This window comes from Micromonospora sp. WMMA1976 (genome assembly GCF_027497335.1).
Taxonomy (GTDB): Bacteria; Actinomycetota; Actinomycetes; order Mycobacteriales; family Micromonosporaceae; genus Micromonospora; species Micromonospora aurantiaca.
Genome location: NZ_CP114912.1, coordinates 393,024 through 507,236 on the forward strand (window position 1 = coordinate 393,024; position 114,213 = coordinate 507,236).

General features: G+C 72.6%; 108 protein-coding genes, 1 tRNA gene and 1 pseudogene (2 of these 110 running past the window's edge). 60 read left to right on the top strand and 50 right to left on the bottom strand.

Translation table 11 applies throughout. From position 1 onward, the window contains the following. The 5 genes from O7546_RS01975 to O7546_RS01995 form a co-directional block, all read right to left on the bottom strand. Window positions 1-48: the start of a hypothetical protein gene (locus O7546_RS01975; protein ID WP_194798978.1), read on the bottom strand. 189 nt of this gene lie to the left of the window's left edge; only the first 48 of its 237 coding nucleotides appear in the window; the start codon lies at window positions 46-48; the stop codon falls past the left edge of the window. A gap of 26 nt (window positions 49-74) precedes the next feature. Then, window positions 75-857, bottom strand: a complete 783-nt coding sequence (locus O7546_RS01980) for a methyltransferase domain-containing protein (RefSeq protein WP_194798696.1) — start codon at window positions 855-857, stop codon at window positions 75-77. A gap of 108 nt (window positions 858-965) precedes the next feature. Continuing rightward, window positions 966-1,445, bottom strand: a complete 480-nt coding sequence (locus O7546_RS01985; RefSeq protein ID WP_194798695.1) for an SRPBCC family protein — start codon at window positions 1,443-1,445, stop codon at window positions 966-968. Then, window positions 1,442-1,789: a metalloregulator ArsR/SmtB family transcription factor gene (locus tag O7546_RS01990; protein ID WP_013473924.1), complete on the bottom strand. Its 348-nt coding sequence runs from the start codon at window positions 1,787-1,789 to the stop codon at window positions 1,442-1,444. Before O7546_RS01990 ends, O7546_RS01985 begins: the two co-directional genes overlap by 4 nt. Window positions 1,790-1,816: 27 nt before the next feature. Continuing rightward, complete coding sequence (locus O7546_RS01995; RefSeq protein WP_269696088.1) at window positions 1,817-2,443, bottom strand: DUF1963 domain-containing protein; 627 nt, start codon at window positions 2,441-2,443, stop codon at window positions 1,817-1,819. A 137-nt stretch (window positions 2,444-2,580) separates the two neighbouring features. On the opposite strand from O7546_RS01995, the gene O7546_RS02000 reads away from it, so the two are divergent. Next, the gene (locus O7546_RS02000) at window positions 2,581-3,330 is read left to right on the top strand and encodes a hypothetical protein (protein ID WP_269696089.1); all 750 of its coding nucleotides are present in this window, start codon (window positions 2,581-2,583) and stop codon (window positions 3,328-3,330) included. Window positions 3,331-3,355: 25 nt separating this feature from the next. On the opposite strand, the gene rox is transcribed toward O7546_RS02000, so the two are convergent. From rox to O7546_RS02015, 3 genes are all read right to left on the bottom strand, one after another. Beyond that, window positions 3,356-4,783, bottom strand: coding sequence for a rifampin monooxygenase (gene rox, locus O7546_RS02005; protein ID WP_194798692.1), 1,428 nt, complete (start codon window positions 4,781-4,783; stop codon window positions 3,356-3,358). A gap of 113 nt (window positions 4,784-4,896) precedes the next feature. Further along, a complete protein-coding gene (locus O7546_RS02010) occupies window positions 4,897-5,163 on the bottom strand; it encodes a hypothetical protein (RefSeq protein WP_269696090.1) in 267 nt (88 codons plus the stop codon). 39 nt (window positions 5,164-5,202) lie between these two features. Further along, window positions 5,203-6,141, bottom strand: coding sequence for a helix-turn-helix domain-containing protein (locus O7546_RS02015; protein WP_281600399.1), 939 nt, complete (start codon window positions 6,139-6,141; stop codon window positions 5,203-5,205). A 95-nt stretch (window positions 6,142-6,236) separates the two neighbouring features. Between O7546_RS02015 and O7546_RS02020 the strand changes: the two genes are divergently transcribed. From O7546_RS02020 to O7546_RS02030, 3 genes are all read left to right on the top strand, one after another. Next, window positions 6,237-7,247: a saccharopine dehydrogenase NADP-binding domain-containing protein gene (locus O7546_RS02020; RefSeq protein ID WP_281600400.1), complete on the top strand. Its 1,011-nt coding sequence runs from the start codon at window positions 6,237-6,239 to the stop codon at window positions 7,245-7,247. Window positions 7,248-7,369: 122 nt separating this feature from the next. Next, window positions 7,370-9,472 (top strand): cellulase family glycosylhydrolase, encoded by a 2,103-nt coding sequence (locus O7546_RS02025; protein WP_281600401.1) that lies wholly within the window; start codon window positions 7,370-7,372, stop codon window positions 9,470-9,472. Window positions 9,473-9,582: 110 nt separating this feature from the next. Continuing rightward, window positions 9,583-10,446: an alpha/beta hydrolase gene (locus O7546_RS02030; RefSeq protein WP_281600402.1), complete on the top strand. Its 864-nt coding sequence runs from the start codon at window positions 9,583-9,585 to the stop codon at window positions 10,444-10,446. Window positions 10,447-10,452: 6 nt separating this feature from the next. On the opposite strand, the gene O7546_RS02035 is transcribed toward O7546_RS02030, so the two are convergent. The 5 genes from O7546_RS02035 to O7546_RS02055 all read right to left on the bottom strand — a co-directional run bounded on the left by O7546_RS02035 (window position 10,453) and on the right by O7546_RS02055 (window position 13,897). After that, on the bottom strand, window positions 10,453-10,917 hold the full coding sequence (locus O7546_RS02035; RefSeq protein WP_269696092.1) for a hypothetical protein: 465 nt from the start codon (window positions 10,915-10,917) through the stop codon (window positions 10,453-10,455). Window positions 10,918-10,980: 63 nt separating this feature from the next. Continuing rightward, on the bottom strand, window positions 10,981-11,172 hold the full coding sequence (locus O7546_RS02040; protein WP_194798685.1) for a general stress protein CsbD: 192 nt from the start codon (window positions 11,170-11,172) through the stop codon (window positions 10,981-10,983). Window positions 11,173-11,271: 99 nt separating this feature from the next. Further along, a complete protein-coding gene (locus tag O7546_RS02045; protein ID WP_281600403.1) occupies window positions 11,272-11,988 on the bottom strand; it encodes a VOC family protein in 717 nt (238 codons plus the stop codon). A 126-nt stretch (window positions 11,989-12,114) separates the two neighbouring features. Continuing rightward, entirely contained in the window at window positions 12,115-13,164 is a 1,050-nt protein-coding gene (locus O7546_RS02050; protein ID WP_281600404.1) for a hypothetical protein, read from the bottom strand. 79 nt (window positions 13,165-13,243) lie between these two features. After that, window positions 13,244-13,897, bottom strand: a complete 654-nt coding sequence (locus O7546_RS02055; RefSeq protein ID WP_281600405.1) for a 4'-phosphopantetheinyl transferase superfamily protein — start codon at window positions 13,895-13,897, stop codon at window positions 13,244-13,246. A gap of 127 nt (window positions 13,898-14,024) precedes the next feature. Between O7546_RS02055 and O7546_RS02060 the strand changes: the two genes are divergently transcribed. Next, window positions 14,025-14,300, top strand: coding sequence for a hypothetical protein (locus O7546_RS02060; protein ID WP_194798681.1), 276 nt, complete (start codon window positions 14,025-14,027; stop codon window positions 14,298-14,300). A 67-nt stretch (window positions 14,301-14,367) separates the two neighbouring features. Here the strand turns inward: O7546_RS02060 and O7546_RS02065 are convergent, their stop codons facing one another. From O7546_RS02065 to O7546_RS02075, 3 genes are all read right to left on the bottom strand, one after another. Next, window positions 14,368-15,141, bottom strand: a complete 774-nt coding sequence (locus O7546_RS02065; protein ID WP_194798960.1) for a peptidase — start codon at window positions 15,139-15,141, stop codon at window positions 14,368-14,370. A gap of 2 nt (window positions 15,142-15,143) precedes the next feature. After that, window positions 15,144-16,436 carry a VWA domain-containing protein gene (locus O7546_RS02070; protein ID WP_194798680.1) on the bottom strand — a complete coding sequence of 431 codons (1,293 nt, stop codon included), beginning with the start codon at window positions 16,434-16,436 and terminating at the stop codon, window positions 15,144-15,146. Window positions 16,437-16,771: 335 nt separating this feature from the next. Further along, entirely contained in the window at window positions 16,772-18,442 is a 1,671-nt protein-coding gene (locus O7546_RS02075) for a phospholipid carrier-dependent glycosyltransferase (RefSeq protein WP_194798679.1), read from the bottom strand. An 83-nt stretch (window positions 18,443-18,525) separates the two neighbouring features. Between O7546_RS02075 and rsmI the strand changes: the two genes are divergently transcribed. Then, the gene (gene rsmI, locus O7546_RS02080; RefSeq protein ID WP_194798678.1) at window positions 18,526-19,374 is read left to right on the top strand and encodes a 16S rRNA (cytidine(1402)-2'-O)-methyltransferase; all 849 of its coding nucleotides are present in this window, start codon (window positions 18,526-18,528) and stop codon (window positions 19,372-19,374) included. Between the two features lie 13 nt (window positions 19,375-19,387). Here rsmI and O7546_RS02085 read toward each other — a convergent pair whose 3' ends face one another. Beyond that, a complete protein-coding gene (locus O7546_RS02085; protein ID WP_228531245.1) occupies window positions 19,388-20,218 on the bottom strand; it encodes a hypothetical protein in 831 nt (276 codons plus the stop codon). Window positions 20,219-20,345: 127 nt separating this feature from the next. On the opposite strand from O7546_RS02085, the gene metG reads away from it, so the two are divergent. Beyond that, a complete protein-coding gene (gene metG, locus O7546_RS02090) occupies window positions 20,346-22,148 on the top strand; it encodes a methionine--tRNA ligase (RefSeq protein WP_262012623.1) in 1,803 nt (600 codons plus the stop codon). A 58-nt stretch (window positions 22,149-22,206) separates the two neighbouring features. Here the strand turns inward: metG and O7546_RS02095 are convergent, their stop codons facing one another. Continuing rightward, on the bottom strand, window positions 22,207-23,058 hold the full coding sequence (locus tag O7546_RS02095) for an alpha/beta hydrolase (protein WP_281600406.1): 852 nt from the start codon (window positions 23,056-23,058) through the stop codon (window positions 22,207-22,209). 60 nt (window positions 23,059-23,118) lie between these two features. Next, on the bottom strand, window positions 23,119-24,363 hold the full coding sequence (locus tag O7546_RS02100; RefSeq protein ID WP_281600407.1) for a hypothetical protein: 1,245 nt from the start codon (window positions 24,361-24,363) through the stop codon (window positions 23,119-23,121). An 81-nt stretch (window positions 24,364-24,444) separates the two neighbouring features. On the opposite strand from O7546_RS02100, the gene O7546_RS02105 reads away from it, so the two are divergent. The 6 genes from O7546_RS02105 (at window position 24,445) to O7546_RS02130 (ending at window position 30,275) form a co-directional block, all read left to right on the top strand. After that, a complete protein-coding gene (locus O7546_RS02105; RefSeq protein ID WP_269696097.1) occupies window positions 24,445-25,344 on the top strand; it encodes a TatD family hydrolase in 900 nt (299 codons plus the stop codon). 13 nt (window positions 25,345-25,357) lie between these two features. Continuing rightward, window positions 25,358-26,227, top strand: coding sequence for a 16S rRNA (adenine(1518)-N(6)/adenine(1519)-N(6))-dimethyltransferase RsmA (gene rsmA, locus O7546_RS02110; protein ID WP_269696098.1), 870 nt, complete (start codon window positions 25,358-25,360; stop codon window positions 26,225-26,227). A gap of 86 nt (window positions 26,228-26,313) precedes the next feature. Continuing rightward, complete coding sequence (locus O7546_RS02115; RefSeq protein ID WP_281600408.1) at window positions 26,314-27,267, top strand: 4-(cytidine 5'-diphospho)-2-C-methyl-D-erythritol kinase; 954 nt, start codon at window positions 26,314-26,316, stop codon at window positions 27,265-27,267. A 65-nt stretch (window positions 27,268-27,332) separates the two neighbouring features. Further along, window positions 27,333-29,132 carry an ABC-F family ATP-binding cassette domain-containing protein gene (locus O7546_RS02120; protein WP_194798672.1) on the top strand — a complete coding sequence of 600 codons (1,800 nt, stop codon included), beginning with the start codon at window positions 27,333-27,335 and terminating at the stop codon, window positions 29,130-29,132. A 97-nt stretch (window positions 29,133-29,229) separates the two neighbouring features. Next, window positions 29,230-29,685 (top strand): DUF4383 domain-containing protein, encoded by a 456-nt coding sequence (locus tag O7546_RS02125; RefSeq protein ID WP_194798671.1) that lies wholly within the window; start codon window positions 29,230-29,232, stop codon window positions 29,683-29,685. A gap of 116 nt (window positions 29,686-29,801) precedes the next feature. Beyond that, window positions 29,802-30,275 (top strand): DUF4383 domain-containing protein, encoded by a 474-nt coding sequence (locus tag O7546_RS02130; RefSeq protein ID WP_194798670.1) that lies wholly within the window; start codon window positions 29,802-29,804, stop codon window positions 30,273-30,275. 34 nt (window positions 30,276-30,309) lie between these two features. Here O7546_RS02130 and O7546_RS02135 read toward each other — a convergent pair whose 3' ends face one another. Beyond that, entirely contained in the window at window positions 30,310-30,936 is a 627-nt protein-coding gene (locus O7546_RS02135; RefSeq protein ID WP_194798669.1) for a TetR/AcrR family transcriptional regulator, read from the bottom strand. 107 nt (window positions 30,937-31,043) lie between these two features. On the opposite strand from O7546_RS02135, the gene O7546_RS02140 reads away from it, so the two are divergent. Continuing rightward, window positions 31,044-31,502, top strand: coding sequence for a nuclear transport factor 2 family protein (locus O7546_RS02140; RefSeq protein ID WP_121686223.1), 459 nt, complete (start codon window positions 31,044-31,046; stop codon window positions 31,500-31,502). Window positions 31,503-31,536: 34 nt separating this feature from the next. Here O7546_RS02140 and O7546_RS02145 read toward each other — a convergent pair whose 3' ends face one another. Further along, entirely contained in the window at window positions 31,537-32,202 is a 666-nt protein-coding gene (locus O7546_RS02145) for a TetR/AcrR family transcriptional regulator (RefSeq protein WP_194798668.1), read from the bottom strand. Window positions 32,203-32,274: 72 nt separating this feature from the next. On the opposite strand from O7546_RS02145, the gene O7546_RS02150 reads away from it, so the two are divergent. From O7546_RS02150 to O7546_RS02190, 9 genes are all read left to right on the top strand, one after another. Further along, window positions 32,275-33,141 (top strand): helix-turn-helix domain-containing protein, encoded by an 867-nt coding sequence (locus O7546_RS02150; RefSeq protein ID WP_269696101.1) that lies wholly within the window; start codon window positions 32,275-32,277, stop codon window positions 33,139-33,141. 8 nt (window positions 33,142-33,149) lie between these two features. Further along, window positions 33,150-33,221: transfer RNA gene (locus O7546_RS02155), tRNA-Gln, on the top strand. Between the two features lie 173 nt (window positions 33,222-33,394). After that, window positions 33,395-34,801: a bifunctional UDP-N-acetylglucosamine diphosphorylase/glucosamine-1-phosphate N-acetyltransferase GlmU gene (gene glmU / locus O7546_RS02160; protein WP_228531343.1), complete on the top strand. Its 1,407-nt coding sequence runs from the start codon at window positions 33,395-33,397 to the stop codon at window positions 34,799-34,801. A gap of 116 nt (window positions 34,802-34,917) precedes the next feature. Next, entirely contained in the window at window positions 34,918-35,898 is a 981-nt protein-coding gene (locus tag O7546_RS02165; protein ID WP_013283956.1) for a ribose-phosphate diphosphokinase, read from the top strand. 284 nt (window positions 35,899-36,182) lie between these two features. Then, a complete protein-coding gene (locus tag O7546_RS02170; protein WP_194798666.1) occupies window positions 36,183-36,878 on the top strand; it encodes a 50S ribosomal protein L25/general stress protein Ctc in 696 nt (231 codons plus the stop codon). 100 nt (window positions 36,879-36,978) lie between these two features. Beyond that, window positions 36,979-37,569, top strand: coding sequence for an aminoacyl-tRNA hydrolase (gene pth, locus O7546_RS02175; RefSeq protein ID WP_281600409.1), 591 nt, complete (start codon window positions 36,979-36,981; stop codon window positions 37,567-37,569). Window positions 37,570-37,634: 65 nt separating this feature from the next. Next, window positions 37,635-38,468 (top strand): inositol monophosphatase family protein, encoded by an 834-nt coding sequence (locus O7546_RS02180; RefSeq protein ID WP_194798665.1) that lies wholly within the window; start codon window positions 37,635-37,637, stop codon window positions 38,466-38,468. A 79-nt stretch (window positions 38,469-38,547) separates the two neighbouring features. Further along, entirely contained in the window at window positions 38,548-39,459 is a 912-nt protein-coding gene (gene cysD, locus O7546_RS02185; RefSeq protein ID WP_013283960.1) for a sulfate adenylyltransferase subunit CysD, read from the top strand. Next, window positions 39,459-40,760, top strand: a complete 1,302-nt coding sequence (locus tag O7546_RS02190; protein WP_194798664.1) for a GTP-binding protein — start codon at window positions 39,459-39,461, stop codon at window positions 40,758-40,760. Before cysD ends, O7546_RS02190 begins: the two co-directional genes overlap by 1 nt. A gap of 48 nt (window positions 40,761-40,808) precedes the next feature. Here the strand turns inward: O7546_RS02190 and galK are convergent, their stop codons facing one another. Together galK and galE are read right to left on the bottom strand one after the other, a co-directional pair. Continuing rightward, on the bottom strand, window positions 40,809-41,963 hold the full coding sequence (gene galK, locus O7546_RS02195) for a galactokinase (RefSeq protein WP_194798663.1): 1,155 nt from the start codon (window positions 41,961-41,963) through the stop codon (window positions 40,809-40,811). After that, window positions 41,960-42,946, bottom strand: a complete 987-nt coding sequence (gene galE, locus O7546_RS02200) for a UDP-glucose 4-epimerase GalE (RefSeq protein WP_281600410.1) — start codon at window positions 42,944-42,946, stop codon at window positions 41,960-41,962. Before galE ends, galK begins: the two co-directional genes overlap by 4 nt. 177 nt (window positions 42,947-43,123) lie before the next feature. Here galE and O7546_RS02205 point away from each other — a divergent pair, with 177 nt between their 5' ends. The 6 genes from O7546_RS02205 to O7546_RS02230 all read left to right on the top strand — a co-directional run bounded on the left by O7546_RS02205 (window position 43,124) and on the right by O7546_RS02230 (window position 47,695). After that, window positions 43,124-44,140: a hemolysin family protein gene (locus O7546_RS02205; protein WP_194798661.1), complete on the top strand. Its 1,017-nt coding sequence runs from the start codon at window positions 43,124-43,126 to the stop codon at window positions 44,138-44,140. Window positions 44,141-44,173: 33 nt separating this feature from the next. Beyond that, window positions 44,174-45,199 carry a tryptophan--tRNA ligase gene (trpS, locus tag O7546_RS02210; protein WP_194798660.1) on the top strand — a complete coding sequence of 342 codons (1,026 nt, stop codon included), beginning with the start codon at window positions 44,174-44,176 and terminating at the stop codon, window positions 45,197-45,199. A gap of 34 nt (window positions 45,200-45,233) precedes the next feature. Beyond that, window positions 45,234-45,809, top strand: coding sequence for a 2'-5' RNA ligase family protein (locus tag O7546_RS02215; protein ID WP_233585657.1), 576 nt, complete (start codon window positions 45,234-45,236; stop codon window positions 45,807-45,809). 56 nt (window positions 45,810-45,865) lie between these two features. Then, a complete protein-coding gene (locus tag O7546_RS02220) occupies window positions 45,866-46,807 on the top strand; it encodes a YhjD/YihY/BrkB family envelope integrity protein (protein ID WP_194798659.1) in 942 nt (313 codons plus the stop codon). After that, window positions 46,804-47,178, top strand: coding sequence for a GntR family transcriptional regulator (locus tag O7546_RS02225; RefSeq protein ID WP_194798658.1), 375 nt, complete (start codon window positions 46,804-46,806; stop codon window positions 47,176-47,178). Before O7546_RS02220 ends, O7546_RS02225 begins: the two co-directional genes overlap by 4 nt. 73 nt (window positions 47,179-47,251) lie before the next feature. Continuing rightward, window positions 47,252-47,695 (top strand): hypothetical protein, encoded by a 444-nt coding sequence (locus O7546_RS02230; protein WP_194798657.1) that lies wholly within the window; start codon window positions 47,252-47,254, stop codon window positions 47,693-47,695. Between the two features lie 153 nt (window positions 47,696-47,848). Here O7546_RS02230 and O7546_RS02235 read toward each other — a convergent pair whose 3' ends face one another. After that, complete coding sequence (locus tag O7546_RS02235) at window positions 47,849-49,483, bottom strand: glycoside hydrolase family 13 protein (RefSeq protein ID WP_194798656.1); 1,635 nt, start codon at window positions 49,481-49,483, stop codon at window positions 47,849-47,851. Window positions 49,484-49,895: 412 nt separating this feature from the next. Then, window positions 49,896-50,978, bottom strand: a complete 1,083-nt coding sequence (locus tag O7546_RS02240) for a LacI family DNA-binding transcriptional regulator (protein ID WP_194798655.1) — start codon at window positions 50,976-50,978, stop codon at window positions 49,896-49,898. A gap of 199 nt (window positions 50,979-51,177) precedes the next feature. Between O7546_RS02240 and O7546_RS02245 the strand changes: the two genes are divergently transcribed. The 12 genes from O7546_RS02245 to O7546_RS02300 all read left to right on the top strand — a co-directional run bounded on the left by O7546_RS02245 (window position 51,178) and on the right by O7546_RS02300 (window position 66,241). Next, entirely contained in the window at window positions 51,178-52,428 is a 1,251-nt protein-coding gene (locus tag O7546_RS02245) for a maltose ABC transporter substrate-binding protein (protein ID WP_262012603.1), read from the top strand. Next, window positions 52,428-54,071 (top strand): ABC transporter permease subunit, encoded by a 1,644-nt coding sequence (locus O7546_RS02250; RefSeq protein ID WP_194798653.1) that lies wholly within the window; start codon window positions 52,428-52,430, stop codon window positions 54,069-54,071. Before O7546_RS02245 ends, O7546_RS02250 begins: the two co-directional genes overlap by 1 nt. Continuing rightward, window positions 54,068-54,973, top strand: a complete 906-nt coding sequence (locus O7546_RS02255; RefSeq protein ID WP_194798652.1) for a sugar ABC transporter permease — start codon at window positions 54,068-54,070, stop codon at window positions 54,971-54,973. Before O7546_RS02250 ends, O7546_RS02255 begins: the two co-directional genes overlap by 4 nt. Window positions 54,974-55,115: 142 nt before the next feature. Continuing rightward, the gene (locus tag O7546_RS02260) at window positions 55,116-56,927 is read left to right on the top strand and encodes a glycoside hydrolase family 13 protein (RefSeq protein ID WP_194798651.1); all 1,812 of its coding nucleotides are present in this window, start codon (window positions 55,116-55,118) and stop codon (window positions 56,925-56,927) included. Between the two features lie 167 nt (window positions 56,928-57,094). Next, a complete protein-coding gene (locus O7546_RS02265; protein WP_128136717.1) occupies window positions 57,095-57,436 on the top strand; it encodes a hypothetical protein in 342 nt (113 codons plus the stop codon). 276 nt (window positions 57,437-57,712) lie between these two features. Then, complete coding sequence (locus tag O7546_RS02270; RefSeq protein WP_194798958.1) at window positions 57,713-58,783, top strand: BMP family ABC transporter substrate-binding protein; 1,071 nt, start codon at window positions 57,713-57,715, stop codon at window positions 58,781-58,783. A 122-nt stretch (window positions 58,784-58,905) separates the two neighbouring features. Continuing rightward, window positions 58,906-60,561 (top strand): ABC transporter ATP-binding protein, encoded by a 1,656-nt coding sequence (locus O7546_RS02275; RefSeq protein WP_305070316.1) that lies wholly within the window; start codon window positions 58,906-58,908, stop codon window positions 60,559-60,561. Further along, window positions 60,558-61,922, top strand: coding sequence for an ABC transporter permease (locus tag O7546_RS02280; RefSeq protein WP_194798650.1), 1,365 nt, complete (start codon window positions 60,558-60,560; stop codon window positions 61,920-61,922). Before O7546_RS02275 ends, O7546_RS02280 begins: the two co-directional genes overlap by 4 nt. A 2-nt stretch (window positions 61,923-61,924) precedes the next feature. Next, window positions 61,925-63,205, top strand: a complete 1,281-nt coding sequence (locus O7546_RS02285) for an ABC transporter permease (protein ID WP_013283980.1) — start codon at window positions 61,925-61,927, stop codon at window positions 63,203-63,205. A 104-nt stretch (window positions 63,206-63,309) separates the two neighbouring features. Then, window positions 63,310-64,011, top strand: a complete 702-nt coding sequence (locus O7546_RS02290) for a cytidine deaminase (RefSeq protein WP_194798649.1) — start codon at window positions 63,310-63,312, stop codon at window positions 64,009-64,011. Between the two features lie 167 nt (window positions 64,012-64,178). After that, on the top strand, window positions 64,179-65,459 hold the full coding sequence (locus tag O7546_RS02295; protein ID WP_194798648.1) for a thymidine phosphorylase: 1,281 nt from the start codon (window positions 64,179-64,181) through the stop codon (window positions 65,457-65,459). Between the two features lie 101 nt (window positions 65,460-65,560). Then, complete coding sequence (locus O7546_RS02300) at window positions 65,561-66,241, top strand: DUF4272 domain-containing protein (RefSeq protein ID WP_194798647.1); 681 nt, start codon at window positions 65,561-65,563, stop codon at window positions 66,239-66,241. Between the two features lie 6 nt (window positions 66,242-66,247). Here the strand turns inward: O7546_RS02300 and O7546_RS02305 are convergent, their stop codons facing one another. Both O7546_RS02305 and O7546_RS02310 read right to left on the bottom strand, forming a co-directional pair. Next, window positions 66,248-67,099, bottom strand: coding sequence for a putative RNA methyltransferase (locus tag O7546_RS02305; protein ID WP_194798646.1), 852 nt, complete (start codon window positions 67,097-67,099; stop codon window positions 66,248-66,250). A gap of 3 nt (window positions 67,100-67,102) precedes the next feature. Then, window positions 67,103-67,576, bottom strand: a complete 474-nt coding sequence (locus tag O7546_RS02310) for a MarR family transcriptional regulator (protein ID WP_194798645.1) — start codon at window positions 67,574-67,576, stop codon at window positions 67,103-67,105. A 57-nt stretch (window positions 67,577-67,633) separates the two neighbouring features. On the opposite strand from O7546_RS02310, the gene O7546_RS02315 reads away from it, so the two are divergent. Genes O7546_RS02315 through O7546_RS02330 form a run of 4 tightly spaced genes read left to right on the top strand, consistent with a single transcriptional unit; the run spans window position 67,634 to window position 70,432 of the window. Next, the gene (locus O7546_RS02315; protein WP_194798644.1) at window positions 67,634-68,260 is read left to right on the top strand and encodes a hypothetical protein; all 627 of its coding nucleotides are present in this window, start codon (window positions 67,634-67,636) and stop codon (window positions 68,258-68,260) included. Then, the gene (locus O7546_RS02320; protein WP_194798643.1) at window positions 68,248-68,817 is read left to right on the top strand and encodes an NAD(P)H-dependent oxidoreductase; all 570 of its coding nucleotides are present in this window, start codon (window positions 68,248-68,250) and stop codon (window positions 68,815-68,817) included. The genes O7546_RS02315 and O7546_RS02320 overlap by 13 nt, the downstream gene beginning before the upstream one ends. A 56-nt stretch (window positions 68,818-68,873) precedes the next feature. Beyond that, window positions 68,874-69,305, top strand: coding sequence for a PPOX class F420-dependent oxidoreductase (locus O7546_RS02325; protein WP_194798642.1), 432 nt, complete (start codon window positions 68,874-68,876; stop codon window positions 69,303-69,305). Between the two features lie 50 nt (window positions 69,306-69,355). Next, on the top strand, window positions 69,356-70,432 hold the full coding sequence (locus O7546_RS02330) for an adenosine deaminase (protein WP_013473969.1): 1,077 nt from the start codon (window positions 69,356-69,358) through the stop codon (window positions 70,430-70,432). Here O7546_RS02330 and O7546_RS02335 read toward each other — a convergent pair whose 3' ends face one another. Continuing rightward, the gene (locus tag O7546_RS02335) at window positions 70,433-70,699 is read right to left on the bottom strand and encodes a hypothetical protein (protein ID WP_228531240.1); all 267 of its coding nucleotides are present in this window, start codon (window positions 70,697-70,699) and stop codon (window positions 70,433-70,435) included. Between the two features lie 532 nt (window positions 70,700-71,231). Here O7546_RS02335 and O7546_RS02340 point away from each other — a divergent pair. The 4 genes from O7546_RS02340 (at window position 71,232) to O7546_RS02355 (ending at window position 76,350) form a co-directional block, all read left to right on the top strand. After that, entirely contained in the window at window positions 71,232-74,876 is a 3,645-nt protein-coding gene (locus tag O7546_RS02340) for a nitrate- and nitrite sensing domain-containing protein (RefSeq protein ID WP_269696108.1), read from the top strand. Beyond that, window positions 74,873-75,277 (top strand): roadblock/LC7 domain-containing protein, encoded by a 405-nt coding sequence (locus tag O7546_RS02345; RefSeq protein WP_013283992.1) that lies wholly within the window; start codon window positions 74,873-74,875, stop codon window positions 75,275-75,277. The genes O7546_RS02340 and O7546_RS02345 overlap by 4 nt, the downstream gene beginning before the upstream one ends. Window positions 75,278-75,377: 100 nt before the next feature. Continuing rightward, window positions 75,378-75,755 (top strand): DUF742 domain-containing protein, encoded by a 378-nt coding sequence (locus O7546_RS02350; RefSeq protein WP_030501200.1) that lies wholly within the window; start codon window positions 75,378-75,380, stop codon window positions 75,753-75,755. A 1-nt stretch (window position 75,756) separates the two neighbouring features. Next, complete coding sequence (locus tag O7546_RS02355; RefSeq protein WP_030501201.1) at window positions 75,757-76,350, top strand: ATP/GTP-binding protein; 594 nt, start codon at window positions 75,757-75,759, stop codon at window positions 76,348-76,350. Between the two features lie 122 nt (window positions 76,351-76,472). Here O7546_RS02355 and O7546_RS02360 read toward each other — a convergent pair whose 3' ends face one another. The 3 genes from O7546_RS02360 to O7546_RS02370 all read right to left on the bottom strand — a co-directional run bounded on the left by O7546_RS02360 (window position 76,473) and on the right by O7546_RS02370 (window position 81,203). Then, window positions 76,473-77,693, bottom strand: coding sequence for an ABC transporter substrate-binding protein (locus O7546_RS02360; RefSeq protein WP_194798640.1), 1,221 nt, complete (start codon window positions 77,691-77,693; stop codon window positions 76,473-76,475). Window positions 77,694-77,815: 122 nt separating this feature from the next. Next, a complete protein-coding gene (locus O7546_RS02365; protein ID WP_194798639.1) occupies window positions 77,816-80,212 on the bottom strand; it encodes a transposase in 2,397 nt (798 codons plus the stop codon). A gap of 40 nt (window positions 80,213-80,252) precedes the next feature. Further along, on the bottom strand, window positions 80,253-81,203 hold the full coding sequence (locus O7546_RS02370) for a DNA primase (protein WP_194798638.1): 951 nt from the start codon (window positions 81,201-81,203) through the stop codon (window positions 80,253-80,255). 145 nt (window positions 81,204-81,348) lie between these two features. Here O7546_RS02370 and O7546_RS02375 point away from each other — a divergent pair, with 145 nt between their 5' ends. Next, a complete protein-coding gene (locus O7546_RS02375) occupies window positions 81,349-81,690 on the top strand; it encodes a helix-turn-helix transcriptional regulator (protein ID WP_194798637.1) in 342 nt (113 codons plus the stop codon). 21 nt (window positions 81,691-81,711) lie between these two features. Here O7546_RS02375 and O7546_RS02380 read toward each other — a convergent pair whose 3' ends face one another. The 10 genes and pseudogenes from O7546_RS02380 to deoC form a co-directional block, all read right to left on the bottom strand. After that, on the bottom strand, window positions 81,712-82,395 hold the full coding sequence (locus O7546_RS02380; protein WP_194798636.1) for a permease prefix domain 1-containing protein: 684 nt from the start codon (window positions 82,393-82,395) through the stop codon (window positions 81,712-81,714). A gap of 62 nt (window positions 82,396-82,457) precedes the next feature. Next, window positions 82,458-84,173 (bottom strand): annotated as a pseudogene (gene cydC / locus O7546_RS02385) (thiol reductant ABC exporter subunit CydC); the annotation flags it as partial. 20 nt (window positions 84,174-84,193) lie between these two features. Then, window positions 84,194-85,873 (bottom strand): thiol reductant ABC exporter subunit CydD, encoded by a 1,680-nt coding sequence (cydD, locus tag O7546_RS02390; protein ID WP_281600411.1) that lies wholly within the window; start codon window positions 85,871-85,873, stop codon window positions 84,194-84,196. Further along, window positions 85,870-86,877 (bottom strand): cytochrome d ubiquinol oxidase subunit II, encoded by a 1,008-nt coding sequence (locus O7546_RS02395; protein ID WP_269696110.1) that lies wholly within the window; start codon window positions 86,875-86,877, stop codon window positions 85,870-85,872. The genes cydD and O7546_RS02395 overlap by 4 nt, the downstream gene beginning before the upstream one ends. An 11-nt stretch (window positions 86,878-86,888) precedes the next feature. Beyond that, on the bottom strand, window positions 86,889-88,136 hold the full coding sequence (locus O7546_RS02400) for a cytochrome ubiquinol oxidase subunit I (protein WP_194798633.1): 1,248 nt from the start codon (window positions 88,134-88,136) through the stop codon (window positions 86,889-86,891). Between the two features lie 107 nt (window positions 88,137-88,243). Next, a complete protein-coding gene (locus tag O7546_RS02405; RefSeq protein ID WP_281600412.1) occupies window positions 88,244-89,149 on the bottom strand; it encodes a M56 family metallopeptidase in 906 nt (301 codons plus the stop codon). A 10-nt stretch (window positions 89,150-89,159) separates the two neighbouring features. Beyond that, window positions 89,160-89,606: a BlaI/MecI/CopY family transcriptional regulator gene (locus O7546_RS02410; RefSeq protein ID WP_194798631.1), complete on the bottom strand. Its 447-nt coding sequence runs from the start codon at window positions 89,604-89,606 to the stop codon at window positions 89,160-89,162. A 568-nt stretch (window positions 89,607-90,174) separates the two neighbouring features. After that, window positions 90,175-90,999, bottom strand: coding sequence for an aldehyde dehydrogenase family protein (locus tag O7546_RS02415; protein WP_194798630.1), 825 nt, complete (start codon window positions 90,997-90,999; stop codon window positions 90,175-90,177). Then, entirely contained in the window at window positions 90,992-92,422 is a 1,431-nt protein-coding gene (locus O7546_RS02420) for an aldehyde dehydrogenase family protein (RefSeq protein ID WP_194798629.1), read from the bottom strand. Before O7546_RS02420 ends, O7546_RS02415 begins: the two co-directional genes overlap by 8 nt. 5 nt (window positions 92,423-92,427) lie before the next feature. Beyond that, entirely contained in the window at window positions 92,428-93,387 is a 960-nt protein-coding gene (gene deoC / locus O7546_RS02425; RefSeq protein ID WP_194798628.1) for a deoxyribose-phosphate aldolase, read from the bottom strand. A 136-nt stretch (window positions 93,388-93,523) separates the two neighbouring features. Between deoC and upp the strand changes: the two genes are divergently transcribed. Together upp and O7546_RS02435 are read left to right on the top strand one after the other, a co-directional pair. Continuing rightward, entirely contained in the window at window positions 93,524-94,156 is a 633-nt protein-coding gene (gene upp, locus O7546_RS02430; protein ID WP_120571672.1) for a uracil phosphoribosyltransferase, read from the top strand. Between the two features lie 97 nt (window positions 94,157-94,253). After that, window positions 94,254-94,928, top strand: a complete 675-nt coding sequence (locus tag O7546_RS02435; RefSeq protein WP_194798627.1) for a GPP34 family phosphoprotein — start codon at window positions 94,254-94,256, stop codon at window positions 94,926-94,928. An 87-nt stretch (window positions 94,929-95,015) separates the two neighbouring features. Here the strand turns inward: O7546_RS02435 and O7546_RS02440 are convergent, their stop codons facing one another. Then, window positions 95,016-96,680: a phospho-sugar mutase gene (locus O7546_RS02440; protein WP_281600413.1), complete on the bottom strand. Its 1,665-nt coding sequence runs from the start codon at window positions 96,678-96,680 to the stop codon at window positions 95,016-95,018. A gap of 49 nt (window positions 96,681-96,729) precedes the next feature. After that, window positions 96,730-98,739: a serine/threonine-protein kinase gene (locus O7546_RS02445; RefSeq protein ID WP_194798625.1), complete on the bottom strand. Its 2,010-nt coding sequence runs from the start codon at window positions 98,737-98,739 to the stop codon at window positions 96,730-96,732. Window positions 98,740-98,942: 203 nt separating this feature from the next. On the opposite strand from O7546_RS02445, the gene O7546_RS02450 reads away from it, so the two are divergent. Both O7546_RS02450 and O7546_RS02455 read left to right on the top strand, forming a co-directional pair. Then, entirely contained in the window at window positions 98,943-100,526 is a 1,584-nt protein-coding gene (locus O7546_RS02450) for a methylmalonyl-CoA mutase family protein (RefSeq protein ID WP_135243294.1), read from the top strand. A 472-nt stretch (window positions 100,527-100,998) separates the two neighbouring features. Beyond that, on the top strand, window positions 100,999-102,258 hold the full coding sequence (locus O7546_RS02455; protein WP_194798624.1) for an amidohydrolase: 1,260 nt from the start codon (window positions 100,999-101,001) through the stop codon (window positions 102,256-102,258). Here O7546_RS02455 and O7546_RS02460 read toward each other — a convergent pair. Continuing rightward, window positions 102,215-103,219, bottom strand: a complete 1,005-nt coding sequence (locus O7546_RS02460; RefSeq protein ID WP_194798623.1) for a DUF4349 domain-containing protein — start codon at window positions 103,217-103,219, stop codon at window positions 102,215-102,217. The two genes, O7546_RS02455 and O7546_RS02460, sit on opposite strands and share 44 nt — an antisense overlap. 124 nt (window positions 103,220-103,343) lie before the next feature. Here O7546_RS02460 and O7546_RS02465 point away from each other — a divergent pair, with 124 nt between their 5' ends. From O7546_RS02465 to O7546_RS02480, 4 genes are read left to right on the top strand one after another with little or no spacing between them, the layout of a single operon-like run. After that, entirely contained in the window at window positions 103,344-103,973 is a 630-nt protein-coding gene (locus O7546_RS02465) for an MBL fold metallo-hydrolase (RefSeq protein ID WP_194798622.1), read from the top strand. Between the two features lie 2 nt (window positions 103,974-103,975). Next, a complete protein-coding gene (locus tag O7546_RS02470; protein ID WP_194798621.1) occupies window positions 103,976-104,902 on the top strand; it encodes a hypothetical protein in 927 nt (308 codons plus the stop codon). Between the two features lie 37 nt (window positions 104,903-104,939). Next, on the top strand, window positions 104,940-105,680 hold the full coding sequence (locus O7546_RS02475) for a hypothetical protein (protein ID WP_194798620.1): 741 nt from the start codon (window positions 104,940-104,942) through the stop codon (window positions 105,678-105,680). Window positions 105,681-105,722: 42 nt separating this feature from the next. After that, window positions 105,723-106,685, top strand: coding sequence for a GNAT family N-acetyltransferase (locus O7546_RS02480; protein ID WP_194798619.1), 963 nt, complete (start codon window positions 105,723-105,725; stop codon window positions 106,683-106,685). A 75-nt stretch (window positions 106,686-106,760) separates the two neighbouring features. Here O7546_RS02480 and O7546_RS02485 read toward each other — a convergent pair whose 3' ends face one another. Continuing rightward, entirely contained in the window at window positions 106,761-107,216 is a 456-nt protein-coding gene (locus O7546_RS02485) for a gamma-glutamylcyclotransferase (protein ID WP_194798618.1), read from the bottom strand. A 165-nt stretch (window positions 107,217-107,381) separates the two neighbouring features. Here O7546_RS02485 and O7546_RS02490 point away from each other — a divergent pair, with 165 nt between their 5' ends. Next, the gene (locus O7546_RS02490) at window positions 107,382-108,785 is read left to right on the top strand and encodes an NAD(P)H-quinone dehydrogenase (RefSeq protein WP_194798617.1); all 1,404 of its coding nucleotides are present in this window, start codon (window positions 107,382-107,384) and stop codon (window positions 108,783-108,785) included. A 19-nt stretch (window positions 108,786-108,804) separates the two neighbouring features. On the opposite strand, the gene O7546_RS02495 is transcribed toward O7546_RS02490, so the two are convergent. The 4 genes from O7546_RS02495 to O7546_RS02510 all read right to left on the bottom strand — a co-directional run bounded on the left by O7546_RS02495 (window position 108,805) and on the right by O7546_RS02510 (window position 110,693). Next, a complete protein-coding gene (locus O7546_RS02495) occupies window positions 108,805-109,458 on the bottom strand; it encodes a DUF998 domain-containing protein (RefSeq protein WP_269696114.1) in 654 nt (217 codons plus the stop codon). Window positions 109,459-109,553: 95 nt separating this feature from the next. Then, entirely contained in the window at window positions 109,554-109,886 is a 333-nt protein-coding gene (locus O7546_RS02500) for a helix-turn-helix transcriptional regulator (RefSeq protein ID WP_121684334.1), read from the bottom strand. After that, complete coding sequence (locus O7546_RS02505) at window positions 109,883-110,035, bottom strand: type II toxin-antitoxin system RelE/ParE family toxin (RefSeq protein WP_281600414.1); 153 nt, start codon at window positions 110,033-110,035, stop codon at window positions 109,883-109,885. Before O7546_RS02505 ends, O7546_RS02500 begins: the two co-directional genes overlap by 4 nt. A gap of 34 nt (window positions 110,036-110,069) precedes the next feature. Next, window positions 110,070-110,693: a DedA family protein gene (locus O7546_RS02510; protein WP_269696115.1), complete on the bottom strand. Its 624-nt coding sequence runs from the start codon at window positions 110,691-110,693 to the stop codon at window positions 110,070-110,072. 502 nt (window positions 110,694-111,195) lie between these two features. On the opposite strand from O7546_RS02510, the gene thrS reads away from it, so the two are divergent. After that, window positions 111,196-112,410: a threonine--tRNA ligase gene (thrS, locus tag O7546_RS02515; RefSeq protein WP_269696116.1), complete on the top strand. Its 1,215-nt coding sequence runs from the start codon at window positions 111,196-111,198 to the stop codon at window positions 112,408-112,410. 70 nt (window positions 112,411-112,480) lie between these two features. Here the strand turns inward: thrS and O7546_RS02520 are convergent, their stop codons facing one another. Next, window positions 112,481-114,213, bottom strand: the 3' portion of a protein-coding gene (locus O7546_RS02520; RefSeq protein ID WP_228531325.1) for an ABC transporter ATP-binding protein. It continues 235 nt past the right edge of the window; the window shows 1,733 of its 1,968 coding nt (coding positions 236-1,968); the start codon falls outside the window, past its right edge — the gene reads right to left on this strand; it ends in the stop codon at window positions 112,481-112,483.

Below are 114,213 nucleotides of genomic sequence, written 5' to 3' on the forward strand. Positions count from 1 at the left end.
GGCCTGCGAGAAGTGCTTGATGGTCCACGACCGCAGTTCGGACGGCATGGCGGCAGTCTGCCAGTGCTTCCGTCTCAGGTGACGGTGGCCGCGGTGAGGAAGAACGTGACCGCGTACGTGAACCGGCCTGCCTCGACGGCCTCGTCGAACCCGTCTTCGAACGCGCGAGCTTCGGCGGGTTCGAGTACGCCGCGCTGAGCCGCTGTGGCAGCCCAGCTGCGCAGGCCCAGAACGTTGTCGGCGGCGGCCGGGTCGCGAACCAGCAGTGTGCGGGGCTCGACGGTGATGTCGGCCAGACCGAGCGTGGCGAGAATGCCGGCGTGCTGGTGGGCCAGGGTGCCGTTGCGGAGGAGGACGTCGGCCCGGAACCGCAGCACACGTCGCGCCAGATCCTGGTCGGTGATGTCGAGCACCTGCGTGTCGTAGTCGGGGTCCGCGAGGACGATGCGGCCACCCGGCCGGACGACCCTGACGAGTTCCCCGATCGCGGCGTGGGGATCGGCGAGGTGTTGCACCGTGCGGTCGGACCAGGCGCCGTCGAAGGAGTCGTCGAGAAACGGCAGCCGGTGGGCGTCGGCGACGGCGCATTGCGTCAAGCCGCGCGCCTGCATGGCGGCAGTCATGGTCACGGCGCGGTCCACCGTCACCACGCCGGCGTCGTGTTCGTCTCGGAGGCGGACCGCACTCGCCCCGGTGCCCGCACCGACCTCGACGTAGCGCCGGGTGGGCGCCGGATGGAGCAGCTCGCGGACCCGATGCTGATACGCCTGGTAGAAGGGCTCGTCGGCGAGGCGGTCGAGCACGCCGACCCACGAGTCCGGGTCTGACTGCCGGTCGACGTCGGTGAATCCGTGCACGATCCGGAGCCTATTGCGCCGCCGTCGGCTGTCGCGGCAACGGCGTGGGGTGCATCGTGAGGTGGATCAGCCCGTGCTCCTGGTGCACCGTGCCGCCCGGGCTCGGCGCTATCCGGCCTCGGTGAACAGGTCGGCGTAGCGGTTCAGGTACAGCGGCCAGCCCTCGTCGTGGCCGACGCCGTCACGAACCGACTCCCAGCCCGGACCGTGCCGGTCCAGGTTGCGGTGCTCCAACTCGACCCGGGTGCGCTGCGGTGTCTCGGCGACGAACCGGACCTCGACCTCGCTGGCATTCTCCAGATCCTGTTCGAGCTGCCATGCCGGGCTGATGTCCCAGCTGAAGACGAGCCGGTCCGGCGGTTCGAAGACGAGGATCCGCGCCCAGGCGCACTCACTGCCGTCCTCGGCGCGGTCGTAGATGTGTCCACCGACCTTCGCCTCGAAGACCGTCTCCGCGATCGGCGACGACAGCAGGTTGTGCTCCTTCGGCTTGAAGTCGCCGAACCGCTCCGTGAACACCGCGAAGGCGCGCTCCACCGGCGCGTCGACCACGATCTGCCGCCGCACCACCGCATCCGTTCCACTCATGATTCCTCCTCGTCAGGGCGCTCGGCGACGTCCTTGAAGCCGTCCAACGCGCGGCTCCAGTAGGTGTCGAGCTGATCTCGTAGGGCGGCCACGCCGGCGGGATTGAGCCGGTAGACACGCTTCGTGCCCGCCGTGCGGTCCGTCACGAGGCCGGCGTCCTTCAGCACCCGCAGATGCTGCGACACCGCCGGCCGGCTGACCGGCAGCACCGCGGCCAGTTCGCCGACCGCCCGCGGCTGCTCCGCCAGACACGCGATGATCGCCCGCCGCGTCGGGTCGCCCAGGGCGTCCCACCCGTCCTCGGTTCGGTAAGTCCCCACGAACGGTAAGCTACGACTTACCATTGGCGTTCGTCAAGCCTGGAAAGCAGGTCACTGTTGCCACAGGAACGCCGCCGTCGAGCACGGCCGGCAGCGGAATCCGTACCCGCAGCCACCGCCACCGAAGTTGAAGCCGGTGCGGTGATCGTGGCCTTCCTCGAGTTGGACGACGAACGACATGGGCAGAGCGCAGGCGGGACAGGCGGGCGTCTGGTCGAACTGGAGCCACGCCGGCAGTCCGCCGAGTTGCCCGAGGACGTCTCGCAGCGGTCGGCCGGACTCACTGCGCCACCGCTCGCGCGCCTCGTCGTAGCCGTCGGAGTCCTGCATCGGCACGTACGTGACGGCGGACGTCTCGGCGGCCAGGACGGTGTCACCCGAGGGCACGGCAGACGGAGCCAGCGCCCCGGAAGGGAAGACGAACGCGCGATTGCCGCCGGCTGTCGCATCCCACTCGTCGCACAGGCCCGGATCGTTCTGGCACATGAAGATCGACAAGAGCGCGGCGTCGGTCGCGTCGATGTCGTCGAGCCGGACCTGGGCCAGGAAGTGCATCGGCCCGTCGCACTCGCCGCACAATGGCCAGTCGAAGCCCGCGGGCACGAGCGGAACACCACCGGTACGCGTGCCGGGCGCGTCTGGCGCCGTGTCGCCGTTGTAGATCATCAGAATCGTCACGCGGCGCAGCATAGGGGGGCGCGGATGCGCCCGGGCCCGTCCGGAAGTCGGCCCGCAGCCGGGCGGCCGACTGGAGTCACGTCCGTTGGTAGCCTGACGCCTCCCATACGACGGATGGAGTCTGCCCGGTGCTCAGGATGGTGCTGCGGTGGTTGGGCGCGGCGGGCGTGGTCTGCGTGGTGGCGGCGTGCGGACCCTCGACTGCCGATCCAGCGGATCGTTCGACGGGCGGAGCCGTCCCCTCCACGGCCCGGGCGAACGGCACGCCCACCACCGGGAAGCCGTCCGCGATTCCGGCGACCGGCGGCGCCGGCTACTCCGCGGCACTGTCGGCGCGGCTGGTGACCACTGACGCGCTGCCACCAGGATTCACTGTGGAGATCGCGACCGTCATGGCTCCGGACGCGGGCCGGCAGCGCCCCGGGCCCGAGATGCCCTGTACGGACATGATTCCGCTGTTGTCGGCCAACCGGCTGACCGGTACTCCGTCGGCGATGGCCGCCGCCACAGTCAGCTCTGCCGAGGGCCTCGACTACTCGTGGGTGGCGAGCGAAGTGCTCAGGACGTACGCCGACGACAGCGCCCGAGAGGCGATGGCGGACCTGCGGACGCTCATCGGCCGGTGCCCTGCCGTCGCGTCACCGAACCAGGACGGAGGCAGCTACCGTTTCGCGGTGGTACCGGGGCCGCGACTGGGCGACGAGAGCATGCGCGTCGACTCCAGCACGACCTCCGGATCGATCACCCTGGAATGGGACAGCAGCCTCGTCCGGATCGGCACCACCCTGGTGGTCGTTCACGAGCAGGGTAACGAGCCCGGCGGCGACGCTCACCTCACCCGGCTCGCCGAAGCCGCGCTGCGCAGCTACCAGACGACCGGACCCTGAACGCCCTCGGGCGTCCGGCGGCAGCTCACCTCGTCGTGCCACCGAACCATCTGGTCAGCGCATCCTCCAGCGTCGGCTGATCGTCACCCACCCAGACCACGTGGCCGTCCGGCCGCAACAACGCCGCCGGCACGTCCAGCTCGTCGCCGGTGCCGGCGACGTGCCCGACCCGGTCGGCCCAGCCGTCCACCGACAGCTTCCCGGTCCCGTCCAGCAACAACCCGCCGCCGGTACGCATCAGCTCGTACAGGCGTCCCTGCGGCAGCGGTACGTCGCGCAGCCGCCGCCCGAGCAGGGCGTGCCCCTCGCCGACGTCGTACCGGACGCCGATCGCGGTGACCTTCTCGATCAGGAAGCGGTTGACCTCGTCGAAGTCCATGAGCTGCGTCAGCACCTCCCGCACGGCCTGCGGTCCGGGCTCGTTCGTGGTCAGCAGCATCTGCGCGCGGGTGTTCGTCAGCACGTCAGCCGCGACCGGGCGCCGCTCGGTCTCGTAGGTGTCGAGCAGGCCGTCCGGCGCCCAGCCGTTCACCGTCGCCGCCAGCTTCCAGCCCAGGTTGAACGCGTCCTGGATGCCCAGGTTGAGCCCCTGCCCGCCGAGCGGCGGGTGGACGTGCGCGGCGTCGCCGGCCAGGAAGACCCGCCCGACCCGGTAGTGCTCGGCCAGGCGGGTCGCGTCGCCGAACCGGGACAGCCAGCGGGGGGAGTGCACGCCGAAGTCGGTGCCCGCGTACGCGGTAAGTTGCCGTTTGAAGTCGTCGAGTGTCGGCGGCACCGACGTGACGTCGGCAGCCGGTACGACCACCCGGAACACGCCGGGCTTCCCGGTCGGTCCGAGCCCGAACCGCTTCTCGGTGCGGCGTACCTCGGTCATGATCGCGGTGATCTCGTCCGGCGGCGCTGTCACCTCCATCTCGCCGAGCAGCGTGTCGATCGTCGACGGCTCGCCGGGGAAGCCGACGCCGAGCAGCTTGCGGACGGTGCTGCGCCCGCCGTCGCAGCCGACGGCGAACCGCGCCCGCAGCGGCGGCACGCTCGCGTCGTCGAGGTGGACCGTCACGCCGTCGTCGTCCTGCTCCAGCCCGGTGACCGCACTGCCGCGCCGGATCTCGGCGCCGGCCTCGGCGGCGTGGTCGGCGAGCAGCCGGTCGGTGAGCGTCTGCGGGATGCCGAGGACGTACGGGTGGGCGGTGTCCAGGTCGGCGGGCGCGGGTTTGTCGATGCCGGCGAAGAAGCCCCGGATCGGGTGTTTGCCGCCGTGTTCCAGGAACCGCTCCAGCAGCCCGCGCTGGTCCATCACCTCGATGCTGCGGACGTGCAGCCCGAGCGAGCGCACGTACGGCGGCGGCTCGGCGTCGCGCTCCAGCACGAGCACGCCGACGCCCTGAAGGCGCAGCTCGCTCGCCAGCATCATGCCGGTCGGCCCACCGCCGACCACGATCACGTCGAACACACCGATCCCCCGTGCCGAGTGTCAGGCGACCGTCCCCTCGGGCGGCACGAACCGACCATAGCCCTCGGGCCGGAACGCCCGGGCCCCGAAGGGCAGGCAGACGGCAGATTCGTTCAGGCCGCCCGGCGCCCGCCGCGCCCGGCGAGCTTCGACAGCAGGACGAGGGCGCCACCGCCGATGACGAGACCGACGACGGCGAAGGCGAGCGTCTGCAGCAGCCAGTGGGTCCCGCTCAGCAGCGACGTGGCCAGCCACACGCAGAGCAGGCCGGCCGGCGCCGAGAGGGCCAGGGCCACGACGACGGCGGTCGTCCACTGCCCGGTCGTGGCCTCCGGATAGGTGTTCCACAAACGCTGTTTCGAACCCGGGATCCGATCCATGATGGATCGACTACCCGGGCCGACGCGCCGGCAACCCGGTCAGCCGCGGCGGAACGTGCGGCGGTAGGTGTCCGGCGGTACGCCGACGGTGCGCTGGAAGTGGCGGCGCAATGTCGTCGCCGTACCCATGCCTGATGCCTCCGCGACGGCGTCGATGCTGTCGTCGGTGTTCTCCAGCAGTTCCTGCGCCCGCCGGATGCGCTGCGTGGCCAGCCACTGCGACGGCGTGGCGCCGGTCGCGGCGGTGAAGTGCCGGACCAGGTTGCGGGTGCTCATGGCCGCTTGGCGGGCCAGGTCGGCGACTGTGAGCGGGCGGTCCAGCCGCGCCATCGCCCACGGCAGCAGCGCAGCGAGCGGGTGGTCCTCGCGGGCCGGGACGGGTGTGGTGACGTACTGGGCCTGGCCGCCCGCGCGGTGCGGCGGCACCACCAGGCGGCGGGCGACGGCGTTGGCGACAGTCGAGCCGTGGTCGCGGCGGATCAGGTGCAGGCACAGGTCGATCGCGGCGGCCTTGCCGGCGGAGGCGAGCACGTCGCCGTTGTCCACGTAGAGCACGTCCGGGTCGACCTGCACGCGCGGGTAGCGGGCGGCGAGTGCGTCGGTGTGCGCCCAGTGGGTGGTGGCGCGGAGCCCGTCGAGGATGCCGGCGGCGGCGAGCACGAACGCTCCGGTGCAGAACGAGACCATCCGGGCGCCCGCCCCGTGCGCGGCGCGGACCGCGTCGACCAGGTCGGACGGCGGCTCGGCGTCGGTGTCCTCGATCGCCGGGACGATCACCGTGTGGGCGCGGGCCAGGTGGTCCAGCCCGTGGTCGGGCGCGACCGCGAACCGGCCGACGCCGACCGGGCCGGGACCGCAGACCACCAGGTCGTACCAGGGGTCGGCGAGGCCGGTCGGGTCGCGGACGAAGATCTCGCAGGCCGCCGCCAGTTCGAAGTGCAGCATCCCGTCGGTGGCGGCGAGCGCGATCAGGGTCATGTCCGAAACTGTACGGGCATTGGCGTTTGCGCCACTGTCCCGGCTCTCGGATCCCGGCGAGGATCATTTCAGTCGATCTTCGAGGGGGAAATGTCATGCAGGTGGCGGTGTTCGGGGCGTACGGGCACACCGGACGGTTCGTGATGGCGGAGCTGCGGGAGCGGGGGTACGAGCCGCTGCCGGTGGGGCGTGACGCCGGGAAGCTGGCGGCGGCGTTTCCGGGGACGGAGCAGCGGGTGGCGTCGGTCGACGACCCGGCCACGCTGGACCGGGCGCTGGTCGGGGTAGCGGCGGTGGTCAACTGCGCCGGGCCGTTCGCCTCGACCGCCGGGCCGCTGATCGAGGCCGCGTTGCGGGCCGGGATCTCCTACGTCGACGTGGCGGCCGAGATCGAGGCGAACCGGGACACGTTCGCCGACTACGCCGAGCGTGCCGAGGCCGTCGGAGTCGCTGTGGTGCCCGCGATGGCGTTCTTCGGCGGGCTCGGGGACCTGCTGGTCACCGCCGCGACGGGGGACTGGGCGGCGGCCGACGAGGCGCACGTCGCGTACGGGCTGAGCAGCTGGCACCCGACGGCCGGGACGGTCGCCTCCGGCGTCGTCTCGCGCGAGCGCCGCGACGGCCGGCGGATCCGCTTCACCGGCGGGCGCCTGGTGTACGCCGACGGCGACCTGCCCCGGCGGGACTGGGAGTTCCCGGCGCCGCTGGGGGTGCGGCCGGTGCTCGGGGAGTTCAGCATGGCCGACGTGGTGACGGTGCCGAGCCACCTGGACATCCCGGAGGTGTGCACCTACATGACCGTGAACGCGGCGGGGGACCTGGCCGCCGGGGACGCTCCGGCCGCTGTGGACGAGCGCGGCCGGTCGGCACAGACGTTCACCGTCGACGTGGTGGTGCGGGCGGGTGACGTCCGCCGGCGGGTGGTGGCCCACGGGCAGGACATCTACGCGGTCAGCGCGCCCCTGGCGGTCGAGGCGGTCCACCGGATCCTGACGGGGCGGACGCGGGCGACCGGTGTCGCCTCGGCCGGGCGGATCTTCGACGCGCCGGACTTCCTGCGCGCGCTGTCGGCGCACCTCACCGTCGAGAGTCTGCCGACTGCCTGACGTGCTTCCGTATCCACGTCTGCCGATTGACAATGTTTGGATTCCAAACTTACTCTCGCGCTGGGCGGGTGCGCGCCCCGCCTTCCCCGTCCACGCGCCCCACCCACCACGAAGGAACCACCATGTTCCGCTCTCCCCGTACCGCCCGATTGCGGGTCGGCCTGGTCGCCGCGGCCGCCGCCACCCTCGTGACCGGCACCGCCGTGATGGCGACGAACGCCCAGGCGGCGGCCGGCTGCCGCGTCACCTACACGACCGCCAGCCAGTGGCCCGGCGGTTTCACCGCGAACGTCGGCGTGACGAACCTCGGTGATCCGATAGACGGCTGGACCCTGCGCTGGACGTTCCCGTCCGGCCAGCGCGTCACCCAGGCGTGGAGCGCCGACGTCACCTCCTCCGGCGCCGACGTCACCGCCACGAACGTCGGCTACAACGGCGCCATCGCCACGAACGGCAGCGTCTCGTTCGGCTTCAACGGCTCCTGGACCGGCACCAACACGGCGCCCACCGCGTTCTCGCTGAACGGGGTCGCCTGCACCGGCGGTGTCGTCGGGACCACCGCGCCGGCCACCACGCCCCCGGTGACCACGCCGCCGCCCACGACTCCGCCGCCCACGACTCCGCCGCCGGCCGGCAACGCCATGGCCGCCGTCGCCGCCATGCAGCCCGGCTGGAACCTCGGCAACTCCTTCGACGCGGTCGGCGCGGACGAGACCGCGTGGGGCAACCCGCGTGTCACCGAGGCGCTGCTCGACAACGTCCGGGCGCAGGGCTTCAACAGCATCCGCATCCCGGTGACCTGGAGCAACCACCACGGCGCCGCGCCGAACTACACGATCGACGCGGCCTGGCTCAGCCGGGTACGCGAGGTGGTCGGCTGGGCGCTCGCCGACGGCTTCTACGTGGTGCTCAACATCCACCACGACTCGTGGCAGTGGATCAACACGATGCCCACCGACCGCACAGGCGTGCTGAACCGCTACAACGCGCTCTGGACGCAGATCGCCGCCGCTTTCAAGGACTCCTCGCCGAAGCTGACCTTCGAGAGCGTCAACGAGCCGCAGTTCACCGGCAGCTCCGGCGACGCGCAGAACGCCACGCTGCTCAACGAGCTGAACACCTCGTTCCACCGCATCGTCCGCCAGTCCGGCGGGAACAACGCCACCCGGCTGCTGGTCCTGCCGACCCTGCACACCTCCGCCGAGCAGGCCCGGGTGGACGAGCTGGTCAGCACGTTCAACACGCTGAACGACCCGAACCTGATCGCCACCGTGCACTTCTACGGGTACTGGCCGTTCAGCGTGAACGTCGCCGGGGGCACCCGGTTCGACGCCACGGTCCAGCAGGACCTGACCGACCAGTTCGACCGCGTCTACAACGCCTTCGTCACCCGCAACATCCCGGTGATCATCGGTGAGTACGGGCTGCTCGGCTTCGACCGGCACACCGGCACCATCGAGCAGGGCGAGAAGCTGAAGTTCTTCGAGTTCCTCGGCCACTACGCGCGCAGCCGCAAACTGACCACCCAGCTCTGGGACAACGGCCAGCACTTCGACCGGACGTCCTTCGTCTGGAAGGACCCGGAGCTGTTCGCGCAGATCAAGTCGAGCTGGACCACCCGCTCCGGCACCGCGTCCAGCGACCAGGTGTACGTGCCGCGTACCGGCTCGATCACCGCCAAGAGCCTGACGCTCAACCTGAACGGCACCACGTTCCAGGGGTTGCGGCAGGGCACCACCGACCTGGTCAACGGCACCGACTACACGGTCTCCGGCAGCACCCTGACGCTCACCGCGTCGGCGCTCACCCGGCTGGTCGGCTCCCGCGCGTACGGGGTGAACGCCAACCTGACGGCTCGCTTCTCCGCCGGTGTGCCGTGGCGGATCAGCATCATCACGTACGACCCGCCGGTGCTGTCGAACGCCACCGGCACCACCGCCGCGTTCACACTGCCGGCGCAGTTCCGCGGCGACCAACTCGCCACGATGGAGGCGAAGTACGCCGACGGCAGCAACGCCGGACCGCACAACTGGACCTCGTACAAGGAGTTCGACGTGACGTTCGCGCCGAACTACACCGGCAACACGATCGCGCTGAAGCCGGAGTTCTTCGCCGAGGTGAACGACGGCCAGCGGGTCACGCTGACGTTCCACTTCTGGAGCGGCACGAAGCTGACCTACTACGTGACGAAGTCCGGCAGCACCGTCACCGGCACGGTGAGCTGACCGCGACGGCACGGCTCGCGGCGGTGGGCGTCGACATCGCCGCGGGCCGCGCCCGGCACCGGTTTCCGCCGGACCGATTACTTCCGGAGCCGGCGCCGGTCGACACAGGCATGAAGACGCTCACTCTCCAGACTCCAGAGGTCGACCTGGTCTACGACGTCCACGCCCCCACGGCGGCCGAGGCCGGGCACCGTCCCCTGTTCATGATCGGCCAGCCCATGTGCGCCGACGGCTTCACCACGCTCGCGTCGTACTTCCCGGACCGCACCGTCGTCACGTACGACCCGCGCGGGCTCGGGCGCAGCGTCCGCAAGGACGGCTGCGGCGACGACGTGCCCGAGGTCCAGGCCCGGGACGTACGCGACATCATCGAGGCCCTCGGCGCGGGACCGGTGGACATGTTCGCCAGCAGCGGCGGCGCGGTCACGGCGCTCGCCCTGGTGGCCGCGTACCCGGACGCGCTGGCCACGCTCGTGGCGCACGAGCCACCGCTGATCCAGGTGCTGCCCGACGCCGAGGCCGCACGCCGAGCCACGGCCGCCTGCCAGGAGGCGTACCGGAAGAGCGGTTGGGGCGCGGGCATGGCGGCGTTCGTGGCCATGACGTCGTGGCGGGGCGAGTTCACCGACGAGTACTTCGCCCAGCCGCTGCCCGACCCGGCCGCGTTCGGCATGCCGACCGAGGACGACGGCAGCCGGGACGACCCGCTGCTCTCCGACCGTGCGGCGGCGGTCACCCGTTTCCGGCCGGACGTGGACGCGCTGCGCGCGGCGCGTACCCGGGTCGTCGTCGCGGTGGGCGAGGAATCGGCGGACACCCTCACCGGACGCACGTCGGTGGCCACGGCCGAGCTGCTCGGCGGGAAGGCCGCGGTCTTCCCCAGCCACCACGGCGGGTTCCTCGGCGAGGGGATGGGCTACGCCGGGCAGCCGGAGGCGTTCGCGCGCCGGCTGCGGGAGATCCTCGACGCCTGATCGGGTTCAGGCCCGGCGCACCTCGGTGAGCATCGCGGGGTAGGGCCCGGCCGGTGTGCCGGGCCCGGCCTGGTCCACGGGAACGACGTTCTCCATCCTCAGCCGCAGGAGGGCCGGGTCGGCGGTGTCGAGGACGATCCGCCACTCCCAGCCGCCGCCGTACCCGGCGGTCAGCTCGACCACCGCCGCTCCGCCCGTCGCGCCGCTGAGCGTCATCGGTGCCGGCTGCTGGTGCCACGAGTCGCCCCACCAGGCGACGAGCGAGCCCGGCCGGTCACCGGCGGCGATCACCAGCAGGCCGTCCTGCGGGCCGTCGTCGGGGTGGCTCCACGAGTACGACACGGTGGTCAGGTGCCCGCCGGCCGCGGTGGCGACGGTGAGCACGGCCGGCGACTCGGCGAGCGGATCGGCGGGCATCAGCCGGAACCCGTTGGTGCCCGTCCAGGACCCGGTGGCGTCGGTGAGAGGCATCGCCCCAGGATAGGAACCACCCCCGACACTGCTTCTCCACGCAGGATCTCTGGTGACACCGGGTCAGGTGGAGAAGTCGTCGTCGGCGTCGCGGGCGTCCGCCTGGATGTGCTCGCCGGGGCGCTTGCCCCGGATCTCGTCCTGTTCGCGTACCCGGTCCGCTTCGGCGTGTTCGTCCTGGTTCAGGTCACCGAGACGGGCCCGGGCCGGACCGGCCAGGTCCTCCAGGTCGTTCCTCGCGCGCTCGACGCTCATGCCGCCTCCCCGGATCGTCGCGTGGCGGCGCTCGCCGCCTGCCGCGTCGCGTCCCCGCTGACCGCTACGGCAAACCGCCGCCACCGGACGGTCGTGCGGTCACGCGGGCGGCAGGGCGGTGAGCAGATCCTCGGCGTGCCGCATCGTGTCGGCCAGCGCGTCGCGTGAACCGTCGTCCAGCGGGATCGAGCGCGCCTGCCGCACCAGCTCCCGCGCGGACTCCGGCTCGTCGAGTTGCAGCGCCAGCTCCGCCCGGTAGACCAGTGCCTCCACGTGGACGGCCGGGTTGTCGGCGGCCTCCGGGCGGGCGAGCGCGCCGTCGAGGATCCGCGCGGCCTGCGTCGGATTGCCGCGCGAGTCGGCCTGCACCACCGCGTTGCGCAGCGTACGGGCCAGCCCACCCCTGTTGTCGGTCTCCGGCGGGGTGGCCCGCCCGACGAACCGGATCCAGTTGCCGCCGGGGTCGACGATGCTGAACCCGAAATGGCCCTCCTGGTTGCGGCGGGGCCGGGGCCGGGTCATCCGGGGTACGCCGGAGACGAGCACCTTGCCGTACGTGGACCGCATGCCGTCGGCGAAGGCGCGATGGATGTCGACCAGGTCGTCCACCACGACCAGGCAGGAGCCGTACGAGTCGGCGGGATCGAACTGCGGCATCCCGAAGAAGTGCAGGTGCAGATCCTCCCGCCGCAGCGTCACGTACGGGTTGGGGCGCTCCTGCCGGTACGTGACCTCGAAGCCGAGGGCCTGGTAGAAGGGCGCCACGTCGTCCAGGGACCGGCACGGCAGCAGCGGGATCGTCGTCTCGTTAGCCATGCCCCGAGCCTGGCGACCGGGGGCCGGCACGCGCACATGGAAATGGCTGATCGGCTGCCGGCGTCACCCGAACGGACACGGGGGCCGGTCCGCTGTGGACCGGCCCCCGTGCGGGGCACGCGTGGGTCAGGGCTTCCAGGACCCGGCGGGACGGAAGAGGTGCCGGTACTCGACGACGCCGTTCTGGTCCTTCACGTCGAAGATGAGCTGGCCGCTGCGCTTGGAACCCACGGGCAGGTTGGTGCCCGAGGTCATCAGCTTGCCGCAACCGGAGAAGGCGCCGCCGATGCCGCTCTCCTCGGTGCCGTCCGTAGCGACCCAGGTGAAGTAGAACGGGTTGATCGAGCCGGTGCCCTTGGTGATCTCGGCGGTCACGTCGGCGATCAGGAACATGCCGTTCTTCGGTCCGGGCATGACCTCGCTGCAGGCGGCGTTCCGGGTCCGGAAGTTGCCGACGGTGATCTCGATGGTGCCGCGGTCGTCGTTGACGACCAGCCTGTCGCCGGCCGGCATGTTGAACGTCTTGTCGTCGGTGTTGCCCGGCTGCGGCGTGCCGGTGGGAACCCCCGTCGGGGCGTCAGCCGTCGGCTGGCCGTAGGTGACGCCCGGGGTGGGCAGCGAGTCGATCGCATCCTGGGTCTTCTTCGCGCCGCTGTAGATGGCGAAGATGCCGCCACCGCAGCACAGCAGCAGCAGGATCACGGCGACGACGCCGATCGTGATCCAGACGTTCTTGTTCGACTTCTTCGCCGGCGGCCCGAACGGCGCTCCCGGCGGCGGCGGGTACGCCCCACCGCCCGGCGGCTGGTACGCGGACCCCGGCGGCTGGTACGCGGACCCCGGCGGCTGGTACGCGGCGCCCGGGGCCTGGTACTCGAACCCCGGCGGCTGGTACGCCCCGGCCGAGGGCTGGTATTCGCCGCCCGGCGGCGGGTAGGGCGCGCCCGAGGTGGGCGGCGCCGGCGGGAACGCCGTGGTGGGAGCGGGCGCGGGCGGGTACTGCTCGCCCGGACCCGGCTGCGGGGGATAGGGCGCACCCGAGGTCGGGGCGGGCGGCGGCGCGTACGGGCTGTCCGGCACCGGCGGCATCGGTGCGGTGGGGAACGCCTGAGTCGGCGGTTCCGGTGGCTGCTGGTTGGGGTCCGGTGAACCGGACGGAGGCTGAGGGTGGCTCACCGTACTCCTTGGGGCGCCTTCGGGATTTTCCGTCGCAACGACGGTACAAGCCGGGCACAAGCCGGCCGGTAGTGCCTCATCAACGTGGCAGGACGGCCGCGGTGCGGACCAGGTCGTCGTCCACGGCGAACCGTCCGGTGACCGCCGACGGCGGATCGGGCACCGGGGCGGCGGCGAGCCGGACCGGTGCGATCTCGGCGTGGAACGTGCCCGCTTCCGGGTCCAGCGTGACGCGCGCGTCGGCGAAGCCCAGCCACGTACCGACCAGCGGGTGCCAGACCTTGTAGACGGTCTCCTTCGCGCTGAACAACACCGTCGGCCAGGGCGTGCCGGCCGGCAGCCGGGCCAGGTCCGCCTCCTCGTCGGGACGGCACACCTTCCGGCGTACCCCCGGGGAGAGCGGCCGGTAGCGTTCGGCGTCGATGCCGACGGCGCGCACGTCGGCGGCCCGGGCGGCGGCTGCGGCGCAGTAGTCCCGGGTGTGGGTGATCGCGCCGACCACGCCGGGCGGCCAGATCGGGGCCCGGTCGGCGCCGGCGGGTACCGGCGTGGCGGGCAGGCCGAGCGCGGCGAGCGCCCGGCGGGCGCAGACGCGCCCGGCGGTGAAGTCGCGGCGGCGGCCGGGGACCGCGCGTTCGCCGAGAGCGCTCAGTTCGGCCGGGAGCAGCTCACCGGTCCAGTCGGCCGGGCCGGCCAGCGCGACGGCGACAGCGGCCGGGAGCAGATCACGCACGAGTGGTGGATGACGGGGACACGCGGTGAACGTACCGTAACGCTTGGGCGTGCCGCGGCGCTGAAGGAACGTTGCGGGGAGGCAACCGGTCCATCACCACCCATTCCTGACCCGGAAGGAGCGGCCGATGACGCCTGGCGCGGAGGTTCCGGGGAGTGCCGGCGGCGAACACGTGCCGGTGACCCCCGGCTGGACCTGCGGCTCGTGCGGTGACGACTGGCCCTGCGCCACGAAACGTCACCACCTGCTGAGCGAGTACCAGGTGGACCGGGCGTCCTTGAGCGTCTATCTCGGATCCTGCCTCGCCGCGGCGACGCAGGACCTGCGCTCCGTGCCGGTCACCGCGCTCCAGGACCGGTTCATCGGCTGGGTGCCGCGCGGTCCGCGTATCGCCGAGGCGTGAGCGCGTCCGGTGGCCGCCGCGTCGGGTTCGCGGCGGCCACCGGCTGCGGTCTCAGGGACGGCCGTTCTCAGGGGCGGCGGGGCCGCCGGGTGAGCCCGAAGCCGACCACGCCGGCCACGGCGGCGAGCACCCCGCCCACAGTGGTCCACACCCAGCGCGATCCGGCCTCGGGGAGCCACCCGGTCAGGTCGGTCTCCTCCTCGGCCACCGGCTCGGGCGTCGGCTCGGTGCTGAGCACCGTGCCGGCCCTGGTGTTCGGCACCAGCGGCGCGGCCAGTTCGCCGTCGTCGCCGGACGCGCCACCCTCGTCGGTCGCGCCGACCAGCATCTCCACCTCGATCGGCAGGCCGAGGTCCGGTTCGGGCAGGTCGGTGACGGAGATCCGGATGTAGTAGGTGCCGGGCAGCGGGTCGCCCGACCAGGGTTCGGCCCACGGCCGTACCCGGCGCAGCGTGCAGCCGAGCGCGACGCTCGTCGCCGACGCGCCGGCGGTCGGGGTCTGCGCGCCCGCTGTGCACGCCTGCCGGCGGCGCAGCCCGTCGAAGACGTCGACGGTCCAGGTGGACGCGCCGCTGCGTGACTTCGGGAACGTGACGGTGGCGGTGACCTCGTGCACCTGCCCGGCGTCGGCGCGGAACGACCAGTACAGGTGGTCGCCGGTCGACGCGCCCACCTGCACCGGCTGACCGGCGGTGACTGTGGTGGCGGTGAGGAACGAGGTGCCGGCCTTGGTCACCGTGGTCGCGCCCGGTGACGGGCTCGGCGCGGCCAGGGCCGCCGCCGGGGTGAGGGCGAGTCCGACGGCGGTGGTCGCCGCCGCGGCGCGGATCAGCGTACGCATGCTCAGTTCGTCCTCCACGTGTGCACCCACCAGCGGGTGAGCAGTCCGGCGAGCAGCCCGGTGAGCAGTCCGGCCAGCGTGAGCAGGAGCAGCAGCACCCAGCCGCGGCCGAGGTCCGGTCCGTCCGGCGCGGGGGAGGCGGCCACCACGTCGACTGTCAGCTCGACCGGCATGCCGGGCCGGGCCTGGGTGCCGGGCTTGGCCGCGAACGAGTTGCTGACCACCAGGCAGACGGTCCGTACGGACTGCTCCGTGCCGGCGCTCGGCTCCGGGCTCGGCCCGTCCTCCTCCTCTTCGGCGGCCGACCAGCGCAGTCCGGCGGAGACCACGTCGGTACGCCCGCTGCCCGCGTCGACGCCCCGGACCAGTTCCCGCCCGTCCGGCGCGGTGGCACGCAGCAGCACGCCGTAGTCCGGGTTGACCGGGCGGTCCAGCGCCACGCTGACCGAGGCGCGCAGTTCCTGCCCGGGGCGCACCGGCACCCGGTACCAGCGGTGCTCGGAGAACGCCTCCCGGTCGCTGTAGACGCCGGGGGCGAGCAGCGGCGCGCCCTCGCAGGCCGAGCCGCCGCCGACGACCGCCGGGGCGGCGGTGTACGTGTCCCGGGCGCGGTCGACGAGCTGCTTGATCCGGCCGGTCAGCTCGTCGGCGCTCTGCGCGGCGGTGTAGGTGCCCCCTGTCGCGCCGGCGATGCAGAGCAGCTGCTTGCGGACCTTCTCGTCCGGCGCCAGGCCGAGCGTGTCGACGACCAGGCGGGTGCCCTGGGCGGCCAGCTCGCGCGCCACCTCGCACGGGTCGGGTGGGGCGCAGGTGTCCTCACCGTCGGTGATCAGCACGATCCGGCGGGCGGTGCTGCCGGTGCCCAGGTCCTGCGCGGCGGAGCGCAGCGCCAGCCCGACCGGGGTGAAACCGGTCGGGCGCAGCCCGGCGACGGCGGCCTTGGCCTGGGTACGGTCCACCGGGCCGACCGGCACGATCTGCTGGGTGTCCAGGCAGCCCTGCTTCTTGTCCTTGCCCCGGTAGGTGGCGCCGAGCACCCGGATGCCGAGCTGTGTCTCGTCCGGCAGGGCATCGACGACCTCGTTGAACGCCTGCTGCGCGACGGAGATCCGGCTGCGCCCGTCGATGTCGCGGGCCCGCATCGATCCGCTGACGTCGAGGACCAGCTCGACCTTGGGTGGTTCGGCGACGGGTTCGGTGGTCTCGTCGTCGGCCCCGGCGGGGCTCGGCCCGATCATCGCGGCCGCCGCCAGCAGTCCGATGAGGACGGCCGTCGATCGTCTCTTGTTGATCACCGGGCGAAGTGTAGTGAGATCCACTTTGGAAGATCATCCGGGTCGGGGTGCCCGCCGAAGCCCGGTTTCCGGCGTCCGCCGGGGCCGTCACGGCCGCGCTCGGCCACCCACCGTTAGCTGCACCATGTAAACCTTTCGGCCGGTGGGGCACTCGTCGGAAATCTGACCGGCCCGCACCCGTTGTGCCGTTGCCGGAGTGTGGTTAAGCTCTGTCTTGCGCGCCCCAATCGCCCGCTTCCCCCGTGGCAGGCGATCGGGGCGCGCTTTCTTTGCGTCAGGCGCCGCGCAGTGTTACGCGCCGTGCCGGGCGCCGCGCAGGCACCCGGCACCCCGCCTCAGATCCAGCGGCCGTCCAGCCACATCCGGGCCGACCAGTCCGCGTACGGCAGCACCCGGCCCACGAAGATCGGGTAGAAGTAGGCGAAACAGAGCGCCACGAGCAACACGTACGCACCCGCGATGATCCCGCCCACCAGCCGCCTGTCGTGGACCTGTTGCGGGTCCGGTGGCGCGGCTGTGTTCGACACCGGCGCGGGAGTGGCGATCGCGCCGAGCACGTAGACCACCGCGAGCACCAGGAACGGCACCGCCGGGGCGGCGTAGAAGGAGAACATCGTCCGGCCGTCGAGGGCGAACCAGAACCACGGCAGCAGGCCGGCGGCGGCGCTGAGCAGGATCGCGCCCGCCCGCCAGTCGCGCCGGGCCAGGCCGAGCCAGGCGGTCGCGGCGATCGCCGGCAGGAACGACCACCACAGCAGCGGCGTGCCCAGCAGCAGCACCTCCGAGGCGCAGCTCGGCGCGCCGCAACTGCCGTCCCCGGACCAGTGGAACGCCACTGGTCGGCCGAGCAGCAGCCACTGCCAGGGCCAGGACTGGTACTTGTGCGGATCGTCGAGCTGGGTGTGGAAGCCGTACGCGGCCTTGTGGTACTCCCACAGGTTGATCAGCGCCCCGATGAACGGGGTGTCGCTCAGCTCCGGGTTGTTCGGGTAGCGCTCCGCCAGGCGGTAGTAGCCTTCCTGCCCGAGCAGCCAGCCCGACCAGGTCGCCACGTAGGTCACGACCATCAGCACACCGGCGGCGAGCAGCCAGGGCAGCTCGTCGAGCACGGCGTCGCGCCACGGCCGGCGTACCCCGGACGAGCGGCGGACGCCCACCTCCCAGAGCAGCACCAGCAACGCGAACGCCGGTACGAAGTAGAGCGCGCTCCACTTCACCGAGCAGGCGCAGCCGAGCAGCACACCTGCGGCCAGCCGCCACCACGGCCAGTCCCGCCAGCCCGACGACGGCCGGCCGGCCCGGCCCGGCTGCGTCGGGTCGAGCCCGCCCTCCAGCGCCCGCGCCCAGCGCCGCCGCCGGGCGTCCCGGTCGAGCACCAGCGCGCCGAACGCGGCGAGCACGAACAGCAGCAGGAAGATGTCGAGGATGGCCGTGCGGGACAGCACCAGGTGATAGCCGTCGAGCGCGAGCAGCAGACCGGCCGCGCAGCCGAGCACCGTGGAGCGGAACATCCGCCGCCCGATGCGGACCAGCAGCAGCACCGACAGGGTGCCCGCCACGGCCGCGCCGAAGCGCCAGCCGAACTCCGGCGAGGTGGTGATCAGGTGGCCCGGCACCGAGACGCCGCTGTCCGCGTCCTGGTAGCCGAAGGCCCACTCGCCGATGCCGATCATCCACTTGCCCAGTGGTGGATGCACCACGTACGAGGGGCCGTTGTCCTTGTAGTTCCACTCGAAGCCGCGGTCGATCAGCCCGTACGCGTCCTTGGCGTAGTAGGTCTCGTCGAAGATCTTCCCGGGCGGGAAACTGAGCCCCACGAAGCGCAGGATCGCCGCGACGCCCACCACTACCGCTGTCGCCAGCCACGCCTGACCTCGGCCGATGCGATCATCGACGGTGGCGAGCCGGCGCCGCACGGCGGCGGGAAGCCCGCGCCCGGCGCCGTCGCCCCGGTCGGTGGTGGAAGGGTCCGGGTTCGCGCTCTGTGCTGTCGACGCACTCGTCACCCGGCGATCGTAGGCTGCGAAGGTGCCCGGTGGCGTCTGTCGTCTCCGAAATTGGTACGACCGTCGATGAAGGAGCGCACGCCGTGGGGGAAATGTCCGAGGTAGGCCGGCTCGTGTTGCTCGGCGCGCCGCTCGGCAACCCGGCCGACGCGTCCGCCCGGTTCCGCGAGGTGCTGGCCGCCGCCGACGTGGTCGCCGCCGAGGACACCCGGCGGCTGACCCGGCTGGCCCGCGACCTGGACGTGACGGTGCCCGGCCGGATCGTCTCGTACTTCGAGGGCAACGAGGAGCGGCGCACGCCCGAACTGGCCGAGGTGCTCGCCGCCGGCTACACGGTCGCGCTGGTCACCGACGGCGGCATGCCGAGCGTCTCCGACCCCGGCTACCGGCTGGTCCGGGCCGCGCTGGACGCCGGAGTGCCGGTCACCGCCGCGCCCGGGCCCAGCGCCGTGACCACCGCCCTGGCGCTGTCCGGGCTGCCCTGCGACAGGTTCTGCTTCGAGGGCTTCCTGCCGCGTACCCCCGGGGCCCGCCGTTCCCGGCTGCGTGCGCTCGCCGCCGAGGACCGCACGCTGGTGTTCTTCGAGGCGCCGCACCGCATCGCCGGCGCGCTCGCCGACCTGGCCGAGGCGTTCGGCGCCGACCGGCCCGCCGCGCTGTGCCGCGAGCTGACCAAGACGTACGAGGAAGTGGTCCGCCGGCCGCTCGGCGAGCTGGCCGAGTGGGCCGCCGAGGGCGACCCCCGGGGCGAGATCACCCTCGTCGTGGCCGGTGCACCGGCCACGCCCGCGGTCCGGCCGGACGACGAGACGCTGCGCGCGGCGGTGGCCGAACGCGAGGCGGCCGGGCTGTCCCGGCGGGACGCGATCACCGAGGTCGCCACCGCGTACGGGCTGCGGCGGCGGGAGGTGTACGCGGTGGTGCACAGCTGAGGCGGCGGGCGCCTCACCAGGCGGCGGCCAGGAAGCCGACGGTGATCAACGCGGGCCCGGCCAGCGCGAGGCCGACCGCCCAGCGCCGCTGCCGTTCGTCAGCGAGCCGGGTCGCCCCGGTCCACCTGGCGATCCCGGCGGCGCAGCCGGCGACCAGGGCCAGCCCCAGCAGCCAGCGCAGGTGCCGTCCGACCCCGGTGTCCGCGTAGGCGGTGGACCCGTCCGGCCCGGTCATCCGCGCCCGCAGCGAACTGCCGGTGTCGGTGCGTCCGGCCGGTACGCCGCTGACCCGTACCCCGTGGGCCTGGAACCGGTCGCCGTCGGCGAGGAAGATGCCCCGGCAGCGCTGGGTGAGCCCGCCGCCCGCGCACTGCGTGATCATCACGGTGCCGCCGGTCGAGTGCCCCACCGCCAGCCAGAACGGCCCGGCGCTCACCCAGGCGAAGAACGCGGCGAGCAGGCTCAGCGTCAGCAGTACGGCCAGCCCGGCGGGCGGGCTCGGCGGCGCGACCGGGCGGGCGCGTTCCCGCCGCGCCGGGTGCGGGGCGGGACGCGGGCGCGGCTCGTCGCGCAGCGGCGTGCCGTCCCAGTGCACCTCCTCGATCGGCGCCCACCCGCCGGACGAGGCGGCCTCGCGCTGCCAGCGCGGCTGGCGTACCGGCACGCGGTTCGGCACCGCGTCCACCGGCGCTCCGGTGGTCGGCTCCACCTCCACCGGCGGGTCCGCCGGGTCGAGCCGCGGCTGCGGGGCGACGGGCCCGCCGGGCGGCGCGGGCCGCGCCGCACGCCGGGTGGCGGCGGCCGACGGCTCGGGCGCCGCTGGTCTACTGGTCACGATGTTCATTTCACACCGGTACGTCGGGCTTGTCGGGCAGCTCACGCCGCGTGTCGGCGACAAATCGGACGTACGGTCGGAGCGCGCACCCCATTGGTTCGCGGCGCACCCACGGCAATCACTAGGCTTGCTGCTCATGAGTCACGTTCTCGCCGCGGTCGCCTGGCCCTACGCCAACGGCCCGCGCCACATCGGCCACGTATCCGGATTCGGCGTTCCCTCCGACGTCTTCGCCCGGTACATGCGGATGGCCGGTCACGACGTGCTCATGGTCTCCGGCACCGACGAACACGGCACCCCGATCCAGGTGCAGGCCGACGCCGAGGGGGTCACCCCGCGCGAGCTGGCCGACCGCTACAACCGGGTGATCGCCGAGGACCTGCGGGCGCTGGGCCTGTCGTACGACCTGTTCACCCGCACCACCACGCGCAACCACTACGCGGTGGTGCAGGAGCTGTTCACAGGTCTCTACCGCAACGGCTACATCGTCCCGAAGGTCACCACCGGCGCGATCTCCCCGTCCACCGGCCGGACGCTGCCCGACCGCTACATCGAGGGCACCTGCCCGATCTGCGGCTACGACAGCGCGCGCGGCGACCAGTGCGACAACTGCGGCAATCAGCTCGACCCGATCGACCTGATCGACCCCAAGTCGAAGATCAACGGGGAGACGCCGGAGTTCGTCGAGACCGAGCACTTCTTCCTCGACCTGCCCGCCCTGGCCGAGGCGCTGCGGCAGTGGCTGGACACCCGCGACGGCTGGCGCCCGAACGTACTGCGGTTCTCCCGCAACCTGCTCGACGACCTCCAGCCCCGGGCCATCACCCGCGACCTGGAGTGGGGCGTGCCGATCCCGCTCGACGACTGGCGCGACCGCCCGGACAAGCGGATCTACGTCTGGTTCGACGCGGTCATCGGCTACCTGTCCGCGTCCATCGAGTGGGCCCGGCGCACCGGCGACCCGGAGGCCTGGCGCAAGTGGTGGTCGGCGGACGGGGAGGGGAAGGACGCCCGGTCCTACTACTTCATGGGCAAGGACAACATCGTCTTCCACTCGGTGATCTGGCCGGCGCTGCTCGGCGGCTACTCCGGCGAGGGCACCCGCGACGGCGAGCCGGGCGAACTGGGCCGGCTCAACCTGCCCACCGAGGTCGTGTCCAGCGAATACCTGACCATGGAGGGACGGAAGTTCTCCTCCTCCCGCAAGGTGGTCATCTACGTCCGGGACTTCCTGGAGCGCTACGACGCCGACGCGCTGCGCTACTTCATCGCGGTGGCCGGCCCGGAGAGCAACGACACCGACTTCACCTGGGCGGAGTTCCTGCGCCGCAACAACGACGAACTGGTCGCCGGCTGGGGCAACCTGGTCAACCGGTCGGTGTCGATGGCGGCGAAGAACTTCGGCGCGATCCCGCCGGTCGACCCGGCCGGGCTCACCGAGGCCGACCAGGCGCTGCTGGACACCGCGAAGGCCGGCTTCGGCGTGGTCGGCGACCTGATCGCCCGGCACCGGCAGAAGCAGGCCATCGGCGAGGCCATGAAGGTCGTCGCCGAGGCCAACAAGTACCTCTCCGAGCAGGCGCCGTGGAAGCTCAAGGGCGATGACGACAAGCCCCGGATGGGCACCATCCTGCACGTCGCCCTCCAGGTGGTCAGCGACGCCAACACGCTGCTCACCCCGTTCCTGCCGCACTCCGCCCAGAAGATCCACGAGCTGCTCGGCGGCACCGGCACGCACGCCCCGATGCCGGTGATCGAGGAGGTCGACGACCTCGACGGCGGGCCGTCGTACCCGGTGCTGACCGGTGACTACACGGTCGGGGCGCGCTGGGAGTCCGTACCCCTGGAAGTGGGCCGGCCGCTCGCGGCGCCGAAGCCGGTGTTCCGCAAGCTCGACCCGTCCATCGTCGAGGAGGAGCTGGCCCGCCTGGCCGGCTGACCACGCACGTGTGACCGCGGCCCCGGGGAGATCCCCGGGGCCGCGGTCGTCCGCCAGGTCAGGCGGTCGCCATGCTCGGCTTGCCGATGAACTCCATGATGGCCTTGTTGACCTCGGTGGGATGGGTCCACGGCGTCCCGTGCGGCGCGCCCTTCAGCGTGACCAGCTTGGCGTCGGACAGCATGTTCACCAGCCGCTGGCCCGTCACCGGGAACGGCAGCACGTTGTCCTTGTCGCCCTGGATGATCAGCACCGGCACGTCGATGTTCGGCAGGTCGGCGCGGAAGTCGGTCTGCCAGGCGTCCACCGAGTCGTGGGTGCCCTTGGCCGACGCCTGCGCACCGATCTGCCAGTGCGCGTGGTACGCCTCGTCGCTGACCAGTTTCCCCCGGTTCTCGCTGGCGTTGAAGAACGCGTCGCAGAACTGGGTCAGGTAGGCGAACCGGTCCTGGATGATCGCCTTCTGGAACCCCTCGAACATGCTCTTGTCGACGCCCTCCGGGTCGTCCGGCGTCTTCAGCAGGTACGGCGCCAACGGGGCCATCAGGACCGCCCGGTCCACCCGGTCCGACCCGTACGCGCCCAGGTAGCGGGTCACCTCGCCGGTGCCCATCGAGTGCCCGACCAGGATCGCGTTGCGCAGGTCCAGCTCGGTCATCAGCACGTCCAGGTCGGCGGCGAACGTGTCGTAGTCGTAGCCGCTGGCCGGCTGGGCGGAGTTGCCGAACCCACGCCGGTCGTACGTGATCACCCGGTATCCGGCGTTCAGCAGCGGACCGCTCATCTTCTCCCAGGTCGCCCCGTTGAACGGGAAACCGTGGATCAGCACGATCGGCTGACCGGAACCGTGATCCTCGTAGTACAGGTCGATGGGTGCGGAGTTCTCCGTACCGACGGTGACGAAAGGCATGTCGGGATTCCCCCTCGCGCGGGTTCTCGGACCCACCACGCCTTCCCGACCTGCCCTCGTCTATTCGTGGCGGGCCGGATAGGGCAGGTCCACCACCCGGTCGTCGGTCAGCTCGGCACCCGGCGCCCAGACCTCGTACACGCCGCGTTCCAGACACTGCGCGCCGGTCGCGGCCACCCCGTCCGGATCCGGGCGGCGCAGCCGCAACCGCAGCCAGCCGCCCTCCTCCCGCAGCACCAGGCACGGCACCCCGCGCCAGGCCGCCGTGCGTACCCGGCGGGCCGGCGCGTCCACCGGGTATCGGGCCGCCCGGGTCATCGCGAGCACCCGGAACCCGCCCGGCTGGTCGGCCACCGCCTCGTACTCCGAACCCGCGTACGTGCCGACGAGCCGGGTGGAGCGCGGCGCGTCGCCGGTCGGCACGTACTCCTGGTCGGCGGCCAGGCCGGGCACCGCGGCGAGCAGGTGCCGCCACTGCGGCCCGGCCAGGCGCAGCCAGCCCCGCTGCTCCGCCTGGTAGGTGTAGAGCACCACCTCCACCCCCTCGACGGGGTAGGCGAGCAGCGTGGCGTTCGCCGGCATCGGCAGGTCGGCGAAGTCCCGGGTGACGAACTCCGGTACGAGCTGCGCGCTGCTCGGCACGAACCCGGTACCCAGCACCGGCGGCCCGAGCCGGTCCCGGGGCGGCAACGCCATGAGCCCCCGGTGCGCCACACCCACCGGCACGTCGTAGTCGGCCGGGTCGGCGGCCCGCCAGCGCAGCGCGTACGCCACGTCGCCGCCCTCGGAGTCGCCCCGCAGCACCGCCATCCCGGCCGGTGTCCGCAGGTGCGCCACGTCGTGCTCCCGGTAGCAGAAGCCGTGCGGCAGCACGCCCCGCACGTAGCCGGCGAGCTGCCGCGCGGAGAGCACCTTCACCATCCGGCTGCCGGGCCGGATCACCGCCGACGCCCGCACCGCGGCCAGCGTCGGGTCACCCGCCGCCCCCGGCTGCTGGCTGAGCCGGTGTACGTACTCCCAGCCCCGGTCCCGGTGCACCGGCATCAGCAGCGGCGCGTCCGTGTCGTCCGCCGACCCCGCGCCGCCGTGCACCGCGTCCACCTCGGTCGCGTGCACGAACCGCCGCCACGGATAGCCGGTGCCGGGCCGGGGACACCACTCGAACCCGGGCGCCTCGTCGGCGCTGAACAACTCGTACGCCGCGCCCCGGGCGATCTCCTCCGCCGGATGCACCCGGCCGCCGTACGTCACGCGCAACCCGGCCCGGTCGGAGGCGGGCCCGCCGGCCTGGTCGGTGACTGTCACTCCGAGACGCTAAGCCCGCCAGATGTGGGGCACGTGAACAGCCGGTGGCGGTCCGGGAACGCCGCACCGGGCCGGTGTGTGATGCTGGCCGCGATGACCGAGCAGACCGAGACCCGCAAGCAGCGCGCCGCCCGCCGGGCCGGGGAGTTCCCGCCCGCCCCCGAGCCGCTGCCCGTACCCGTGCCGGACAGCCACACCCACCTCGACATCACCGTCGGCGAGTTCGGCACGCCTCCCGGCGCCCCCGGCGACGACCCGGTGGCCGCCGCGATCGACGTCGCCGCCCGGGCCGGCGTGGACCGGCTCGTCCAGGTAGGGGTGGACGTCGACTCGTCCCGGTGGGGCGCCGACGTCGCCGACCGGTACGCCCCGGTGCTCGCCACAGTCGCGCTGCACCCGAACGAGGCGCCCCGGCTGGCCGACCTGGACGAGGCGCTGCGCGAGATCGAGACGCTCGCCGGCCGGGACCGGGTCCGGGGCGTCGGCGAGACCGGCATGGACTTCTTCCGTACCGGCGACGACGGGCGGGCCGCGCAGGAGGAGAGCTTCCGGGCGCACATCGCCATCGCCAAGCGGCACGGCAAGGCGCTGGTCATCCACGACCGGGACGCGCACGCCGACGTACTGCGCATCGTCGACGACGAGGGCGCCCCGGACACCGTGATCATGCACTGCTTCTCCGGCGACGCCGACTTCGCCCGTGAGTGCGTCCGGCGCGGCTTCCTGCTCAGCTTCGCCGGCACCGTCACGTTCGGCAGCGCCGCCGCGCTGCGCGAGGCCGCCGCCGTCACCCCACCGGAGCAGATGCTCGTGGAGACCGACGCGCCCTACCTCACCCCGATGCCGTACCGGGGACGGCCCAACGCGTCGTACCTGATCCCGCTGACGGTCCGCTTCCTCGCCGAGACCACCGGCACCGACCTGGACGAACTCTGCGCCACCATCTCCGCGACCGGCGACCGCGCGTTCGGGCCGTGGTGAGAGGATGCCCGGCGTGACCGGACTCCTCGGCCCGGCGGAGATCCGGGAACTCGCCGCGCGCCTCGGCGTCACGCCGACCAAGAAGCTCGGCCAGAACTTCGTGCACGACCCCAACACCGTGCGCCGGATCGTCACCACCGCCGGGCTCACTCCCGACGACGTGGCACTGGAGGTCGGCCCCGGCCTCGGCTCGCTCACGCTCGCCCTGCTTCCGGTCGCCGCACACGTGCACGCGGTGGAACTCGACCCGGCGCTCGCCGCCGCGCTGCCGGAGACCGCCGCCCGCTTCGCCGGGCCGGCTGCCGAGCGGCTCACCGTCCACCCGGCCGACGCGCTGCGGGTCACCGCCGCCGACCTGGCCGGCCCGGCGCCCACCGCGCTGGTGGCGAACCTGCCCTACAACGTCGCCGTGCCGGTCGTGCTGCACCTGCTCGCCGAGCTGCCCACGCTGCGGCACGGCCTGGTGATGGTGCAGAAGGAGGTCGCCGACCGGCTCGTCGCCGGTCCCGGCTCCAAGGTGTACGGCATCCCGTCGGTCAAACTCGCCTGGTACGCCCGCTCCCGCGCCGCCGGCAAGGTCCCGCCGAACGTGTTCTGGCCGGTGCCGAACGTCGACTCCGGCCTGGTCGCGTTCACCCGGCGCGAGCCGCCCCGGCCCGACGTACCCCGGAAGGCCGTCTTCGCCGTCGTCGACGCCGCGTTCGCGCAGCGCCGCAAGACGCTGCGCGCCGCCCTCGCCGGCTGGGCCGGCGGCGCGGACCGGGCCGCCGCAGCGCTCACCGCCGCCGGCGTGGATCCGGGCGCCCGGGGCGAATCGCTCACCGTCGAGCAGTTCGCCGCCATCGCCGCGTCGGCCCCGGACGCCCCCGGCGGCGAGCAGTAGGCTGGCGCCGTTGCCCGACCCCTCGCCGAGGAGCTGACCGTGCCGAAGCCGTTCGACATCCGCCCACGTCCGGTGGAGTCCAGCCGGTGACCGAGGCATGGCGACCGGGGGACGAGGACGGGCAGCGGCGCGGGGCCGGCGGCCCGGTCAAGGTGCGGGTGCCCGCCAAGGTCAACCTGCATCTCGGGGTCGGACCGCTGCGGCGTGACGGCTACCACGAGCTGAACACCGTCTACCACGCGATCTCCATCTACGACGAGCTGACCGCCCGTCGCGGCGACACGCTCACCCTCACGATGGAGGGCGAGGGCGCCGGCGAGCTGGCGCTGGACGACACCAACCTGGCGCTGCGCGCCGCGCACGCGCTCGCCGGTTACGCGGGCGTCGCCCCGCACGCCCGGCTGCACCTGCGCAAGCAGATCCCGCTCGCCGGCGGGCTGGCCGGTGGCAGCGCCGACGCCGCCGCCGCGCTGGTCGCCTGCGACACGCTCTGGGGCACCGGGCTGTCCCGCGACGAGCTGGCCGGCATCGCCGCCGACCTCGGCTCCGACGTGCCGTTCCTGATCCACGGCGGCACCGCGCTCGGCACCGGCCGGGGCGAGGCGGTCAGCCCGGTGCTGGCCCGCCCCACGTCCTGGCACTGGGTGGTGGCGATCGCCGACGGCGGCCTGTCCACCCCGGCCGCGTACCGGGAACTGGACCGGCTGCGCGACGCCGGAGCCGTCGGCACGCCGCTGGGCAGCACCGACGCGCTGCTCGCCGCGCTGCGTCAGCGCGACCCGCGGGTGCTCGCCGCCACGCTCGGCAACGACCTCCAGGACGCCGCGCTGACCATGCGCCCGTCGCTGGCCGAGACGCTCAAGGCGGGCGAGGCCGCGGGCGCGCTCGCCGGCATCGTCTCCGGCTCCGGGCCCACCTGCGTCTTCCTCGCCACCGGTGAAGCAGACGCGGTCCGGATCGCCGCCGAGATCACCGCCGCCGGGGTGTGCCGGGAGGCCCGCGTCGCGCACGGCCCGGTCGCCGGCGCCCGCGTGGTCTGACGCCCCGTACCCTTGACTCAGGCGTCCCGGGCCCCCGGGACGCCTGAGTCATGAAGGGTGGGTCAGTGGCCAACATCGTCAACCTGGACCGGGTGTCCAAGGGGTACGGCGCCGCGGGGCCGCTGCTCACCGACGTCTCGCTCGGCCTCGACGACGCCGACCGGGTCGGTGTGGTCGGTCTCAACGGCGCCGGCAAGTCGACGCTGCTGCGGCTGCTGACCCGCACCGAGGAACCCGACGACGGCCGCGTCACGCACCGCCGCGACCTGCGGGTGGCCTGGCTGCCGCAGCGCCTGGACCTGGCCCCCGAGCTGACCGTGCGGGACGTCGTGCTCGGCACCGCCTGGCTCGGCGAGAGCATGGGCGCCGAGCACGAGTGGGCCGGCGACGCGGGCGTGCGCGCCATCCTCGACGGCCTCGGCATGCCCCACCTCGGCCTGGACACGCCGGTCGGCCCGATGTCCGGCGGGGAACGCCGCCGCGTCGCGCTCGCCGCGCTGCTGGTCCGCGACGCCGACCTGCTCGTCCTCGACGAGCCCACCAACCATCTCGACGTCGGCGGCGTCGACTGGCTGGCCCGGCACCTCGTCACCCGCAAGGGCGCGCTCGTCGTGGTCACCCACGACCGCTGGTTCCTCGACGCCGTCTGCACCACCACCTGGGAGGTCGCCGACCAGACCGTCCGGGCGTACGAGGGCGGCTTCGCCGCGTGGACGCTCGCCCGCGTCGAACGGCAACGCGTCGCCGCCGCCACCGAGGCCCGCCGCCAGAACCTGCTCCGCAAGGAGATCGCCTGGCTGCGCCGGGGTGCCCCGGCCCGCACCTCGAAGCCCAAGTTCCGCATCGACGCCGCGAACGCGCTCATCGCCGACGTGCCGGAACCCCGCGACACCATGTCGCTGCAACGGCTCGCCACCGCCCGGCTCGGCAAGCAGGTGTACGACCTCGAACACGTCCGGCTGCACGCCGGCCCGAAGGAGATCCTGCACGACACGACCTGGCAGGTCGGTCCCGGCGACCGGGTCGCGATCCTCGGCCGCAACGGCGCCGGCAAGACCACCCTGCTGCGGATGCTCGCCGGGGTGACCGGCCCCGACGGCGGGCGCTTCGCCGCCGGGCAGACAGTCCGGCCCGCGTTCCTGTCCCAGGAACTCGCCGAACTCCCCGGCCACCTGCGCGTGCTGGAAGCCGTCGAGGAGGTGGCCCGGCGCGTGCAGTTCGGCGACCGGGAGATCAGCGCCGCCCAACTCGCCGAGATCTTCGGCTTCGACGACAAGCGGCTCTGGACCCCGGTGAGCGACCTGTCCGGCGGCGAGCGCCGCCGCCTGCAGATGCTGCGGCTGCTCGCCGGGGAACCCAACGTGCTGCTGCTCGACGAGCCCACGAACGACCTGGACACCGACACGCTCGCCGCGCTGGAGGACCTGCTCGACTCGTGGCCCGGCACGATCGTCGTGGCCAGCCACGACCGCTACCTGATCGAGCGGGTCACCGACGTCGCGTACGGCATGTTCGGTGACGGCCGGCTGGTGCACCTGCCCGGCGGCGTCGACGAATACCTCGCACGCGCCGCCGCGTCCGGCGGCCCGGCGCCCGCCGATCTCACCCCGGCCACGGCGGCGCCGGCGCGCGAGGGCATGTCAGCGGCCGAGGTACGCGTCGCGAAGAAGGAACTGAACCGGCTGGAACGGCAGATCGCCAAGCTCGAACAGAAGGAGGCGGGCCTGCACGAGCAGCTCGCCGCGAACGCCACCGACTACGCCCGGGTCGCCGAGCTGGACGCCCAGCTCAAGGAGGTACGAGCCGAGCGGGACCGCACCGAGGAGACCTGGCTGGCCCTCGCCGAGGAGCTCCCGGGCGGCTGACCTGCCGCCGGGGTGGGGGGTGTGCGGCGTCACTGACCGGCGTACGGGAGAATCACCGGTGGAACCCTCGTCCGAACGGTCTTTTGGAGACGCAGAGATGGCCCACACCCCCGTCAACCACCCCGCGCGGCCGATCTACCGGGCGATCGGCGGGCTCGTTGGTCTGTACTTCGTCGTCTTCGGCGGCCTCGGCATCATCGCCAGCGCCGGCAACGACTTCCTCGCCCAGGACGACACCAAGGTCCTCGGCCAGGGCACCAACATGGCGTTCTCGCTGCTGTCGGTGCTGGTCGGCGTCGTGATTCTGGTCGGCACCGCGATCGGTCGCAACCTCGACGTGGCGATCAACCAGTGGCTGGCCTACACGCTGATGGTGATCGGCCTGGCCGCCCTGGCGTTCCTGCAGACCGACGCCAACATCTTCAACTTCTCGATCATGACCGACGTCGTGGTCCTGACCCTGTCGCTGGTGCTCCTGATGGTCGGCATGTACGGCAAGGTCGGCTCCGACGACGAGCACGAGGCCTGGCAGAAGGCCCGCCTGGTGCTCTGATCCCGTCTCGTACCCGAAGGCCCGGCGCAGCGCGCCGGGCCTTCGGTGTTTTCCGGACGCCGACGGACATCCCAAGCGACAATTGCCCCGAATCAGTCACATGGCTGGAGGGCATCATGGCGCACTTCCCGGTGAACCACCCCGCGCGGCCGCTCTACCGGGTGCTGTCCGGGCTCATCGGCCTCTACATCCTGGTCTTCGGCGTCTTCGGCGTCTTCCAGACCTGGGGCGAAGGGCTGTTCGGCCGGGACAGCGACTGGGCGCTCGGCCTGCGCACCAACCTGGCCTTCTCGCTGGTCTCGGTGGTCTTCGGCGCGGTCCTGCTGGTCGGCGCGTCCCGCCGCGACAACCTCGGCCACTACATGAACCTCACCGCCGGGGTGGTCTTCCTGGTCACCGGCATCCTGATGATGTCGGTGCTCCAGACCCCGGCGAACTTCCTGAACTTCTCCATGTCGACGGTCATCGTGTCGCTGCTGTTCGGGCTGGTCCTGCTCGCCACGGGCCTGTACGACAAGGTCGGCACACCCGAGCACGCCGAGGAGGAACGGCAGCGCCGCTACCACCCCATCGGGGAACGCTCTCGGTGACCGGCGCCCTCGTCGCCACGACGGGCGCCGCGGCTCATTGGAGCGTCGGGCGACCGCCGTCGGCCTGGTCCGTCCGCGGGTCGTGGAGCGCGCGAAGCGCGTCGAGTGCGACAGCGGTGAGAACGCCACGGCCGACACCGGCGCGGCCGAGCAACTCCATCCCCCGGGTGACCGCGACGAAGTAGACCGCCAGTGACTGCACGTTCGCGTCCTCCGGGAGATCCCCGTTCTCCCGGGCGTGTTCCAGGCATCCGGCGTAGACCCCGGCGAGCTGCTCGATGCCGGCTTTCGTGACGGTCGAGAGCGGGTCCTCCTCGCCTGTCGACTCGACGAGCGCGCGCGTGGTGAGTGAGACCCGCCGATCGCTGCTGCTGAACTCGATCGCCATGCGGAGCATGTGCCCCCGGATTCGTTCCAGCGGCGAAGCGCCGTCGTGCCCGAGTGCTTCCGAGACGGCGCGCGTCGCCTCCTCCCGATCCTCGGAGAGCGCCCGGAGGAACAGTTCCCGCTTCCCGCCGAAGGCGTTGTAGAGGCTCTGCTTGCCCAGGCCGGTCGCCCGCACCAGGTCGTCGAGGGTCGAGGCGGCGAGGCCGTGCACGGCGAACACCTCGCTGGCGCTGCTGACGACGTCGCTCTCGACGAACTTGCGGGGACGGGCCACGGGGGAAGCCTACGTTATTGACCATCCGGTCAAAAACTTGCTAGCGTGGGCGGCGCGCATCGGCGAGAACTGTTCCCGCGGTGGCGCGACAATCGAGGACGGGCAGAATGAAGAGCAACGAAGAGATCGTTCGCGAGGCGTACCGGCTGGCGGAAGGGGATGTCCTCGACGGGCCCGGCTTCCGCGCCCTGTTCACCGAGGACGGAACGTTCAACGACATGCCCAACGGGCTGACATTCCGCGGGGACCAGATTCCGCAGGCGCTGACCGGCTTCGCCGGCGTCTTTCCCGACGTCCACCGCGAACTGCTCGACGTGCATGCTCTCGGTGACGTCGTCGCCGTCGAACTACGAATTCAGGGCACCCACCTCGGCGGTTTCCCCACGCCGGCCGGCGAGATCCCGCCGACCGGCAACCGGATCGACGTGCCGACCGCTGATCTCTGGCATCTGCGGGACGGAAAGATCGAAAGGTTCGACTGCTACAACGCGGCGAACGTGCTGCTCGCCCAGATCGGTGCCGGCCCCGACTTCGACTCGGCGATCGCAGCCGCCGCAGGGGCGTAGTGCCACCACCGCACCGCACGGCCGAGGATCCGGCTCACGTCCCGATCGGCCCCGGCTTCGAGGCCAGGTGCGACAACCCGTTCCAGGCCAGATTCACCAGGTGCGCCGCCACCGTCTCCTTGCGCGGCTTGCGCACCTCCAGCCACCAGCGGCCGGTCAGCGCCACCATGCCCACCAGCGCCTGCGAGTAGAGCTCCGCCAGCTTCGGATCGTAGCCCCGGATGGAGAACTCGCCCGCCAGGATGTGTTCCACCTGGTGCGCCACGTCGTTCATCACGCTGCTGAAGTTGCCCGTCGCGGACATCAGCGGGGACTCCCGGACCAGCACCCGGAAGCCGCTGGTCTCCTCCTCGATGTAGGTCAGCAACGTCAACGCGGCCTGCTCCAGCAACTCCCTCGGATGACCTGCGGTCAGCGCCGTGGTGATCCGGTCCAGCAGCGAGCGGACCTCCCGGTCCACCACCACCGCGTAGAGCCCCTCCTTCCCGCCGAAGTGCTCGTAGACCACCGGCTTGGAGACCTTGGCGCGCGCCGCGATCTCCTCGATCGAGGTCGCGTCGAAGCCCTTCTCGGCGAAGATCTGCCGGGCGATCGAGATCAGCTGCTCGCGCCGCTGCGTCGCGGACATCCGTACCCGGGAGGGCTTCGCCGCCGGCACGGGCCGCCGACGGGTGCGGTCGTTGCCGGAAACGTCGGTCACCCGTCCATCCTGCCAGGCGCGACGCTCGCGGTCAGACCGGCCGCTGTCGTACGCACGTTCTAATCTGCGCCGGTGACCGACCCCCTCGCCGCCGAGGCGCGGCGCCTACGCGTGGACGAGCAGCTCTCCGTCGCCGAGATCCGGGCTCGCCTGGGCATCGGCCGCGACCGGGTGTACGCGCTGCTGCGCGGCATCCCGCCGCCGGCGTGGACCCGCCGGCCACGCGCCCGGGACGACGCCCGTGCCGAAGCCCTGCGGCTGCGCACGGCGGGCCGGTCGGTCAATCAGATCGCGGTGCGGCTCGGGGTGGCGAAGTCGACCGCCTACCAGTGGGTGCGGCACCTGCCGCTGGATCCCGACGACGCGAGCGCGCAGCGGCGCCGCGAGCACTCGAAGGCGATGACGGAGGCGCGCTGGAGCGCGTACCGGGAGTCGCGCGACGCCGCACAGGCTGCGGAGCACGCCCGCGCCGCCGGTGTGGTCGGCGGTCTCGGCGAGCGGGACCTGCTGATGCTCGGTGCCGCGATCTACTGGTGCGAGGGAGTCAAGTCCAAGCCCTGGCGCCGGGCGGTGACAATCCAGTTCGTCAACACCGATCCGGGGTTGCTGGCCCTGTTCCTCCGATTCCTGGAGGTCTGCGGCGTGGACCGGACGGTGCCGACCTATCGCGTGAGCATCCACGAGTCGGCGGACGCCGAGGCCGCTGTGCGCTGGTGGGTGGCGCGGCTGCGGCTGCCCGCGGAGAGGTTTCGCCGTACGGTGCTCAAGCGGCACAACCCGACAACGGTACGGCGGAACACTGGCGACACCTATCACGGCTGCCTCGTGATCACCGTGCCCCGCAGTCGTGAGCTCTACTGGCGGATCGAAGGTATGATCGCCGAGCTGTTCCGGATCGCGGGCGAAGCGCAAGGGAAGACGCTGCTCCGTAGGTCTTGACATGGCGATGGGGTGTGGGGTAACGGCAACCCGCAGGCCTTTGGAGCCTTGAGCTCCTGGTTCGAATCCAGGCACCCCAGCTCATTCGTCGGATCGCTCTCGGGCGAACGGCGTTTGTGCGGCCGGATGCGAATTGTGGCGAGCCGCGTGGTTAGCATGACCGCGAGACTGTCGCCGTCCCGACGGGAGCCACGTCGTGTCCCAGCCCCACCTCCGCACCGTTGTCGTGCTCGCCGCCGGTGAGGGCAAGCGGATGAAGTCGTCCCTGCCCAAGGTGCTGCACCCGCTGCTCGGTCGTACCCTGCTCGGTCACGTCCTCGCCGCGGCCGGTCCGCTCGGCGCGGACCGCACCGTGGTCGTGGTCGGCCACGGCGCCGACCAGGTCAGGGAGCACCTGACCGAGGTCGCCCCGGGTGCCACGCCGGTGCTTCAGGAGCGCCAGCTCGGCACCGGCCACGCGGTCCGCATCGCGCTGGACGCGGTGCCGGACGCGACAGGCACCGTCGTGGTGATCAACGGCGACGTGCCGCTGCTGCGGCCGGAGACGGTCCAGGCGCTCGTCGAGGCGCACGAGGACGCCGCCGCGGCGGCCACAGTGCTGGCCGCCGAGGTGCCGGACCCGACCGGCCTGGGCCGGATCGTGCGGGACGTGCAGGGGCACCTGGAGCAGATCGTCGAGGAGCGCGACGCCACCCCCCAGCAGCGCGCGCTGCGGGAGATCAACGCGGGCATCTACGCGTTCGACGCGGCCCGGCTGCGGGAGGCGCTGGGCAAGCTCTCCACCGACAACGACCAGGGCGAGGAGTACCTGACCGACGTCTTCGCGCTGCTGCGCGACGCCGGTGAGCCGGTGGCGGTGCACTGCGCCGCCGACCACGTGGAGACGCTCGGCTGCAACGACCGGGTCGAGCTGGCCGCGCTGCGCCGGCTGCTGCGCGACCGGGTCAACGAGGGCTGGATGCGTACCGGCGTCAGCATCCTCGACCCGCACACCACCTGGATCGACGTGACGGTGACCGTCGAGCGGGACGCGGTGATCGACCAGAACACGCAGCTCCAGGGCGCCACGACGGTCGGCGAGGGCGCGCTCGTCGGCCCGGATACCACGCTCGTCGACACGGTGGTGGGGGCGGGCGCGAGCATCGTGCGCAGCCAGGCGCTCGGCGCCGAGGTGGGTCCGCAGGCGAGCGTCGGCCCGTACGCGTACCTGCGGCCGGAGTCGCGGCTGGGCCGCAAGGCGAAGGTCGGCACGTTCGTGGAGACCAAGAAGGCGTCGATCGGTGACGGGTCGAAGGTGCCGCACCTGTCGTACGTGGGCGACGCGACGATCGGCGACCACAGCAACATCGGCGCGGCGACCGTCTTCGTCAACTACGACGGAGTACGCAAGCACCACACCACCATCGGCAGTCACGCCCGTACCGGGGCGGACAACATGTTCGTGGCGCCGGTGCGGGTGGGCGACGGCGCGTACACCGCTGCGGGTTCGGTGATCACCGGCGACGTGCCGCCCGGTGCGATGGCGGTGGCGCGTGGTCAGCAGCGCAACGTGGAGGGCTGGGTGCTGCGCAAGCGGGCCGGCACGGAAGCCGCGGAGGCGGCGCGGCGGGCCGGTGAGGGTGCGCCGGACACGGGCGGCGCCGCAAGCGAAGGTGACTGACTCCACGGCGATCGCCGGGCCGTGGGTGGATCGCTGAACCGGGGGCATACTGCAACCGAACAGTCCCCGGCCCCACCGCCGCCGGGCACCACCGACATACGGGAGCAGACGGGCCCATGGGCAGCATCGTCGCCGAAAACCGCAAGAGCCTGATGCTCTTCTCCGGGAGGGGTTTTCCGGAGCTGGCCAAGGAGATCGGTGAGGTGCTCGGCGTCGCGCCGACGCCGGCCGACGCGTACGACTTCGCCAACGGCGAGATCTTCGTACGGTACAAGGATTCGGTCCGTGGTTCGGACGCCTTCGTGGTGCAGTCCGTGACGCACGGCGTGAACACCTGGGTCATGGAGACCCTGATCATGGTCGACGCGCTGAAGCGCGGCTCGGCCAAGCGGATCACCGTGGTACTGCCGTTCTACCCGTACTCGCGGCAGGACAAGAAGCACCGCGGCCGGGAGCCGATCTCGGCGCGGCTGATCGCGGACCTGCTGAAGACCGCCGGTGCGAACCGGATCCTGACCGTCGACCTGCACACCGCGCAGATCCAGGGCTTCTTCGACGGCCCGGTGGACCACCTGTTCGCGATGGACGTGCTGGCCGAGTACGTGGAGCACAAGTACGCGGGCCGGCCGATGACCGTGGTGGCGCCGGACTCGGGCCGGGTACGCGTGGCGGAGCGCTGGACCGACCGGCTGGGCGGCTGCCCGCTGGCGTTCATCCACAAGACCCGCGATCCGCTCAAGCCGAACCAGGTGGTGGCGAACCGGGTGGTCGGTGAGGTCGAGGGCCGGGTGTGCCTGATCGTGGACGACATGATCGACACCGGTGGCACGATCACCAAGGCGGCGGACATCCTCAAGGAGCAGGGCGCGGCGGAGATCGTGGTCGCCTCGACCCACGCGCTGCTGTCCGACCCGGCGACGGAGCGGCTGAAGAACAGCCCGATCAGCGAGGTCGTGGTGACTAACACGCTGCCGCTGCCGTCGGAGAAGCAGCTGGACAAGCTGACCGTGCTGTCGATCGCCCCGCTGCTGGCGCGGGCGATCCGGGAGGTCTTCGACGACGGTTCGGTGACCACCCTGTTCGGTGGCTTGAGCTGAGTGTGCGGTCCGGTCGCCGGGGGTTCCCGGCGGCCGGGCCGATGCCCTGCGGAACCGGCGGGGCGGTGATATGGGGGACTGCCGGAGAGCCGGGAATCCCCTCGGGTAGACTGGTGCGGTTGCCACGGCGAGGGTGCCCGGCGGGCTGCTGACAAGCACCGCACGGAGGCGCCGTCATCGACGCGGTGCTCCGGGCGGTCGTTCATGACCCTAGCCCCAGCGAGCCCCTCGCCCCAGCACCGCCAGACGACAAGCCGCCGCAGCGAAGCATCAGGAGTTTCCCCGTGTCCGAGGTAAAGATCAGCGCCGAGCCCCGTACCGAGTTCGGCAAGGGTGGTGCCCGTCGTACCCGCCGGGCCGGCAAGGTGCCCGCCGTGCTGTACGGCCACGGCGAGAAGCCCAAGCACATCGCGCTTCCGGCGCGGGAGTTCGCCGCCGCGATCCGCAAGGGCGGCGCGAACCAGCTCTTCGCGATCGAGGTCAGCGACGGCACCCAGGTGCTGGCGCTGCCGAAGGCGATCCAGCGTGACCCGATCAAGGACACCTTCGAGCACGTGGACCTGCTGCTGGTCCGCCGCGGCGAGAAGGTCACCGTCGAGGTCCCGGTCCAGCTGACCGGTGAGGCCGCGAAGGACACCCTGATCGTGCACGACCACGACACGCTGTCGGTGACCGCCGACGCGACCAAGGTGCCGGACCACCTGGAGGCGTCGATCGAGGGCGCCGAGCCGGGCACCACGATCACCGCTGCCGACGTCGAGCTGCCGTCCGGCGTCGAGCTGGCCACCGACGAGGAGACCGCTGTCGCCTCGGTGACCGCCGCTCCGACCGCCGAGCAGCTCGAGGCCACCCTCCCCGAGGTCGAGGAGGCCGCCGAGGAGGCCGAGGCCGAGGTCGGCGAGGAGACCGCCGAGGGTGCCGAGGGCGCTCCGGCCGCCGAGGGCGAGGAGGCCCCGGCCGAGGCGAAGACCGAGGCCTGACCGGTCCGCAAGGCTGTGCGACAGGCGTCCCCGGTTCCCGGGGGCGCCTGTCGGCGTATCGGGACGGCTGGTCGGGCGAGCGAGCGGGAAGGGGCGTCGGGTGACGGACGAGGCGGGACCGTGGCTGGTGGTCGGCCTGGGCAACCCCGGCCGGGAGTACGCGGGCAACCGGCACAACGTCGGGTTCATGGTGGCCGACCTGCTGGCGGCCCGGGTGGGCGCGAAGTTCGGGCGGCACAAGCGCGCGATGGCCGAGGCCGCCGAGGGGCGGCTGGGGTTCGGCGGCCCGAAGCTGGTGCTGCTGAAGCCGTTGACGTACATGAACCTCTCCGGCGGTCCGGTGGCCGGGCTGGCGCAGTTCCACAAGATCCCGCCGGCGCACGTGATCGCGGTGCACGACGAGCTGGACATCCCGTACGGGCAGGTGCGGGTGAAGTGCGGCGGCGGCGAGGGCGGGCACAACGGTCTGCGCTCGATGTCGAAGTCGCTCGGCACGAAGGACTACGTGCGGGTGCGGTTCGGCATCGGCCGGCCGCCGGGCCGGCAGGACCCGGCCGACTACGTACTCTCGGATTTCTCCCCGTCGGAGCGCAAGGAGCTGGAGTTCCTGGTGGACCGCGCGGCGGACGTGGTGGAGTCGGTGGTCGTGAAGGGCGTGGAGCCGACGCAGAACCTGTACCACGGGGGTTGACCGGCGGGGCGGAGCGCGGCCGGTAGCCTCGGGCGGCGGGAGCGAAGGCGGGTGACGGGAGCATCATGGGCAGTCCTCCGATGATCGACGGCGGTTTCGCCCGGTGGCTGGCGTCCCGGGCCGGTCAGGCGCTGACGGCCCTGCGCGCGGAGATGGGCTTCGCCGACGCGGGCGCGCTCCGGTCGGCCGGTGACAAGGTCTCGCACGACCTGATCCGCACCGAGCTGGCGAAGTGGCGGCCGGCGGACGCGGTGCTGTCGGAGGAGGACGAGGGCTCGCGGCTGGCCTGGACGGCGGAGGTGACGGACGCGGCGTTGTCGCGCCTGAACGCGGACCGGGTCTGGATCATCGACCCGTTGGACGGCACCCGGGAGTACGCGGAGGAGGGGCGCGCGGACTGGGCGGTGCACGTGGCGCTCTGGTCGCGTAACGCGTCGAGGCCGCACGGTCTGGTGGCGGGCGCGGTGGCGCTGCCGGCCCAGCACCGGGTGCTGGGCACGGACCACCCGCCGGCGTACCCGCCGATGACCGTGGAGGCGGCCACCGGGGGCGGCGCACGGGTCATCCGGTTGGCGGCCAGTCGTAGCCGTCCGCCGGTTTTCCTGACCGACCTGGCAGAGGACGTCGGCGCTCATCTGGTTCCGATGGGCTCGGCGGGCGCGAAGATCGCCGCCGTGGTGACCGGCGAGGTCGACGCGTACATCCACGCGGGCGGTCAGTACGAGTGGGATTCGGCCGCTCCGGTCGCTGTGGCGACGGCCACCGGTCTGCATGCTTCCCGGATCGACGGTTCTGCGCTGAAATACAACGGGGCCGACCCGCGCCTACCGGATCTGCTGGTCTGCCGCAAGGATCTCGCGAGTCGGTTGCTTGCAGCGTTGCAGCGGCATTCCGGGTAACCTGAGCGTTCTTCTTCACGAGTCCGACCTGAAAGGTCTGGAATCCGATGTACGGATCCGTGCGAATCGAGTTCGTGTCATGACGTCCCCCGCCGCGTACCAGGTGTCGCACCTCGACGCGCTCGAGGCGGAGAGCATCTTCGTGATGCGCGAGGTCGTCGCCGAGATGGAACGGCCGGTGCTGCTGTTCTCCGGCGGCAAGGACTCGATCGTGATGCTCCGGTTGGCCCAGAAGGCGTTCGCGCCGGCCAACATCCCCTTCCCGGTGATGCACGTGGACACCGGGCACAACTTCCCCGAGGTGCTCGACTACCGCGATCAGCGGGTGGCCGAGCTGGGCCTGCAGCTCATCGTGGCGAGCGTGCCGGAGGCGCTGAACAAGGGCCTGGTCCGCGAATCGGCCGACGGCATGCGCAACCGGATCCAGACGCCGGTGCTGCTGGAGGCGGTGGAGAAGCACCGCTTCGACGCGCTGTTCGGCGGCGCCCGGCGCGACGAGGAGAAGGCGCGGGCCAAGGAGCGGGTGTTCAGCTTCCGCGACGAGTTCGGCCAGTGGGATCCGAAGAACCAGCGTCCGGAGCTGTGGGCGCTCTACAACGGCCGGCACCACCCGGGCGAGTCGATCCGGGTGTTCCCGCTGTCGAACTGGACCGAGCTGGACGTCTGGCACTACATCGAGCGGGAGCGGATCCCGCTGCCGTCGATCTACTACGCGCACGAGCGCGAGGTGATCGAGCGCGACGGCATGCTCTACGCGGTGAACGAGTTCTTCCGGGCACGCGCCGGCGAGCAGCCGTTCAAGGCCCAGGTGCGGTACCGGACCGTGGGTGACGCCTCCTGCACCGCGGCGGTCCGCTCGGACGCCGACACGGTGGAGAAGGTGATCGAGGAGGTGGCCGCCACGCGGATCACCGAGCGCGGCGCGACCCGCGGCGACGACCGGGTCAGCGAGGCCGCCATGGAGGACCGCAAGCGAGAGGGCTACTTCTGATGAGCGTCGAGACCCTGGCCCCGGCCGAGAGCGAGACCGCGCGGCCGATGGACCTGCTGCGGTTCGCCACCGCGGGCAGCGTCGACGACGGCAAGTCGACGCTGATCGGCCGTCTGCTCTACGACACCAAGTCGCTGTTCAGCGACCAGCTCGCCGCCGTCGAGGCGGTCAGCGCCGCCCGTGGCGACGAGTACACGAACCTGGCGCTGCTCACCGACGGCCTGCGCGCCGAGCGGGAGCAGGGCATCACCATCGACGTGGCGTACCGCTACTTCGCCACGCCGCGGCGGAAGTTCATCATCGCCGACACCCCGGGGCACATCCAGTACACCCGGAACATGGTCACCGGCGCCTCCACCGCCGACCTGGCGCTGATCCTGGTGGACGCGCGTAAGGGCCTGGTGGAGCAGTCCCGCCGGCACGCGTTCCTCTGCTCGCTGCTGCGGGTGCCGCACCTGGTCCTGTGCGTGAACAAGATGGACCTGGTGGACTGGTCGCAGGAGGTCTACGAGCGGATCGCGGACGAGTTCACCGCGTTCGCCGCGAAGCTCGACGTGCCGGACCTGACGGTGGTGCCGGTCTCCGCGCTGCAGGGCGACAACATCGTCACCCGCTCGGAGAACATGCCCTGGTACGAGGGCCCGTCGCTGCTGCACCACCTGGAGCGGGTGCACATCGCCTCGGACCGCAACCTGGTCGACGTGCGGTTCCCGGTGCAGTACGTGATCCGGCCGCAGTCCACCACCGTCACCGACTACCGGGGTTACGCCGGTCAGGTGGCCTCGGGCGTGCTCAAGCCGGGCGACGAGGTGATGGTGCTGCCGTCGGGCTTCACCAGCCGGATCGCCGCGGTGGAGACCGCCGACGGCCCGGTCGACGAGGCGTTCCCGCCGATGTCGGTGACGGTCCGGCTGACCGACGAGCTGGACATCTCCCGCGGCGACATGATCTGCCGGCCGAACAACGCCCCGACGCCCGTGCAGGACATCGAGGCGATGGTCTGCTGGATGGACGAGACGCGGCCGTTGCAGGTCGGCGGCAGGTACGCGATCAAGCACACGACCCGCTCGGCGCGGGCGATCGTGCGCGGGCTGCACTACCGGCTGGACATCAACTCGCTGCACCGCGACGAGACGGCCGGTGAGCTGAAGCTCAACGAGATCGGCCGGGTCCGGCTGCGCACCACGGTTCCGCTGCTCGCCGACGAGTACCGGCGCAACCGCACCACCGGTGGCTTCGTCATCATCGACGAGTCGACGAACCGTACGGTCGGCGCCGGCATGATCGTCGAGGCCGGCTGACGTACGTGACGAGAAGGCCCCCGGCGCTGCGCCGGGGGCCTTTCGCGTTCAGTCCAGGCGGGTGACGCCGCCGGCCGGGAGCACGGTGAGCGTGCCGGGTGCGGTGAAGCCGCGCTTCGCGTACGCCTGGGTGACGGCGGCCGCCACCGCGTCGGCGGCGCCGGCGTCGACCAGGGCGAGCACGCAGCCGCCGAAGCCGCCGCCGGTCATCCGTGCGCCGTGCGCCCCGGCGGCCAGCGCCGCCTCGACCGCGGTGTCGATCTCCGGCACGGTGATCTCGAAGTCGTCGCGCATGGAGGCGTGCGAGGCGGTCAGCAGCGGACCGGTGTCGCGGACCCGCCCGGCGCGCAGCAGCGCGACGGTGTCGAGCACCCGCTGGTTCTCGGTCACCACGTGCCGGACCCGGCGGCGGGTCTCGTCGTCGTCGAGGCGCGCCAGCGCGGCGTCGAGATCGGCGACGTCGACGTCGCGCAGCGCGGTCACGCCGAGCGTCGCGGCGGCCCGCTCACAGCTCTTGCGGCGGGCCGCGTACTCGCCGTCCGCGTGCCGGTGCGGGGCCCGGCTGTCGATCACCAGCACGGCCAGCCCCGCGCCGTCCAGGTCGAACGGGATCTGCTCGACGTCCTCGGTGCGGCAGTCGAGGAACAGCGCGTGCCCGGCCCGGCCGCGGATCACCGCGGACTGGTCCATGATCCCGGTGGGCGCGCCGACGTAGTCGTTCTCGGCCCGCTGGGCGAGCCGCGGCCACCGCCCGGCGGGCAGGTCGAGCCCGCCGAGGTCGACAAGGGCGGCCAGCACCGCCGACTCGATCGCCGCCGACGAGGAGAGCCCGGAGCCGACCGGCACGTCGGAGGCGACGGCGAGCCGCGCGCCCGGCACGTCGTGGCCGCCGGCGCGCAGCGCCCACACCACCCCGGCCACGTAGGCGGCCCACCCGTCGACCCGGCCGGGCTCGTCGGCCTCCGCCGCGCCGAACTCGACCGGTTCGTCGTCGAGTTCCGACCAGACGGTCCAGCGTCCGCCGGGGGCGGGCGCGGCGGCGACCACGGTACGCAGCGGCAGCGCGAAAGGCAGCACGAAGCCGTCGTTGTAGTCGGTGTGCTCACCGATCAGGTTGACCCGGCCGGGAGCCGCCCAGCGGCCCGCCGGCTCGGTGCCGTACCGCTGCCGGAAGCCGGCGGTGGCGCGGTCGGCGACGGTCATGAGGGCTGCCTCGCGACGTGGGCCCGGTAGAACGCCCAGGCGTCGCCGACCATGTCGTGCAGGGTCGGCTTGGCCGGCGTCCAGCCCAGCTCGTCGCGGGCCAGCGCGGAGGACGCGACCAGCTCGGCCGGGTCGCCCTCGCGGCGGGGGGCCACCTCGACCGGCACCGGGTGCCCGGTGACCTCGCGGACCACGTCGACCACCTGGCGGTTGGTGAAGCCGTTGCCGTTGCCGAGGTTGTAGATGCGGTGCCGGCCCGGGGTGGCCGCGTCGAGCGCGAGCAGGTGGGCGCGGGCCAGGTCCTCGACGTGGATGTAGTCGCGGACGCAGGTGCCGTCGACTGTGGGGTAGTCGTCGCCGAAGAGCTGGAGCTTCTCCCGCCGCCCGGCGGCCACGTCGAGCGCGATCGGGATGAGGTGCGTCTCCGGGTCGTGCCGTTCGCCGATGGCCAGCCCGTCGCGCAGGTACGCCCCGGCGACGTTGAAGTAGCGCAGCGAGACGGCGGCCAGGTCGTGCGCGATCGCCTCGGAGGTGAGCGCCATGTCGACGGCCAGCTTGGTGGCGCCGTAGGTGCTGGTGGGCGCCTTGACGGCGGTCTCCGGGATGGGCAGCTCGGTGGGGTTGCCGTAGACGGCGGCGGTGGAGGAGAAGACCATCCGGGGCACCCGGGCGGCGCGGACCGCGTCGATGAGCGCGATCGAGCCGACCGTGTTGGTGTGCCAGTACAGCTCGGGACGGATCATCGACTCGCCGGCGGCGATGAGGGCGGCGAAGTGCAGCACGCCGTCGAACCCGGCGTCGGGGGTGAGCACCTGGGCGGCCTCGTGCACCGGCAGCTCGACATGGGTGGCGTCGGGGGCGAGGGCTTCCCGGTGACCGGTGCGCAGGTCGTCCAGCACGGTCACCTGGTGGCCGTGGTCGAGCAGCATCCGGGTCACCACGCTGCCGATGTAGCCGGCGCCGCCGGTGACGAGCAGTTTCACGTCGGTCCTCCTGCCTGGGCCGCGTCCCGCGGCGGCCGTCCCGCGATCACCCTACGGCTGAGGGCTGTGTCGCGGCTGTCGAGTCGAGTCCGCCTCCATTCCATCATAATCCTTCATGATTGAACAGATCCGAACATTGGGCCGAGCGTACGGTGGTCGCTGTCTACCATCCTTCTCATGCGGGAGGGTGGTGGTCCCGGGCCCCGGCGGCGACCGTCGGGGCGGCCCCGACGCGAACCCGGCCCGCTGGCCCGCACCGTGGCCCGTCTCGTGGTGCGCGGTGCCGACGGCGCCACCCGCCTCGTCACCGCCCTGCTCGGGGCCAGCCCCACCGCCGGGCGCGAACGGATCAGCGAGGCCGAGCTGCGGGATCTGGTCGCCGCGAACACGCTGCTCGACCCGGACGAGCGGCGGATCATCGACGAGGTGCTGGTGGCCGGCGCCCGGCTCGTCCGCGAGGTGATGGTGCCCCGCACCGAGGTGGTCTTCCTCAGCGCGGCGCTCCCGCTGACGCAGGCCCAGCGGCTGGTCCGGGCCGACCCGCACACCCGCTACCCGGTGGTGGACGGCACCCACGACGACGTGGTCGGCCTGGTGCACCTGCGGGACGTGCTGCTGCGCCCGGACGCGGACCGGCTGCTCCTGGTCGGCGACCTGATCCGGGAGGTGAAGCGCCTGCCGGACAGCAAGCGCGTGCTGGCGGCGCTCACCGAGATGCGCCGGGAGGGCCACCACCTGGCCGTCGTCGTCGACGAGTACGGCGGCACCGCCGGCATCGTCACCTGCGAGGACCTGGTCGAGGAGCTGGTCGGCGAGATCCGCGACGACGAGCACGGCCCGCTCGAACCGGAGCCCGCCGGCCTGCCCGCGGTCGTCGACGGCCGGCTCAACCTGACCGACTTCGCCGAGCGCACCGGGGTGTCGCTGCCCGCCGGGCCGTACGAGACGGTGGGCGGGTACGTGATGGCCGCCCTGGGCCGGCTGCCGGTGGCGGGCGACGAGGTGCCGGTGGCTGTCGACCCGGACACCGGATCGGTTCCCGCCGATCCGGCGGGCTGGCTGCTGCGGGTGCTCACGCTCGACGGCCGCCGCGTGTCCCGCCTGGCGGTCTCCGCCGCGCGGCTGCCCGAGCCCCGGCGTGAGATGAACGGTCCGCTTCCGCCCGTACCCGCCCGATCCACCGGCCCGTCATGACGGACGCCGGGGCTTGCTGACAGAATTGCCGCCATGTCCGACGTACCCGCCCGCCCGCGCGTCTTCTCCGGCATCCAGCCGACGGCCGACTCGTTCCACCTCGGCAACTACCTGGGCGCGCTGCGGCACTGGGTGGCGTTGCAGGACAGCCACGACGCCTACTACTGCGTGGTCGACCTGCACGCGATCACCGCCGGGCACGACCCGTTGGTGCTCAAGCGCCGCAGCCGGGTCGCCGCCGCGCAGCTGTTCGCGCTCGGCCTGGACCCGGAGCGCAGCACGCTGTTCGTGCAGTCGCAGGTGCCCGAGCACTCGCAGCTCGCCTGGGTGCTCGGCTGCATCACCGGCTTCGGCGAGGCCGGCCGGATGACCCAGTTCAAGGACAAGTCGCAGAAGCAGGGCAGCGAGCGGGCCAGCGTCGGCCTGTTCACGTACCCGATCCTCCAGGCCGCGGACATCCTGCTCTACCAGGCGAACGCGGTGCCGGTCGGCGAGGACCAGCGGCAGCACCTGGAGCTCTCCCGCGACCTGGCGCAGCGGTTCAACTCGCTGTTCGGCAGCACCTTCACCGTGCCCTCCCCGCACATCGTGAAGGACACCGCGAAGATCACCGACCTGCAGGACCCGACGGCCAAGATGTCCAAGTCGTCGTCCTCCCCGGCCGGCATCATCGACCTGCTGGAGGACCCGGCCCGCTCGGCCAAGAAGATCCGCTCGGCGGTCACCGACACCGGCCGCGAGATCGTCTTCGACGCCGAGGGCAAGCCGGGCATCACCAACCTGCTGACGATCTACTCCGCGCTGTCCGGCCGGTCCATCGACGACCTGGTCGCCGCGTACGACGGCAAGGGCTACGGCGACCTGAAGAAGGACCTCGCCGAGGTGGTGCGGGAGTTCGTCACGCCGATCCAGGAACGCACGAACGCCTACCTCAACGACCCGGCCCAGCTCGACAAGCTGCTGGTGCGGGGCGCGGAGAAGGCCCGGGCGGTGGCCGCCGGGACGCTGCGGGACGTGTACGAGCGGGTCGGCTTCTTCCCGCCGGTGCGGTTCGAGTAACGGCCCGGACGGGCGGAGACGGGTGACGCAGCCGGTGGCCGGAGGGGTGGCGCGCGACGTGGCGGGCAGTGACACGGCGCCGGGCGGCGCGGACACGATCCAGATCGGGATCGCTGTCGACGTCCCCGAGCCCTGGGGCGGGATGCTCACCCGCCGCCGGGTCGAGGCCGGCGACCCGCTCGCCGTCCCCGCGCACGTGACCCTCCTCGGGCCCACCGAGATCCCGGTACGCGCGCTGCCCGCCGTCGAGGACCATTTGGCCCGGGTCGCCGCCGCGCACCTGCCGTTCACGCTGCACCTGCGCGGCACCGGCACGTTCCGCCCGGTCACCCAGGTGGTCTTCGTGGCGGTGGCGGCCGGGATCAGCGAGTGCGAACTGCTCGCCGCCGCCATCAACTCCGCTCCCGAGCTGCGCCGCGAGCTGCGTTTCCCGTACCACCCGCACGTCACAGTGGCGCAGGACGTGCCGCCCGAGGTGCTCGACAAGGCGTACGAGGATCTGGCCGACTTCTCCGCGTTGTTCCAGGTGGACGCGTTCACGCTGTTCTCGCACAGCGGGGCGACCCGGTGGCAGCCCCGCCGCGACTTCCGGCTCGGCGGCCGGAGCTGAACATCCGACCGGCCGGGCCACCTCCGTCACGGGCGGAGATCGGCGAGGATGACGGGGTGAACGTCTTCGGCCGGATCGAGGCGGCGGTGGGGCGCCGCATCGACGCGGCCCGGAGCCGCTCGTCGGCCTTCGACCACGTCTGGCGGGCCGGGACGCTCTACGCCGACCTGCTCGCCGGGCGGCTCGCCGCCGCCATCGCGTACTACGGCTTCTTCGCCGTGTTCGCGCTCGCGCTCGTCGCGTACTGGATCTTCGGCGCGGTGCTGCGGGACAACGAGGAGGTCAGCCGCGGCGCGGCCCACTTCCTGGAGGAGAACCTGCCCTTCCTCGATCCGGCGCAGATCGCCGAGAGCAGCGGCACCGTCGGCGTGGTCGGCCTGGTCATCCTGGTCTTCACCGGCATCGGCTGGGTGGAGGCGATCCGCTCCTCGCAGCGGCTGATGTACGGCTTCAACCAGCAGCCCGGCAACCTGGTGGTGCGGCGCCTGGTCGACCTGGGCGTGCTGGTCGCGGTCTTCGTGCTGCTGTTCGTCTCGGTCGCCGCCGTGGACGCGCTGGAGTCGCTGCTGCGCTTCCTGCTGCGCAGCACCGGCTCGGTGGGCCTGACCACGATCAGCGCGGTGCTGAGCGTGCTCGTCAACGCCGTGCTCGCCGCCGCGCTGCTGCTCGCAGTGCCCCGGCTGCGGATGAGCCGGCGCCGGCTGCGCCCGGCGATCCTGACCATCGCCGTCGGTATCACCCTGCTGAACACCGTGGGGCGCTACTACGTGGTACGCACCGAGCGGAACCCCGCGTACACGGTGGTCGCCACCGCCGTGGGCCTGTTGCTCTACCTCTACCTGCTCAACCAGTTGGTGCTCTTCGGCGCCGCGCTCGCCGCGACCAGCCGGTACGGCCGGGTGGTGGACCTGGCCGAGGGCGGCGCCCGGGAGGTGGACGTGGAGGCGGACGTGCTCGACGAGGAGACCGAACCGGGGACACCGGGGGGAGCGGGATGAGCGCGCGGATCCGGATCGACGCGGAGTCGGCGGTGCCGCCGTACGAGCAGGTGCGGGCGCAGTTCGCCGCGCGCATCGGCGACGGGCGGCTGCCGGTGGGCACCCGGCTCCCGGCGGTGCGGCAGCTCGCCGCCGACCTGGGGCTGGCGGTGAACACCGTGGCGCGGGCGTACCGGGAACTGGAGAGTGCCGGGCTGGTGGAGACGCGGGGCCGGCACGGCACGGTGGTGGCCCCCGGCCGGGACGACGCCACCGACCGGCTGCAGCGGGCCGCCGCCGGGTACGCCGCCGAGGCGCGTCGCCTGGGTGTCGCGCCGGAGCGGGCGGTCGCGCTGGTCCGTGCGGCGCTGGACGCCGGTACGCGTGGCTGAGCGTGGTCCCCGAAGCGGGGAGAGTCCGATGATTGCGTTCCCCGGTCCGGCACGCGGCGACCATGATGGGCCGGTGGGCGCACTCGTGACACTGGACCTGCCGGACGACTCCCCGATCCGGGGTCTGCCGTGGATCATCACGTTCGGCCCGCTCGGCGCCGAGGACGACTGGGAGCCGGTGGTCTGCGGCCCGTACGAGCGACAGCACGCGCTGGCGCTCGCCGAGGCGGTGGTGGCCGACGAGCAGCTGATGGCGGTGGTGGAACCGCTGCTGCCGGCGCTCACGCCGGAGGAGATCCGCGGCGAGATCGCCGCCGCGCAGATCGCCGCCGAGGACGAGGCGGCCGAGATCGACCAGGCGGACCTCTACGGCGACTTCGAGGACGTCATCGACGAGGAGCTGGAACGCGCCGCCGACCGCGAGCCGGAGCCCGAGCCGGCGAAGGCGCCCGACCGGGAGGAGATCCGGGCCGGGTTCGCCCGGATCGCCGCGCTGCTCACCGCCAAGGGCGGCTGAGAGCGCGCTCGCTCCCCGATGGACACCGGCCCCCCGGGAGCGTGCTCCCGAGGGGCCGGGGCCACCTCACCCCCCACCACAAGGGGTCGGCAGCCCAGCCGCCCGTCGGCGCGGGGCACAACGGACGGCCAGGTCGTTGGCGGGTTACCCGGCTCAGCGCCGTTCGAACCACGCAGCCGCGTCCACCGGCAGGACGTACCCGTCGCCCCGCTCGGTGAGGTCGGCGCTGGCGACGAGCGGGCGGCCGTGGCCGCTCACCGTCACGTCGGCGCCACTGATGTTCACCACGCACGTCACCCCGGCGTCGCCGGCGGTGCGGCGGAACGCGAGTACGCCGGGCTCGGTCTCCAGCCAGGTGATGCCGTCCAGGCCGGCCAGCGCCGGGTGCTCGTGCCGGACGCGCAGCGCGGTCCGGTACAGCTCCAGCGTCGAGCCGGGCGCACCGGCCTGGGCGGCCACCGACAGCTCCCGCCAGGTCGCCGGCGCCGGCAGCCAGCTCAGCTCGCTGCCGTCCGGCCCGAAGCCGTACGGGGGCAGGTCGCCACCCCACGGGATCGGCACGCGGCAGCCGTCGCGGCTCTCCCCGGTACGCCGGAACGCCGGGTCCTGGCGCAGCTCGTCCGGGAGGTCCAGCACCTCCGGCAGGCCCAGTTCCTCGCCCTGGTAGACGTACGCGCAGCCGGGCAGCGCGAACATCAGCAGCGCGGCGGCGCGGGCGCGGCGCAGGCCGACCTCGCCGTCGCCGTACCGGGTGACGTGCCGCTGCCGGTCGTGGTTGGAGAGCACCCAGGTGGTCGGCGCGCCCACGATCGTGGACTCGGCCAGCGCCGTGTCGATCACCTTGCGGAACGAGTCGGCCGACCAGGTGGCGTCGAGGAAGTCGAAGCTGAAGGCCTGGTGCAGCTCGTCCGGGCCGATGTAGCGGGCCAGGCGCTGCGGCGTCTCGGCCCACGCCTCGGCGACAGCCATCCGGCCGCCCGGGTAGCTGTCCAGGATCGGCCGCCAGGCGCGGTAGATGTCGTGCACCTCGTCCTGGTCGAAGTACGGCAGCCGGCCCTTGCCCAGCAGTTCGGACTGGCGCTGGCCGGTGGTCATCGAGTTGAAGCCGACGTCCGGCAGGCCCTCGGCCTTGATCATGCCGTGCGCCACGTCGATCCGGAAGCCGTCCACGCCCCGGTCCAGCCAGAAGCGCAGCACGTCCTCGAACTCGGCCCGCACCTCCGGGTGGCGCCAGTTCAGGTCGGGCTGGGCCGGGTCGAACAGGTGCAGGTACCACTGGCCGTCGACCACGCGGGTCCACGCCGGCCCGCCGAAGATGCTCTCCCAGTCGTTCGGCGGCAGCTCGCCCTGCTCGCCCTTGCCGTCGGCGAACAGGTAGCGCTCGCGCTCCGGTGAACCGGGCCCGGCGGCGAGCGCGGCGGTGAACCACGGGTGCGCGCTGGAGGTGTGGTTCGGCACCATGTCGACGATGATCCGCAGGCCGAGCGCGTGCGCGTCGGTGATCATCTCGTCGAAGTCGGTCAGGTTGCCGAACAGCGGGTCGACGTCCCGGTAGTCGGACACGTCGTAGCCGGCGTCGACCTGCGGCGACGTGTAGAACGGCGTCAGCCAGAGCGCGTCCACGCCGAGGTCGCGCAGGTACGGCAGGCGCTGCCGGATGCCCTGGAGGTCACCCACGCCGTCGGCGTTCGCGTCGGCGAAGCTGCGGACGTACACCTGGTAGACGACAGCGGACCGCCACCAGTCGTCGTCGGCGGTGCGAGGGGTGGTGCTGGGGGCGGAGGTCATCGCTGTCGATCCCGTTCTGTGGCGGCTTCTGGTGCGGCGCAGGGTGTCTGAGAAGAATGCCGCCATCAGACTGCAAGAGTCAAGCATTCCTTGCGCAAGAAATGGCAGCCATCACCCGCGCCGGCCCCGTCCTCGTCTCCCGAATCCCGAGACACCCACACCCGCGACCCTCCGGCCGGCCCTCTCACTTCGACGTCGATCATGAGGTTAACCCCGACATTCCGGACCTCAGCCCTCGCCAACCTCATGATCGCCACCCGATCCGGCCGCCCTTGATCAACGGGGGAGGGGAGGGGAGGGTGCGCGCGGCGTGGGCGCGGCCGGGGGTGGCTCGCGTGATCATGAGGTTGGCGGCATTCGGCGTCCGATTTGTTGCCGTCAACTTCATGATCGACGGGAAGAGGCGCGGGGGTCAGGCGGGGATGGGGAGGGACGGGGTGGGGTTGGGGGTGGCGGGGCGCTGGCGCTTCGGGGGGTCGGCGGGGCGGGTCACCGCGGTGGAGCCGCGTACCACCAGCTCGGGGCGGAACAGGTACTCGGAGTTCGGGGACGGGTGACCGTTGATCTCGTCTACCAGGGCCCGCACCGCGGCCACCGCCATCGCGGCCACCGGCTGGCGCACTGTGGTCAGCGGCGGGTCGGTGAACGCCATCAGGGGGGAGTCGTCGTACCCGACCACGGAGATGTCGCCGGGCACCGACAGCCCGCGCTGGCGGGCGGCCCGGATCGCGCCGAGCGCCATCAGGTCCGAGCCGCAGACGAGCCCGGTCACGCCGCGCTCGATGAGCCGGCCGGCGGCCGCCTCGCCGCCCTCGACGCCGAACAGTGACAGCTCGGTCAGCTCGGTCAGTTCGCCCTCGGTGATGTCGGTCAGGCGCCCCATCGCGGCCTTGTAGCCGGCGACCTTGCGCTGTACCGGCACGAACCGGTCCGGGCCGGTGATCAGGCCGATCCGGCGGTGCCCGAGCGCGACCAGGTGGGCGACGGCGAGTTCGGCGGACTCCCGGTCGTCGCAGGAGACGAACGGCGCGGGGATGCCGGGCGCGTACCCGTTGATCATGACGATCGGCAGCGGCCGGGCCAGCAGCGTGCGGTAGCGGTCGTGGTCGGCGGCGGTGTCGGCGTGTAGGCCGGAGACGAAGACGATGCCGGAGACCTGGCGGTCCAGCAGCATCTCCACGTACTCGTCCTCGCGGACGCCGCCGGGCGTCTGCGTGCAGAGCACCGGTGTGTAGCCGGTGGGGGCGAGCGCGGACTCGATGATCTGGGCGAACGCCGGGAAGATCGGGTTGTCCAGTTCCGGCACGACCAGGCCGACCAGTCCGGCGCTGCGCTTGCGCAGCCGGGCCGGTCGTTCGTAGCCGAGCACATCGAGGGCGGTGAGGACGGCCTGCCGGGTCTCGGGGGCCACACCGGGGCGGTCGTTGAGCACCCGCGACACCGTGGCCTCGCTGACTTCAGCCTGTTGGGCGATGTCGGACAGTCGAGCGCGCATGTGCGGCACTTTAGCCCAACGGCAAAGTCTTGCGTACACTTCTGCAAGCCCTTCCATTCTCTGCAACCTCTTGCTAACGTCCCCGCAACATGCGAGAGCAGCGGCGCAGCATCTCGGCGCCGGTCAGCAAGAACTTTCAGAGGTTTCCACTGGCGGGCCGCCCTTCCCCCGGCGAGCCGCCATGACGACAGGAGTACCGATGCGCATCCGTACCGCGGGTGTGGTCGCCGTCCTCGGCCTGGCGCTCGCCGCCTCCGGCTGTGGTGACAGCGGCAGCGACGACAAGCCGGCCGCCGGCGAGTCCAAGGCGACCGGCGGCAAGCTGGTCATCTGGGCCGACGACAAGCGCACGGCCGCCCTCAAGCCGTTCGCCGAGGAGTTCGGCAAGGAGAACGGGGTGACCGTCGAGGTCCAGGCCGTCTCCAAGGACCTGCAGACCAACTTCGTCACCGCCTCGCAGCAGGGCAGCGGCCCGGACGTCGTGGTCGGCGCGCACGACTGGATCGGCAACCTGGTCCAGAACGGCGCCATCGACCCGGTGCAGCTCGCGGCCGAGCAGAAGTCCGGCTTCAACGAGACCGCGATCAAGGCCGTCACGTTCAACGGCCAGCTCTACGGCGTGCCCTACGCCACCGAGAACGTCGCGCTGATCCGCAACACCGAGCTGGCCCCCGAGGCGCCGAAGACGATCGAGGACCTGGTCGCCACCGGCAAGAAGCTCAAGGCCGAGAAGAAGGCCAGCGAGATCCTCTGCCTGCAGTCCGGCCAGAACGGCGACGCGTACCACATCTACCCGCTCTACACCTCGGGCGGCGGCTACCTGTTCGGCACCGCGGCCAACGGCGACTACGACCCGAAGGACCTGGGCGTGGGCAAGCCGGAGTCGATCGCTGCCTTCCAGAAGATCGCCAAGCTGGGTGAGAAGGGCGAGGGTGCGCTGAAGCGCTCCATCACCGGCGAGAACTCCATCGCCACCTTCACCGGCAAGAAGTGCGCGTTCCTGGTCTCCGGCCCGTGGGCCGTGGCCGACGCCAAGAAGGCCAACATCGCGTACGACATCTCCCCGGTCCCCGGCTTCGCCGGTGGCAAGGAGGCCCAGCCGTTCGTGGGCGTCCAGGCGTTCTACGTGGCCGCCAAGGGCAAGAACAAGGCCCTGGCCCAGGAGTTCGTCACCAACTACGTGACCAAGCCCGAGCTGGCCGTCGCGCTGTACAAGGCCGAGCCGCGCCCGCCGGCGCTGACCGCCGCCTTCGACCAGGTCAAGGGCGAGGACCCGGACCTGGCCAAGTTCTCCGAGGCCGGTAAGAACGGCCAGGTCCTCCCGGCGATCCCGGCCATGGCCGCGATCTGGGACCCGTTCGGCAAGGCGGAGGCCGCCATCATCGGTGGCGCCGATCCGGCCAAGACGATCACGGCCGCCGGCAAGACCATCCAGGGTCAGATCAAGTAATGAGCGCGCCGCTGTCCGGCCCGGGGTCTGCACCGCAGGCCCCGGGCCGGGAGCCCGTACGCCGTGGGCTCCCGCGCACGTCCCGTACCGCGCGGCAACACGCGCCGATCACCGCGACCGGCCTCGTCGTCAAGGTGGTCCTGCTCGGCCTGGTGGCCGGGATCGCGATCTGGGCGGCCTTCCCGCTCATCGAGGCCGAGCACTGGCTCGCGCTGGGCGTCCTGGCGGTCACCACCGCCGGCCTGTTCTACCTCTACCTGAGCCGCCGGCACATCCCGGCCAAGTACCTGGTCCCCGGCACGCTCTTCCTGATCGCGTTCCAGATCTTCCCGGTGCTCTACACCGCGAGCACCGCGTTCACGAACTTCGGCGACGGCCACCGCGGCAGCAAGGACGACGCGATCGTCGCCGTGCAGACCTCCTCGGTGAAGCAGGTACCCGGCTCGACCGAGTACAACCTCACCATCGCCACCACCGGCGACCCGGCGACCGGCTCGCTGGTCTTCCTCCTCAGCGACCCGAAGACCAAGGAGGTCTTCGCCGGCGACGCGGACGGGCTGCGCAAGCTCGACGCCGCCGACGTCGAGGTGAGCAGCCTCAGCGGCAAGATCACCGCCGCGGACGGCTACACCCTGCTGAACATCGGGCAGGCCAGCAGCCGCAGCGACGCCGTCACCGCGCTCATCGTGCCCACCGACGAGGGCGCCATCCGCTCCAACGGCCTGACCCGGGCGTACGAGGGCAAGGCGGCGCGGGCGTACGACGCCGCGTGCGACTGCGTCAAGGACAGCGAGACCGGCAAGACGTGGACCGCCGACGAGAAGTCCGGCTCCTTCGTCGCCGCCGACGGCGAGCGCCTCGCCCAGGGCTGGAAGGTCGACGTCGGGCTGAAGAACTTCAGCACCGTGCTCACCGACCCGAACATCTCCGGCCCGTTCTTCGGCACGCTCGCCTGGAACTTCGCGTTCGCGATCGGTTCCACCGGCCTGACGTTCCTGCTCGGCATGGCCATCGCGCTCGCGCTGCACTCACCCCGGATGCGCGGGACGAACTTCTACCGGGTGCTGCTGATCCTGCCGTACGCCATGCCGTCGTTCGCCATGCTGCTGATCTGGCGGGACATGTTCAACACCGACTTCGGCCTGCTCAACAACCTGTTCGGGCTGAACGTCGACTGGTTCGGCGGCAACTGGTCGGCCCGGATCGCGGTGCTGCTGGTGCAGTTGTGGCTCGGCTACCCGTACATGTTCCTGGTCGCCACCGGCGCGTTGCAGGCCATCCCGCGGGAGCTGACCGAGGCCACCTCGGTCGACGGCGCGTCACCCTGGCAGTCGTTCCGCGCGGTCACCCTGCCGCTGCTGCTGGTGGCGCTCTCGCCGCTGCTGATCGCGTCGTTCGCGTTCAACTTCAACAACGTCAACGCGATCCTGTTCACCACCGAGGGCGGCCCGTTCGCGCCGGACAATCCGCGTAACGGCGCCACCGACCTGCTGATCACCTACACGTACCGGCTCGCGTTCGGCGCACAGGGCGCCGAGTTCGGCCTGGCCGCCACCGTCTCGATCTTCATCTTCGCGATCGTGGCGACGGTGTCGGCGATCAGCTTCCGGCGGACCCGCAAGCAGGAGGAGGTGTACTCGTGACCACCATCGCGGAGACGCCCACACCCACCGCGACCCGTAAGCCGGCCCGCCGCTCGCGTGGCCGCTGGTTCGCCCAGGTGGGCTGGCGGCACCTGGTCGGGATGCTGGCGGTGGCGTTCAGCCTCTTCCCGATCCTGTTCGTGATCTCGGCGGCGTTCAACCCGCTCGGCACGCTCTCCTCCACCGAGCTGCTGCCGACCGGGGCGTCGCTGGAGAACTTCACGAACCTGTTCGACAACACCGCGTTCGGCCACTGGTTCCTCAACTCGCTGCTGCTGGCGGGCGTGGCCAGCTTCGCGTCGATCTTCCTGTCGTCGCTCGCGGCGTACGTGTTCTCCCGGATGCGTTTCGCCGGGCGCCGGGTCGGCCTGCTCGCGTTGCTGCTGATCCAGATGTTCCCGCAGTTCCTGGCGATCGTGGCGATCTTCCTGATCTTCACCACGCTCACCGACCTCTACCCGGCGATCGGGTTCAACACCCCGTGGGGCCTGTTCCTGCTCTACATGGGTGGCGCGCTCGGCGCGAACACCTGGCTGATGAAGGGCTTCTTCGACACGCTGCCGAAGGAGCTGGACGAGTCGGCGACCATGGACGGCGCGTCGCACGTGCAGGTCTTCTTCCGGATCATGCTGCCGCTGGTGGCCCCGATCCTGGCGGTGACCGGCCTGCTCGCGTTCATCGGGTCGATCAACGAGTTCATCATCGCCAACGTGTTCCTCACCGAACCCGAGGCGAAGACCCTCGCGGTCGGCATGTACGGCCTGGTGGCCGGCGAGCGCAACAACAACTTCGGGATGTTCGCGGCGGGCACGCTGCTCACCGCGATCCCGACGGTGCTGGTGTTCCAGCTGCTCCAGCGCTACATCGTCTCCGGACTCACCTCCGGAGCGGTAAAGGGCTGAGCCTCCTCGGCTCACGCTGCGGCAAGGGCGTCGTGTCGGCGTACACCGGAGCGGTTCTCGGGCGGACCGCCGCGGTCGGGTGAACCGGCCGCGGCGGGTGCCCGCCCCCTCTCCCTGTCGGTACGACGCGAAAGGCAGCACCATGTCCCTTCAGCCGCACCACGACGGCTCCGCCACCTACGTCCCGGAGCAGGAGCCCGCGCTCGGGCAGACCGTGCCGGTCTTCGTCCGGGTGCCGGCCGGTTCCGGCGTCTCCCAGGTACACGTGCGCACCACCGGCGACGGCGAGCCGCGCTTCGCCGAGGCACGGATCGACTTCACCGACGGCGGCGACGTGTGGTGGCGGGCCGACGTCGAGGTCCGCAACCCGGTCAGCAACTACCGCTTCCTGCTCGACGGCGAGCGCGGCACCCGCTGGCTCAACGCGGCCGGGCTGTCCGGCCACGACGTGCCGGACAACGGCGACTTCAAGCTGGTCAGCTACGCCCCGCCGCCGGCCTGGGCCCGCGACGCGGTGATCTACCAGATCTTCCCGGACCGGTTCGCCCGCTCGGCCGCCGCCGACGGCCGGACCGTGCCGGACTGGGCCATCGGATGCGACTGGGACACCCCGGTCGTCGGCCGCGGCCCGGAGACGCCCCGCCAGTTCTACGGCGGCGACCTCGACGGCGTCACCGAGCACCTGGACCACCTGGACCGGCTCGGCGTCAACACCGTCTACCTCACGCCGGTCTTCCCGGCGCGCTCCAACCACAGGTACGACGCGTCGAGCTTCGACACCGTCGACCCGCTGCTCGGCGGCGACGCGGCGCTGGCCCGGCTCGCCGACGCGGTGCACGCCCGGGGCTGGCGGCTGCTCGGCGACATCACCAGCAACCACACCGGCGACGCCCACGACTGGTTCACCGCCGCCGTCTCCGACGTGAACGCGCCGGAACGCGAGCTGTACTACTTCGACCTGCCCGGCTCGGACTACGAGTCGTGGAACGGGGTGAAGTCGCTGCCGAAGCTGAACTGGGGCAGCGCCGAACTGCGCCGCCGGTTCGCCACCGCCGAGGACTCGCTGCTGCGCCGGTGGCTGCGCCCGCCGTACGGGCTGGACGGCTGGCGGGTCGACGTGGCGAACATGACCGGGCGGCGGGGTGCGGACGCGTACACCCACGAGGTGGCGCGGCTGCTGCGCGAGGTGGTCGCCGAAACCCGCCCGGACGGGCTGCTGCTCGCCGAGCACGGCCACGACCACACCGGTGACCTGGACCGCGACGGCTGGCACGGGACGATGAACTACGTCGGCTTCACCGACCCGGTCTGGTCCTGGCTGCGCCACGGCGACGAGCCGGTGCCGAACTTCCTCGGCACCCCGGGCGGGGTACGGCGGCGCGACGCGGGCGCGGTGCTCGCCACCATGAACACCTACCGGTCGCTGGTGTCGTGGCGCTCGTACACGCACTCGTGGCAGCTGCTCGGCTCGCACGACTCGGCCCGGATCCGCACCGTGGTCGGCGACGCGGCCCGGCAGGAGGTGGCGGCCGGACTGCTCGCCACCATGCCCGGCACGCCGGTGGTCTTCGCCGGGGACGAGCTGGGCCTGACCGGCACGAACGGGGAGGGCTCGCGTACCCCGATGCCGTGGCACCGGCGCCAGAGCTGGGACCGGCGCACGTTCGACGCGTACCGGTCGTTGCTGACGCTGCGCCGCGACGAGCCGGCGCTGCGGCACGGCGGCCTGCGGTGGGTGCACGCGGACGCGGACACGCTGGTCTTCCTGCGCGAGGCGCCCACGTCGACGGTGCTGGTGCTGGCAAGGCGAGCCGCAGGCACCCCGGTCCACCTGACCGGCATGGGCGCCGCAGACAACGTCTACGGCGACGCCCCCGCCCTCCACCCCGACGCCGACAACAAGGTGATCCTCCCCGCCGACGGCCCCACCTTCCAGGTCTGGCGCCTGCGCTGATCCCGCTTCCCCGCCCCGTCGATCTTGCGGTTTCGGCCCGCGCCGTGCGGCCTTCGGCCCTTATATCGGGTCGGAAACTGCAAGATCGCGGGGAGGGGGTCACGGTATGACGGCAGGTCGGCGGGGCGACTACTACGTTGCGTCGTTGGTGAGGGAGGATGGGGTGCGTGGAAGCTCTTCGACTGATTCTTCTCTACGTCCATCTGATCGGTTTCGCGCTGCTGCTCGGCGGTGGGATCGCCCAGTACGTCACCGGCCGGCTGCGCATCAACGCGGCCATGCTCTGGGGCGCGATCATCCAGGTCCTCACCGGCATCGGGCTGTCCGCTCCGCTGCGCGACGGGGACGAGCCGGCCCCGGCGAAACTTGTTACCAAGTTGGTGCTCGCGCTGCTCATCTTCGTCATGGTCTTCTTCTCCCGTAAGCGGGAGACCGTCAACCGTGGCCATTTCCTCGCGATCGTCGGGTTGACGCTGGTCAACGCAGCCGTCGCGGTGTTCTGGCGTTAGTTCGCCAGCAGTCGGGGAACCTCGGGAAAACGGACGTTCGCGACACCGCCACGCACGCCTACCGGCCGGATAAGTGACGTGCCCCACGCAAGGGTTACGCCGGGGTAACGGACGCTCAACAGTCGTGCACGATTGTCGGCCGGTGGGTGGGCGCGGGCGTACGCTCCCGTCCGTAACGTGGGACGCCGGCGGCACACCGCAGGCCGGCGAAGGGCTGCACACCGCGCACGACGCGGTGTGCAAGGGGAAGGAGACGTCTTGCGCTCTGTGCGTGGGATGCGGATCGCCTCCGCCATCGTGGCGGGTGGACTCGTGCTGGGCGCTGCCGCGTGTGGTGAGGCTCCGGACGACGACAACAACGCCGGCGGCGACGGTGGCAAGAAGTTCAGCGCCTGCATGGTGACCGACGTCGGCGGCATCGACGACAAGTCCTTCAACGCCTCGGCCTGGAAGGGCCTCCAGGAGGCGCAGAAGGAGAACGACAAGATCGAGATCAAGAACGTCCAGTCGAAGGCCGAGGCGGACTACGAGGTCAACCTGACCGGGTTCGTCAACCAGAAGTGCGACTTCATCCTGGCCGTCGGTGGCCTGATGTCGGACGCCACCAAGGCCGCGGCTGAGAAGAACCCGAACCAGCAGTTCGGCATCGTCGACGCCAACCCGGGTGTCTCGAACGTCTACCCGATGCAGTTCGACACCGCGCAGGCCGCGTTCCAGGCCGGCTACCTGGCCGCCGGGATGAGCAAGACCGGCAAGGTCGGCGCCTACGGCGGTCTGCCGATCCCGCCGGTCACCATCTTCATGGACGGCTTCGCCGACGGCGTGGCGTACTACAACAAGACCAAGAGCAAGAACGTCCAGGTTCTCGGCTGGGACAAGGCCGCCCAGAAGGGCTCCTTCGCCAACTCGTTCGAGAAGCAGGACGAGGGCAAGAAGGTCTCCGACGCGCTCGTCGCGCAGGGCGCCGACGTCGTGATGCCGGTCGCCGGTGGCGCCGGTCTCGGCACCACCTCCGCGGCCAAGGCCTCGGGCGGCAAGTACTCGGTCGTCTGGGTCGACATCGACGGCTGCGAGAGCACCCCGGACTGCTCGGCGATCCTGACCACGGTCGTCAAGAACATCCCGGAGGCCGTCAAGGAGGCCGTGCTGAAGGCCGCCGGTGGCGAGAAGCTGCAGTCCACCCCGGGCTTCGTGGGCACGCTCGCGAACACCGGCGTCTCGATCGCCCCGTACCACGACTTCGAGAGCAAGGTCCCGGCGGACCTGAAGGCCGAGGTCGACAAGATCAAGGCGGACATCGCCGCCGGCACCATCACCGTCACCTCGAAGGCCCAGCCGACCAAGTGACGGTTCCGCCGGCCGCCGCGGTGCGATCATCGGCAGCGGAGGCCGGCGGACACCAGGTTTGACGATCCGGCCGTCCCGGCGCAACGGGGAAGGTACCCCCAGCGCCGGGGCGGCCGATCAGCTTGACTCCCCCCGACATCCCCACCCGGCGTGGTGGCGGCGCGGCAGGTCGCTACGCTGCACCATCGCTCGCACTCCAGGAGGTTGCGCTGAGACTCGAACTGCGCGGCATCACCAAACGGTTCGGTGATCTGGTCGCCAACGACCACATCGACCTGACGGTGGAGCCTGGAGAGATCCACGCCCTGCTCGGCGAGAACGGCGCCGGCAAGTCGACCCTGATGAACGTGCTCTACGGCCTCTACCAGCCGGACGAGGGCGAGATCCTGGTCGACGGCAAGCCGCTGAAGCTGAAGGGTCCGTCGGACGCGATCGCCGCCGGGATCGGGATGGTGCACCAGCACTTCATGCTGGTGCCGGTCTTCACCGTGGCCGAGAACGTGATGCTCGGCGCCGAGCAGGTCAAGGGGCCCTTCGCCGGGATCCTCGACCGGCGGCGGGCCCGGCGCGAGGTCGCCGAGGTCTCCGAGCGGTACAACCTGCGGGTCGACCCGGACGCGGTGATCGAGGACCTGCCGGTCGGCATCCAGCAGCGGGTGGAGATCGTCAAGGCCCTCACCCGCGACGTCGACCTGCTGATCCTCGACGAGCCCACAGCCGTGCTCACGCCGCAGGAGACCGAGGAACTGCTCACCGTCATGCGGTCGCTCAAGGCTGCCGGCAAGTCGATCGTGTTCATCACCCACAAGCTGGGCGAGGTGAAGGCGATCGCCGACCGGATCACGGTGATCCGGCGCGGCAAGACCGTCGGCACCGCCGAGCCGAGCGCCAGCCGGGACGAACTGGCCGCGCTGATGGTGGGACGCAGCGTCCGGCTGACCGTGGACAAGAAGCCGGCCACCCCCGGCAAACCGGTCCTGGAGGTCTCCGGCCTGGTCGTGGACGACGACCGGCAGGTACGCGCGGTCGACGGCGTCGACCTGACCGTGCACGCCGGTGAGGTGCTCGGCGTCGCGGGCGTACAGGGCAACGGCCAGACCGAGCTGATCGAGGCGATCATGGGCCTGCGCCCGGTGCTCGCCGGCACGATCAGCCTCGACGGCGAGCCGACGCACGGCTGGTCGACCAAGAAGGTGCTCCGCGCCGGCGTCGGCTACGTGCCGGAGGACCGCAGCGTGGACGGCCTGGTCAAGGAGTTCTCCGTGGCGGAGAACCTGGTGCTTGACATCTACGACCGGCCGCCGTTCGGCAAGGGCCTGTCGCTCAAGCCCGAGGCCATCGCGAAGTCGGCGCGGGAGCGGATCGAACAGTTCGACGTCCGTACCTCCTCGGCCGACGCGGCGGTCGGCACGCTCTCCGGCGGCAACCAGCAGAAGGTGATCGTGGCCCGGGAGCTGTCCCGGCCGCTGAAGCTCTTCATCGCCGCCCAGCCCACCCGGGGCGTGGACGTGGGCTCGATCGAGTTCATCCACAGCCGGGTGATCCGCGAGCGGGACATCGGCACCGCGGTCATGGTGGTCTCCAGCGAACTGGACGAGGTGATCGGCCTGGCCGACCGGATCGCGGTCATGTACCGCGGGCGGATCATCGGCATCGTCGGCCCGGACACCCCGCGCGAGGAGATCGGCCTGCTGATGGCCGGCATCACCCCGGACGCCGCCACCCCGGACGCCGCCACCGCGACCGAGGACGGCCCTGGCAACGAGGACGAGGCATGACCAACCCGAACCCCGTCTCGGGCTCGCCGGACAAGGAGCCGGCGACCGAGGCGCAGGAGTCGCTGAGCGAGGCCCGGGCGACGCCGACGCAGCCGGCGGCTGACACCGAGCAGACGGTGCCCGCCACCGCGACCGCGAAGAAGCCGGAACCGGCCGGGGAGTCCCGTCCCGGCATGGGCCGGATGTTCCTGGACAACCTCTGGGCCGCGAACACGTTCACCGTGACGGTGCTCGCGGTGCTGCTGGCCATGGTGGTCGGCGCGGTGCTGATCATCGTGTCCGACCCCGAGGTGCTCGCCACCTACAGCTACATCACCGCCCGCCCCACCGATGCGCTGAACGCCAGCTGGACGGTGGTCAGCGAGGCGTACGCGAACCTGTTCAAGGGCGCGATCTTCGACCCGGACGCGGTCGGCTTCACCGCCGCCCTGAGCCCGATCTCGGAGACGCTCACCTACGCCGCGCCGCTGGTCTTCACCGGCCTGTCGGTGGCGCTGGCCTTCCGCGGCGGCCTGTTCAACATCGGCGCCCAGGGCCAGGCCACGATCGCCGTCATCCTGGCCGCCGTGGCCGGCTTCGCGCTGCCGCTGCCGCCCGTCGTGCACCTGCTGGTGGCGCTGATCGCCGGCGCGCTCGGCGGCGCGCTCTGGGGCTTCATCCCCGGCATCCTCAAGGCACGGGCCGGCGCGCACGAGGTGATCAACACGATCATGCTCAACTACGTGGCGGTCTACTTCCTGTCCTGGATCATCGTCCAGAACGGGGTGCAGAACCCGAACCGGGCGGACGCCATCAGCAAGCCGGTCGAGTCCACCGCACAGCTGCCCCGCCTGCTCGGCGAGGACCTGCGGGTGCACGCCGGCATCCTGCTCGCGGTGGCGGCCACCTGGTTCATCGCCTGGTTGCTCAACCGCTCCACGCTCGGCTTCGAGCTGCGTGCCGTGGGTGCGAACCCGGACGCGGCCCGGACCGCCGGCATCAGCGTCACCAAGACGTACGTGCTGGTGATGGTGTTCGCGGGCATGCTGGCCGGTCTCGGCGGCTCGACCATGGTGCTCGGCACCACCGCCACCGCGCTGACCCCGCTGGTGATCGCGCAGATCGGCTTCGACGGCATCCTGGTCGCGCTGCTCGGCCGCGTGAAGCCGTGGGGCGTGCTGCTGGCCGCGCTGCTGTTCGGCGCGCTCCAGGCCGGCGGCAACCGGATGCAGTCGTACTCCGGCATCTCGCTGGAACTGGTCACCGTGCTCCAGGCGCTCATCGTCATCTTCATCGCCGCGCCTGCCCTGGTGAAGACGATCTTCCAGCTCCGGGCGGCCCGCGCCGCCCGGTTGCAGACGAGCCTCGCGAAGGGCTGGTGAGCATGTCCACCACCGCTGTCCCCGAGGTCGCCGTTACCGCGGTCGACGAGGGTTTCTGGACCCGTAACCGGAAGATCGGCGCGGTCCTGCTGGCGCTCGGTGTGCTCGCGGCGGTGCTGTTCGGCGCGCTCGCGACCGACCAGCACGCGCGGTTCACGCTCAGCGAGACCGAGGGCGGGGCCGCCCTGGAGATCAACGGTACGGTCGGCGCGATCCTGTTCGGGCTGATCACCGCCGCGGCCGGAGGCGCGCTGCTGGCCGGGGTGCCGAAGCGCTGGTTCACGCTGCTGCTCGGCGCCGGGCTGGTCGCCTTCGTGCTGAGCTTCCTGTGCTGGCAGGTCTCGGCCGCCCCCGAGGGCCGCAACTTCATGCCGCTGGTGAACGTCGTCCGCGGCACGTTCATCCTGGCCCTGCCGCTGATCTTCGGCGCGCTCGCCGGTGTGCTCTGCGAGCGTTCCGGCGTGGTGAACGTGGCGATCGAGGGCCAGCTCCTGATGGGCGCCTTCTCCGGCGCGCTGTTCGGCAGCATGTCCGGCAGCGTCTGGGTGGGCCTGGTGGCCGCCGCCATCGGTGGCGCGTTCATCTCGTTCCTGCTGGCCGTGTTCTCCATCCGCTACCTGGTCGACCAGGTGGTCATGGGCATCGTGCTCAACCTGCTGGCGGTCGGCATCACCGGCTTCCTGTACGAGCGGCTGATGCAGACCGACGCGGCGAAGTACAACAGCGCCCCCCGGTTCGGCAACTGGGAGATTCCGCTGCTGTCCGACATCCCGCTGCTCGGCCCGGCGCTGTTCCGGGGCAACATCTTCCTCTACGTCGGCCTGCTGCTGGTGCTCGTCATCCACCTGGCGTTGTTCCGTACCCGGTGGGGCCTGCGGACCCGTTCGGTCGGCGAGCACCCGACCGCCGCGGACACGCTGGGCGTGAAGGTGCTGCGGCTGCGCTACCGCAACGTGATCCTGGCCGGTCTGGTGGCAGGTGTCGGCGGCGCCTCGTACACGCTGGCGCTCTACTCGTTCACCAAGAACATGATCGGCGGTAAGGGCTTCATCGCCCTGGCCGCGCTGATCTTCGGCCGGTGGAGCCCGACCGGCGCGCTGCTGGCGGCGCTGTTCTTCGGCTTCGCCGACCAGCTCGCCACCTACCTGGGCGCGATCGGCAGCAGCATCCCGAGCCAGTTCCTGGCGATGCTGCCGTACCTGGCGACGATCCTGGCCGTGGCCGGGCTGGTCGGCAAGGTCCGGGCGCCGGCCGCCGACGGCAAGCCGTACATCAAGGGCTGACCGCCCGCCGCGACACAGTGCCCGGCGGGGCGACCCGCCGGGCATCGTCGTCTCCGGCCGCACCCGCGACCGATCGGCGTTGATTGGGCAGAATGGGGGTTGTGATGGAGATCGACTGGGAGCGGCTGCGTACCGCCGCCACCGAGGTCATGCGGCACGCCTACGTGCCGTACTCGAAGTTCCCGGTGGGTGCCGCCGCGCTCGTCGACGACGGCCGGGTCGTGGTCGGCTGCAACGTGGAGAACGCCGGCTACGGCGTCACGCTCTGCGCCGAGTGCGGCGTGGTCTCGCAGCTGCACGCGACCGGCGGTGGCCGGATCGTGGCGCTGTCCTGCGTCGACGCCACCGGTGAGCCGCTGATGCCGTGCGGCAGGTGCCGGCAGCTGCTCTGGGAGCAGGGCGGGCCGGAGTGCCTGGTCGAGGCGAAGGGCGGACCGCTGCGGATGGCGGAGCTGCTGCCGCACGCCTTCGACGTGGCCGACATCGAGGCGGTGACCGGCGAGCATCCGGTGCCTGTGGTGCCGGACCGGCTGGCCGCCTGGCGGGGCCGGGGCACCGTGTTCGTGCACCCCGACCTGTCGGCCGGGCAGCAGGTCTGGACGACGTACTGGGAGCGGTCGTCGGGGGAGACCACTGACGCCGAGACCGGCGTGCTGGAGGAGGGCTCGACCTGGGACGACCCGGCCGAGGCGATCGAGTGGGGGCTGGCGCGGACGCCGCGCGTGGTCGTGGTGGACGCTTCGGGGACGATCTTCTGGGCTGGTGAGGGTGAGCCTCCCACGGAGATTCCGGTTCGTTGGGGTTGAGTCGGTTGAAGTGGGTTGAGCTGGGGGAATCGGGCCGACCGTGCCCGGCTCCGGGCGGTCAGGCTTGATCCCTGCGCCGGTCACGGTCGGCCCGATTCCTCGACGGTCACCGTTCGCGGGTTGAGCGCGACCAGCGACCATCCCGATTACTGATTGGATCATCAGAAGTGAGTGCTTTCACGGCGGTTGACGTCATCCGGGCCAAGCGGGACGGGGCCGTGCTGAGCGACGGGCAGATCGACTGGGTGGTCGACGCGTACACCAAGGGCCTGGTCGCCGACGAGCAGATGTCGGCGCTGGCCATGGCGATCCTGCTGCGCGGCATGACCGCGCCGGAGATCGCCCGGTGGACCGCCGCCATGATCGCCAGCGGCGAGCGGCTCGACCTGTCGCCGGTGTCCCGGCCGACTGTGGACAAGCACTCCACCGGCGGCGTCGGTGACAAGATCACCCTGCCGCTGACCCCGCTGGTGGCCGCGTGCGGCGCGGCGGTGCCGCAGCTGTCCGGCCGGGGCCTGGGCCACACCGGCGGCACGCTGGACAAGCTGGAGTCGATCCCGGGCTGGCGGGCGGCGCTCACAAACGACGAGTTCATCGCCCAGCTCCGCGACGTGGGCGCGGTGATCTGCGCGGCCGGCGACGGGCTCGCCCCGGCCGACCGCAAGCTGTACGCGCTGCGCGACGTCACCGGCACCGTCGAGGCGATCCCGCTGATCGCCAGCTCGATCATGAGCAAGAAGATCGCCGAGGGGACCGGCGCGCTGGTGCTCGACGTGAAGGTCGGCTCCGGCGCGTTCATGAAGAACGTCGACGACGCCCGCGAACTGGCCCGCACCATGGTCGAGCTGGGCGGCGCGCACGGCGTCCGGACGGTCGCCCTGCTCACCGACATGTCCACCCCGCTCGGCCTGGCCGTGGGCAACGCGGTCGAGGTGACCGAGTCGGTGGAGGTGCTGGCCGGCGGCGGTCCGGCCGACGTGGTGGAGCTGACGCTGGCGCTGGCCCGGGAGATGCTCGACGCGGCCGGCCTGCCGGACGCCGACCCGGAGGCGGCACTGCGGGACGGCCGGGCGATGGACTCCTGGCGCACGATGATCCGGGCGCAGGGCGGTGACCCGGACGCCCCGATGCCGACGGCGAACGAGGTCGAGCTGGTCACCGCGACCGAGGACGGCTGGGTCGCCGAGATCGACGCGTACGCGATCGGGGTGGCCGCGTGGCGGCTCGGCGCGGGCCGGGCCCGCAAGGAGGACCCGGTGAGCATCCCGGCCGGTGTGGTGCTGCACAAGCGACGCGGTGACCGGGTACGTGTCGGCGACCCGCTGTTCGAGCTGCGGGCCGAGCACGCCGAGCGGATGCCGGCCGCGCTGGACGAGGCGCGCCGCGCGGTGCGGGTGGCGCCGGACGCACCGGACGCGACGCCGCTGGTCGTCGAGCGGATCGGCTGACCGGGGACGGCCGTGGTGCCGGCCCGGCGGGAGCCGCTATCCTCCCAGGCCAGGGGGGATCGGCCGGCGACGAGCCGAGGTGAGCAGACAGGGGCTTGACCGTGCGCGTACCCGCTCCCGACCCCCGGGCCGTCCGGGAGGCGAGCCTGGACGAGTTGTCCCGGCTGGGTCTTCCGCTGCCGCCGCCGCAGTTCCCGCTGGTGTGGGAGCCGGGCGACGGGATCGAGCTGCGTCCGACCCCGGAGATCGAGGCCCGGATCGCGGTGCTGCACGTGATCCTGGCCCGCTGCTTCGGGATGCCCGCGCAGGCGGCGATGGGCTGGCTGCTGGAGTCGCACCTGGTCGACTCGGTGACGCCGCCGGAGTGGCAGTTCGTGATGGGCGGCCGGGGCGACCACAGGTCGTTCGTGCTGCACCACGACGCGTTGTTCTCGCTGGCCTGGGTGCTCGGGCTCGCCAAGGAGCTGGACCCGACGGTGCCGGTGGACGAGCGGCTGGTCGAGCGGATGCCGAACCTGGTCGCGGGGGAGACGTTCGGCCAGTGGCGGGCCCGGATCCTGGCCGCGCCGCAGCATCCCGGTGACGCCGCGGCGCTGCTCGACCTGCACTACTGCCTGGACTGGGCGTACCTGGAGACCGAGAAGGCCGGCGGCGCGCTGCCGGGCCTGGTGGACGCCAACGCGATCGGGCAGCGCCGGTGGGCGCTGGAGTGGGCGGTGGTGCTGCGCGGGCCGTACCACGACGAGCCGCCGGGCTGGGAAGAGGTCGACCTCTCCACCTGAGCCGCGTCAGCGCGGGCGGTGCACGCCGAGCCGGACGGAGAGCGTGACCGGCACCGGGTCGGGCAGCGCGGCGATGCGCGCGGCGAGCCGTTGCGGGTCGGCGTGCCAGGCGCTCGGTCCCATCCCGACGAGCGTGGTGACCTCGGCGCGGGTCAGCGCGAGCCGGGCCCGGTGCCCGGTCGCGGACTCCTCGGCGAAGTGGGCGCCGAGGCTGCCGGCGACCCGGTCGGCCTTGTCCGGGTCCACCCGCAGCAGGTCCAGCGCGTCGACGAGTTCGGTCAGGTGGTCGGCGGCCGGGGTGACCACCAGCAGCGCGCCGCCGGGGTCGAGCACCCGGTGGAACTCCGGGCCGTTGCGCGGCGCGAACACGTTCAGCAGCACGGCGGTGGACCGGTCGGCCAGCGGCAGCCGCTGCCAGGTGTCGGCCAGCGCGGCGGCGGCCCGCGGGTGCGCCCGGGCCGCGCGGCGCAGCGCCGGCTTGGAGACGTCCAGGGCCAGGCCGGCGGCGTCCGGCAGCGCCGCCAGCACCGCCGCGAGGTAGTGCCCGGTCCCGGCGCCGGCATCCACCACCAGGGGGTACGGGTCGACGTCCGCGACGCGTACCGCTGTGGTCGCCAGCGCGGCGGCGACGGCGTCGTAGTGGCCGGCGGCGAGGAAGTCGGCGCGGGCGGCGACCATCTCGGCGCTGTCGCCGGCGTGCGGGGCACGGCCGGCGAGCAGGTTCACGTACCCCTGCCGGGCGATGTCGAAGCTGTGCCCGCGCGGGCAGCGCAGCGCGCGTGCGGTGCCGGCGGTGGTCTCGGTGAGCGGCTCGGCGCAGACCGGGCAGCGCAGCCGGGCGAGGACGCGGTCGTCCACGGCTCAGCCCTCCGCTTCCGGCCGGCCGGTGAGGTGGCGGATCACCCGCTGGCTGAGCGTGCCTAGCGCGGCCACCTCGGCCGGGGTGATGCGGTCGATCAGGTGCCGGCGGACGGCCGCGACGTGCCCGGGTGCGGCGGCTTCGACGGCCCGGCGCCCGGCCGGGGTGAGCACGACGACCGAGCCGCGGCCGTCGGTGACGCACTCCTCCCGGCTGACCAGGCCGCGTTGCTGCATCCGGGAGATGTGGTGGGACAGGCGGCTGCGGGACCAGAGCATCCGGTCGGCGAGTTCGCTGAGCCGGAGTCGTTGTTCTGGGGTCTCGGACAGGTCGCTCAGGACGTCGTAGTCGGGCTCGGAGAGACCGGCGTCCTGCATCAGCTCCCGGGCCAGTTCCAGGTCGAGCAGGCGGCGCATGCGGCGGTAGCCGCGCCAGGCGCGGTCCTCCTGCTCGTCCAGCCAGCGCGGTTCGTCCACGGGCCGATCCTACCGGTGTTGTTGACATGTCACCAAGTTGCGGCCTAGGTTGATGACATGTCAACCAAACTGCCGTCCCGGCTGGTGCGGCTGTTCGCCGGCCTGGCCCTGTTCGGCGTCAGCGTCGCGCTGATGGTCCGCGCCGACCTCGGGCTCGCGTCCTGGGACGTGCTGCACCAGGGCCTCGCCGACCGCACCGGCCTGCCGATGGGCCTGCTGGTCAACGGCGTGGCGCTGCTGGTGCTGCTGCTGTGGATCCCGCTGCGGCAGCGCCCGGGCGTCGGCACCGTGGCGAACGTCGCGCTCGTCGGCCTGGCCCTCGACGCGACGCTGGCGCTCCTGCCGCCGGTCGCCCCGCTCGCCGGCCGGATCGGCCTGCTGGTCGCGGGCGTCCTGCTCAACGGCCTCGCCACAGCGCTCTACATCGGCGCCCGCCTCGGCCCCGGCCCGCGGGACGGGCTGATGACCGGCCTGGCCGCCCGTGGCCTGCCGCTCGGCCCGGCCCGCACCGGGATCGAGGTGACGGTGCTGGCCGTCGGCTGGCTGCTCGGCGGCGCCGTCGGCCCCGGCACCCTGCTCTACGCGATCGGCATCGGGCCGATCGTCGCCTGGTTCGTTCCCCGGCTCACCACCCCGGCCCCGGCCGCCGCCCCGACAGGAGTGACCTCACCATGCCCCGCCTGACTGTCGTCGTCGCCAGCACCCGCCCCGGCCGGGTCGGCCGTCGCATCGGTGACTGGTTCACCGCGGCCGCCGTCCGCCACGCCGGCTTCGACGAGGTACGCCTGCTCGACCTGGCCGAGATCGGGTTGCCCTTCCACGACGAACCGCACCACCCGTCCGAGCGGGTCTACCTGCACGAGCACACCCGCGCCTGGAGTGCCGCGATCGACGCCGGGGACGCCTTCGTCCTGGTGATGCCGGAGTACAACTACGGCTTCAGCGCGCCGCTGAAGAACGCGATCGACTACCTCTACCACGAGTGGCAGCACAAGCCGGTGGGCTTCGTCAGCTACGGCATGACCTCCGGGGGCCTGCGCGCGGTGCAGATGATCAAGCAGGTGGTGACCACGCTGAACATGACCCCGGTCAACGACCAGGTGGTCGTCTTCCTGCGGCAGGCGCTGGACGAGGCGGGCGAGCTGCGACCCGACCCCGGCCGCGAGGAGGCCGCCGCGCTCATGCTGGATCAGCTCGCCCGGCTGGCCGTCGCGCTAGCGCCGCTGCGGGTGAACGCGTGAGCGCGAGGAGTGAGCCGGGTTTGCGAGCCCCGCAGTCGCGAACGAAAGGCGGCACGGTGAGCGCCGGGAGCGAGCCGGGGTCGCGGCTCTGGGAGCTGTTCGGCGAGCGCGGGCGCGGGGTGCTCGCCACGCTGCGCCGGGACGGCCGCCCTCAGCTGTCCAACCTCGACTACCTGGCCGAGCCGGGCCTGATCCGCTGCTCCACCACCGGCGACCGGGCGAAGGTGCGCAACCTGCGCCGCGATCCCCGGGCGAGCTTCCACGTGACCACCGCCGACGGCGGGGCGTACGCGGTAGCCGAGGGCACCGTGACGCTCACCCCGCCCGCTGCGGCCACCGACGACGCGACGGTCGACGAGCTGGTCGAGGTCTACCGGCGGATCCGCGGCGAGCACCCGGACTGGGCCGACTACCGGGCCGTCATGGTGGCCGACGGGCGGGTGGTCCTGCGGCTCGCGGTGGAGCGGGTGTACGGCTGGCGACCCTGACCGCCCCGGTCCACCGCCGCGCCCGTACGGGGGATGACTAGGGTCTGAGCATGGTCGCAATCTCGTACGAGGACATCGTCAAGGTCCCGAAGGCGCTGCTGCACGATCACCTCGACGGCGGCCTGCGGCCCGCGACGATCGTGGAACTGGCCGCCGAGGTCGGCCACGAACTGCCCACCACCGACCCGGCGGCGCTCGGCGTCTGGTTCACCGAGGCGGCGAACTCCGGCTCGCTGGAGCGCTACCTGGAGACGTTCGCGCACACGGTGGCGGTCATGCAGACCCCTGCCGCGCTGCGCCGGGTCGCCCGCGAGTGCGCGCTGGACCTGGCCGCCGACGGCGTGGTCTACGCCGAGGTGCGGTTCGCGCCCGAGCAGCACCTGGAGCAGAACCTGACCCTGGACGAGGTGGTCGACGCGGTGGTCACCGGGTTCCGGGAGGGCAGCGCGCTGGCCGCCGAGGCGGGCACCCCGATCCGGATCGGCACGCTGCTCACCGCGATGCGGCACGCGGCCCGCTCGCAGGAGATCGCCGAGCTGGCCGTGCGGCACCGCGACACCGGTGTGGTCGGCTTCGACATCGCCGGAGCCGAGGCGGGCTTCCCGCCCACCCGGCACCTGGACGCGTTCGAGTACCTCCAGCGGGAGAACTTCCACTTCACCATCCACGCCGGTGAGGCGTTCGGCCTGCCGTCGATCTGGCAGGCGATCCAGTGGTGCGGCGCCGACCGGCTCGGCCACGGCGTCCGCATCGTCGACGACATCACCCCGGGCAACCCGCCGGTGCTGGGCCGGCTGGCCGCGTACGTGCGGGACAAGCGCATCCCGCTGGAGCTGTGCCCGTCGTCGAACGTGCAGACCGGCGCGGCGGCCTCGATCGCCGACCACCCGATCGGGCTGCTGCGCGACCTGCGGTTCCGGGTGACTGTGAACACCGACAACCGGCTGATGAGCGGCACCTCGATGTCGCGGGAGATGGCGCTGCTGGTGGAGGCCTTCGGCTACGGCTGGAAGGAACTCCAGTGGTTCACCATCAACGCGATGAAGAGCGCCTTCATCCCGTTCGACGAGCGGCTGCGGATCATCGACGAGGTGATCAAGCCGGCGTACGCCGAGCTGATCGGCTGATCACGACTGGCGGGGGTGGCCGGAGAGCAGTGCGGCCACCCCGCGCAGCACCTGCCCGGCCCGGGCCGCCTCGGCGCCCAGCCCGGTCTGCCGGCGCAGCACGGCCGGCTCGGCGCGCAGCAGCGCGACCCCGCGCCGGAGCAGCACCCGGGGCGCCTTGCGCTGCTCGGCGAGATCCCGGGCGAGGCGGCGCAGGAACGTCGCGCCGCGCGGGCGGCGCAGCGCGTACGCCCCGGCGAGCAGGCCCAGCCGGCGGCACTCGGCCACGATCTCGGCCGCGAAGATCCCCTCGGCGACGAAGATTGGCGATCCGTCGACATCGAATGGCCGGGTGGCTACCCGACGGTCTGCGCCGATCGCATAAACCGGCACTTCGGCCTTGCCCTCACGAGCCAGTCGGGCGATTGTTTGCACCGCCGTGTCCGAATCCCAGGACAAGGGGGACTCCCAATCCACCTGTCCGTTTCGGCGCGGACACGTAGGGTCATCGCCGTCCTTGTAGAAGTCGTCCAGGCAGAGCACCGGAAGTCCGGTTCGCTGGGCTATGTATGACTTTCCGGACCCGGAGGGGCCGGCGAGCAGGACGACGCGGTGCGGGTGTTCCATTACCTTCAGTGACTCCGGCCAGACGGATTGCTATCAAATTGCATCAACATCTCATCACACCTCCGGTGAGGGACAACCTGGTCTTTCTCTTTGCGGAGCGGCGTGATGGAATCTCGGAGGTCCGACCCGCCGGGTCGGTCGCTCGGCGTTGCCCTCAGGGTGGCGCTGGGCGCGGTAATGCGAGGGCGGTGACGTGAGCAAACGGCCAACGACGGCGGGCTCCTTCCTGTCGCGGCTGCGCCGGCCGATGAGTCGGCTGCGCGACATGCCGATCTGGTCCAAGCTCGGTCTGATCATGATCGTGCCGACCATCGCCACGGTCGTGGTGGGCACCAGTGGTCTGGTCGACCACCTGGAGACGCTCAACAATGCCAACCGGGCGGGGGATCTGGCCAACCTGATCGGCTACTCGGGTGACCTGGTCGACACCGTGCAGGACGAGCGGGTCGGCGCCGTGCTCTTCCTCGGCGCGAAGGAGTTCCAGACCCGGGCGCAGTACCAGGAGGGTTACAACCGCGCCAACCAGCGGGTGGACCAGGCGAAGTCGCCGTACCTGCGGCAGCGTGGCGAGATCGACGACCTGCCCCGCAACTTCGTCGGGCTGCTCGACACGATCGACACCCAGCTGAAGGATCTTCCGGCTACCCGCAGCCAGGTGCTGAACGGCAAGCTGAAGATCAATGACGCCGACCAGGCGTACCGGCAGCTGATCGAGGATCTGCTGGCCATCCGCGACTCGGCCACCCAGCTCGCCGGTAACAACGACCTGAGCGACCGGATGCGCGCGGCGGCCGCTGTGGCCCGGCAGAAGGAATACCTGACCCAGCGCCGGGTCGTCGTCCACCAGGCGCTCACCCAGAACCAGTACACCGCCGCGCTGCGCGAGCAGTTCATCGCCAGCGGCACCGGCCAGTCGCAGTCGCTGGCGACCTTCCAGTCGGTCGCCACCGAGCCAGACAAGCTGTTCTACGAGCAGACCGTCTCCGGGCCCGACCTGCGCAAGGCCGACCGCTTCACGAGTTTCGTCTCGGGCAACAACAACGGCTCGATGGAGAACGCCCCGTTCGGGTCGGACCAGTGGGACCAGACCATGGTCGCCAACGCCAAGCTGATCCGGACCGTGGAGGCCCGGCTCGACGGCAACGTGGTCCGCCAGGCCGACGCGCTGCGCTCGGACACCCAGCGCCAGGTGTTCCTGGAGACCGGCCTGCTGCTCACCATGCTGCTGCTGGCCATCCTGTTCGCGTACCTGGTGGCCCGCTCGATGGCCCGGTCGCTGCGCGACCTGCGCCAGGGCGCCCTGGCGGTGGCTCAGTACGGGCTGCCACAGGCGGTCGCCCGGCTGCGTGACCCGCAGGTCACCGGCCAGCTCTCCCCGGTGCAACTCGCAAACCAGATCGCCGAGCCGCTGCCGGTACGCAGCAAGGACGAGTTCGGCCAGGTGACCGAGGCGTTCAACGCCGTTCACCTGGAGGCCGTCCGGACCGCCGCCGAGCAGGCCGCCCTGCGGGCCTCGGTCGCGACCATGTTCGTCAACCTGGCCCGCCGCTCGCAGATCCTGGTCGACCGGCTGATCGGCCACCTCGACCGCCTGGAGCGCGGCGAGGAGGACCCGGACCGGCTGGCCGAGCTGTTCCAGCTCGACCACCTGGCCACCCGGATGCGCCGCAACGACGAGAACCTGCTGGTCCTCGCCGGTGCGGACTCCACCCGTGTGCAGCGCGAGCCCGCCGCCCTGATCGACGTGTTGCGCGCCGCCCAGTCCGAGGTCGAGCACTACACCCGGATCGAGTTCGGCGTGATCGACCGGGACATCGAGGTCGCCGCCCACGCGGTCAACGACCTGGTGCACCTGGTCGCCGAGCTGTTCGACAACGCCACCGCCTTCTCCCCGCCGGACTCGCAGGTCATGGTGGAGGCCCGGCGGGTCGGCGACCGCGCCTCCCTCTACGTGGAGGACCGCGGCATCGGCATCAGCCCGGAGCAGCTCCGCGACCTCAACGAGCGGCTGGCCACGCCGCCGCAGGTGGACGTCGCGGTCTCCCGGATGATGGGCCTGGTCGTGGTCGCGCGGCTGGCCGCCCGGCACGGCGTCCGGGTCGAGCTGCGGCCGGGCGCCGACCGGGGCACCGTCGCCGACGTGACGCTGCCGACCTCGGTCCTGGTGCCGCGCGCCCTGGCCGGCCGTGGCCTGCCCGGTCCGGCCCTGCCCGCCGCGGGTCCGCAGCAGAACGGCCCGGCACCGGCCTTCGGCGCCTTGGCGGCCTTCGGCAACAACAACCCGCCGAGCCTGCCGCCGGCGCCCCACCCGGGCTCCTCGGGCAACCAGGTCACGCTCGGCGGACGCGCGTTCGACCCGGCGCCGCGCAACGGCTCGGGCACCCCGGCGAACGCCGGTGGCGGCCGTGCCATGCCGGCCTGGTCCGACCTGACCGGCGCCAGCCCGTCCGGCGGTGACGGCGGATTCGGCGGCCGGCCCAACGGCCAGTCGACAGACCCGCTGCCGCAGCGGCGCAACCCGGCCGACGGCGACCCGGGCAGCACCGGGCAGCAGCCGGCGATCCCGCGCCAACTGCCGAGCAGCCCGGAGGCGCGGCCCTACAGCCCGCCGCCGGTCTCCGCGCCGCCGGTCCCGCCGGTGTCGGCCCCGCCACTGCCCCCGGTCTCCGGCGCGCCGGTCTCCGGTAACCCGCTGCCGTACCGCCCGGTCTCGGCCGCGCCGGTCTCCGGTGACCCGTTCTCGGGCCGCCCGGTCTCCGCGGCACCGGTCTCCGGTGACCCGCTGCCGTACCGCCCGGTCTCGGCCGCGCCCGTCTCCGGGCACCCGGCGCCGGTGTCCGGGCAGCCCGCTGCCGGGTACCCCGCCTCCGCGCCGCCGGCGAACCAGCCGCAGGCACGTCCGATGCCCGCACCGGGTGTCAGCGCCCCGCCGGTCTGGCCGCCGGTCACGCCGGCCCCGGCTCCGGCGGCGCCGGAACGGGCCACCGGTGGCATGGACATGACCACCGAGCTGCCCCGGGTGCCGCGCACGGAGATTCCGGCCACCCCGCAGCAGGCGGCCGGCCAGCCGTCCGCCGCTCCGGCCGCGAGCCGGCCGGCCGAGGCCCCGGCGGCGAACCGCCCGGCGGCCCCGGCGGCACGTCCGGCCGCGCCGCAGCAGCAGGGCAACCGCCAGCGGTACGCGGACGAGACGATGGAGCTGCCGATCTTCCGGGAGCTGGAGTCGGCGTGGTTCCGCACCCGCCGGCCCGGGCCCAACGAGGAGCCGGCGGCCCCGGCCGCGACGACGAACGGCGGCGCCGCCACCCAGCAGTTCGCCAAGGTGGACACGGCCGGCCGGCCCGTGCCGCAGAAGACACCCGCAACGACAGGTAACACGCCGATGGCACACACTCCGACGGCCGGCGGAGCACCGCGTGACAACGGCGCGGCGAACGGGAACACCCGTCCCGCGTACACCGGCGGGTTGCCCACCCGGCAGCCGACCGCGTCGCCGCAGTCCTCCTCCCCGTGGCAGACGGCGGCCGACGACGGCTGGCGTGCCGCCTCGGCGGCCACCGAGGTCCCGGTTGCGGAGACCACCCGGAAGGGCCTGCCGAAGCGGACGCCGATGGCGCAGCTCGTGCCCGGCAGCATCGAGAAGCCTTCCGCGTCGGTGCAGCGGCGTACTCCGGAGGGTGTTCGGGGCCTGCTCTCGGCCTACCATCGGGGCGTGCAGCGCGGGCGTAACACCGACAGCAACACGACCGGCCCGGAGGGCACTCCGGGCGGGCAGCAGTCCTCGCAGTCTGACTCAGGCCCGGTGGCCGGGAGCGGGCAGAAGGAGCAACAAGGATGACTACTACGCAGGATCTCGGATGGCTGCTCGCCAACTTCGCCGACCGGGTGCCCGGTGTGGCGCACGCGGTCGCGGTCTCGGCCGACGGCCTGCTTCTGGCCTCGTCCCGTGACCTTCCGCGGGACCGCGCCGACCAGCTCGCCGCGATCGCGTCCGGTCTGGTCAGCCTGACCCAGGGCGCGGCCCGCTGCTTCGAGGGCGGGGCGGTGTTGCAGACAGTCGTCGAGATGGACAACGGTTTCCTGTTCCTGATGTCCATCTCCGACGGCTCGTCGTTCGCGGTGCTGGCGGCGCGGAGCTGCGACGTGGGTCAGGTCGGGTACGAGATGGCCCTGCTCGTGGACCGGGTGGGCGATGCCCTGACGCCGCAGCCGCGCACGGCTGTGGGGATGATGGGCTGAATGACGCGCTGGCCGGTGGGTCAGGTGCGGGAACAACTACGACAGCGACGGATGTCACCGGGGCGAGCCGGTGCCGGGTACGAGGGAGGTGAGCGGCGAAATGGCGGATCGTGACGAGCCGACCGGAGCGTTGGTCCGGCCGTACGCCGTTACCCGCGGTCGTACCCGCCCTCGGCTCGACATCGCCCTGGAGGCACTCGTCGAGACGACGGTGCGCGGCCGAGCGGTTGCCACTGGCAATGGTGGCCACGGTCGTGAACACCAGTACATCGCCGCGTTGTGTGACGGACGTGTGCAGTCGCTCGCCGAGATCGCGGCGCGGATGCAGCTTCCGCTCGGCGTGGCCCGGGTGCTCATCGCCGACATGGCGACGGACGGCCTGGTCGCGGTCCACGAGCCGACCATTTTGGACGACTCCGACGACGCGGTGGGCACTGAACTGCTGGAGAGGGTGCTGAGTGGACTTCGCAGGCTCTGACATGTCGCACCGGCCGCCGGCCCCGAGCGGCCGAGTGACGTCGGCGAAGATCGTTATCGCCGGTGGGTTCGGCGTCGGCAAGACGACGCTGGTCGGCTCGGTCTCCGAGATCACGCCGCTGACCACCGAGGCGATCATGACCTCCGCCGGTGTCGGCGTCGACGACACCCGGCAGGTGCCGGGCAAGACGACGACCACGGTGGCGATGGACTTCGGTCGTATCTCGATCGACCGGGATCTGATCCTGTACCTGTTCGGTACGCCGGGTCAGACGCGGTTCTGGTTCATGTGGGACGAGTTGGTCCGGGGTGCGATCGGCGCGGTGGTGCTTGTCGACACCCGGCGGCTCGCCGACTGCTTCGCCGCCATCGACTTCTTCGAGCACCGGCGGCTGCCGTACCTGGTGGCCATCAACTGCTTCGACGGCATGCAGTACCACGATCCGCAGGACGTCCGGGACGCGCTGGCGATCTCCCGCGACGTGCCGGTGGTGCCGTGCGACGCCCGTAACCGGGAGTCCACGAAGCACGTGCTGATCTCGCTGGTCGAGTACGTGCTCACCATGCGGCGCTCGCGGGCCGTCGCGCCCGCCTGACCGACGCGCGGAAGCGCCCGGCGGCCTCAGGGCCACCGGGCGCTTCCTGCCGTCCGGGGTCGGACACGGTACGCGACCGCCCGGTGACCCTCCACGGGACGGTCACCGGGCGGTGAGCGGGGTCAGGCGTACCGGGTCCAGGTGCCGCGGAACACCTGGTACACGGCGAGCGAGTCGGGCTCCATGCCGCCGTGCCGGTCGGCGCTGAACGCGTACCCGCCGGCGATGCCCTCGACGGTCTGCGCCTGGAGGAGGGCCCGCAGCCGGCCCCGGTCCAGGCTCGTCGCCATCCGCGCCGACGTGGCGAGGAGCTGGAGCGCGTCCGAGGCGTACGGGGCGAAGTCCGGGCTGACGCCGTGCCGCTGCGTGTAGCGGTTGACGAAGTCCCTGCGGGCCAGCTGCGCCGTCGTGGTGGCGGTGGCGGCGGAGACGTCCAGGCAGGCCGGGTGCACCGCGTATGCGCCCTCCACGGCCGCGGCGTTCGCGCCCTGGACGGTGTCGTCGGCGACCGCGCCGGCGTCGAAGAAGATCGGGCCGCGGTGACCGGCGGCGCGCAGCTCCCGCGCGGCGACTCCGGAGTCCGGCGCGGTACCCCAGACCACCACGCCGTCCCGCTGGCCGCCGGCGACGCGCTCGGCGGCGGCACGGAAACGCCGGCCGGTCGCCGGCAGGCGTACCGTGCGGGCCAGGTCGACGGTGCTGTCGGCGAGCGCCTCCCGCATCGCCCGCACACCCGAGTCGCCGTGCATCCCGTCGGTGGCGAGCACCGACACCCGCCGGATCTTCTTGGACTCGAACAGCTCCACCAGGCGACGTGCCATGTCGACGGCGTCCGGGGTGAGCTTGTAGGTGAACGTGCGCTCGTCCAGCGGCAGCACGATGCGGTCACCGTAGCCGAGCGACAGGAACGGCGTCTTGACCCGCTGGGCGGCCGCCGCGAGGGCCGCCGAGGTCTCGCCCAGTACACCGCCGATCAACGCCTGCGCGCCGATCCGGGTGAGGTCGGCGGCGTGCCGGGCGGCGACCTCGGGATTGCTGCCGTTGTCCAGGATCTGGAGCCGGACCGACCGGACCAGGTTCCCGACCGGCAGGCCGGTGCGGTTGAGCGAGTCGGCGGTGAGCTGCAGGGCCTGCCGCTGGGCGACGCCGAGCAGCGACCCCGCTCCGGTCAGCTCCAGGCTCGCGCCGACGATCAGATCCTGGTCGCTCGGCGCGCTGCTGGACGGGCCGTCCTCCGGCCGCTGGCCCTGCGGAGCGCAGCCGGCGAGCAGCAGGCTCCCGGCAGCGGCGGCGAGGACGCCCCGCCGGGTGAGCACAGTGGAGTCGAACGCCGGTGTCGCCAATGGAATCGCCTTCCCACCCCGGCGAACAGGCGCCGCCGCTGGTCCGCCGGGTATGTTCCCGGCCGGTCCAGCCCAGCGTCAAATCGCCCCGGTGTGGGATGAAACACCCCCGGGGAGCCCGGTCAGGAGCGGTAGCCCGCCGAGCGGTACTCGTACTCCCGGTCGTCGTCGCGGTCACCGGTGTCGCGGGTGAAGTCCCAGCCGCCGGCCGCCTCGCGGCCCGGACGGCCGCCCACGGCGAAGCCGCCGATCTCCTGGCCGCGCCGCCAGCCCCGGAAGTATCCGGTGGTGTTCTCGGCGAGGCTCGCCGCGTTCCGGACGATCCGCAGTGGACGTTCCTCGCGCAGCGGGGAGCCCGGCACCAGGTTGGCCTGCGGCACGCGCTTCGGCAGCCCGGCCTTGGTCTCGGCGCCGACGGCCGGACGGGCCGCCTGCTCGGCCGCCTGCCAGCCGGTGTCGGCGGTGCTCGACCACTCCAGGTCGGCCTCGTCGCCGTGCCCGACGAACCAGGCGGACTTGGCCTGCGCGAAGATCAGCAGGTCGCCGTCACCCTCGTCGGAGACCGGCGGCGGCCGGTGCTCCTTCGGTGCGGGACGCCGCTCGGGCGCGGCGGGCAGCGGGACGCGGCCCGGGTCACCCTGGTCGACGAGACGCAGCGGTGGCGTCTCCAGACCGGGGTCGGCCGAGCGGCTCATCTCGTCGCGCAGCGCCCGGTCGGCGAGCGGCGGCGGCTCCACCAGCCGCAGCATCGGCGGCTCCTGCGGCAGGTCGTCGGCGAGCCACGGCGGCGTGACCCGGCCCGGGTCGCTCGGCGCGTCCACGCCCCGCCCGTACGGGTAGGTGGTGCCCTCCCGCTCCCGCGCGGTGTCGTCCTCGTTGTTCACCAGCGGCCAGTTCGCCCGGGAGCCCGGCGGCGCCTCCGGCGCGGGCGGACGCGGGGCCGGCACCGGAATGCTCAGGTCGGTGGCGCTGAAGCCACCGGTCGGCGGTTCCTGGTGCTGGTTGGTCTTCGGCCGGGGCGGGATGACGGTGCGCTGCCGCTCGGCCCGCGCCTTGTTGATGGCCGCGGTGGTGAGCGTCGGCCGGAACGGCTCGCCAGCCTCGGCGGGCGGTACGGCGCCGCGCGGGGACGGGGCGATCGGGGTGATCCCGGGGGGCGGCGGTGGCGGCGCGGAGATCGGCCGGTTGGTGGGGCCGTCCACCCGCGACGGCAGCGGCGCGCCGGTCGGCTCGGGCCGCGCCGGGGGAGCCGACGACGGCCGGCCCAGTGCGGCTGCCGGAGCGACGGGCGTGACCGGAGTCGGGGCGACGGGCGGCGGCGTGACGGGCGCGGGCGCGACGGGCGGCGGGCCGAGCGGCCGGGGCGTCGTCGTGGCGGCCGGACCGGACACCGGCTCCGGACGGCTGCGCCGCCCGCCGGGGACCGGTTCGGGACGGCCGCGACGGCCGGCCGGTTCGGGTGCGCCGGCCGGTTCGGGACGACCGAGGTGGGGCTCGGCGATCGGTTCCGGCGGGATCGAGCGCACCGGACGCAGGTCGGCCGCGGGCGCCGGGGCCAGCTCGTCGACCTGCTCGCCCCGTCGCGCGGCGGCCCGGCGGCCGGTCGCGGGAGCGGGAGCGGTGCGTTCGGCGAGCGCGCCGACGAGCGCGTCGCAGCCGGCGTCACAGGTGCGGACGGAGGCGACGGCCTGCCGTACGGTCTCGGCGACGGCAGCGGTGAGCGTGCGGTTGACGGTGGCCCGCCGGGGCGTCTCGGAGATGGCGACGCGCAGCGCGGTCACCGCGTCGGAGACGGCGTCGGCGTCTGCCACTCCCTCGCCGGCCAGATGCGCGACGACCGCGTCGGCGGCCGGCGCGCCACCACGGCCCGCGGGGCCGGTGAGCATGCCCGGCTCGGGCAGCGCGTCGAGCACCGCCAGGGCGACCCGGTCGGCAGGATCCGGGTAGGCCCGCAGCGCGGCCGGGTAGAGCTCGCGGAGCACCTCGCGCAGCGTCACCGCGGCGGAGTGCCGGCCGCTCGCCAGCGCCGCGTGCGCGGCCAGGACCTGCGTGTATCCGGCCAGCTCACGCGGTGCCGGGAGGGTCACCGCGGAGAGCGCGCCGGCCTGGAGCGCGCGGGCCAGCCCGACCGCGCGGCGTTCGGCGGGCGGGGACTGCATCTCCTCCAGGGAGTCGTCGTCGGCGAAGCGCTCGGCGAAGTCGTCGACCGAGTCGTCGTCGGCGATCGCCAGCGGCCGGCCGGCGGCGCTCAGCAGCGAGGTGACGATGTGGTCGTCGCTGTCGGCGGCGATGGCCGCGCCGCTCGGACCGCCGGACCGCTCCACCAGCAGCGCGACCAGCCGGGCGTAACCGGCGGGATCGTCACCGATCTCGCAGACGTGCAGCAGACGGCCTGCGTCGTCGACCACAGCGGACGTAAGCGTCGTTCCGGCCGAAGCCGTTCGGTCGGCCGGATCTGCCGAGGCCAGACCGCAGTACACGCGCACGAGCGCCACGGCGTCGTCCTCCTCCCGGGACACAGGTCTTGCTCTGCCAGAGACTGATGCTCCCCGCTCCGGGTCAGTCGCGCCAGTCCACAACCGCAGAGATCTTGCCGACAATGGTGCGCCAACCCAAACTTGCGGTTTGTGCCCCGATTTTCTTCAGCCGGCGTCGACCCAGGAAACCACCGACGCCACCGTTGACGGAAGCGCGCAGAGCCTCGTCCAGGTCGTCCAGGCTGGAGCCCGCCGAGAGCATGTCCAGCACGGCGGGTAGCCGCAGGGCGTACGCCAGGTCACGGGCGATCTCACCGGCTTCGATGAGCAGCTCGTGGTCCCACGCGTCGTGGCCGCCGCGCAGGTTCTCGACCACCAGGTCGAGCTCGTACGTGTCCTCGTCCAGCGGGGCGATGTCGGCCGGTTCCAGCCGTTCGGACAGTTCATTCCAACTGTCCAGCTGGGACAGATCGTTCGGCGCGCCGGAACGGATGAAAGTGACCAATGACTCGGGGGTCTTGAACAGCAGGAGCCGGCCCTTGTGAGTGAGGAAGAGCGGCACCTCCTCGTCGCCCGCCTCGTCCTCGTCGTCCTCGTCCTCGGAGTCGTCCTCGTCGTCCTCGGCCTTCTCCTCGTCCGAGGCGTCGGCCTTGCCCTTGCGGCGGGACTTGGCGTCCTTCTCCTCGTCCTCGTCGTCCTCCTCGGCGGAGAGGGCGGCGAACTCCTCGTCGAGGATCACCACCTCCTCGTCCTCCTCGGTCTCGACGACCTGGCGGCGGGCCAGGAACGGGTCGTCCTGGTCGCGTTCGGCGACGTCGGTCGGGGTCAGCTCGCGCGCCGGCCGGTACGCCCGCAGCGTGAAGCCGGTGCCGGCGGGCAGGGCGATCTCCACCGGGTCGATCCGCACCTCTTCCCAGAGCGCGCGGTCCGCCGGCGGGCGGTCCTCCTCGACCTCGTCGGCCGCGGCGGCGGCGTCGGTGTCGTCGAGCTCGGGCTCGTCGGCGTCGGGCCGTTGGGGCGACTGGCGGGCCACGCTGACCTCCGTGTGCGTTCGGGTTGCCCACCCGGCGGCGTCGCGCCGCCGAGTGACTCTGCGCACATACCCTAGTGGGCGACGGTTCCGACCGGGAGTCGCACCCCTTGGCGTCGCGGCGGCACGACAAGTAGCGTTGCTACACATGAAGGCGCAGGCGCTGCACGGACACCTGGACGCGCTCCTGCTCGCCGTGCTGGAACGGGGCGCGCTGCACGGCTACGCGATCATCGAGGCGTTGCGGGCCCGCAGCGGCGGCACGCTGGATCTGCCCACCGGCACCATCTATCCGGCGCTGCGCCGGCTGGAGCGGGCCGGGCTGGTGGCGAGCACGTGGAGCACCGTCAACGGCCGGGAGCGCCGTACGTACGAGCTGACCGAGGCGGGCGGTCGCGCGCTCGCCGGGGAGCGGGCCGGGTGGCACGAGTTCAGCGCCACCGTCGGGCGGTTCCTCGGCGCGGACGAGCCGCCCACCGCACCGGCCTGACGGGGGCGCGTCGGCAGCCGCTCAGCCGGCCGACCGGCGATCGGCGAGCACCCAGCATCGGGCCGCCCGGGCCAGCGCGAACCAGGCCGCCGAGACCACCACCATCCCGATGACCAGGGGTGGCCAGGTGAGCGCGGCGTCCCACAGCCCGATCGACCAGCCGAACAGCGCGCCGCCGGCGACCGCGCCGAGCAGCAGGCTGCCGGTCAGACCGAAACCGATCAGTCGCGCCGGGCGGACGAGCCGCGGTGAACCCCACCGGGCGACCAGCGGACCGACCAGCAGCCCGGCGAGCGCCAGCGCGGCGACCACGCCCCAGATGCCGTTCAGCGCGGCGGAGAGCAGCAGGTAGCTCTGCGGCGGCGGCGGACCGTCGCTCCAGCTCGACCCCTGCCAGGTCAGGTCACCGGCGGCGATGAGCACCACCGCCACCACGAGCGTGCGCAGCGCCAGCCCGCGCAGCGCGCCGACGGCCAGCTCGGCCTGGAAACCCGGCACGAGCTGGGCGTCGCTGCCGAACTCGGCGACCGCCCGCCGCTGCGCCTCCGCGCGCGGCAGGCCCCCTTCCCGGTACGCCTCGACGGCGTCCTCCAGCGCGTGCCGCGCCTCGGTCAGCAGGTCGGTCTTGAGCCGGTTCGGCCCGTGCAACCGCGTGGACAACTCGTGCAGCCGCTGGTCGACCACTGCCTCCTCATGCACCCGCATGGGGCAAGCCTGCCACCGGCGGGCGGCAACCCGCGTCAGGGAAAACCCCGATCGGCCGGGCGTCAGGGCGTGATCGCCAGGTAGCCGCGTTCGGCCGCCTCCTGGCGCAGCCACTGCTCCCGGTACCAGCCGGGGCGTGCCACCAGCTCGTCGTGCCGGCCGCGCTGCACGATCCGGCCGCCTTCGAGCACCACGATCTCGTCGAACCCGGCGAGGCCGCTGAGCCGGTGGCTGATCAGCAGCACCGAGTGCCCGGCCGGGGTCGCGGCGAGCGTGGAGTCCAGCACCGCGTCGGCGGCCGCCGGGTCGAGCCCCTCGGTCGGCTCGTCGAGCACCAGCACCGGCGGGGCGGCCAGCAGCGCCCGGGCCAGCGCGAGCCGCTGCCGTTGCCCGCCGGAGAGCTGCCCGCCCTGCTCGCCGACCACCGTGTCCCAGCCGTCGGGTTGTTCGCGTACCCAGTCGAGCAGGCCGGCCGCCCGGGTCGCGGCGACCAGGTCCGCCTCGGTGGCGTCCGGGCGGCCGAGGAGCAGGTTCTCCCGGACCGTGGCGTGGAAGACGTACGCCTCGGCGAGCAGGCCGCCGACCACCCGGGGCAGATGTTCGGCCGGGATCTCGGACACCGGCACGCCGCCGGCGGTGACACGGCCGGTGTCGGGGCGTACCGCGCCGGTGAGCACCGCGGCGAGCGTGCTCTTGCCGGCGCCGCTCGGCCCGACCACCGCCACCCGGCGGCCGGCCGGCAGGTCGAGGTCGAACCCGGCCAGGGCGGGGGCGGCGCCGGCCCGGTAGCGGACCGTCACGTCGGCGAACCGCACGCCGTGGCCGTCGACGGTGGGCTCCGGCGCGTCCGGTGGCGTCGCCGGGCCGGGCTCGGTGAGCAGGTCGGCGACCCGGGCCAGCCCGGCCCGCAGCTGGGTGCGCTGGCGGGCCGCCGCGACGAGCGCGAGCGCCACCTCCACGGCGGCGAGCGAGCCGACCGCGAGGACGCCGACCAGCACGCCGCCGACCTCGGCGCGCAGCGCCACGACCACCACGGCGGCGGCGGTGAGGCCGCCGACGAGGACGCCGAGCGCGTCCACCGCGAAGCCGGCCGCTGCGAGCCGGCGTTCCAGCAGGGCCAGTCGTCCGGCCCGCTCGTCGGCGGCGGCGAGCGCGGCGCCGGTGGCCCCGAACGCGGCCAGGTCGGCGGCGCCGTGGGTGAGGTCGACCGCGTCCACGGCGAGCGCGCCCCGCAGCGGGGCCACCTCGTCGGCGGCGCGGCGGGTGATCCGGGTGGCGAGCGCGGGCAGCGCCACTCCCGCCACCAGCAGTCCGAGCGCGAGCACCCCGGCGGCCGGTGGTGAGATCAGCGCGGCGACGCCGACCGCGAGCACGCTGACCAGTGCCGCCGCCGCGCCGGGCACGAGGACGCGCAGCAGCAGGTCCTGGGCCGCCTCCACGTCCGAGACCAGGCGGCTCAGCGCGTCCCCGGTACGGCGGCCGGTCTCGCGCCGGGCGGCGAGCGTGGCGAAGACGCGGGCCCGCACGTCGGTGATCATGCGAAGGACGGCGTCGTGCCCGGCGAGCCGTTCGGTGTACCGGAACACGCCCCGGCTGACCGCCAGTGCCCGGACCGCGACGATGGCCACCGTCAGCCGGTCCAGCGGCGGTCGGCCGGCGGCGCTCATCAGCAGCCAGGTGGCGGTGGCCATCAGCGCCAGGCCGGCGAACTCGGTCACGGCGGCGAGCAGCCCGGCGCCGAGCAGCCGGCTCAGGTAGGGCCGGGCCAGTCGCAGCACCGCCCGTTCCCCGCCGGGGATCATCGGGGCACCGCCGGGCCGGTGGCGGTCGGGTGCAGTTCGGTGACCCGGCCGTCCTCGACCCGCAGGATCCGGTCGGCGTCGGCGAGCAGCGCGGGCCGGTGCGCGACGAGCAGCGCGGTACGCCCGGCGACCAGCCGCCGGGTCGCGTCCAGCACGACCGCCTCGCTGGCGCTGTCCAGCCGCGCGGTCGGTTCGTCGAGCAGCACGATCGGCGCGTCCCGGAGGAACGCGCGAGCCAGCGCGACACGCTGCCGCTGACCGCTGGACAGGCCGTGACCGCGCTCGCCCAGGCGGGTGTCCAGCCCGTCGGGCAGGGCGTCCACCACCTCGTCCAGCGCGGCGCCGGTGACCGCCGCGGCGAGCGTGGCATCGGAGGTGTCCGGTGCGCCGAGGCGGATGTTGTCGGCCAGCGATCCGGCGAACAGGTGCGCCCGCTGCGGCACCCAGGCCAGCTCGCGCCGCCAGTCGTCGAGGTCGACGCCGGCCAGGTCCACCCCGTCGACGGTGACCCGGCCGGAGGTCGGTGCGACGAAGCCGAGCAGCAGGTTGAGCAGCGTGCTCTTGCCCGCGCCGCTGGGTCCGATGATCGCCACCCGGTCGCCGGGCCGGATGGTCAGCGTGACGTCGCGCAGCGCCGTGGTCCGGTCGTACGCGACTGTGACGCCCTCGAAGCGGATCTCGCCCGAGCCGCGCGGCGCCGGACGGCGTGGCTCGGCGGTGGCGGGCGCGTCGGCGGCGGAGAGCGTGAGCGCCTCGTCCAGCGCGGTGAGTCCTTCCATGCTGGCGTGGAACCGGCTGCCCGCGGCGCGCAGCGGCAGGTACGCCTCCGGGGTGAGCAGCAGCACCAGCAGCGCGGTGGAGAGCGTGAGGCCGCCGCCGAGCAGCCGGATGCCGACCGGCACCGCGACCAGCGCGACGGAGAGCGTGGCGACCAGTTCCAGCACCAGCGCGGACAGGAACGCGATCCGCAGCGTCTTCATGGTGGCCTGGCGGTGGCCGTCGGCCATCCGGCGTACCACGTCGACCTGCCCCTTGGACCGGCCGAACGCGCGCAGCGTGGGCAGCCCGGCGACCATGTCGAGGAAGTGCCCGCCGAGCAGCGACAGCCGGCGCCACTGCCGTTCGGTGGCGGCCTGCGCCTGCCAGCCGAGCAGCGCGCCGAAGATCGGGATGAGCGGGATGGTGAGCGCGATGATCAGCGCCGAGCTCCAGTCGGCGAACACGATCCGGGCCAGCACGGCCACCGGCACCGTGACGCTCAGCACGAGCTGCGGCAGGTAGCCGGTGAAGTACGGGTCCAGCGCGTCCAGGCCACGCCCGGCCAGCGTGGCGAGCTGCCCGGCCCGCTGCCCGGCGACCCAGGTCGGGCCGTGCCGGCCGACCGCGCCGAGCAGGTCGGCGCGCAGCGCCGCCTTCACCGTGGCGGCGGCCCGCGCCGCGACTGTGCCCTGCGCCCAGCTCACCAGCGCCCGCCCGGCCACAGCGGCCACGAGACCGGCCAGCGCCGGCCGGTGCAGCCGCCCGTCGAACGCCGTCGCCAGCAGCGTCGCCAGCGCGGTGGCCTGAGCGATCACCAGCAGCGCGGTGAGCCCGCTCAGCACCGCGAGCACGGCGAGGTCGCGCCGGGCCGCGGGGACCCGACGCAGCAGACGCGGGTCGAACGGGCGGCGGTTCACCAGTACACCGGTGCCCTGCCGTCGATCCGTCCCCGGAACACCCACCAGCACATCGCCTGAAAGCCTAGTAGGGCCGGCAGGAGCGGTAGCGCGAGCCATCCCAACAGCGCCAGCGTCGGGTGGCTGGCGGCCGCCTCGGCCACCGTCAGCGACGCCGCCGGGTCGCCTGCGGAGACCAGGATCCGGGGCCAGAGCGCGGCCCCGATCAGCGGCGCGGGCAGCGCCAGCGCGGTCGCGGTCGCGGCGAAGGCCGCCAGGGCCCGGCCCCGCCGCAGCGCCGCGCGGGCCGCCAGCAGCGCCGCCACGAGCGCCAACGGCAGGAGTACGGCCACAGCCGGGCGCGCCACCGCGGCGCGTACCCGATCGGAGAGCACGCCCAGGACGGTGGCCGCGCCGACCGCGACCAGTGCGGCGGGCACCAGGCCGCTCGCCAGCCGGGCGAGGGCCGGGGCCTCGGCGGCGGGCAGCCGGAGCGTGAGGAACGTCGCACCGTGCACCGCCACCAGCGCGAGCAGCGCCAGCCCGGCGGCGGCGACGAACGGGGTGGCGAGGTGACCGACACCGACCACGTGGCCGTCGGCGCTCAGCGGCACGCCCTGGAGCAGCCCGGCGAGCACCGCGCCCCAGCCCAGCGCGGCCAGCACGCAGCCGACCACCACCACCCGGTCCCAGCGGGCGCGGGCGGCGGCGGAGGCCGGGCGGCTGCGCAACTGCACCCCGGCGGTCACCAGCACCACACCGGCCAGCGCGGCGAGCACCGCCGGGTAGAAGCCGGAGAGCAGCTCGCCCTCCAGCCGGGGGAACGCGCCGAACAGGATGCCGACGGCTGCCACCAGCCAGACCTCGTTGCCGAGGAAGAACGGCCCGAGCGCGGTGAGCGTGGCCCGGCTGCCCGGTGCCGGGCCGCGCCGGGCCAGCAGCAGGCCGACGCCGTAGTCGTAGCCGCCGAGCACCAGGTAGGTGGCGAAGAAGAGGCCGAGCAGGGCGTACCAGGCGAGTTCCACGGCGGGCTCCCTCAGACGAACACGGGCTGGTGGTGGGCGTCGCTGTCGGGCGCGGGCGGGCGGCCGAGCGCGGGGTCCTGCGCGCCACGGGCCGCGTGCCGGGCCATCAGCGTCCAGTTGGTCACCGCGAGCGCGCCGAGAAGCAGACTGAACCCGATCAGCGAGGTGAGCATCAGCCCCGGTGAGACCGGCGAGACGGCCTGCGCGGTGGGCAGCAGCCCGTACGCCGCCCAGGGCTGGCGGCCGACCTCGCGGGCGATCCAGCCGAGCAGCATCGCCACGAAGGGCAGCGGCAGGCCGAGCAGGATCAGCCAGAGCGGCGCCTTCAACCTGATGATCCAGTCCCGCCAGAGCAGCGGCAGCAGCAGCCAGAGGGCGCCGAGCGTGAAGCCGATCAGGATCATGAAGCCGAGGGCGACGTCGGAGAGCACCGGCGGTGCCCAGTCGCCCGGGCCGAAGCGGGCGGTCCAGTCGGCGACGAGTGCGTCCCGGTCGGGGCCGCCGCCGAACTTGGTCGGCTGGAGCTGCCCGACCGGCCCGAACTGGGCGAAGCCGAAACCCTGGAGCATGCTGACCGCTAGGGCCGCGGTGACCAGGCCGAGCCGCAGCGAGGTGCGGAACAGCGCGTAGTCGGGGGTACGCCGCAGCAGGTGCCAGGCGCTCACCGCGGCCATCAGCAGGCCGCCGGTGACCAGGCTCGCCGAGATCACGTGGCCGAACGCCATGCCGAACGTCGGGTTGCTGAGCAGCGCGCCGAAGTCGGTGAGGTGGGCGACGCCGTCGCGGACCTCGTACCCGACCGGGTTCTGCAGCCAGGCGTTCGCCACCATGATCCAGAAGGCCGAGGCGTACGCGGTGATCGCCACGCCCCAGAGCAGCGCCAGGTGCACGCCGCGCCGCAGCCGGTGCCATCCGAAGATCCACATGCCGAGGAACGTGGACTCCAGGAAGAACGCCACCAGCGTCTCGATGGCCAGCGGCGCGCCGAACACGTTCCCGACGTAGCGCGACAGCCCGCTCCAGTTCAACCCGAACTGGAACTCCATCACGATGCCGGTGGCGATGCCGAGCACGTAATTGATCACGTAGAGCTGGCCCCAGAACCGGGTCAGTCGCTCGTACACCGGCTTGCCGGTCAGGTAGCCGGCCGTCTGCAACCCGACCAGCAGCGTGACCAGGCCGAGCGTGACCGCCACGAACAGGAAGTGGATCGACGTGGTGGTGGCGAACTGGAGGCGGGCGAGGAGCAGCGGGTCCACTGTCGTCCTCCCATGCATGGGTTGGCTCTCTTGTCGTAGCCAACCTACACGTAGCCTCGCTACCTATAGGGGCGCGCGAACCCGGAGAAGTCCCGTAGGGGGCGACGTCAGCTCAGGAACAGGGCGAACGGCAGGGAGACGAGCGTGCCGGCGACAGCCAGCGCCATCGCGCCGAGCACCCGCGGCGGGCGGTCCGCGACGAGCAGCCGCTGCACGCGTACGTCGAGGTCGCGGTCGCCGAGTCCGAGCGTGCCGGCCGGCTGGACCCGGTGCTCGGCGGCGGCGAACCGGCGCAGCGCACCGGCCAGCGGTGCGTCCGCGTGCAGCTCCCGGGCCTTGTCGTCGGCGCGCATCTCGACCAGCAGCGCCACCCGCGCGTGCGCGTCCCGCACCCATTGGAACCAGGGCAGTGCCCGGCACAGCGCGGTGAACGGCAGCAGCACCAGGTCGTGCCGCTCCTGGGCGTGCGCGCGCTCGTGGGTCAGCACCGCTGCCAGCTCGGCCGGGTCGAGCAGGTCGAGCGTGCCCGCGCTCACCACCACCCGGGGACGCACCCCGGGCAGGCAGTACGCCGCCGCGCTCGGGTGGTCGAGCACCAGCGCGCCGGGCACCGTCGGGTCACGCCGGGCCACCAGGTGCAGCAGCTCCCGGTGCCGGCGCTGGGCGCGGACCGCCCCGTGCAGGCTGCGTACCGTCGTGGTGAGCAGCACCACGCCGATGCCGAGACCCACGCCGACCAGGCTGAGGTGCACCGCGCCCACCCCGGCGGGCAGCGTGCCGTGGGCCAGGTCGTCGGCCAGGGCCAGCAGCGCGTACCCGGTCGCCCGGTCGTACGCGTCGAGCCCCAGCGCCATCGGCAGCCCCATGGCGGACAGGCCGAGCGCCAGCCCGACCGCCTGCCAGCAGAGGATCGCCACGCGAGGCGCCCGCCAGGTCCAGCGCGCGGCGGCGAGGACCTGCGCGGTCAGCCAGCAGGCCAGGATGATCGCGGCGAAGTGCAGGGCGTACGCCACGGCAGCCGCCCTACCGGTCCGTCGCCTCGTCGAGCGCCGGCCGGCCGGACCGGGGGTTCTCGACCCGGCCGGCCGGTCCGTCCTCGACAGTCGCCCCGGCCTCGGCGCCGAGCGCGGCGCGGAGCACGTCCGCCTCCGTGCCGGTCACCGAGCGGGCGAAGCGTACGAGTGCGGCGTCCCGGCTGCCGCCGAGGTCGAGGGCTTCGAGCATGAGCTGGGCGATGTGCGCCTCACGGGTGGCGGCCGGACGGTAGCGCCACGCGCGGCCCTCCCGCTCGCGCTGCACCATGCCCTTGCCGGCGAGCCGGTCGAGCACTGTCATCACTGTGGTGTAGGCGAGTTCCCGGCCGTCCAGTGCGTCGGCGACCTCGCGTACGGTCACCCCGCCCGACGAGGCGGGCGCCGCGTCCCACAGCACGTCCATCACCGCACGCTCAAGGTCCCCCAGCCGAGTCACCCGTCAATCCTACCCCCGGTAGTAGATCCCCTCCGCCGCCCCGGTCCCCGGTTCCGTTCGCCGTCCCTCCCTCCCGAAGATCAACACCAGCTCGGGGAGGTGGTGCGGTCCGAGGCGGCTCGATGCAGCCACCTCGCCGTGCTGGTGTCGATCACGCGGTCCTCGGGCCGCCCCGCCAAGATCCAATCCACCTCGGGGAAGTGGTGTTGTCCCGGGTCGCTCGATGCATCCACTTCGGGGATGTGGTGTTGATCGTGCTGGCCTCGTGCGCGCGCCCCGGCAAGATCCATGCCAGTTCGGGGAGGTGGTGGCATTCGGGGCGGGTTGATCGGCCCACTTCGCCGTGCTGGTGTTGACCTTGGTGCATGGGGGAGGGCGAGGTTGGTGCCGGTTCGGGGAAGAGTGGTGCTGTCCGGTGTCGGTTGGATGTGGCCACCTCGGGGAAGTGGTGTCGATCTTGCCCGGCGCGGGTGCGATCGACAACAGTCGCGGGAAGCGCGGGAACGGGAAGTGGCGGCAACCCGGCTGGGGGTGTGCCGCCACTTCGGGCCGGACCGGGCTGCGTCGGTCAGACGCCCTTCGGGTGCCAGACCGTCTTGGTCTCCAGCAGCGTGGTCATCCGGGTGATGCCGGGGTCGGCGTACCAGTCGCGGTCGGCCGGGGCCGGCCGGAGCACCCGCTTGAGGTTCTCCGCGGCCTTGATCTCCAGGTCGGCCGCCAGGTCGGCGTCGGCGACGCCGGTCAGGTCGATCGCGTTGACGTCCATGTGCGCGGCGAGCGTCGGCACGGTCTCGGTCAGCCGGCCGGTGAGGATGTTGACCACTCCGCCGGGCAGGTCGGAGGTGGCGAGCACCTCGGCCAGCGTCACCGCGGCCAGCGGCGCCGCCGGGGAAGCGGCCACCACGACCGTGTTGCCGGTGACGATCGCCGGGGCGATCACGCTCACCAGGCCGAGCAGCGCGGGTTCCTCGGGGGCGACCACCGCCACCACGCCGGTGGGCTCCGGCGCGGACAGGTTGAAGTACGGGCCGGCCACCGGGTTCGCCCCGCCGTACACCTGGGACAGCTTGTCGGACCACCCGGCGTACCAGACCCAGCGGTCGATCGCCGCGTCCACCTCGTCGGCCGGGACGCCCAGGGCGACGAACTGCTCGCGCCGGCCCTCCAGCATCTCGGCGACCCGGTAGAGGATCTGGCCCCTGTTGTACGCGGTCGCCCCGGCCCAGCCCTTCACCGCGGCGCGGGCGGCCACGACGGCGTCCCGCGCGTCCTTCCGGGAGGCAAGAGACACGTTCGCGGATTGCACGAGATACGACCGTCCCGACTCGCTGCGCGGGAACTTCCCGCCGATGAAGAGCTTGTACGTCTTGCGTACCGCGACCCGCTCAGACATTGAGGTACCCCTCCAGCCCGTGCCGGCCGCCCTCGCGCCCGTAGCCCGACTCCTTGTAGCCGCCGAACGGCGACGTCGGGTCGAACTTGTTGAACGTGTTGGCCCACACCACGCCCGCGCGCAGCCGGTCGGCCAGCCACAGGATCCGGGAACCCTTGTCGGTCCAGATCCCGGCCGACAGCCCGTACGGTGTGTTGTTGGCCTTCTCGACGGCCTCCGCCGGGGTGCGGAACGTCAGCACGGACAGCACCGGGCCGAAGATCTCCTCGCGGGCGATCCGGTGCGCCTGGGTGACGCCGGTGAAGATGGTCGGCGCGAACCAGAAGCCGCGCTCGGGCAGCTCGCACGGCGGCGACCAGCGCTCCGCGCCCTCGGCGGCCCCGGCGTCGGACAGCTCCCGGATCCGGGCGAGCTGCGCGGCCGAGTTGATCGCGCCGATGTCGGTGTTCTTGTCCAGCGGGTCACCGACCCGGAGCTGGGCCATCCGGCGCTTGAGCGACTCCAGCACCCGGTCGGCGACCGACTCCTGGACCAGCAGCCGGGAACCGGCGCAGCAGACGTGCCCCTGGTTGAAGAAGATGCCGTTGACGATGCCCTCGACGGCCTGGTCGATCGGTGCGTCGTCGAAGACGATGTTCGCGGCCTTGCCGCCCAGTTCCAGCGTCAGCTTCTTGCGGGTGCCCGCCACCGAGCGGGCGATGGCGCGGCCGACCTCGGTGGAGCCGGTGAACGCCACCTTGTCCACGCCCGGGTGCTCGACCAGCGCCCGGCCGGTGTCGCCGGCGCCGGTGACGATGTTCACCACGCCGGCCGGCAGATCGGCCTGCTGGCAGATCTCGGCGAACAGCAGCGCGGTCAGCGGGGTGGTCTCGGCCGGCTTGAGCACCACCGTGTTGCCGGCGGCCAGCGCCGGGGCGATCTTCCACGCCAGCATGAGTAGCGGGAAGTTCCACGGGATGACCTGCGCGGCCACGCCGAGCGGCTTCGGGTCGGGGCCGAAGCCCGCGTGAGGGAGCTTGTCCGCCCAGCCCGCGTAGTAGAAGAAGTGCGCGGCGACCAGCGGCAGGTCGACGTCGCGGGACTCCTTGATCGGCTTGCCGTTGTCCAGCGACTCCAGCACCGCCAGCTCACGCGAGCGCTCCTGGATGATCCGGGCGATCCGGAACAGGTACTTGGCCCGGTCCCGGCCCGGCATCGGACCCCAGACCTTCTCGTACGCGCTCCGGGCGGCGCGGACCGCGCGGTCCACGTCGTCGGTGCCCGCCTCGGCGATCTCGGCCAGCACCTCCTCGGAGGCCGGGTTCACCGACTTGAAGCTGCCGCCGGAGGCCGGGTCGACGAACGCGCCGTCGACGAAGAGCCCGTACGAGGGCTTGATGTCCACCACCGAGCGGGACTCGGGGGCGGGTGCGTATTCGAACATCGCGTTCAGTCCAGGGTGAAGTAGTCGGGGCCGGCGTAGACGCCGGTCGTCAGCTTGGTGCGCTGCATGAGCAGGTCGTTGAGCAGGCTCGACGCGCCGAACCGGAACCAGTCCGGGCTCAGCCAGTCCGCGCCGACCGTCTCGTTGACCATGACCAGGTACTTGATCGCGTCCTTGGTGGTCTTGATGCCGCCGGCCGGCTTGACGCCGACCTGGCGCCCGGTGGCGGCGCGGAAGTCGCGGACCGCCTCCAGCATCACCAGCGTCACCGGCAGGGTCGCAGCGACCGGGACCTTGCCGGTGGAGGTCTTGATGAAGTCACCGCCCGCGAGCATGGCGAGCCAGGACGCCCGCCGCACGTTGTCGTACGTGGCCAGCTCGCCGGTCTCCAGAATCACCTTGAGGTGCGCGTCCCCGCAGGCTTCCTTGGTGGCCACGATCTCGTCGTAGACCTCGGCGTACCGCCCGGCCAGGAACGCGCCGCGGTTGATCACCATGTCGATCTCGTCCGCGCCCGCCTCGACCGCCGCGCGCACGTCGGCGAGCTTGATCTGCAGCGGCGCCTGGCCGGACGGGAACGCGGTCGCCACGCTGGCCAGGTGCACGCCGCTGCCGCGCAGCACCTCCGCCACGTACGGGACCATCGACGGGTAGACGCAGACGGCGCCGACGTGCGGGCAGCTCGGGTCGGACGGGTCGGGGCGCAGCGCCTTGGCCGCCAGCGCCCGCACCTTGCCCGGGGTGTCCGCCCCTTCCAGCGTGGTCAGGTCGACCATCCGGATCGCCAGGTCGATCGCCTCGGCCTTCGCCGTGGTCTTGATGGAGCGGGTGCCGAGTTGTGCCGCCCGCTGCTCCGCGCCGACCTGGTCCACGCCGGGCAGGCCGTGCAGGAAGGTCCGCAGAGCGGTCTCGGATCGTCCCAGCTCGGTGAGGTCCGACCGAGCCGACGTCGTTGTCGCCGTCATGCCCCGAATAGTACGCACCCGCGAGTCGAGTGATCTTGCTCACGAACGACCGGTAGTGAGCGTCATACGTGAGCGGTGTCGCTGGTCGTACCGCACCCGCCCGGCGCCCGGCCGGCAAACGGTAGGTTGAGCGATCGTGGACGTAACCGTCATTGACCATCCGCTCGCCCAGACGCGGCTGACCGCCATGCGGGACGCCCGGACCGACTCGTCGTCGTTCCGGGCCGCGCTGCGCGAACTCACCACCATGCTGGTGTACGAGGCCGCGCGCTCCTTCCCGGTCGAGAAGTACTCGATCCAGACCCCGGTCACCGCCACCGAGGGCAGCCGGCTGGCGAACCCGCCGCTGCTGGTGCCGGTGCTGCGGGCCGGTCTCGGCATGGCCGACGCCGCGCTCGGCCTGCTGCCCGAGTCGTCGATGGGCTTCGTCGGCCTGGCCCGCGACGAGGAGACGTACGAGCCCCGCGCGTACATGGAGTCGCTGCCGCGCGACCTCGCCGGCCTGCCGGTGCTGGTGCTCGACCCGATGCTCGCCACCGGCGGCTCGCTGGAGCACTGCTGCCGGCTGCTCGCCGACCGCGGCTGCACCGACATCACCGTGCTGTGCGTGCTCGCAGCGCCGGTCGGCATCGAGCGGCTGGAGCGCTCCGGCCTGCCGCTGCGCCTGGTCACCGCCTCGATCGACGAGGGCCTGAACGACTCGAAGTTCATCGTCCCCGGCCTGGGTGACGCCGGCGACCGCCAGTTCGGCGGCATGCCCCGCTTCTGAGACCGGTCCGGTGCGGAGGGACGCCCTCCGCACCGTGTCCGGCCCTACCCGGCGAGTCGACGCGCGGGGGTGCGGGGAGGCGCTAGCGTTCCGGGCCATGACTGGTGTTGCGCTCGCCGAGGAGTTGCTGCTCCTCGCGTATGACGACGAAACCGGCAAGGCCACCATGCCGCGGATCAGCCTGGACCTGGGCATGGCCGCCGCGGTGCTGGTCGAGCTGGCCCTGGCCGGACGGGTCGCGTACGCGGACGGGAACCTGGCGGTGGTCGACCCGGCCCCCACCGGCGAGCCGATCGCGGACGCCGTACTCGCCAAGATCGCTGCGGACACCCCGCACACGCCGTCGTCGTGGGTGCAGCGACTGCGGCACGGGCTGCGCGACCGGATCCTCTCCGACCTCTGCGGCCGGGGCGTGGTCCGCGACGTCGACGAGACCGAGCTGGGCTTCATCCACGTGCACCGCTACCCGGTGGCCGACGCCTCGGTCGAGGCGGACATCCGGCAGCGGCTGGCCGACGCGCTGACCAGCGGGCAGCTCCCGGACGAGCGGACCGCCGCGCTCGCGACGCTGGTCGCCGTGCTGCGGATGGAACCCGCGCTCGGGCTGACCGGCTCGGCCGCCGAGGACGCCGGCCGGCGCCTGGAGGAGATCGCCGCCGGCGCCGGGTTCTCCGGCACGGTGAGCCTGGACGACAGCGTGGTACGCCCGTCGATCAGCCTGGTCATCGCCGCGCTGGGCCAGGCCGTCGACGCCGCCCTCGGCAAGCGGTGAGGAAGGCCCCTTCTTAATGCCTCCGGTAGAGGAAGGGCCCCTTGTTGACGCCAGGCGTCAACAAGGGGCCCTTCCTCGCAGCAGGGGTCAGAGGCCCAGGGCGGCGGCGATCTCGTTGCGCAGCTCGGTCACCGCGGCACGCGCGCGCTGCCGGGCCGCGGGCACGTCGCCGCCGGTCACCGGCTCCACCACCTCCAGGTACGCCTTGAGCTTCGGCTCGGTGCCGGACGGCCGGATCACCACCCGGGCCGCGCCGGTGCGCAGGATCACCACGTCGGCGTCCGGGAGCAGGTCGGACGCCTCGGTCACCGGCTGCCCGAGCAGCGCGGTAGGGGTGGCCGCCCGGATCCGGGCCATCGAGTCCGCGATCACCCGCAGGTCCTCCACCCGGACCGAGAGCTGCTCGGTGTGGTGCACACCGAACTCGGCTGCGAGCTCGTCCAGCCGGTCGAGGAGCGTGCGGCCCTCGGCCTTGAGACCGGCGGCCAGCTCGGCGACAGTCAGCGCGGCGGTGATGCCGTCCTTGTCCCGGACGTGCTCCGGCGCGACGCAGTAGCCGAGCGCCTCCTCGTAGCCGTACACGAGCGGCTCCCGGCCGCCGCCGGCCCGGACGATCCACTTGAACCCGGTGAGCGTTTCGTCGTAGGGCAGGCCCCGGGCCGCCGACATGGCCCGCAGCAGCGCCGACGACACGATCGTGGTGGCGTACAGGCCGGTCACGCCCCGCCGCATCAGGTGGTCGGCGAGCAGCGCGCCCACCTCGTCGCCGCGCAGCATCCGCCAGGACCCGGCGTCGCGTACGGCAACCGCGCAGCGGTCCGCGTCCGGGTCGTTGGCGATGGCCAGGTCCGCGCCGGTGCGGTCGGCGAGCGCGACCAGAAGGTCCACCGCGCCCGGCTCCTCCGGGTTGGGGAAGCTGACGGTCGGGAACGCCGGGTCCGGCTCGGCCTGCTCGGGCACCACGCCCGGCACGCCGAATCCGGCGCGTGCGAACGCGGCGGTCAGCACCGCGCCGCCGACCCCGTGCAGCGGCGTGTACGCCACCTTCAGGTCGCGCGGTCCGGCCGGGTCCACCACGGCGGCGGCCCGCTCCACGTAGGCGGCCACCAGGTCGTCGCCGAGTACCTGACCGGCCGGACCGAGCGGCACCGCCGCGAGCGGGCCGACGGCGCGGATGGCCGCCTCGATCCCGGCGTCGGCGGGCGGCACGATCTGCGCGCCGGAGCCCAGCTCACCGCCGAGCTGCGCGCCCAGGTAGACCTTGTAGCCGTTGTCCTGCGGCGGGTTGTGGCTGGCGGTGACCATCACGCCGGCGACCGCGCCGAGCTGCCGGACCGCGAACGCCAGCACGGGCGTGGGCAGCGGCCGGGGCAGCAGCAGCGCCGGACGGCCCGCACCGGTGGCGACCTGCGCGGTGCGCTCGGCGAACGCACGGGAGCCGCGCCGGGCGTCGTACCCGATCACCAGCGGGCCCTCGCCGCCCTGGGCGGCGAGCCAGCCGACGAGCCCGGCGGCGGCCTGGGTGACCACGGCGAGGTTCATGCCGTTGGGCCCGGCCCGCAGCGGGCCGCGCAGCCCGGCGGTGCCGAAGGTCAGCGGACCGGCGAACCGGTCGGCCAGGTCGGCCGCCGTGTCGGGCAGCCCGTCGAGGACCGCGCGCAGCTCGTCGCGGTCGGCCGGGTCCGGGTCGTCGTCGAGCCAGCGCTCGGCGCGTACGCGAAGGTCGTCAAGGTCAGTGGTTTCCGCCGCCATTGCCTCATGAAAGCACGGCGGCGGATCACCACCGACCGTCGGCCTCGACTCAGTTCGCCGCCGTGAGCTGGAACGAGCCGGCCATCGCGTCGAAGATCGGCTTGCTCTCGGCGAAGGTGGCGTCGCTGGAGGAGAGGTAGAACGAGTAGACCTTGCCGCCCTGGACCACGCCCCGCCACACGCCGTGCCGCTTCTCGTCACCCTCGCCGCAGGTGTACTCGAACTCGGCGGCCGGCTTACCGGCCAGCGTCGTCTCGGTCATCGCGAGCTGTTCGTAGGGCTTGGCGCACGACTTGCTCTTGTCGCGGAGGTTGCGGGAGGCGAACTCGGCCCAGCTGACCGACGTGCCGCCCCAGTTCTCGGCCAGCACCCGCACCTTGCGGCTCTCGTCCTGCGGGTCGACGTAGTCGACGAAGACGCCACCGGTCTTGCGGTCCCAGCCCTTCGGCACCTGGACGGTGATGCCCTTGACGGTCTGCTCCTGCATCTCCACCGGCGAGGCGGCGGCCGAGTTCGACGGCAGCGCGCCCACGATCGGCGGGGGAGCGTCGTCGCCGCCGCTGGTCAACGCGATCACGCTCACCAGCAGCACCACGGCGAGGCCACCGGCGGCGGCGAGCTGGACCTTGCGCGGCCACGCCTTCACCCGGCCGAGCAGGCCCTTGGCCGTGCCGAGCGGGCCGCCACCACCGGCGGCGGGTGCGGTGGCCGGGGTGGTCCACGCCTGGCCGGTGCCGGGCACCGACCACTGGTTGCCGGCGCCGTACACCGGCTGGGTGGCGTCGACGGTGCGGCCGTAAGTGGCGGGTACCGCCTGGGTCGCGTCCGCACCGGCGCCCGCCCCGAGCCGGACCGTGGCGTCCGGCGAGATGCGCTGGGTGGCGTCCGGCGTGCCCGGCCCGGACATCGCGCCGGTCGGGGTGTGCAGCGGACCGGCCAGCGCGTCGGCGCTGGTCTCGTCGAGCGCGGCGGCACCCGCTGCGGCCTTCTCGGCCTGGGGCCGCTCGCCGCGACGCAGGGCGGCGAGGCGGTCGGTGAGCGACTCGTCCGGGCCGATCATCGCCCGGCCGCCGATCTGCCCGCTCGGCTTCGGCTCCGCGGCGATCGCCGGCGGCGTGGTCGGGCGCGGCACCGGGACCACCGCGTACGGGTCGGTGACCGAGTTTACGGCGGTCGCGGTGCTGGTCAGCGGCCCGGCGAGCAGTTCGCGCAGGTTGGCGCGCGCGCGGTGCACGTCCATCCGGCGGGCCGGGTCCTTCTCCAGCAGCCCCATCAGCACCCCGGTGAGCGGGCCGCTGCGCTGCGGCGTGGCGGGCGGGTCCTCGACCACCGCGTGCATGGTCTCGATCGGGTCGCCCTTGTCGAACGGGGGCCGGCCCTCGACCGCGGTGTAGAGCGTCACACCGAGCGAGAACAGGTCGCTCGGCGGCCCGAACTCCTGGCCCATTGCCCGCTCGGGCGAGATGAAGTGCGGCGAGCCGAGCACCATGCCGGGCGTGGTGAGCTGCACGTCGGTGGGCATCCGGGCGACGCCGAAGTCGGTGAGCACGCAGCGGCCATCGGTGCAGATCAGCACGTTCGCCGGCTTCACGTCGCGGTGCAGCACGCCGATCGCGTGCGCGACCTCCAGCGCGCCGAGCAGCGCGATCCCGATCTTGGCGACGGCGCGTGGCGCGACCGGCCCGTCCTCGATCACCATGTCGGCCAGGCTGCGGGCGTCCAGCAGCTCCATCACGATCCACGGGCGGCCACCCTCGGTGACCACGTCGTAGACCTGCACCACCGCCGGGTGCTGGATCGCCGCGGCGGCTCGGGCCTCCCGCAGCGTCCGTTCGTAGAGCGCGTCGCGGTCGCTCGGGGCGAGCCCCGGCGGGAGGACGACCTCCTTGACCGCCACATCACGGCGCAGCAACGTGTCTGTGGCCCGCCAGACCGTGCCCATGCCTCCGTTGCCCACCGGGGAGCGCAGCGAGTAGCGACCACCGATGGTGGTGCCGGGCGCCGCGCGTCCAGTGGGGGGACTGGCCGGTCCGCCGCTCCACGTCGGAATCTGAGTCACAGAAAAGCCACCGGGGGATATCGAGGGGGCTGGGACACAACCCCTCTATCTTGCTGGTTCCGACGCCCGATGCGAAACCCGACGCGGCGGGCGTTTACCTACTCGACGGTATGTGGTCGGTTGCTCACCTCCGGTGGGTCGCCGCCGCGAGGTGTGCGGTATCCCTCACCCACCAGGCGGTCTGCGCGTCCTACCATCCGGTAATGAGCGATGCGCGGTCAAGCGAGTCGGGTTTCCCGATCCAGGGCGTCTACACGGCGGCAGACCTTCCGGCGGATCTGGACGCCCGGCTGGGCGAGCCGGGCGAGTTCCCGTACACCCGCGGGGTCTACCCGACGATGTACACGTCCCGGCCCTGGACCATGCGACAGTACGCCGGGTTCGGCACCGCGACCGAGAGCAACGCGCGCTACCACCAGCTGCTGCGCGCCGGCACCATGGGCCTGTCGGTCGCGTTCGACCTGCCCACCCAGATGGGGTACGACTCGGACGACCCGATCGCGCACGGTGAGGTCGGCAAGGTCGGCGTCGCCATCGACTCCATCGAGGACATGCGCACGCTGTTCGGCGGCATCCCGCTGGACAAGGTCTCCACCTCGATGACCATCAACGCGCCCGGCTCGGTGCTGCTGCTGCTCTACCAGCTCGTGGCCGAGGAGAACGGCGTGCCGGGGGCGGCGCTCAACGGCACCATCCAGAACGACATCCTCAAGGAGTACATCGCCCGGGGGACGTACATCTTCCCGCCGAAGCCCTCGCTGCGGCTGGTCGCCGACACCTTCGCCTACTGCCGGGCCGAGGTGCCGAAGTGGAACACCATCTCGATCTCCGGCTACCACATGGCCGAGGCCGGCGCGTCGCCCGCGCAGGAGGTGGCGTTCACGCTCGCGAACGGCGTGGAGTACGTCCGCGCGGCGCTCGCCGCCGGTCTGGCCGTCGACGACTTCGCGCCCCGCCTGTCGTTCTTCTTCGTGGCCCGCACCACGCTGCTGGAGGAGGTCGCGAAGTTCCGCGCGGCCCGGCGCATCTGGGCCCGGCTGATGCGCGACGAGTTCGGCGCGAAGAACCCGAAGTCGATGATGCTGCGGTTCCACACCCAGACCGCCGGCGTGCAGCTCACCGCCCAGCAGCCGGAGGTGAACCTGGTCCGGGTGGCGGTGCAGGGCCTCGGCGCGGTGCTCGGCGGCACCCAGTCGCTGCACACGAACAGCTTCGACGAGGCCATCGCGCTGCCCACCGAGAAGGCGGCCCGGCTGGCGCTGCGGACCCAGCAGGTGCTGGCGTACGAGACGGACCTGACCGCCACCGTCGACCCGTTCGCCGGGTCGTACGTGGTGGAGGCGATGACCGCCGAGGTGGAGGCGGCCGCCACCGAGCTGATGGACCGGGTCTTCGACCACGGTTCGGCGGTGGACGCGATCGAGGCCGGGTTCCAGAAGCGGGAGATCGAGCAGTCCGCGTACCGGATCGCCCAGGAGATCGACTCGGGCGAGCGGGTGGTGGTCGGGCTCAACCGGTTCCGGATCGACGAGGAGGAGCCGTACGAGCCGCTGCGGGTCGACCCGTCGATCGAGGCGGCGCAGGGGGAGCGGCTGGCCCGGCTGCGCGCCGAGCGGGACTCCGGCGCGGTGGAGCGGGCCCTGGCCGAACTGCGTGCCGCCGCCGAGGGGGACGCCAACGTGCTCTACCCGATGAAGGAGGCGCTGCGCGCCCGCGCCACTGTCGGCGAGGTGTGCGGGACGCTGCGCGAGGTGTGGGGGATCTACCGGCCCAGCGACCGGTTCTGAATCGTCCCGGCGGCGGCCCCGCCGCGCACCCTGAGTGCGCGGTGCGGGCCGCTTTCGCGTGTGCGATTCGGCGATTCGGGTAACCGGATCGGGTGAACGGGACGGACAGCCTGTGCGGTCGGCGGTCGGACGCTCGTGTCACCGTCGGGAGTCTTCCGGCAGCCGACAGTTGTCGTGCAATTGTCGGAGCGGCAGTTAATTGCCACGACTAATGCGACAATTCGGAACGACGGGTCGTTATTTGTGGCCGATGAAACGGTTACGCGTTGTAGGAGGTGGGAGGCGGATGACGGCGTTCGACCGCGATCTACCTGCTGTCCCGCAGATATTCGAGCCCTCCCACCAGGGCATTCGTGACGCTGCGCGGTCCGACCGCTACGCGAAAGATGTTGCGCAGCGTCACCGTCGGAGGTCTAGGCTGTCTGCTGTCCGACCCGAAGATCCATCCACTTCTAGTGATCGAGAATTCGACGTGACGAGTGCGTTGACGCTGCCTTCCGGCGGCCCGCTGGCGTCGTCCCGGCCCGAGGCGCCGACCGGTTACCAGCCCCTGCCCTTCGAGCTCGACCATCTGCTCGCTCTGCGCGTACCGGGCCTCATCGAGACGCGCCGTCACATCCACTCCCACCCGGAGCTGTCCGGCGAGGAGTTCGAGACGGCCGCGCTGGTGCACCGCGAGCTGTCCCTGGCCGGGCTGAAGCCGCGTCTGCTGCCGAAGGGCAACGGCGTCATCTGCGACATCAACGGGCGCCCGGACGGGCCGGTGATCGCGCTCCGCGCCGACATCGACGCGCTGCCGCTGAGCGACCCGAAGGACGTGTCGTACCGCTCGACAGTCGAGGGCGTCTGCCACGCCTGCGGCCACGACGTGCACACGTCGGTGATGCTCGGCGTCGGCATGCTGCTGGCCCAGCTCGCCGACACCGGCCGGCTCGACGGCCGGGTCCGGCTGATCTTCCAGCCGGCCGAGGAGATCCTGCCCTGCGGCTCGCTCGAGGTCATCGAGGCCGGCGGCCTGGACGACGTGGTGCAGATCTTCGCGCTGCACTGCGACCCGAACCTGCCGGTGGGCAAGGTCGGCCTGCGGGTCGGCCCGATCACCGCCGCCGCCGACAACGTCACGGTCCGGCTCACCGGGCCGGGCGGGCACACCGCCCGCCCCCACCTGACCGTCGACCTGGTGGACGCGCTCGGCCGGCTGGTGACCGAGGTGCCGACGCTGATCAGCCGCCGGGTGCCGGCCAACAGCGGGCTGCTGCTGGTGTTCGGCCACGCCTCGGCCGGCACCCGTTACAACGTCATCCCGTCCGAGGCGTGCGCGGCCGGCACGCTGCGGGTGATGGACCGCGACACCTGGGACCAGGCACCCGAGATCGTGGCTCAGGTGGTGCGGGACGTGCTCGCCCCCACCGGCGCCACAGTCGACCTGGAATACCTGCGCGGCCGGCCCCCGGTGACGAACGACGCCGGCGCGATCGGCGTGCTCACCGCGGCCACCGCCGCGGCGCTCGGCCCCGACGGCATCGCCGAGACGCCGCAGAGCATGGGCGGCGAGGACTTCTCCTGGTACCTGGAGCACGTGCCGGGTGCGCTCGCCCGCCTCGGCGTCGGCCGTAGCGGGCCCAACGTGGACCTGCACCGGGCCTCGTTCGACGTGGACGAGCGCGCCATCGAGGCCGGCGTACGCCTCATGGTCCAGACCGCGCTGCGGGCACTGGCGGCGGCGCGCTGACCGGACCGTCGGCCGGCCCGGCCGGGCCCGGCGGCATCGGGCCCAGGCCGGGCGGCAGCATCGCACCCGGGCCGGGCGGCGGCGTCCGCCGGGCCCGCACCCGGCGCCGCCACAGGAGCAGCAACCACAGCGGTACGCCGATCACCACCGCGAACGGCAGCACCGCGCCGAGCACTGTGAGCAGGACCCGGGCCGAGGCCAGGAACGCCGTCCAGCCGCCGCCCAGCCCGGCCAGGAAGCCCAGGTCAGCCTCCTCCTCGGCGGTGCTGGCGTCCTGACCGAGGAACGTCACGGTGATGGTGGACAGCGAGGTCAGGTCAGCGAGCCGGCGCTTGCGGGCCTCCAGCGCGGCCAGGTCCGCCTGCCGGGTGCCCACCTCGTTCTCCAGCCGGACCAGCTCGTCCACCGACGTGGCCCGGGCCAGCAGCTTGCGGGAACTCTCCACCCGCGCCCGCTGGGTGGCGATCCGGGCGTCCAGGTCGACCACCTGCTCGGTGACGTCCTCGGTGCGGATCTCCCGGCGCTCCTGCCGGCCGAGACCGGCGAGCCGGTCGATCACCGCGGTGAACCGGTCGGCGGGCACGCGCAGCGTCAGCGCCGCCCGCGCCTCGGCGGCCCGGCTCGACCGCCGGTCGGCGCCGACGAATCCGCCGGCCGCCGTCACCGCTGTGGTCGCCTCCCGCGCGGCGGCCTCCACATCGTCCACCCGGACCTGCATGGTTCCGGTGTAGATGATGGACCGCTGGTCGACCCGCAGGTCCGCGCCGCCGGTGCCGCCCGGGGCCGCCTGGTCGCTGTCCGCACCGCCCTCGGCGGCCTGCTCGCGCCCCGCGCCTCCGTCGGCGGCGGGCGCGGCCGAGTCGCTGCCACTGTCACCGCCCGCGCCGCACGCGCCCACACCCAGCGCTGCTATCAGACCCACAGCCACCAGGGCCACGCCCCGGAGTCGTCGTCCACCCATGCCCCGTACTCCGATCGTCGGCGGCCCCGACTGCCGGGACCGATACCTCGGACGTGACGCGTGGTCGCGCCGGTTCCGGCAGACTGCGCTGAGGACATCACGATTCGATAAGCGAGGAGTCACGATGCAGGTGACCAAATTCGCCCACTCCTGCCTCCGGCTGGAGCACGACGGTGCGGTGCTCGTCGTCGACCCGGGTGTCTTCAGCGATCCGGCGGCGCTGGACGGTGCCGACGCGGTGCTGATCACCCACGAGCACCCGGACCATGTGGACGTCGGCGCGCTGACCCGGGCGCTGGAACGGCGGCCGGTGCCGGTGCACGGTCCCGCCTCGCTCGCCGGGGTGCTCGGCGACGCCGCCGAGGCGCTGGTGACGGTCGAGCCCGGACAGTCGCTCACCGTCGCCGGGACGCCGGTGAGGACGTACGGCGGGCAGCACGCGGTCATCCATCCGGACATCCCGGTGATCCAGAACATCGGCTACCTCTTCGCCGACGTGGTGTACCACCCGGGCGACGCGTTGTTCGTGCCCGACGACGTGCAGGTGGACACGCTGTTCGCCCCGATACACGCACCCTGGTCGAAGTTCTCCGAGGTGGTCGACTTCATCCGCGCGGTCGCGCCGCGCCGGGCGTACGCGCTGCACGACGGGCTGCTCAACGACAACGGCTTCGGTGTGCTGGACCGGCAGTACACGGCGATGTCCAACACCGACTACCGCCGTCTGGAGCCGGGCACCCGGATCGACGCCTGACCATGACCGAGGTGCCCGCGGAGGTGATCCGGCGGCTCTACGCCACGCCCCCGGACCGGTTCGTGGCGGCCCGGGACGAGGCCGTCGCGCAGGCGCGTCAGTCCGGCGACCCGCGTACCGCCCGGGAGATCGGCAGGCTGCGCCGGCCCACGGTGGCGGCCTGGCTGGTCAACCTGCTGGCGATCCGCCGGCCCGAGCTGGTCGCCGACCTGAGCCGGCTGGCCGAGTCGCTGCGTGCCGCGCAACGCGACCTGCGCGGCGGCACGCTGCGGGAACTGTCCGCGCAGCGGCGCGCCGTCGTGGGCGCGCTGGTGGCGGAGGTACGCCGGCTCGCCGCCGCCGAACCCGCCGCGCCCCCGGTCGGGAAGCTGCCGCTGGGCGAGGTGGAGGCGACACTCAACGCCGCGTTGTCGGACACCGAGGTGGCCGAACAGGTACGCGCCGGACGCCTGCTGCGGGCCAGCCACTACGCCGGGTTCGGCGAGGTGCCCCGCCCCCAGTTGCGGCTCGTGACGGGGGGCGAGGAGACGCCCGTCGTACCGGATCGGGCGGCCGAGCGGGCCGACGCGCGCCGGGCCCGCGACGAGCGGGCGACGCGGGCCGAACGGGCCGGGCGGCGGCGGACCGCGACCCGGGAGCTGACCCGCGCCCGCGCGGACCTGGACCGGGCCGAGAAGGAGCTGGCGGCGGCCGACGCGGCCGAGCGGGACGGCGCCGCGACGCTGGACCGGATCGAGACCGAACTGGCCGAGCTGGAGCGTCGCCGGGCCGTGGCCGAGCAGGAGCTGAGCCGGGCCCGGCTGGCCCGCCGGGGCGCGGAACGGGCGGTCACCGCGGCCCGGCGCCGGGCCGGTGAGGTGGAGGCCGTGTTGGAGGCGCTGGACGCCGAAGAGGGGGATGCCGACACCGGTGACGACCGGGCAGACTGAGCGTGATGAATGGCTACGGTGGAGTGACGGGCGGCCGATGACTCCGGAACAGCTCGCCGCCGCCTGCAAACCGCTGGTGCTCGAACTCGGCGAGGCGTTCGCCCGCTGCCCGTCCACGCTGCGCCGGGCGCGGCTGCTCGGCATCTCCGGGTGGGCCTTCTACATCACCGGGCGGGCCGGTGCGCTCGGTGACGTCCGCGCCGAGACGGTCGCCGCGGCGCTCGGCTTCATCGCTCCCGAGGCGGTCACCGACGGCTGGGACGCCGCCGCGCGCACCGTCCCGCCGCTGGAGGTGGCCGCCGCCAACCTGGCCGAGTGCTGCCGGTGGGGCACCGCCCGGCTGGGCGACGGCGCCGAGTCGTCCCGGCTCGCCGCGCTACTGGGCCGGGCGGTCGACGCGGCGGATGGCAGCGGCATGCCGCTGTTCGCCGCCTGGCGGGCCATGCCGGTACCCGATCCCTCGCCCGGTGCGCGGGCGGCGGTCGGCATGCTGCTGCTGCGTGAACACTTCGCCGGGGCGTACCTGCTGGCGGTGCGCGCGGCCGGACTGACACCGCTGGAGGCGGTACTGGCCGGGCCGGAGGGCGAGGCCGGTGCCGCGGCGTGCGGCTGGGTGCCCCCGTACCCGCCGGTCGGGCCGCTGGTGCGGCGCCGGCTGTGGGCCGAGGCGGTGACCGACCGGCTGGCCTCGGCGGCGTTCCGCGCGTTGAGCGCGGCCGAGGGTGCTGAGCTGCTGGGCCTGCTCGGCGCCGCGCGGCAGCGCGCCCGCGGCGGATAAATGGGAGGCGATCCGGCCGGTCCGGCTGCCACGATCTGGCCCGTGACGCTCCCCGCAGGCTGGTCGGCCCGCCGCCCGACCCTCGACGACATACCCGCGATCCTGGCGGTGGTGCACGCCGCCGACACGTTCGCCGTGGGCCACCCCGACTTCGACGACGAGGACGTACGGTCCGCGCTGACCGCGCCGTTCGTCGACCCGGCCCGGGACTCGTGGCTGGTCACCGATCCGGACGGCACGGCGGTGGCCTGGTCGATCCTGGCCAACCCGAGCGGCGTCGGCCGGGAGTGGGTGGACGTGCTCGTCGACCCCGACCGCGGCGCCGACCTGCGCGCGCCGCTGCTGGCCCGGCTGCTGGAACGCGTCGCCGAACGGGCCGCCGAGCGCGGCCTGCCCGCGCTGACCGCGCGCGCCGGCGTGTACGCGCCGGAGACCCGCTGGGCCGGTGAGCTGACCGAGGCCGGGTTCACCCGGATCAAGCGCTACATCCGGATGAGCCGCTCGCTCGCCGACCTGCCCGCCGAGCCGGCGCCCCCGCCCGGGGTGACCGTCCGGCCGCTGCGCGCCGACGACGAGGACGACCTGCGGCTGTTCCACCGGATCTACGACACCGCGTTCCGGGACACCCCCGACCACGACCCGCTCGACTTCGCGCAGTGGCGGGACCTGCTGCCGTCGTACGGCAAGGTCTGGGACGAGTGGTTCCTGGCCGAGGTCGACGGCGAACCGGCCGGTGCGCTCCAGTCCTCCGACCAGGCACTCGACCAGGACCGGGGGTGGGTGCGGACGCTGTCGGTGCTGCCCGCGTACCGGCGTCGCGGGGTGGGCGCGGCGCTGCTGCGCCGGGCGTTCGCGGTCTACGCGGCGAAGGGCCGCACCGGCGCCGGGCTCGGCGTCGACCTGGCCAACCCGACCGCGCCGGTCACGCTCTACCGCTCCGTCGGGCTGGTGGAGGAGCACTGGGCCGACATGTACGAGCGCAGCGTGCCCGCCTCGCGGGTGTGACCCGGCACCCCTCGTGCCGGGGTCGCCGAGCGCGGGTACGGCCGCCCGGCGCACACTGTGGGTGTGGGAGACGCGCTACGCCGACGCGGTGCCGGTGGGGCGGGACCGCAGCTCGGTGACGTAGTCGTCCGGCGCGCCCGCCTTCTCCGCGGCGTTCGCGAGCTCCGAGAGGTACCACGCGGTGGGCAGCCCGCCCTCGTACCCGTCGAACACGTAGACCCACGCCGTCACGTCGCCGTCGAGCGTCGAGACGCGGACGGTCAGCTTGCGGTACGTCCCGGCGGTCACGCCCTCGATCTCGTCGAGTTGCGCGGCGTCGTACGGGTGGATGTCGTAGAGGGCCACGAACACCCGGTCGCCCGGGGACTCGACAACGGTGCTGACCGAGCCCTCCCAGCCGATGACGTCCTCGCCGGCGAAGGTGAGCCGCCAGCCCTCGAGCCAGCCGGTGCCCACCATCGGCGAATGCGGGCAGTAGGCGCGCATGCGGGCGGGATCCAGGTTCGAGCCGTAAGCAGCGTAGAGACCCACGGCGACGACGATAGCCCGGCTGGTGGGTGAGGGAGAATACGACAGTGCGTGTCGGACGGGACGGGGAGAAGAAAGTCACTGTGAGCACAGACGAAGGGACGGCTCCGTGAGCGCGAGGAGTGCAGCGGAGCGGAGCCCCGCAGTCGCGAACGAAGGGACGGCTCCGTGAGCCAGATCGTGATCATCGGCGGCGGGCCGGCCGGGTACGAGGCGGCTCTGGTCGCCGCGCAGTTGGACGCCGATGTCACGGTGGTCGAGGCGGAGGGCGCCGGCGGCGCCTGCGTGCTCTCCGACTGCGTGCCCTCCAAGACGTTCATCGCCAGCTCCGAGGTGGTCACCGGCTACCGGGACACCGAGGAGTTCGGGGTGCACTCCGACGGCCTGGAGGCGGTCACCGTCGACGCGCGGGCGGTGCACGAGCGGGTCAAGCGGCTCGCGCTGGCCCAGTCCGCCGACATCCACACCAAGCTCGTCAAGGCCGGCGTCGAGTTCGTCGCCGGCACGGCCCGGCTCGGCGAGGACACGCTCGGCCACACCCACCGGGTGATCGTCACCCCGGCCGGCGGCGGCGCCGAATACTCCATCGCCGCGTCGACGGTGCTCGTCGCGACCGGCGCGACCCCCCGCCAGTTGCCCACCGCCGTACCGGACGGCGAGCGCATCCTGACCTGGCGCCAGGTGTACGACCTGCCCGACCTGCCCGAGCACCTGATCGTGGTCGGCTCCGGGGTGACCGGCGCCGAGTTCGCCAGCGCGTACCTCGCCATGGGCGTCAAGGTCACGCTCGTGTCCAGCCGAGACCGGGTCATGCCGCACGAGGACGCCGACGCCGCGATGGCGATCGAGCGGGTGTTCCGCAACCGGGGCATGAGCATCCTGAACAACTCCCGCGCCGAGGCGGTCCGCCGGGTCGGGGACGGCGTCGAGGTGGTGCTCTCCGACGGCCGGCAGGTCACCGGCTCGCACGCGCTGATCGCCGTCGGCTCGATCCCGAACACCGCCGACCTGGGCCTGGCCGAGTACGGCGTGGAGCTGGCCCGGGGCGGTTACGTGACGGTGGACCGGGTCTCCCGTACCAACGTGCCGGGCATCTACGCGGCGGGTGACTGCACCGGCGTGCTGCCGCTCGCGAGCGTCGCGGCGATGCAGGGCCGGATCGCCATGTGGCACGCGCTGGGCGAGGCGGTGCGGCCGCTGCGGCTGCGTACCGTCGCGGCGAACGTCTTCACCGACCCGGAGCTGGCCACCGTCGGCGTCTCCCAGGACGAGGTGGACGCCGGCAAGACCCCGGCCCGCCAGGTGATGCTGCCGCTGTCCGGCAACGCCCGCGCGAAGATGGACGACCTGGCCGACGGCTTCGTCAAGCTGTTCTGCCGTCCGGCGAGCGGCCAGGTGATCGGCGGCGTGGTGGTGGCGCCGAAGGCCAGCGAATTGATCCTGCCGATCACGATGGCGGTGGAGAACAACCTCACCGTCAACGAGCTCGCGCACACCATCACCATCTACCCGAGCCTGTCCGGCTCGATCACCGAGGCCGCCCGCCAGCTCATGCTCCACGAGCTGGAGTAGTCCCCCTTTTGCTCGTCGATCATGGAGTTGCGGCCCCCGATCCGACCGGTATGCCCGGTCTGTGCGGGGCCACAACTGCATGATCGACGACTTTGGTCAGGGTGACGTGCAGGGCCAGGGTTGTCAGCAGGGCTGTCTCGGTCAGGATGAGCGCGCGCTCGATCAGGCCCAGCAGGGCGCGGTCGCCGGGGTAGGCGGACCAGATCATCGCGCCCGCCAGCACCAGGCTGGCCACTGTCAGCCCGCGTAGCCAGGCGGCGGCTCCGGCGACCGGGTGACGGGCCAGCAGCCAGCCGGCCACCGGCAGGGCCAGGAACGACAGCACCGAGGCGTACCGGTGCACGTACGCGGCGGTGTCCATCTGCGTACCCGGCTCGTTCGTGGGCACCACGGCGGCGGCCAGCAGCCCGGCCGACCAGGCGGTCAGCAGCGCGAGCGGCACCCGGCCCGCACCGGCCCGGCGCAGCGACGGCAGCAGCACCAGACTGGCCGCCGCGAGCACCGCCATCGCGGTGTCGATGACGCCGCCCCGATCGGAGACGGCGAAGTCGCTGACGGTCAGCGACCAGGGATCCAGGTCGTCGCTCACCTCGAGATGACCGACCATTGCGAGCACCGCCGCCAGGACGATCCCGCCGAGGGCCAACAGGCCGCTGCTCCGCGTTCCAGGCATACGGCCAGCCTGTCGCCGCAACCGCCCCAGACGGATCCGGGACCACCACCCACTTCGCTACCCGGGTCGTCCCCTACCGGACCCCCGAGAACGCGTCAGGCCACGTCCAGGCGGATGTTCCCGATTCGGGCGACCACATCGAGGTGGCCGCCCAGGCCGGTCACGTAGGCGCGCAGGATGTCCAGGTTGACACTCTCGCCGTTCTCGATCTGGCTGATCCGTGCCTGAGACAAACCGGCCGCTTCCGCCAGCTGGGCCTGGGTCATGCCCAGCTGCTTGCGGATCTCCGCCAGCTGCGCGCCGCTGACCGAAGCCAGCATCTGCTCTCGGATTTGTCCCCGCCTGGCCACACGCTCGCTGTCGTCCCACGAGGGATCGATACTTCGGGCCTTCGCCTTGACGTCGCGCCAGTTCGCCCCACCACTCATGGCTGTTCTTCCTTCAAGTTGATCAGGTGCTCCTGGAACCGCTCGTCCGCCAACGGAATGGCGAGCCGGTACCAACTCTGCCACTGCCCCGCCTTGTCCCCGGCCACCAGGAAGATGGCTTCACGGGAGGGGTCGAACGCGAAGATCATCCGAACCTCCGAGGTCGATGCTCCGAACTGCGCGTCAGGTGCCGGCCGAGTCGGCGGTGGCCTCGGCGCGGGTCTGCCGGGCGCTGCTGATCCAGGTCATCGCCCACCCGGCCAGCGCGAACCCCGCAGCGGCCACCCCGCCGATCAGCAGCAGCCGCCACGCCGAGTGGGTCAGCGCCGTACCGCCCAGATGGCCGACGAGCGCGCCGTAGCTGGACCACGCGAGCGCCGCCGCCGCCTCGTAGGGCAGGAACAGCCGGTACGGGTAGCGGCTGCGCCCGGCCGAGAAGCAGGCAGCCATCCGGCCACCTGGTACGAAACGGCAGAGCAGGATCACCATCGGCCCCGGTTCGCGCAGCCCACGGGTGACGCGAGTGACCGCCCGGCGTGCCCGTCCGGGTGGCGTGGCGCGTGCCGCGCGGCGGGTCGGCGTGCTGCGGCCGATCAGGTAGCAGGCCAGGTCACCGATGAACACACCGGCAGCGCCGACCGCGATGGTGAGCGGCAGGCTGAGCCCGCCGTACACGGTCAGCGCCCCACTGGTGATCATGACGAGCTGGGTCGGCACCACCGGGACGAAGGCGTCGGCGATCAGCAGGATCAGCAACAGCGCGTACGCCCACATGGGTGACGCGACGTCAGAGATGAGCTCGGCCACGACCGCCACCTCGCCGGAGTTCTCCGTTCGACCGGATCGAGCCTGACGCCGTGTCCGGCGCCACCGCCACCGGCCCCGCCGCACGGTGACAGGCGACACCGGCAGGCCGTAGGTGTGAAACGAGGCGGCCCGCCCGCGAGTGACGGGTCACCGGTGCACACGCGCCGGGGCGGGGCGGCGCATCGTCGATTCCCGGCGTACCGTTGGTCGGACGCGGCACCGGAGCCGTCGGGTCCCCCGTTCCTGACGACCGGGCCGCCGCGGGTCGCCGGCAGGTCCCGTGCCGGCGACCCGCACCCACTCTCCGAAACTCAGGTGCGCCGTCGATGTCCGCGTGCCTATCGTCCGGGCATGCGCAGTGCGGTAGTGACCACGACGCCGGGGGTTCCCGGCGCGCCGCACTGACGTTTCCGTCGACGAGGCCCCGGGGCGATCCGCTCCGGGGCCTCGCGGCGTACCGGGCCTGCTCGCCTCCGGGTCGTACCCGATCAAGGAGAGCGACATGATCGACCACCGCAGGCTCGGCCGGGACCTGGAGCTGTTCGTCTCCGACCCGCTCGCGGGCGCCGGGCTGCCGATCTGGCTGCCGGCCGGCGCCGCCGCCCGGCACGCCGTCGAGGAGTACGTCCGGGAGTTGGAGCGCCGGGCCGGCTACCGGCACGTCTACTCGCCGCCGCTCGGTAAGCGGGAGCTGTTCGAGCTGTCCGGGCACCTGGGCTACTTCGCCGACGACATGTTCCCGCCGATGCGGCTGAGCGCCGACGACGAGTTCGTGCTGCGTCCGGCGCTCTGCCCACACCACGCGCTCGTGTTCCGCGCCCGCGGCCGCTCCTACCGGGAGCTGCCGCTGCGGATCGCCGAGCTGGGCGGCATGTACCGGGCGGAGCGCTCCGGTGTGCTCGGCGGGCTGTCCCGGGTGCGCGCCATCTCGCTCAACGACGCGCACAACTTCTGCGCCCTGGAGCAGGTCGGTGACGAGGTCCGCGAGATCCTGCGGCTGATCGGCGAGGCGCACGCGGCGCTCGGCGTCCGTCCCGCCGGGATGCGGCTGTCGCTGCGCGGGCCGGGCCAGCGGTACGTGGGCGACGACGCCGGCTGGGCGCGGGCCGAGGAACTGCTCCGCGCCGCGCTCGACGGGGTGGACGTCGTCGAGGCGCCGGGCGAGGCCGCGTTCTACGGCCCGAAGATCGACATTGAGATCGTGGACGCGGCCGGCCGGGAGTCGACCATCTCCACCGTCCAGCTCGACTTCGACAAGCCGGAGCGGTTCGACCTGTCGTACACCGACTCGGACGGCCGCCGGAAACGGCCGGTGATGGTGCACCGCAGCCTGGTCGGCAGCATGGAGCGGCTGTTCGCGTACCTGATCGAGGTGCACGAGGGCGCGTTCCCCGCCTGGTACGCCCCGGTGCAGTTGCTGCTGCTCCCGGTCGACGCGGCGCAGGCCGACGCGGCCGTCGGGCTGGCCCGCCGGGCCGAGGCGGCCGGGCTGCGGGTCGAGGTGGACCACACCGGTTCGCTCGGTGCCCGGATCCGGGACGCGTCCCGCCGCCGCGTCCCGTACACCGGGGTTCTCGGCCCCCGGGAGGCGGCCGACGGTTCGGTCTCGCTGCGCCTGCGCGACGGCCGGGTGCTCGACCCGATGCCCGCCGCCGATGCGCTGAGCCTGGTCGGCGCGGTGGTCGCGAGCCGGTCGGCGGCGCTGCTCCCGGCCTGACCCCGGCCCGTCCGGGTGCCGGTGAGGCACCCGGACGGGGACCGGTGTCGGACCTGTGGCCGGGTCCACGTCAGTTCCCGACCGGCGTGCCGGCGCCGGCACGCATTCCCGGCGGGCCGGCCGGGGCGGGCGCCGGCACCTCGTCTTCGATCACCGCGCCGCTGAACTGCGCCCGGTAGAGCCGGGCGTACGCGCCACCGGCGGCGACGAGCTGGTCGTGGGTGCCCTGCTCGACGATCCGGCCCTGCTCCATCATCAGGATCAGGTCGGCGTCGCGGATCGTGGAGAGGCGGTGCGCGATGACGAAGCTCGTCCGGTCCGAGCGCAGCGCCGCCATGGCGCGCTGGAGCAGCACCTCGGTCCGGGTGTCCACCGAGCTGGTCGCCTCGTCCAGGATCAGCAGCGACGGCTCGGCCAGGAACGCCCGCGCGATGGTGATGAGCTGCTTCTCCCCGGCGCTGACGTTGCTGCCCTCCTCGTCGATCACCGTGTCGTAACCGTCCGGCAGGCTGCGGACGAACCGGTCCACGAACGTCGCCCGGGCGGCGGCGAGGATCTCCTCCTCGGTGGCGTCCGGCCGGCCGTAGGCGATGTTGTCCCGGATGGTCCCGCCGAACAGCCAGGTGTCCTGGAGCACCATGCCGATCCGGCCGCGCAGGTCGTCGCGGCGCATCGTGGCGATGTCCACCCCGTCCAGGGTGATCCGCCCGGCGTCCAGCTCGTAGAACCGCATGACCAGGTTGACCAGCGTGGTCTTGCCGGCGCCGGTGGGACCGACGATGGCGACCGTGTGACCCGGCTCGGCGACCAGCGACAGGTCGTCGATGAGCGGCTTCTCCGGGTCGTACCGGAAGGAGACGTGCTCGAACTCGACCCGCCCGTGCGGGTCGGCGATCCGGGCCGGTTCGGCCGGGTCGGGGCTCTGCTCGTCGGCGTCGAGCACCGCGAAGACCCGCTCGGCCGAGGCCACCCCGGACTGCAGCAGGTTGGCCATCGACGCGACCTGGGTGAGCGGCTGGGTGAACTGCCGCGAGTACTGGATGAACGCCTGCACGTCACCGAGGCTCATCGAACCCGACGCCACCCGCAGGCCGCCGACCACGGCGATCGCGACGTAGCTGAGGTTCCCGATGAAGAACATCGCCGGCATGATCAGCCCGGAGACGAACTGCGCGCCGAAGCCGGCCCGGAACAGCTCCTCGTTCTTGGCGTGGAAGGCGGCCTCGACCTCCTTCTGCCGGCCGAAGACCTTCACCAGCTCGTGCCCGGTGTACGCCTCCTCGATCTGCCCGTTCAGCTCGCCGGTGTGCTTCCACTGGGCGATGAACTTGCCCTGCGACCGCTTGGCGATCTGACCGGTGACCACCACCGACAGCGGCACCGCGACGAGCGCGACGACAGCCAGCAACGGCGAGATCCAGAACATCATCGCGAGTACGCCGACGACGGTGAGCAGCGACGTGAGCAACTGGCTCAGCGTCTGCTGGAGCGTCTGCGACACGTTGTCGATGTCGTTCGTGACCCGGCTGAGCAGCTCACCGCGGGGCTGCTTGTCGAAGTAGGGCAGCGGCAGCCGGTTGAGCTTGTCCTCCACGTCGGCGCGCAGCGTCAGCACCGTGCGCTGCACCACGCCGTTGAGGACCCAGCCCTGCGCCCACTGGAGCATGCTCGCGCCGACGTAGAGCACCACGGCGAACGCCAGCACCCGGCCCAGCGCGTCGAAGTCGATGCCGGTGCCGGGGATCACGTCCATCCGGGCCAGCATGTCGGCGAAGTTGCCGTTGCCCTCGGCGCGGGCCGCCT

What these genes read in the sequence shown, in the direction of transcription:
- deoC (WP_194798628.1), bottom strand. Translation starts at nt 93,387, where the DNA reads ATGACGGCGACAACGACGTCGGCTCGGTCGGACCTCACCGAGCTGGGA.
- O7546_RS02010 (WP_269696090.1), bottom strand. Translation starts at nt 5,163, where the DNA reads ATGGATCGGATCCCGGGTTCGAAACAGCGTTTGTGGAACACCTATCCG.
- O7546_RS02140 (WP_121686223.1), top strand. Translation starts at nt 31,044, where the DNA reads ATGAAGAGCAACGAAGAGATCGTTCGCGAGGCGTACCGGCTGGCGGAA.
- O7546_RS02270 (WP_194798958.1), top strand. Translation starts at nt 57,713, where the DNA reads ATGCGGATCGCCTCCGCCATCGTGGCGGGTGGACTCGTGCTGGGCGCT.
- O7546_RS02380 (WP_194798636.1), bottom strand. Translation starts at nt 82,395, where the DNA reads ATGCGGGTGCATGAGGAGGCAGTGGTCGACCAGCGGCTGCACGAGTTG.
- O7546_RS02330 (WP_013473969.1), top strand. Translation starts at nt 69,356, where the DNA reads ATGGTCGCAATCTCGTACGAGGACATCGTCAAGGTCCCGAAGGCGCTG.
- O7546_RS02130 (WP_194798670.1), top strand. Translation starts at nt 29,802, where the DNA reads ATGGCGCACTTCCCGGTGAACCACCCCGCGCGGCCGCTCTACCGGGTG.
- O7546_RS02165 (WP_013283956.1), top strand. Translation starts at nt 34,918, where the DNA reads ATGGGCAGCATCGTCGCCGAAAACCGCAAGAGCCTGATGCTCTTCTCC.
- O7546_RS02250 (WP_194798653.1), top strand. Translation starts at nt 52,428, where the DNA reads ATGAGCGCGCCGCTGTCCGGCCCGGGGTCTGCACCGCAGGCCCCGGGC.
- O7546_RS02350 (WP_030501200.1), top strand. Translation starts at nt 75,378, where the DNA reads ATGGCGGATCGTGACGAGCCGACCGGAGCGTTGGTCCGGCCGTACGCC.
- O7546_RS02040 (WP_194798685.1), bottom strand. Translation starts at nt 11,172, where the DNA reads ATGAGCGTCGAGCGCGCGAGGAACGACCTGGAGGACCTGGCCGGTCCG.
- O7546_RS02450 (WP_135243294.1), top strand. Translation starts at nt 98,943, where the DNA reads ATGAGCGATGCGCGGTCAAGCGAGTCGGGTTTCCCGATCCAGGGCGTC.
- O7546_RS02060 (WP_194798681.1), top strand. Translation starts at nt 14,025, where the DNA reads ATGACGCCTGGCGCGGAGGTTCCGGGGAGTGCCGGCGGCGAACACGTG.
- O7546_RS02190 (WP_194798664.1), top strand. Translation starts at nt 39,459, where the DNA reads ATGAGCGTCGAGACCCTGGCCCCGGCCGAGAGCGAGACCGCGCGGCCG.
- O7546_RS02020 (WP_281600400.1), top strand. Translation starts at nt 6,237, where the DNA reads ATGCAGGTGGCGGTGTTCGGGGCGTACGGGCACACCGGACGGTTCGTG.
- O7546_RS02180 (WP_194798665.1), top strand. Translation starts at nt 37,635, where the DNA reads ATGGGCAGTCCTCCGATGATCGACGGCGGTTTCGCCCGGTGGCTGGCG.
- O7546_RS02290 (WP_194798649.1), top strand. Translation starts at nt 63,310, where the DNA reads ATGGAGATCGACTGGGAGCGGCTGCGTACCGCCGCCACCGAGGTCATG.
- glmU (WP_228531343.1), top strand. Translation starts at nt 33,395, where the DNA reads ATGAAGTCGTCCCTGCCCAAGGTGCTGCACCCGCTGCTCGGTCGTACC.
- O7546_RS02095 (WP_281600406.1), bottom strand. Translation starts at nt 23,058, where the DNA reads ATGCCTTTCGTCACCGTCGGTACGGAGAACTCCGCACCCATCGACCTG.
- O7546_RS02505 (WP_281600414.1), bottom strand. Translation starts at nt 110,035, where the DNA reads ATGATCTTCGCGTTCGACCCCTCCCGTGAAGCCATCTTCCTGGTGGCC.
- O7546_RS02415 (WP_194798630.1), bottom strand. Translation starts at nt 90,999, where the DNA reads ATGTCTGAGCGGGTCGCGGTACGCAAGACGTACAAGCTCTTCATCGGC.
- O7546_RS02320 (WP_194798643.1), top strand. Translation starts at nt 68,248, where the DNA reads ATGCCCCGCCTGACTGTCGTCGTCGCCAGCACCCGCCCCGGCCGGGTC.
- O7546_RS02065 (WP_194798960.1), bottom strand. Translation starts at nt 15,141, where the DNA reads ATGCGTACGCTGATCCGCGCCGCGGCGGCGACCACCGCCGTCGGACTC.
- O7546_RS02315 (WP_194798644.1), top strand. Translation starts at nt 67,634, where the DNA reads ATGTCAACCAAACTGCCGTCCCGGCTGGTGCGGCTGTTCGCCGGCCTG.
- O7546_RS02225 (WP_194798658.1), top strand. Translation starts at nt 46,804, where the DNA reads ATGAGCGCGCGGATCCGGATCGACGCGGAGTCGGCGGTGCCGCCGTAC.
- O7546_RS02470 (WP_194798621.1), top strand. Translation starts at nt 103,976, where the DNA reads ATGACCGAGGTGCCCGCGGAGGTGATCCGGCGGCTCTACGCCACGCCC.
- O7546_RS02440 (WP_281600413.1), bottom strand. Translation starts at nt 96,680, where the DNA reads ATGGCGGCGGAAACCACTGACCTTGACGACCTTCGCGTACGCGCCGAG.
- O7546_RS02475 (WP_194798620.1), top strand. Translation starts at nt 104,940, where the DNA reads ATGACTCCGGAACAGCTCGCCGCCGCCTGCAAACCGCTGGTGCTCGAA.
- O7546_RS02460 (WP_194798623.1), bottom strand. Translation starts at nt 103,219, where the DNA reads ATGGGTGGACGACGACTCCGGGGCGTGGCCCTGGTGGCTGTGGGTCTG.
- metG (WP_262012623.1), top strand. Translation starts at nt 20,346, where the DNA reads ATGAGTCACGTTCTCGCCGCGGTCGCCTGGCCCTACGCCAACGGCCCG.
- galK (WP_194798663.1), bottom strand. Translation starts at nt 41,963, where the DNA reads ATGACCGTCGCCGACCGCGCCACCGCCGGCTTCCGGCAGCGGTACGGC.
- O7546_RS02435 (WP_194798627.1), top strand. Translation starts at nt 94,254, where the DNA reads ATGACTGGTGTTGCGCTCGCCGAGGAGTTGCTGCTCCTCGCGTATGAC.
- O7546_RS02375 (WP_194798637.1), top strand. Translation starts at nt 81,349, where the DNA reads ATGAAGGCGCAGGCGCTGCACGGACACCTGGACGCGCTCCTGCTCGCC.
- O7546_RS02045 (WP_281600403.1), bottom strand. Translation starts at nt 11,988, where the DNA reads ATGGCTAACGAGACGACGATCCCGCTGCTGCCGTGCCGGTCCCTGGAC.
- O7546_RS02355 (WP_030501201.1), top strand. Translation starts at nt 75,757, where the DNA reads ATGTCGCACCGGCCGCCGGCCCCGAGCGGCCGAGTGACGTCGGCGAAG.
- O7546_RS02105 (WP_269696097.1), top strand. Translation starts at nt 24,445, where the DNA reads ATGCTGGCCGCGATGACCGAGCAGACCGAGACCCGCAAGCAGCGCGCC.
- O7546_RS02125 (WP_194798671.1), top strand. Translation starts at nt 29,230, where the DNA reads ATGGCCCACACCCCCGTCAACCACCCCGCGCGGCCGATCTACCGGGCG.
- O7546_RS02015 (WP_281600399.1), bottom strand. Translation starts at nt 6,141, where the DNA reads ATGACCCTGATCGCGCTCGCCGCCACCGACGGGATGCTGCACTTCGAA.
- O7546_RS01985 (WP_194798695.1), bottom strand. Translation starts at nt 1,445, where the DNA reads ATGAGTGGAACGGATGCGGTGGTGCGGCGGCAGATCGTGGTCGACGCG.
- O7546_RS02345 (WP_013283992.1), top strand. Translation starts at nt 74,873, where the DNA reads ATGACTACTACGCAGGATCTCGGATGGCTGCTCGCCAACTTCGCCGAC.
- O7546_RS02465 (WP_194798622.1), top strand. Translation starts at nt 103,344, where the DNA reads ATGCAGGTGACCAAATTCGCCCACTCCTGCCTCCGGCTGGAGCACGAC.
- O7546_RS02030 (WP_281600402.1), top strand. Translation starts at nt 9,583, where the DNA reads ATGAAGACGCTCACTCTCCAGACTCCAGAGGTCGACCTGGTCTACGAC.
- thrS (WP_269696116.1), top strand. Translation starts at nt 111,196, where the DNA reads ATGATCGACCACCGCAGGCTCGGCCGGGACCTGGAGCTGTTCGTCTCC.
- O7546_RS02035 (WP_269696092.1), bottom strand. Translation starts at nt 10,917, where the DNA reads ATGCCTCTCACCGACGCCACCGGGTCCTGGACGGGCACCAACGGGTTC.
- O7546_RS02280 (WP_194798650.1), top strand. Translation starts at nt 60,558, where the DNA reads ATGACCAACCCGAACCCCGTCTCGGGCTCGCCGGACAAGGAGCCGGCG.
- O7546_RS02085 (WP_228531245.1), bottom strand. Translation starts at nt 20,218, where the DNA reads ATGAACATCGTGACCAGTAGACCAGCGGCGCCCGAGCCGTCGGCCGCC.
- O7546_RS02000 (WP_269696089.1), top strand. Translation starts at nt 2,581, where the DNA reads ATGGTGCTGCGGTGGTTGGGCGCGGCGGGCGTGGTCTGCGTGGTGGCG.
- O7546_RS02025 (WP_281600401.1), top strand. Translation starts at nt 7,370, where the DNA reads ATGTTCCGCTCTCCCCGTACCGCCCGATTGCGGGTCGGCCTGGTCGCC.
- O7546_RS02235 (WP_194798656.1), bottom strand. Translation starts at nt 49,483, where the DNA reads ATGACCTCCGCCCCCAGCACCACCCCTCGCACCGCCGACGACGACTGG.
- cysD (WP_013283960.1), top strand. Translation starts at nt 38,548, where the DNA reads ATGACGTCCCCCGCCGCGTACCAGGTGTCGCACCTCGACGCGCTCGAG.
- O7546_RS02245 (WP_262012603.1), top strand. Translation starts at nt 51,178, where the DNA reads ATGCGCATCCGTACCGCGGGTGTGGTCGCCGTCCTCGGCCTGGCGCTC.
- O7546_RS02500 (WP_121684334.1), bottom strand. Translation starts at nt 109,886, where the DNA reads ATGAGTGGTGGGGCGAACTGGCGCGACGTCAAGGCGAAGGCCCGAAGT.
- trpS (WP_194798660.1), top strand. Translation starts at nt 44,174, where the DNA reads ATGTCCGACGTACCCGCCCGCCCGCGCGTCTTCTCCGGCATCCAGCCG.
- O7546_RS02495 (WP_269696114.1), bottom strand. Translation starts at nt 109,458, where the DNA reads ATGCCTGGAACGCGGAGCAGCGGCCTGTTGGCCCTCGGCGGGATCGTC.
- O7546_RS02420 (WP_194798629.1), bottom strand. Translation starts at nt 92,422, where the DNA reads ATGTTCGAATACGCACCCGCCCCCGAGTCCCGCTCGGTGGTGGACATC.
- O7546_RS02285 (WP_013283980.1), top strand. Translation starts at nt 61,925, where the DNA reads ATGTCCACCACCGCTGTCCCCGAGGTCGCCGTTACCGCGGTCGACGAG.
- O7546_RS02240 (WP_194798655.1), bottom strand. Translation starts at nt 50,978, where the DNA reads ATGCGCGCTCGACTGTCCGACATCGCCCAACAGGCTGAAGTCAGCGAG.
- O7546_RS02260 (WP_194798651.1), top strand. Translation starts at nt 55,116, where the DNA reads ATGTCCCTTCAGCCGCACCACGACGGCTCCGCCACCTACGTCCCGGAG.
- O7546_RS01990 (WP_013473924.1), bottom strand. Translation starts at nt 1,789, where the DNA reads ATGGTAAGTCGTAGCTTACCGTTCGTGGGGACTTACCGAACCGAGGAC.
- O7546_RS02205 (WP_194798661.1), top strand. Translation starts at nt 43,124, where the DNA reads ATGCGGGAGGGTGGTGGTCCCGGGCCCCGGCGGCGACCGTCGGGGCGG.